General features: G+C 49.1%; 103 protein-coding genes, 3 tRNA genes, 3 pseudogenes and 1 riboswitch. Of the genes and pseudogenes, 28 read left to right on the top strand and 81 right to left on the bottom strand.

From position 1 onward, the window contains the following. Positions 1–247 precede the first annotated feature (247 nt). Complete coding sequence (locus B5F83_RS02320; RefSeq protein ID WP_239383809.1) at positions 248–2,236, bottom strand: M13 family metallopeptidase; 1,989 nt, start codon at positions 2,234–2,236, stop codon at positions 248–250. A 219-nt stretch (positions 2,237–2,455) separates the two neighbouring features. On the opposite strand from B5F83_RS02320, the gene B5F83_RS02315 reads away from it, so the two are divergent. From B5F83_RS02315 to B5F83_RS02305, 3 genes are read left to right on the top strand one after another with little or no spacing between them, the layout of a single operon-like run. Further along, the gene (locus B5F83_RS02315; protein WP_087275238.1) at positions 2,456–4,606 is read left to right on the top strand and encodes a DPP IV N-terminal domain-containing protein; all 2,151 of its coding nucleotides are present in this window, start codon (positions 2,456–2,458) and stop codon (positions 4,604–4,606) included. Position 4,607: 1 nt separating this feature from the next. Continuing rightward, on the top strand, positions 4,608–5,390 hold the full coding sequence (locus B5F83_RS02310; protein WP_087275239.1) for a Cof-type HAD-IIB family hydrolase: 783 nt from the start codon (positions 4,608–4,610) through the stop codon (positions 5,388–5,390). Between the two features lie 24 nt (positions 5,391–5,414). Next, a complete protein-coding gene (locus B5F83_RS02305) occupies positions 5,415–6,611 on the top strand; it encodes a glycerate kinase (RefSeq protein ID WP_087275241.1) in 1,197 nt (398 codons plus the stop codon). A gap of 45 nt (positions 6,612–6,656) precedes the next feature. Here B5F83_RS02305 and B5F83_RS02300 read toward each other — a convergent pair whose 3' ends face one another. Beyond that, positions 6,657–7,562 carry a helix-turn-helix domain-containing protein gene (locus tag B5F83_RS02300; protein ID WP_087275243.1) on the bottom strand — a complete coding sequence of 302 codons (906 nt, stop codon included), beginning with the start codon at positions 7,560–7,562 and terminating at the stop codon, positions 6,657–6,659. Positions 7,563–7,694: 132 nt separating this feature from the next. Between B5F83_RS02300 and B5F83_RS02295 the strand changes: the two genes are divergently transcribed. From B5F83_RS02295 to B5F83_RS02270, 6 genes are all read left to right on the top strand, one after another. Then, on the top strand, positions 7,695–8,807 hold the full coding sequence (locus B5F83_RS02295; RefSeq protein ID WP_087275245.1) for an efflux RND transporter periplasmic adaptor subunit: 1,113 nt from the start codon (positions 7,695–7,697) through the stop codon (positions 8,805–8,807). A 4-nt stretch (positions 8,808–8,811) separates the two neighbouring features. Then, positions 8,812–11,964 (top strand): efflux RND transporter permease subunit, encoded by a 3,153-nt coding sequence (locus tag B5F83_RS02290; protein WP_087275247.1) that lies wholly within the window; start codon positions 8,812–8,814, stop codon positions 11,962–11,964. Positions 11,965–11,994: 30 nt separating this feature from the next. Continuing rightward, positions 11,995–13,344: a TolC family protein gene (locus B5F83_RS02285; RefSeq protein WP_239383805.1), complete on the top strand. Its 1,350-nt coding sequence runs from the start codon at positions 11,995–11,997 to the stop codon at positions 13,342–13,344. A 164-nt stretch (positions 13,345–13,508) separates the two neighbouring features. Continuing rightward, positions 13,509–14,045 carry a hypothetical protein gene (locus B5F83_RS02280; RefSeq protein WP_087275249.1) on the top strand — a complete coding sequence of 179 codons (537 nt, stop codon included), beginning with the start codon at positions 13,509–13,511 and terminating at the stop codon, positions 14,043–14,045. Continuing rightward, positions 14,045–15,040 carry a DUF368 domain-containing protein gene (locus B5F83_RS02275; protein WP_239383804.1) on the top strand — a complete coding sequence of 332 codons (996 nt, stop codon included), beginning with the start codon at positions 14,045–14,047 and terminating at the stop codon, positions 15,038–15,040. The genes B5F83_RS02280 and B5F83_RS02275 overlap by 1 nt, the downstream gene beginning before the upstream one ends. A 62-nt stretch (positions 15,041–15,102) precedes the next feature. After that, a tRNA-Arg gene (locus B5F83_RS02270) sits at positions 15,103–15,176 on the top strand. Positions 15,177–15,738: 562 nt separating this feature from the next. Here B5F83_RS02270 and B5F83_RS02265 read toward each other — a convergent pair. Both B5F83_RS02265 and B5F83_RS02260 read right to left on the bottom strand, forming a co-directional pair. Continuing rightward, on the bottom strand, positions 15,739–16,308 hold the full coding sequence (locus B5F83_RS02265; protein WP_087275252.1) for an ATP-binding protein: 570 nt from the start codon (positions 16,306–16,308) through the stop codon (positions 15,739–15,741). Positions 16,309–16,359: 51 nt separating this feature from the next. Further along, positions 16,360–17,184, bottom strand: a complete 825-nt coding sequence (locus tag B5F83_RS02260) for an RNA-binding domain-containing protein (RefSeq protein ID WP_087275254.1) — start codon at positions 17,182–17,184, stop codon at positions 16,360–16,362. A gap of 684 nt (positions 17,185–17,868) precedes the next feature. On the opposite strand from B5F83_RS02260, the gene B5F83_RS02250 reads away from it, so the two are divergent. Beyond that, positions 17,869–18,861, top strand: a complete 993-nt coding sequence (locus B5F83_RS02250) for a stealth family protein (RefSeq protein ID WP_087275259.1) — start codon at positions 17,869–17,871, stop codon at positions 18,859–18,861. A 17-nt stretch (positions 18,862–18,878) separates the two neighbouring features. On the opposite strand, the gene B5F83_RS02245 is transcribed toward B5F83_RS02250, so the two are convergent. Next, positions 18,879–19,811, bottom strand: a complete 933-nt coding sequence (locus B5F83_RS02245; protein ID WP_087275261.1) for a Stealth CR1 domain-containing protein — start codon at positions 19,809–19,811, stop codon at positions 18,879–18,881. Positions 19,812–19,995: 184 nt separating this feature from the next. Here B5F83_RS02245 and B5F83_RS10760 point away from each other — a divergent pair, with 184 nt between their 5' ends. Further along, the gene (locus B5F83_RS10760; RefSeq protein ID WP_239383803.1) at positions 19,996–20,346 is read left to right on the top strand and encodes an AAA family ATPase; all 351 of its coding nucleotides are present in this window, start codon (positions 19,996–19,998) and stop codon (positions 20,344–20,346) included. Between the two features lie 243 nt (positions 20,347–20,589). Next, a pseudogene (locus B5F83_RS02235) lies at positions 20,590–23,381 on the top strand (DEAD/DEAH box helicase family protein). Between the two features lie 714 nt (positions 23,382–24,095). On the opposite strand, the gene B5F83_RS02230 reads toward B5F83_RS02235, so the two are convergent. From B5F83_RS02230 to B5F83_RS02205, 6 genes are all read right to left on the bottom strand, one after another. Continuing rightward, positions 24,096–25,904 (bottom strand): UvrD-helicase domain-containing protein, encoded by a 1,809-nt coding sequence (locus tag B5F83_RS02230; protein WP_087275504.1) that lies wholly within the window; start codon positions 25,902–25,904, stop codon positions 24,096–24,098. Beyond that, complete coding sequence (locus B5F83_RS02225; protein WP_087275502.1) at positions 25,901–27,823, bottom strand: AAA family ATPase; 1,923 nt, start codon at positions 27,821–27,823, stop codon at positions 25,901–25,903. Before B5F83_RS02225 ends, B5F83_RS02230 begins: the two co-directional genes overlap by 4 nt. Positions 27,824–27,887: 64 nt before the next feature. Further along, the gene (locus B5F83_RS02220) at positions 27,888–29,408 is read right to left on the bottom strand and encodes a caspase family protein (protein WP_087275500.1); all 1,521 of its coding nucleotides are present in this window, start codon (positions 29,406–29,408) and stop codon (positions 27,888–27,890) included. Positions 29,409–29,454: 46 nt separating this feature from the next. Then, on the bottom strand, positions 29,455–30,510 hold the full coding sequence (locus tag B5F83_RS02215) for a PDDEXK nuclease domain-containing protein (RefSeq protein WP_087275498.1): 1,056 nt from the start codon (positions 30,508–30,510) through the stop codon (positions 29,455–29,457). Between the two features lie 4 nt (positions 30,511–30,514). Next, complete coding sequence (locus B5F83_RS02210) at positions 30,515–30,715, bottom strand: helix-turn-helix transcriptional regulator (RefSeq protein WP_087275497.1); 201 nt, start codon at positions 30,713–30,715, stop codon at positions 30,515–30,517. A gap of 194 nt (positions 30,716–30,909) precedes the next feature. Further along, positions 30,910–32,340, bottom strand: coding sequence for a P-loop NTPase fold protein (locus B5F83_RS02205; RefSeq protein ID WP_087275495.1), 1,431 nt, complete (start codon positions 32,338–32,340; stop codon positions 30,910–30,912). 281 nt (positions 32,341–32,621) lie between these two features. On the opposite strand from B5F83_RS02205, the gene B5F83_RS02200 reads away from it, so the two are divergent. From B5F83_RS02200 to B5F83_RS02170, 7 genes are all read left to right on the top strand, one after another. Next, positions 32,622–33,065 (top strand): JAB domain-containing protein, encoded by a 444-nt coding sequence (locus B5F83_RS02200; RefSeq protein WP_087275493.1) that lies wholly within the window; start codon positions 32,622–32,624, stop codon positions 33,063–33,065. Positions 33,066–33,429: 364 nt separating this feature from the next. Further along, positions 33,430–33,654, top strand: coding sequence for a hypothetical protein (locus B5F83_RS02195; protein ID WP_087275489.1), 225 nt, complete (start codon positions 33,430–33,432; stop codon positions 33,652–33,654). A gap of 22 nt (positions 33,655–33,676) precedes the next feature. After that, positions 33,677–34,090, top strand: coding sequence for a PcfK-like family protein (locus B5F83_RS02190; RefSeq protein WP_087275487.1), 414 nt, complete (start codon positions 33,677–33,679; stop codon positions 34,088–34,090). A 2-nt stretch (positions 34,091–34,092) separates the two neighbouring features. Further along, a complete protein-coding gene (locus tag B5F83_RS02185; RefSeq protein ID WP_087275485.1) occupies positions 34,093–35,391 on the top strand; it encodes a PcfJ domain-containing protein in 1,299 nt (432 codons plus the stop codon). Between the two features lie 95 nt (positions 35,392–35,486). Beyond that, the gene (locus B5F83_RS02180; RefSeq protein WP_087275559.1) at positions 35,487–35,732 is read left to right on the top strand and encodes a hypothetical protein; all 246 of its coding nucleotides are present in this window, start codon (positions 35,487–35,489) and stop codon (positions 35,730–35,732) included. Between the two features lie 188 nt (positions 35,733–35,920). Next, positions 35,921–36,640: a hypothetical protein gene (locus B5F83_RS02175; protein WP_087275483.1), complete on the top strand. Its 720-nt coding sequence runs from the start codon at positions 35,921–35,923 to the stop codon at positions 36,638–36,640. After that, complete coding sequence (locus tag B5F83_RS02170) at positions 36,637–36,915, top strand: hypothetical protein (protein WP_087275481.1); 279 nt, start codon at positions 36,637–36,639, stop codon at positions 36,913–36,915. The genes B5F83_RS02175 and B5F83_RS02170 overlap by 4 nt, the downstream gene beginning before the upstream one ends. Before the next feature lie 61 nt (positions 36,916–36,976). Here B5F83_RS02170 and B5F83_RS02165 read toward each other — a convergent pair whose 3' ends face one another. The 19 genes from B5F83_RS02165 to B5F83_RS02075 form a co-directional block, all read right to left on the bottom strand. Beyond that, positions 36,977–37,462, bottom strand: a complete 486-nt coding sequence (locus tag B5F83_RS02165; RefSeq protein ID WP_087275479.1) for a DUF3872 domain-containing protein — start codon at positions 37,460–37,462, stop codon at positions 36,977–36,979. Positions 37,463–37,509: 47 nt separating this feature from the next. Beyond that, the gene (locus B5F83_RS02160; RefSeq protein WP_143822436.1) at positions 37,510–38,238 is read right to left on the bottom strand and encodes a DUF4116 domain-containing protein; all 729 of its coding nucleotides are present in this window, start codon (positions 38,236–38,238) and stop codon (positions 37,510–37,512) included. 3 nt (positions 38,239–38,241) lie between these two features. Beyond that, positions 38,242–38,565 (bottom strand): hypothetical protein, encoded by a 324-nt coding sequence (locus B5F83_RS02155; protein ID WP_087275475.1) that lies wholly within the window; start codon positions 38,563–38,565, stop codon positions 38,242–38,244. Next, the gene (locus tag B5F83_RS02150; RefSeq protein WP_204207302.1) at positions 38,546–39,430 is read right to left on the bottom strand and encodes a toprim domain-containing protein; all 885 of its coding nucleotides are present in this window, start codon (positions 39,428–39,430) and stop codon (positions 38,546–38,548) included. The genes B5F83_RS02155 and B5F83_RS02150 overlap by 20 nt, the downstream gene beginning before the upstream one ends. 5 nt (positions 39,431–39,435) lie before the next feature. Next, on the bottom strand, positions 39,436–40,017 hold the full coding sequence (locus B5F83_RS02145) for a conjugal transfer protein TraO (protein ID WP_087275473.1): 582 nt from the start codon (positions 40,015–40,017) through the stop codon (positions 39,436–39,438). Next, positions 40,014–41,060: a conjugative transposon protein TraN gene (gene traN / locus B5F83_RS02140; RefSeq protein WP_087275471.1), complete on the bottom strand. Its 1,047-nt coding sequence runs from the start codon at positions 41,058–41,060 to the stop codon at positions 40,014–40,016. Before traN ends, B5F83_RS02145 begins: the two co-directional genes overlap by 4 nt. A 39-nt stretch (positions 41,061–41,099) precedes the next feature. Then, complete coding sequence (gene traM, locus B5F83_RS02135; protein ID WP_087275469.1) at positions 41,100–42,461, bottom strand: conjugative transposon protein TraM; 1,362 nt, start codon at positions 42,459–42,461, stop codon at positions 41,100–41,102. Next, a complete protein-coding gene (locus B5F83_RS02130) occupies positions 42,448–42,729 on the bottom strand; it encodes a TraL conjugative transposon family protein (protein ID WP_087275467.1) in 282 nt (93 codons plus the stop codon). Before B5F83_RS02130 ends, traM begins: the two co-directional genes overlap by 14 nt. An 11-nt stretch (positions 42,730–42,740) precedes the next feature. Then, positions 42,741–43,364 (bottom strand): conjugative transposon protein TraK, encoded by a 624-nt coding sequence (gene traK, locus B5F83_RS02125; RefSeq protein ID WP_087275465.1) that lies wholly within the window; start codon positions 43,362–43,364, stop codon positions 42,741–42,743. 19 nt (positions 43,365–43,383) lie between these two features. Continuing rightward, entirely contained in the window at positions 43,384–44,436 is a 1,053-nt protein-coding gene (gene traJ, locus B5F83_RS02120; protein WP_087275464.1) for a conjugative transposon protein TraJ, read from the bottom strand. A 1-nt stretch (position 44,437) separates the two neighbouring features. Continuing rightward, positions 44,438–45,067, bottom strand: coding sequence for a DUF4141 domain-containing protein (locus tag B5F83_RS02115; RefSeq protein ID WP_162607149.1), 630 nt, complete (start codon positions 45,065–45,067; stop codon positions 44,438–44,440). 50 nt (positions 45,068–45,117) lie between these two features. Continuing rightward, positions 45,118–45,708 (bottom strand): hypothetical protein, encoded by a 591-nt coding sequence (locus B5F83_RS02110; protein WP_087275462.1) that lies wholly within the window; start codon positions 45,706–45,708, stop codon positions 45,118–45,120. Continuing rightward, on the bottom strand, positions 45,705–46,097 hold the full coding sequence (locus B5F83_RS02105) for a DUF3876 domain-containing protein (protein ID WP_087275459.1): 393 nt from the start codon (positions 46,095–46,097) through the stop codon (positions 45,705–45,707). Before B5F83_RS02105 ends, B5F83_RS02110 begins: the two co-directional genes overlap by 4 nt. A gap of 30 nt (positions 46,098–46,127) precedes the next feature. Beyond that, positions 46,128–48,620: a TraG family conjugative transposon ATPase gene (locus B5F83_RS02100; RefSeq protein ID WP_087275457.1), complete on the bottom strand. Its 2,493-nt coding sequence runs from the start codon at positions 48,618–48,620 to the stop codon at positions 46,128–46,130. Next, positions 48,617–48,949: a DUF4133 domain-containing protein gene (locus B5F83_RS02095; protein WP_087275455.1), complete on the bottom strand. Its 333-nt coding sequence runs from the start codon at positions 48,947–48,949 to the stop codon at positions 48,617–48,619. The genes B5F83_RS02100 and B5F83_RS02095 overlap by 4 nt, the downstream gene beginning before the upstream one ends. A gap of 18 nt (positions 48,950–48,967) precedes the next feature. Beyond that, on the bottom strand, positions 48,968–49,264 hold the full coding sequence (locus B5F83_RS02090) for a DUF4134 domain-containing protein (protein ID WP_087275453.1): 297 nt from the start codon (positions 49,262–49,264) through the stop codon (positions 48,968–48,970). A 143-nt stretch (positions 49,265–49,407) separates the two neighbouring features. After that, positions 49,408–50,064 (bottom strand): hypothetical protein, encoded by a 657-nt coding sequence (locus tag B5F83_RS02085; RefSeq protein WP_087275451.1) that lies wholly within the window; start codon positions 50,062–50,064, stop codon positions 49,408–49,410. A gap of 12 nt (positions 50,065–50,076) precedes the next feature. Further along, positions 50,077–50,499, bottom strand: coding sequence for a DUF3408 domain-containing protein (locus tag B5F83_RS02080; RefSeq protein ID WP_087275449.1), 423 nt, complete (start codon positions 50,497–50,499; stop codon positions 50,077–50,079). A gap of 4 nt (positions 50,500–50,503) precedes the next feature. Next, positions 50,504–51,274 (bottom strand): ParA family protein, encoded by a 771-nt coding sequence (locus tag B5F83_RS02075; RefSeq protein WP_087275447.1) that lies wholly within the window; start codon positions 51,272–51,274, stop codon positions 50,504–50,506. A 702-nt stretch (positions 51,275–51,976) separates the two neighbouring features. Between B5F83_RS02075 and mobA the strand changes: the two genes are divergently transcribed. The 3 genes from mobA to mobC are packed head-to-tail and all read left to right on the top strand — an operon-like array spanning position 51,977 to position 55,649. Then, on the top strand, positions 51,977–52,405 hold the full coding sequence (mobA, locus tag B5F83_RS02065; protein ID WP_087275445.1) for a conjugal transfer protein MobA: 429 nt from the start codon (positions 51,977–51,979) through the stop codon (positions 52,403–52,405). Next, on the top strand, positions 52,384–53,631 hold the full coding sequence (mobB, locus tag B5F83_RS02060) for a conjugal transfer protein MobB (RefSeq protein ID WP_087275443.1): 1,248 nt from the start codon (positions 52,384–52,386) through the stop codon (positions 53,629–53,631). Before mobA ends, mobB begins: the two co-directional genes overlap by 22 nt. An 11-nt stretch (positions 53,632–53,642) precedes the next feature. After that, positions 53,643–55,649, top strand: a complete 2,007-nt coding sequence (mobC, locus tag B5F83_RS02055) for a conjugal transfer protein MobC (RefSeq protein WP_087275441.1) — start codon at positions 53,643–53,645, stop codon at positions 55,647–55,649. A 64-nt stretch (positions 55,650–55,713) separates the two neighbouring features. Here the strand turns inward: mobC and B5F83_RS10875 are convergent. The 16 genes and pseudogenes from B5F83_RS10875 to B5F83_RS01975 all read right to left on the bottom strand — a co-directional run. Then, positions 55,714–56,685 (bottom strand): annotated as a pseudogene (locus B5F83_RS10875) (PDDEXK nuclease domain-containing protein); the annotation flags it as partial. Positions 56,686–56,947: 262 nt separating this feature from the next. After that, positions 56,948–57,574, bottom strand: a complete 627-nt coding sequence (locus B5F83_RS02045) for an RteC domain-containing protein (RefSeq protein ID WP_087275439.1) — start codon at positions 57,572–57,574, stop codon at positions 56,948–56,950. 206 nt (positions 57,575–57,780) lie between these two features. Then, on the bottom strand, positions 57,781–58,209 hold the full coding sequence (locus B5F83_RS02040) for a hypothetical protein (protein ID WP_087275437.1): 429 nt from the start codon (positions 58,207–58,209) through the stop codon (positions 57,781–57,783). A gap of 335 nt (positions 58,210–58,544) precedes the next feature. Next, the gene (locus B5F83_RS02035) at positions 58,545–59,846 is read right to left on the bottom strand and encodes a sigma-54 dependent transcriptional regulator (protein WP_087275435.1); all 1,302 of its coding nucleotides are present in this window, start codon (positions 59,844–59,846) and stop codon (positions 58,545–58,547) included. After that, entirely contained in the window at positions 59,834–62,086 is a 2,253-nt protein-coding gene (locus tag B5F83_RS02030; RefSeq protein ID WP_239383801.1) for a hybrid sensor histidine kinase/response regulator, read from the bottom strand. Before B5F83_RS02030 ends, B5F83_RS02035 begins: the two co-directional genes overlap by 13 nt. Positions 62,087–62,169: 83 nt before the next feature. Then, entirely contained in the window at positions 62,170–63,279 is a 1,110-nt protein-coding gene (locus tag B5F83_RS02025; RefSeq protein ID WP_087275550.1) for an ABC transporter permease, read from the bottom strand. Next, positions 63,279–64,379 (bottom strand): ABC transporter permease, encoded by a 1,101-nt coding sequence (locus B5F83_RS02020; RefSeq protein ID WP_087275434.1) that lies wholly within the window; start codon positions 64,377–64,379, stop codon positions 63,279–63,281. Before B5F83_RS02020 ends, B5F83_RS02025 begins: the two co-directional genes overlap by 1 nt. A 6-nt stretch (positions 64,380–64,385) precedes the next feature. After that, positions 64,386–65,123: pseudogene (locus B5F83_RS02015) on the bottom strand (ABC transporter ATP-binding protein); the annotation flags it as partial. Beyond that, positions 65,119–66,033, bottom strand: coding sequence for an ABC transporter ATP-binding protein (locus tag B5F83_RS02010; protein WP_087275430.1), 915 nt, complete (start codon positions 66,031–66,033; stop codon positions 65,119–65,121). The gene B5F83_RS02010 and the pseudogene B5F83_RS02015, both read right to left, overlap by 5 nt. 3 nt (positions 66,034–66,036) lie before the next feature. Beyond that, positions 66,037–66,939, bottom strand: a complete 903-nt coding sequence (locus B5F83_RS02005) for an HlyD family efflux transporter periplasmic adaptor subunit (RefSeq protein WP_239383800.1) — start codon at positions 66,937–66,939, stop codon at positions 66,037–66,039. Positions 66,940–66,951: 12 nt separating this feature from the next. Then, complete coding sequence (locus B5F83_RS02000; RefSeq protein ID WP_158094126.1) at positions 66,952–68,172, bottom strand: TolC family protein; 1,221 nt, start codon at positions 68,170–68,172, stop codon at positions 66,952–66,954. A gap of 85 nt (positions 68,173–68,257) precedes the next feature. Beyond that, positions 68,258–68,881 (bottom strand): TetR/AcrR family transcriptional regulator, encoded by a 624-nt coding sequence (locus B5F83_RS01995; RefSeq protein ID WP_087275427.1) that lies wholly within the window; start codon positions 68,879–68,881, stop codon positions 68,258–68,260. Then, on the bottom strand, positions 68,865–69,170 hold the full coding sequence (locus tag B5F83_RS01990; protein ID WP_087275425.1) for a hypothetical protein: 306 nt from the start codon (positions 69,168–69,170) through the stop codon (positions 68,865–68,867). The genes B5F83_RS01995 and B5F83_RS01990 overlap by 17 nt, the downstream gene beginning before the upstream one ends. Before the next feature lie 8 nt (positions 69,171–69,178). Further along, on the bottom strand, positions 69,179–69,517 hold the full coding sequence (locus B5F83_RS01985) for an SDR family NAD(P)-dependent oxidoreductase (RefSeq protein WP_087275424.1): 339 nt from the start codon (positions 69,515–69,517) through the stop codon (positions 69,179–69,181). A gap of 208 nt (positions 69,518–69,725) precedes the next feature. Beyond that, positions 69,726–75,464 carry an N-6 DNA methylase gene (locus B5F83_RS01980; RefSeq protein ID WP_087275422.1) on the bottom strand — a complete coding sequence of 1,913 codons (5,739 nt, stop codon included), beginning with the start codon at positions 75,462–75,464 and terminating at the stop codon, positions 69,726–69,728. Beyond that, a complete protein-coding gene (locus B5F83_RS01975; protein ID WP_087275420.1) occupies positions 75,454–75,894 on the bottom strand; it encodes a DUF1896 domain-containing protein in 441 nt (146 codons plus the stop codon). The genes B5F83_RS01980 and B5F83_RS01975 overlap by 11 nt, the downstream gene beginning before the upstream one ends. 61 nt (positions 75,895–75,955) lie before the next feature. On the opposite strand from B5F83_RS01975, the gene B5F83_RS01970 reads away from it, so the two are divergent. Beyond that, on the top strand, positions 75,956–76,372 hold the full coding sequence (locus tag B5F83_RS01970; RefSeq protein WP_087275418.1) for a hypothetical protein: 417 nt from the start codon (positions 75,956–75,958) through the stop codon (positions 76,370–76,372). 112 nt (positions 76,373–76,484) lie between these two features. Here B5F83_RS01970 and B5F83_RS01965 read toward each other — a convergent pair whose 3' ends face one another. The 3 genes from B5F83_RS01965 to B5F83_RS01955 are packed head-to-tail and all read right to left on the bottom strand — an operon-like array spanning position 76,485 to position 80,545. Further along, positions 76,485–78,596 (bottom strand): type IA DNA topoisomerase, encoded by a 2,112-nt coding sequence (locus B5F83_RS01965; protein WP_087275416.1) that lies wholly within the window; start codon positions 78,594–78,596, stop codon positions 76,485–76,487. 38 nt (positions 78,597–78,634) lie between these two features. Beyond that, positions 78,635–80,170: a DUF4099 domain-containing protein gene (locus B5F83_RS01960; protein WP_087275414.1), complete on the bottom strand. Its 1,536-nt coding sequence runs from the start codon at positions 80,168–80,170 to the stop codon at positions 78,635–78,637. Between the two features lie 9 nt (positions 80,171–80,179). Further along, on the bottom strand, positions 80,180–80,545 hold the full coding sequence (locus B5F83_RS01955; protein ID WP_087275412.1) for a helix-turn-helix domain-containing protein: 366 nt from the start codon (positions 80,543–80,545) through the stop codon (positions 80,180–80,182). 237 nt (positions 80,546–80,782) lie between these two features. On the opposite strand from B5F83_RS01955, the gene B5F83_RS01950 reads away from it, so the two are divergent. Both B5F83_RS01950 and B5F83_RS01945 read left to right on the top strand, forming a co-directional pair. Continuing rightward, positions 80,783–81,079 carry a helix-turn-helix domain-containing protein gene (locus tag B5F83_RS01950; protein ID WP_087275546.1) on the top strand — a complete coding sequence of 99 codons (297 nt, stop codon included), beginning with the start codon at positions 80,783–80,785 and terminating at the stop codon, positions 81,077–81,079. A gap of 24 nt (positions 81,080–81,103) precedes the next feature. Continuing rightward, positions 81,104–81,406, top strand: coding sequence for a helix-turn-helix domain-containing protein (locus B5F83_RS01945; RefSeq protein ID WP_087275411.1), 303 nt, complete (start codon positions 81,104–81,106; stop codon positions 81,404–81,406). A gap of 67 nt (positions 81,407–81,473) precedes the next feature. Here the strand turns inward: B5F83_RS01945 and B5F83_RS01940 are convergent, their stop codons facing one another. The 26 genes from B5F83_RS01940 to B5F83_RS01815 all read right to left on the bottom strand — a co-directional run bounded on the left by B5F83_RS01940 (position 81,474) and on the right by B5F83_RS01815 (position 108,710). Further along, positions 81,474–81,878 carry a hypothetical protein gene (locus B5F83_RS01940; RefSeq protein WP_087275408.1) on the bottom strand — a complete coding sequence of 135 codons (405 nt, stop codon included), beginning with the start codon at positions 81,876–81,878 and terminating at the stop codon, positions 81,474–81,476. A gap of 2 nt (positions 81,879–81,880) precedes the next feature. Beyond that, entirely contained in the window at positions 81,881–83,116 is a 1,236-nt protein-coding gene (locus B5F83_RS01935; protein ID WP_087275406.1) for a site-specific integrase, read from the bottom strand. Positions 83,117–83,352: 236 nt separating this feature from the next. Next, positions 83,353–83,430, bottom strand: a tRNA-Asp gene (locus B5F83_RS01930). A 302-nt stretch (positions 83,431–83,732) separates the two neighbouring features. Beyond that, positions 83,733–88,730: an FAD-dependent oxidoreductase gene (locus B5F83_RS01925; protein ID WP_087275264.1), complete on the bottom strand. Its 4,998-nt coding sequence runs from the start codon at positions 88,728–88,730 to the stop codon at positions 83,733–83,735. Continuing rightward, on the bottom strand, positions 88,727–89,491 hold the full coding sequence (locus tag B5F83_RS01920) for a glycosyltransferase family 2 protein (RefSeq protein WP_239383799.1): 765 nt from the start codon (positions 89,489–89,491) through the stop codon (positions 88,727–88,729). Before B5F83_RS01920 ends, B5F83_RS01925 begins: the two co-directional genes overlap by 4 nt. 32 nt (positions 89,492–89,523) lie before the next feature. Next, complete coding sequence (locus tag B5F83_RS01915; RefSeq protein WP_087275267.1) at positions 89,524–89,877, bottom strand: hypothetical protein; 354 nt, start codon at positions 89,875–89,877, stop codon at positions 89,524–89,526. 5 nt (positions 89,878–89,882) lie between these two features. After that, entirely contained in the window at positions 89,883–90,527 is a 645-nt protein-coding gene (locus tag B5F83_RS01910) for an outer membrane lipoprotein carrier protein LolA (protein ID WP_087275269.1), read from the bottom strand. A gap of 26 nt (positions 90,528–90,553) precedes the next feature. After that, on the bottom strand, positions 90,554–90,916 hold the full coding sequence (locus B5F83_RS01905) for an EamA family transporter (RefSeq protein WP_087275271.1): 363 nt from the start codon (positions 90,914–90,916) through the stop codon (positions 90,554–90,556). Then, positions 90,910–91,845: a beta-ketoacyl synthase chain length factor gene (locus B5F83_RS01900; protein ID WP_087275273.1), complete on the bottom strand. Its 936-nt coding sequence runs from the start codon at positions 91,843–91,845 to the stop codon at positions 90,910–90,912. Before B5F83_RS01900 ends, B5F83_RS01905 begins: the two co-directional genes overlap by 7 nt. A 6-nt stretch (positions 91,846–91,851) precedes the next feature. Continuing rightward, a complete protein-coding gene (locus B5F83_RS01895) occupies positions 91,852–93,054 on the bottom strand; it encodes a beta-ketoacyl-[acyl-carrier-protein] synthase family protein (protein ID WP_239383798.1) in 1,203 nt (400 codons plus the stop codon). Between the two features lie 15 nt (positions 93,055–93,069). Beyond that, on the bottom strand, positions 93,070–93,327 hold the full coding sequence (locus B5F83_RS01890) for a phosphopantetheine-binding protein (RefSeq protein ID WP_087275275.1): 258 nt from the start codon (positions 93,325–93,327) through the stop codon (positions 93,070–93,072). A 33-nt stretch (positions 93,328–93,360) separates the two neighbouring features. Further along, positions 93,361–95,124 carry a beta-ketoacyl synthase N-terminal-like domain-containing protein gene (locus tag B5F83_RS01885; protein WP_087275277.1) on the bottom strand — a complete coding sequence of 588 codons (1,764 nt, stop codon included), beginning with the start codon at positions 95,122–95,124 and terminating at the stop codon, positions 93,361–93,363. Next, entirely contained in the window at positions 95,121–95,591 is a 471-nt protein-coding gene (locus B5F83_RS01880; RefSeq protein WP_143822546.1) for a hypothetical protein, read from the bottom strand. Before B5F83_RS01880 ends, B5F83_RS01885 begins: the two co-directional genes overlap by 4 nt. Then, positions 95,555–96,634 (bottom strand): class I SAM-dependent methyltransferase, encoded by a 1,080-nt coding sequence (locus B5F83_RS01875; RefSeq protein WP_087275281.1) that lies wholly within the window; start codon positions 96,632–96,634, stop codon positions 95,555–95,557. Before B5F83_RS01875 ends, B5F83_RS01880 begins: the two co-directional genes overlap by 37 nt. 10 nt (positions 96,635–96,644) lie before the next feature. Then, the gene (locus B5F83_RS01870; protein ID WP_087275284.1) at positions 96,645–97,544 is read right to left on the bottom strand and encodes a lysophospholipid acyltransferase family protein; all 900 of its coding nucleotides are present in this window, start codon (positions 97,542–97,544) and stop codon (positions 96,645–96,647) included. Further along, positions 97,541–97,783, bottom strand: a complete 243-nt coding sequence (locus B5F83_RS01865) for an acyl carrier protein (RefSeq protein ID WP_087275286.1) — start codon at positions 97,781–97,783, stop codon at positions 97,541–97,543. Before B5F83_RS01865 ends, B5F83_RS01870 begins: the two co-directional genes overlap by 4 nt. Positions 97,784–97,829: 46 nt before the next feature. Beyond that, complete coding sequence (ribE, locus tag B5F83_RS01860) at positions 97,830–98,294, bottom strand: 6,7-dimethyl-8-ribityllumazine synthase (protein WP_087275288.1); 465 nt, start codon at positions 98,292–98,294, stop codon at positions 97,830–97,832. 118 nt (positions 98,295–98,412) lie between these two features. Beyond that, entirely contained in the window at positions 98,413–99,648 is a 1,236-nt protein-coding gene (locus tag B5F83_RS01855; protein ID WP_087275290.1) for a bifunctional 3,4-dihydroxy-2-butanone-4-phosphate synthase/GTP cyclohydrolase II, read from the bottom strand. Positions 99,649–99,668: 20 nt separating this feature from the next. Continuing rightward, positions 99,669–100,373, bottom strand: a complete 705-nt coding sequence (locus B5F83_RS01850) for a riboflavin synthase (protein WP_087275292.1) — start codon at positions 100,371–100,373, stop codon at positions 99,669–99,671. Next, positions 100,355–101,527 (bottom strand): bifunctional diaminohydroxyphosphoribosylaminopyrimidine deaminase/5-amino-6-(5-phosphoribosylamino)uracil reductase RibD, encoded by a 1,173-nt coding sequence (ribD, locus tag B5F83_RS01845; RefSeq protein ID WP_239383797.1) that lies wholly within the window; start codon positions 101,525–101,527, stop codon positions 100,355–100,357. Before ribD ends, B5F83_RS01850 begins: the two co-directional genes overlap by 19 nt. A 166-nt stretch (positions 101,528–101,693) precedes the next feature. After that, a riboswitch (FMN riboswitch) is annotated at positions 101,694–101,816 on the bottom strand. Between the two features lie 433 nt (positions 101,817–102,249). Then, a complete protein-coding gene (locus tag B5F83_RS01840) occupies positions 102,250–102,981 on the bottom strand; it encodes a LytTR family DNA-binding domain-containing protein (protein ID WP_087275294.1) in 732 nt (243 codons plus the stop codon). Further along, entirely contained in the window at positions 102,978–104,048 is a 1,071-nt protein-coding gene (locus B5F83_RS01835) for a histidine kinase (protein WP_087275296.1), read from the bottom strand. Before B5F83_RS01835 ends, B5F83_RS01840 begins: the two co-directional genes overlap by 4 nt. Positions 104,049–104,088: 40 nt before the next feature. Next, complete coding sequence (locus B5F83_RS01830) at positions 104,089–105,309, bottom strand: ABC transporter permease (RefSeq protein ID WP_087275298.1); 1,221 nt, start codon at positions 105,307–105,309, stop codon at positions 104,089–104,091. Between the two features lie 18 nt (positions 105,310–105,327). Beyond that, positions 105,328–106,071, bottom strand: coding sequence for an ABC transporter ATP-binding protein (locus tag B5F83_RS01825; protein ID WP_087275300.1), 744 nt, complete (start codon positions 106,069–106,071; stop codon positions 105,328–105,330). A gap of 54 nt (positions 106,072–106,125) precedes the next feature. Continuing rightward, a complete protein-coding gene (locus tag B5F83_RS01820) occupies positions 106,126–107,322 on the bottom strand; it encodes an efflux RND transporter periplasmic adaptor subunit (protein ID WP_087275303.1) in 1,197 nt (398 codons plus the stop codon). Positions 107,323–107,324: 2 nt separating this feature from the next. Continuing rightward, positions 107,325–108,710, bottom strand: coding sequence for a TolC family protein (locus B5F83_RS01815; protein ID WP_087275305.1), 1,386 nt, complete (start codon positions 108,708–108,710; stop codon positions 107,325–107,327). A 205-nt stretch (positions 108,711–108,915) separates the two neighbouring features. On the opposite strand from B5F83_RS01815, the gene B5F83_RS01810 reads away from it, so the two are divergent. Beyond that, positions 108,916–109,365, top strand: coding sequence for an NUDIX hydrolase (locus B5F83_RS01810; RefSeq protein ID WP_087275306.1), 450 nt, complete (start codon positions 108,916–108,918; stop codon positions 109,363–109,365). Between the two features lie 27 nt (positions 109,366–109,392). Here the strand turns inward: B5F83_RS01810 and B5F83_RS01805 are convergent, their stop codons facing one another. From B5F83_RS01805 to B5F83_RS01780, 5 genes are all read right to left on the bottom strand, one after another. Continuing rightward, the gene (locus B5F83_RS01805) at positions 109,393–110,175 is read right to left on the bottom strand and encodes an MBL fold metallo-hydrolase (protein ID WP_087275308.1); all 783 of its coding nucleotides are present in this window, start codon (positions 110,173–110,175) and stop codon (positions 109,393–109,395) included. Further along, entirely contained in the window at positions 110,165–110,686 is a 522-nt protein-coding gene (locus tag B5F83_RS01800) for a hypothetical protein (RefSeq protein WP_087275310.1), read from the bottom strand. Before B5F83_RS01800 ends, B5F83_RS01805 begins: the two co-directional genes overlap by 11 nt. Before the next feature lie 133 nt (positions 110,687–110,819). Continuing rightward, on the bottom strand, positions 110,820–111,341 hold the full coding sequence (locus B5F83_RS01795; protein ID WP_087275312.1) for a methylated-DNA--[protein]-cysteine S-methyltransferase: 522 nt from the start codon (positions 111,339–111,341) through the stop codon (positions 110,820–110,822). A gap of 19 nt (positions 111,342–111,360) precedes the next feature. Further along, positions 111,361–111,645: a nitrous oxide-stimulated promoter family protein gene (locus B5F83_RS01790; protein WP_087275536.1), complete on the bottom strand. Its 285-nt coding sequence runs from the start codon at positions 111,643–111,645 to the stop codon at positions 111,361–111,363. A 524-nt stretch (positions 111,646–112,169) separates the two neighbouring features. Further along, a tRNA-Gly gene (locus B5F83_RS01780) sits at positions 112,170–112,242 on the bottom strand. A gap of 177 nt (positions 112,243–112,419) precedes the next feature. Between B5F83_RS01780 and B5F83_RS01775 the strand changes: the two genes are divergently transcribed. Next, positions 112,420–113,124, top strand: a complete 705-nt coding sequence (locus tag B5F83_RS01775) for a lipocalin family protein (protein ID WP_087275317.1) — start codon at positions 112,420–112,422, stop codon at positions 113,122–113,124. Between the two features lie 11 nt (positions 113,125–113,135). Then, complete coding sequence (gene msrA / locus B5F83_RS01770) at positions 113,136–113,648, top strand: peptide-methionine (S)-S-oxide reductase MsrA (protein ID WP_087275319.1); 513 nt, start codon at positions 113,136–113,138, stop codon at positions 113,646–113,648. Positions 113,649–113,799: 151 nt separating this feature from the next. On the opposite strand, the gene B5F83_RS01765 is transcribed toward msrA, so the two are convergent. Next, on the bottom strand, positions 113,800–115,116 hold the full coding sequence (locus tag B5F83_RS01765; RefSeq protein ID WP_158094125.1) for a helix-turn-helix domain-containing protein: 1,317 nt from the start codon (positions 115,114–115,116) through the stop codon (positions 113,800–113,802). Positions 115,117–115,343 lie beyond the last annotated feature (227 nt).

The raw sequence follows: 115,343 nt of genomic DNA, 5'->3' as shown, positions 1-115,343 counted from the left end.
GATATACAATTATTTACAAATAACATGGTTAAGTCGGAGCGTTCCCGGTCTGACACCATACCTGCCGCAACCGAATACCCTACTCGCTCCAAACTTCAAGATTTGCAAACACAACCCTCAACAACCTAACCACCACCAACAACCCTTCCATCCCCCAAACCCCATATAAAAAAGGTGGCCCTTATCCTTGTTGAATGATTGCGAATCATAACAAGGCAAGGGCCGCCCTATAATCTACTCTTCTCTCCTACCAGATAGAAGCCCTGTTTTCAGGAGCGAGGTACATACCGTCTTCAGGAACAATGCCGAAAGCATCGTACCATGCCTGTACATGAGGCAGGATGGCATTTACACGCCATTCGCCGAGCGAATGTACGTCCATCTGGGTGAGATAACGGATCTGCTCGTCGCGGATGTTTGTCGCCCAAAGGTTTGCGTACGCGATGAAGAACCTCTGCTCAGGAGTGAAGCCGTCCTTTACAGGCAGCGGAGCGGAAGCCGTTGCATTCCTGAACGCCTGGAAAGCTACCTGGATACCGCCGAAATCGGCTATGTTCTCTCCAAGGGTAAGCGAACCGTTTGCATAAAGGCCCGGCAATACTTCAATAGCATCGAACCAGTCGACAAGCACCTGCGCCCTTGCCTTGAAGTTGTCCGCATCTGACTGGGACCACCAGTCGGCGAGGTTGCCGTTCTTGTCATAAAGCCTGCCCTGGTCATCGAAACCGTGTGTCATCTCATGGCCTATCACCACGCCAATCGCACCGTAGTTGAAAGCATCATCGGCATCCATATCGAAGAAAGGATACTGGAGAATGCCGGCAGGGAAGCAAATCTCATTCGTCGTAGGGTTGTAATATGCATTGACCGTCTGAGGGGTCATGTGCCATTCGGTCCTGTCCACAGGCTTGCCGGCCTTGGATATCAGATAGTCATATTCGAAAACGCTTGCCCTGACTATGTTTGCGAAATAAGAATCGTTCTTGATTTCGAGGGCCGAATAATCCCTCCATTTGTCAGGATAACCTACCTTTACATAGAAGGTGGAAAGCTTCTCAAGTGCCTTCTCCTTTGTAGAGTCGCTCATCCACTCCAACGCCGAAATACGCTCTCCAAGAGACTTTTTGAGATTGTCTATCAGGGTTATCATGCGTTCCTTTGCCCGAGGAGGAAAATATTTTTCCACATACATGCGGCCGACCTCTTCACCGAGCACGCCGTCGACCGTAGCCACGGCCCTCTTCCAGCGAGGCTTGATTTCTTTCTGGCCGGAAATCACCTTGCCGTAAAATTCGAAGTTCTCGGCAACGAAGGCATCGCTCAGATACGGAGCTGCGGCATCTATGACCTTCCACTTCAGATAATTTTTCTGATCGTCGATATTGCCTTCCGTAATCAGTTCAACGGCCTTGGCAAGTGGCTCAAGCTGCGAAACGTTCAATGTATCAACGTTGTCCGCACCGAGGACGGACATGAAAGAATCCCAGTCCATGCCAGGGAATCGGGATACGAATTCCTGATAAGGCATCTTGTGATAGTTGCGGTACGGGTCGCGAAGCGTAAGATTGTCGAAATGCGCCCCGGCAAGTGCCGTTTCCACACGCATCACTGACTCGGAAGCCTTCTTGGCGGACTCCTCGTCGAAGCCGGCAAGAGAGAACATCCTGCCGATATGCCCTACGTATTTTTCACGTATGTTCCTGTTGTTTTCATCATCGGAAAGATAGTAGTCCCTGTTCCCGAGGGTGAGCCCCGACTGATAAATCTGCAAAAGGTTCTTGGTACTGTTCTTTTCATCGACAGAAGCGAACACGAAGAAATAAGGGTCGAAGGCCTCGCGCATCATCACGGCCACAAGCTGCTGAAGCCCTGTGTTGTCGGTAACGGCATCGATTCTCTGCAAATAACTTGCTATCGGAGCCATGCCGTCGGCGTTCAGCTTGACACTGTCCATGGCGATGTTGTAAAGCATGCCGACCTTGGCTTCATCTCCCTTGACTCCCTTCCGGGAAGCAATATCTTCTATGAGGCCGTTTATGCGCTCGGTATTGGTCTCGGCCAACTGGTCGAAAGAACCGAAACGCGCATACTGGTCGCCGAGAGGATTGTTTTCCATCCATCCTCCGCAAGCATACCGATAAAAATCCGCACCGGGAGCCACAGTCGTGTCGAGGTTGTCCAAATGCAACCCGCTCGTCTGCCCGGACTGATTGCCGCCGCAGGATACGACAGCCATCAATAATACCGTAACAGGTAATGACATTAAATTTTTCATTTCAGATATAATTTAAGTTCTCACAAAATTCACAAAAATTCACGCAATATCGTTCCAGTGACGATTATGACAATTATCTAAAACCGCGCGAAAATATATAAAACATGCCAACTAAACAATCAATAATGCGTATATTTGTCGATTAAATAAAATTTTTGATGAAAATTTAATGATTTATCCATGAAAAGGTTTATTCTGACACTTTCGGCCATGACTTTGTGCGCCTGCTTGTACGCACAGCCGGAAATAATCAAGACAAGGGAAGAAAACAAGGGTTCTGACAAGACGTTCACCATGGAACAGGCCGTATTGGGCACGGGAATCAGGCCTGAGAACGCATATTACGCATGGAGGCCCAACACGTCCGAACTTACATCATCGGACGGGAAGAGACTAATCGCGACGGGCATGGCCGAGGGTGACACGGCCGTAATCATCGGACTCGAAGAGCTCAACTCGGTTGCTGGCACGGAAATGGACAGTTTTCCTGCGTTTTCATGGAAATCCGAAAACGAAATCATATTTTCTTACAAAGGTGAGGTATACGCCGTGGACGTGAAGGAAAAAGTCCTCACCGACAAGTTCACACTTCCGCAGGGAGCGGCAAACGTAACCCCGAACGGAGGAAGATATTATGCCTTCACCGTGGACAACAACCTGTATGTCTGCGACGGGAACGGGAACGTAATCCCTGTGACGGAGGATACCGACCCGAACATCGTGAACGGCCAGACGGTAAGCCGCAACGAATTCGGCATCTGGAACGGAATCTTCTGGGCGGAAAGCGGGAAAAAACTTGCATTTTACCGCAAGGACGAAAGCCTTGTGGGAACTTTCCCGCTGCTTGACATAAATACGAGGACCGGAAGTCTCTTCGAAATCAAATACCCTATGGCCGGGATGAGTTCCGAAAACGTCAGGTTAGGCATTTACGACCTCGCTTCCAACGAAACGGTCTTCGTACAGGCCGATGATTTCGGATACGACCAGTACCTTACAAACATCACCTGGTCCCCTGATGACAGATACATCTTCATACAGGTGCTCGACAGGGCACAGAAAAACATGAGGCTCAACATGTATGACGCTTCTGACGGAAATTTCGTGAAGACCCTGCTCGAAGAGCACAACGACAGGTTCGTAGAGCCGCAATGGCCGCTCCATTTCATCAAAGGCTCCAACGACCGCTTCATTTATACCACCGACAACCGTGACGGATACAAGAACCTTTACCTCTGCGACACAGAAGGGAATATCGAAAGGCTGACAAAGGTAAATGCGGATGTAGCGTATGTGGGGCAGGACGGGAAAAACGTTTTCTACACTTCGGCCGAGGTCTCCCCTATCGAGAACCATCTTTTCAGTATCAACATTAAAAACGGGAAAACAGCAAGGCTCACGCACGAGGAAGGCTGGCACGACATAAGCCTCAGTCCGGATGGAAAATTCTTCGTGGATTCATACAGCAGCCTTGACACTCCGCGCACTATAGACCTCAGGTCGTCTGACGGAAAGCAAAGCAGGACCCTTCTCGATGCACCGAATCCTATGGCGGACTATGCCTGCGGCGAAATCGAGCTCGGAACGGTGAAGAGCGCGGACGGAAAATACGACAATTATTACAGGCTCATAAAACCCGTGGATTTCGACCCTTCGAAAAAATATCCTGTAATCGTATACGTTTACGGCGGCCCTCATTCGCAGCTTATCAAGGATACATGGAACGGTGCCGTAGGTTACTGGGACATGTATATGGCGCAAAGGGGATACATAGTCTACGTACAGGACAACAGGGGGACTTCCAACAGGGGGGCCGAATTCGAGAAGGCCATCCACAGGCAGTGCGGACAGGCCGAGATGGCCGACCAGATGAAAGGTGTCGAAATGCTTCTGTCCCTGCCATACGTGGACAAGGACCGCATAGGGGTACACGGATGGAGCTACGGCGGTTTCATGACAATTTCGCTCATAACCAATCACCCGGACATCTTCAAGGTAGCCGTGGCCGGAGGCCCTGTAATCGATTGGAAATGGTATGAGGTCATGTATGGGGAAAGATACATGGACAATCCTGCCGTAAACAGGGAAGGTTACGAGAAAACAAGCCTCATCAACAAGGCCAAGGACCTGAAAGGCAAGCTCCTGATATGCCAGGGAGCCATAGACAATACGGTTGTCTGGGAGCATAGCCTGAGTTTCATAAGGGAGTGCATCAAGAACAACATCCAGGTGGATTATTTCCCTTACCCTTGCGCCCAGCACAACGTGCTCGGCCGCGACAGGATACATCTTATGGACAAGGTTACGATATATTTCGAGGACTATCTATAATATGACCAAGGCCTTGTTTTTCGACATAGACGGGACCCTCGTGAGTTTCAAGACACACAGGGTGCCGGATTCGACAATAGAGGCAATCGGGCGGGCGAAAACCGCCGGTTGCCTTATTTTCATATCGACAGGACGTCCGGTACAGCTCATCGACAATATCGGAGCGGTGGAACATCTGATTGACGGTTACGTTACGACAAACGGGGCGCATTGTTTTTCCGGAGACACCCTGCTGTTCGAAAGGACGATTCCGCGTGAAGATGTGGAAAAAATGTGGGAATTTTCCCAAAAACTCGGGTTCTCCGCATTATTCGTGGGACGGAATGACATCTATGTTGCCAACAAAGACGAAAAAATGGCGGCGGTAATAGAAAATCTGCTCAATCTGCCCAAGATGCAGGATTGCCACGACATATCCGGACTGTCAGGAGACGACATCTACCAGATAAGCCCTGTCGTCAATCCTCAGGAAGAGGCCATGATAATGCCTTCTCTCCCGGGATGCAGTTCCTGCCGGTGGTCGCCGGCCTTCATGGACGTGATACCAAAAGGGGTGGACAAGGCCAGGGGCATAGCCGCCGTAGCCGGGCATTTCGGGTTCGGCATCGACGAATGCATGGCTTTCGGGGACGGAGGCAACGACATAGCGATGCTGAAGGCTGTCGGTACAGGAATCGCCATGGGGAACTCATCCGATGAGGTCAAGGCCGCGGCCGATTATGTGACGACTTCCGTGGATGACGACGGCATCTATAACGGATTGAGGCATTTCGGTATAATATGATTCGGCATAATATGATAAAATAACATGAAAGCAGTTTTCGCATTCGACTCATTCAAAGGCTCGGCTTCGTCGGCATCCCTTGCCGGCGCCGCTTCGGAAGCCTTTCTCGAAGTATTTCCGGATGCGGAAACAAAGTGTTTTCCCGTTGCCGACGGAGGCGAAGGCAGCATCGATGCCGTGTACCTGTCGGCCGGGGCAACAAAAATCGTCACGGCCGTACACGACCCCTTAATGCGGCCGCTCGAAACGTGCTACGCAAGATGCAAGGACGGTTCCGCACTGATTGAAGCGGCGGCCGCAAGCGGCCTTACCCTGCTTGCCCCTTCGGAACGCGACCCGATGAAAACCACTTCTTTCGGAACAGGAGAACAGATTGCGGCGGCAATTTCATCCGGTTGCAGGGACATAACGCTCGCCCTCGGCGGGACTGCCACCAACGATGCCGGAATCGGAATCCTCTCGGCCCTCGGCTACGTATTCAGGGACTCGGAAGGGAACGCCCTCGTACCGCCCGGTTTTTCCGGCAGCGGAAACCTCGCGGCAACCGGAGAAAACCTTTCACGCATAGCATCGGTGGATGCTTCCGGAGCCATGCCCGGACTTGCGCAATGCAGGTTCACCCTCGCCTGCGACGTGTCCACTGTCTTTTACGGGCCGGACGGCGCCGCATACGTATTCGCGGAACAGAAAGGCGCTTCCCCTGGAGACATCACCCTGTTGGACAAAGGATTAAGGCATTTTTCCGAAATCATTTACGGAACGACAGGGAAAGACATATCACGCATTCCGGGCTCAGGGGCCGCCGGAGGAATATGCGGAGGCCTGCTTGCCTTCCTCAACGCTACAATAAGGCCGGGAATAGATATGATGCTCGATTTGACAGGACTGCGCAAAGCCATAGCGGGCGCCGACATTGTATTCACCGGCGAAGGCAGCACGGACGGACAGACCCTCATGGGAAAGGCCGTGAGCGGCATCTGCAAGGCCGCCAAAGACTCCGGAACTGAAGCTATAGTCCTCTGCGGCAACTGCGGGCTGACCGCCGGAGAACGCCGCACCCTCGGAGAGCAGGGCGCCACGGCGGTATTCCCCGTACAATCCGGCCCTGTCACGCTCGAAGAAGCGATGCTTGAAAGGACCGTACTTGCCAACGTATCCCGTACAGTGAAGGAAATCGCTATGGTAATCAAATCGTTACAAACACGACACCGGCAACATTAAGGAACGTGCAACGTTAAGAAACAGACAACGTCAATGAACGGCTCCCTAATAATCGAACCGGAACTGTGTCGGGGTAAGCCCGGTCATTTTTTTGAAAAACTTGGTAAAGGCGGCCTGCCCTTTGAAATTCATCATGTCGGCCACCTGGCCTATCGACAGCGAGAAATCCCTCAGCAGGTTGGAAGCGGCCATCACCGCGGCATCGTCAATCACCGACGAAGCATTTTTCTTGCAAACGGTCTTGCACACCACGTTCAGATATTTTGGCGAAATGCAAAGCTGTTCAGCATAATAGCCCACCGTCCTGTTGCAGGTCGCATTTTTGCTCACCGATATGTAAAAGCGCCTGAAAATGTCACCGGCCCGGGAATCGTCCTTCAGATTTTTCATTTTAGTCCCCCTGTTGACCAAATCCAGAATTTCAAGATAAATCTCAATGGCGTTCAGCCGCAGTTTTTCTCCCCAATACAGATGGTCCTTGTCACGCATGTTGGCTACGAACCGGAGAAAATTCCACGAAAGCGACTCTATCTGCTCCTTGCCTATCCTGAAAAGCGCCGCCCCGCTGCCTATGAAGTAATCCGCAGGTATTTCCGGACGGAACTTAATGAAACTCATATTCGACACCATGAAAAAATCATTCGAGGCTATCATCACCCCGTCACAGTCTTTGCTGACAATCACCGAATTGAGGGTCGAATGAGGATGTATCATGGCTACATTTTCCCCGGAAGAGTCAACGCGACTCGGCTTACTGTCGGCTATCACGTCCACATGCCCCTTGGTGATTATTATGAATATGGAAAGGAAGCGGCAGATGAAACCGTCGTCCTGCCTGGCCGAAAAGGCCGTTTTGTCCAGTTTTCCAAGGAAAAAGCCGGTCACTGAAAATTTCATTTTAAAATTCCGTGCCAGGGCGTTCAATTGCATGGCCTCATCTCTATGTTCCATAATTTTAGGGCGGTTCAAGTAATTTTGTAGCAAAATAAACAAAAATTATTCCAATTAGGAAAAAATATAATTTTTTATGGTAAAAAAATTGAAAGATATTTGCCGCGAATTTATGACAGTAATATTATTAGTATGAGAAAATTTGTGTTAGTTCCGGCAGCCATACTCATAGCTGCATTGACAGCCTCATGCGGAGGCGAGAACGAGGGAGGGCGCAAGACGGCAGGATACAAAACCTATACCGTCGACACTACCTCAAGAACTGTTGAAAGTAGCTATTCGGCTACAATCAGAGGACGTCAGGACATAGACATTTATCCTCAGGTCTCGGGAACGATTACCGAAGTCTGCGTGACCGAAGGCCAGAAAGTGAAAAAAGGTGATTTGCTGTTCATCATAGACCAGGTGCCTTACAAGGCGGCCCTGATGACAGCGGAAGCCAATGTGGCCGCAGCTGAGGCAGGGGTCGCGACGGCGCAGCTGACATACGACAGCAAAGTAAAGCTTTTCGATGAGAAAGTCATTTCGCAATTCGAACTCCAGTCGGCCGAAAATGCACTTCTCACGGCAAAAGCAACCCTCGCACAATGCGAAGCGCAAAGGGTAAATGCCGAAAACAATCTCTCATATACTGAAGTGAGCAGCCCTGCCGACGGAGTAGTCGGTACCATACCTTACAGGCAGGGTGCGTTGGTAAGCTCGGCTTCACCTCAGCCGCTGACGACCATTTCCGACAACTCGCAGATGTACGTTTATTTTTCATTCAATGAAAGCCAGCTGCTCAGCCTTCTTAAACAGTACGGCTCGCTCGACGCCACCCTCAAGGGAATGCCGGACATACAGCTCCAGCTGAGCGACGGGTCCATATACAACACCCCAGGACGTATCGAGAGCATCAGCGGTGTCATCGACCGTACGACAGGAACCACAAGCCTCAGGGCGGTATTCGACAATAAGGACAGGCTCCTGCACAGCGGCGCAAGCGGACGTGTAATCATTCCTGTGACATACAAAGGCTGCATTGTAATCCCGCAGGCGGCGACTTCCGAACTTCAGGACAGGACCATCACGTACAAAGTGGTAGACGGCAAGACCGTCGGTACGCAAATCAAGGTAATGTCCCAGAATAACGGCCGTGAATACATCGTTACCGAAGGACTTGTTCCGGGCGATGTCATTGTGGCCGAAGGAGCAGGACTTCTCAGGGACGGGATAACCGTATCGGAAACAGCAACGGAGGAATAACGGCATGAATGTATCAGATTTCATAAAAAGGCCTGTACTTTCGTCGGTAATATCCATATTGCTGGTACTGCTCGGCCTTGTAGCCCTGGAATCGCTTCCGGTAGAGCAATATCCGGACATTGCGCCTCCTACGATATCGGTTTCCGCCAGCTATCCTGGCGCAAGCGCCGAGGCGGTACAGAAGAGTGTGGTAGTACCTCTCGAGGAAGCCATCAACGGTGTGGAGAACATGACGTACATGACTTCCGAAGTATCGGACGGAAGCGCCCGTATAACCATCTATTTCAAGCAGGGTACGGACCCGGACATGGCTGCCGTCTACGTCCAGAACAGGGCAAGTACGGCACAGGGGCTTCTGCCTGCCGAAGTAACGCAAATCGGTGTCACTACCTATAAAAGGCAGACAAGCATGCTTATCATCGGTGCCGTCTACAGCCCCGATGACAGATATGATGAAAACTTCATCGCCAACTATACCGACATCAACATAGAACCGCGCATCAAGCGTGTTTCCGGTGTCGGCGACGTGATGACACTCGGAAACTCGTACAGTATGCGTATCTGGATGAAACCGGATATCATGGCACAGTACGGACTGATGCCGAGCGACATAACCACTGCCCTCAGTGAGCAGAACATAGAGGCCCCGGCCGGAAATTTCGGAGAAAATTCCCAGAATTCATTCCAATATACCATCCGCTACAAGGGACGTCTGGAAAGCGTTGAAGAATTCGAGAACATCGTAATCAAGGCCGACGGGGACGGGAACATCGTAAGGCTGAAAGATGTAGCCGATGTCGAACTCGGAGCTGAAAGCTACGCCTACAACGGAGAAGTGGACGGCCACCCGGGAGTACAGTTCATGGTATTCCAGATTGCCGGTACCAATGCCACCGAAGTCATAAAGGACATCGAGGCGCTTCTCGATGAAGTGAAGGCCGAGCTTCCTGCCGGACTGGACATAAAGATACTCAGGAACTCCAACGACTTCCTCTATGCTTCCATACATGAGGTGATAAAGACACTCCTCGAAGCGATTTTGCTGGTCATCCTCGTGGTTTATTTCTTCCTCCAGGATTTCCGCTCGACTTTGATTCCTACCCTGTCCATGATAGTTGCGATTGTAGGTACTTTCGCATTCATGTACATTTTGGGATTCAGTGTCAACATCCTTACCCTCTTTGCATTGGTTCTTGCCATAGGAACGGTGGTCGATGACGCCATAGTGGTCGTCGAAGCCGTGCAGGCCGAATTCGACAACGGGGTCAAGTCACCATACGAGGCCACGGTGAACGCCATGCACAATGTGACGGCGGCCGTCGTTACGACAACCATCGTCTTCATGGCAGTGTTCATCCCGGTATCGTTCATGGGAGGAACGGCCGGAGTATTCTACAAGCAGTTCGGTCTTACCATGGCCGTGGCTGTCGGCATATCGGCAATCAACGCCCTTACCCTCAGCCCTGCACTGTGCGCCCTCCTGCTTTCCCCTACCGACAGTACAAGGACGAAAAAGACGTTCTCGGACAGGGTGCGCACGGCATACAACGCTTCGTTCTCCGCCATTTCCAAGAAATATCAGAACGGGGTCAAATTCTTCCTTAAGAAAAGATATCTTGCACTGGGCATCATCGGATGCTCCCTCGTGGTATTTTTCTTCCTCCTCCGCGACACCAAGACGGGACTCGTACCGAATGAAGATACCGGTACTCTGTTCGTAGGCGTGGAAGCGGCTCCAGGAACATCCCTTTACGAGACATCCAAGATAATGGACCAGGCGGAGGAAATCCTGAAACAGTTCCCTGAAATCGAAAGTTATTCGAAAGTAGCCGGCTACAGTATCATCAGCGGCCAGGGACCTAACTTCGGTTCCGTCATCGTCAAACTGAAGAACTGGGACGAAAGGAAGGGGAAGGAACATTCCTCGTCCGCACTTACAAGCAAGATAACCTTGGCCTTGCAACAGCTCAAGAACGCCACTTCGATAGTGATGGCTCCGGGACTTATCCCGGGATACGGTAGCGGTAACGCGGTAGAACTTTACCTTCAGGACCGTTCGGGCGGAAGAATAGAGGACTTCTATGAAAACACCCGCGGATTCCTCGCAGCCCTGAACCAAAGGCCGGAGGTCCTTATGGCCATGAGTTCGTTCAACATCAACTATCCTCAGTACAGGATAGAAATCGATGCCGCGAAATGCAAGATGGCAGGGGTTTCGCCAAGTACCGTGCTGAGTGTCATGGGTAGTTATTTTGGAGGTTCATACGTATCCAACTTCAACAGATTCTCAAAGGTATACAGGGTCATGTTGCAGGCGCCTGCCGATTTCAGGCTGGACGAGTCCTCACTGGATGAAATCTATCTCCGCAGCGGAAGCGAAATGGCGCCTCTGAGCCAGTTCGTGGAAATCGAGAAAGTCCTCGGTTCCCCTACCCTCAGCCGTTTCAACCTGTTCAACAGTATATCCGTGAACGTGATGATGGCAGACGGCTATACTTCGGCCGAAGCGATTGCCGCAATCAATGAAGTGGCTTCCGAGACACTGCCTACGAGCTATGGTTACGAATACGGCGGTATTTCGAGGGAAGAGGCCGCTTCGACAAGTTCGGGAACGCTTATGGTATGGATAATGTGTATAGTTCTGATTTATCTCATACTCTGCGCCCTTTACGAGAGTTATTTCGTTCCGCTTGCAGTCATACTTGCAGTGCCTTGCGGACTTATGGGAAGTTTCCTTTTCGCAAAACTCTGCGGAATAGAGAACAATATCTATCTACAGACAGGTGTGATCATGCTCATAGGCCTTCTGTCCAAGACAGCCATACTTCTTACCGAGTACGCTTCCGCCCGCAGGGCAAGGGGCATGGGTATCGAAGAGGCGGCTTACGATGCTGCAAAAGTAAGGCTCAGGCCTATCCTCATGACCGCCCTCTGTATGATTTTCGGTATGCTTCCGCTGATTTTCTCATCCGGAGCCGGAGCTAACGGAAACAGGGCCCTCAGCATAGGTGTCGTAGGCGGTCTGCTCGTCGGTACGCTCGCACTTCTGTTCCTGGTACCTGTACTTTTCGTCCTGTTCCAGAAGATGGAGGAGCGTTTCTTTAGAAGGAGACACCCTGCCGCACATACGACAAGCCGGGAGCAGATTACGGAATAATTTTAATAAAATATTGAAATTAAGATATTTATGAAAATATTCAAATACATTCTATTCTTATCGGCGGCGTTTGCCGTTTCCGGTTGCGGAATATACGGAAAATTCGAAAACCGTGTCGATACTGAAATCAGGGAAGATGCCTACGGTGCCGATTATGAGGCGCCGCAGGACGACACCCTGGGGCTGGCTTCGCTGCAATGGCGCGAAATGTTTACGGACACTCTCCTTCAGAATCTTATCGAGATGGGTCTTGAGAACAACGCCAACCTCAAAGTTGCCTCCTTGCAATGCGAAGAGGCCATGGCCTCGCTTAAAGCCTCCAAGCTTGCCTACATCCCGTCCTTTGACGCTTCGTTGGGCGGCACAGTAGCAGGTTCCGTCGAACACGGCGGAGAGACCTGGGGATGGAGCCTGCCTTTGAACGCTTCATGGCAGATAGACATATTCGGCTCGCTGACAAACGCGAAACGCCGTGCGGCCGCATTGGTTGAAGGCAGCGAGGCATACGAGCAGGCCGTAAGGTCGCAGCTGATTGCGACAATCGCGACTACTTATTATTCGCTCGTCGCCCTCGACGCACAATACGGAATTTATCAGGAAACCGAGAAAAACTGGGAAAAGAGTCTCGAAACCATGAAAAGGCTCATGGATGCGGGCTCTTACAACATGGCGGCCGTAGCACAGACAGAAGCCAACTATTACGGTGTAAAGGTTTCGCTCGTGGATATGCAGACAAATATCCGCGAACTTGAAAACGCTCTCTGCTCGCTTGTCGGCATTCCGGCCGGCCACATTGCACGCGCAAGCCTTGACGAATGGACCGAGCCGGAACTCATCTCGGCAGGAATACCGGCGGAAGCCCTTGCCAACAGGCCTGATGTCATGCAGGCAGAAAGTGCATACAAGGCGGCATTCTACGGAACCAATCAGGCAAGGTCCAACATGTTCCCTTCATTGAGGATTACCGGCACGCTGAATTTTGCCGAATTGCTCTACAATGCAGCCGCTTCACTGCTGGCGCCTATTTTCCAGAACGGACAGCTCAATGCACAGCTGAAGATAGCCAAGGCGCAACAGGAAGAAGCCGCTGTGCAGTTCGGACAGGCAATCATCGATGCAGGAATCGAGGTGAACAACCTGATGACCGGCATCAATGGGGCCAAGGAAAAAGGAGAGTACTACAAGCTCCAGCAGAATGCCCTTGAGACCGCTGTAAGCAGCACTACAAGCCTTATGATGCACGGCTCGACGACTTATCTCGAAATATTGACGGCTCAGACCTCTCTGCTTTCGGCCCAAATCAGCTATGTAGCGAACAGGCTGGAAGAAATCAACGGCATCATATCACTTTACCAGGCTCTCGGAGGAGGCCGGGAATAAACAAGTTTTCTCTACATCATCAATAAGCCGGCGCGACATTGTGCCGGCTTATTTTTATTACCTGCTGCTTCACCTGTCATTTTACCTATTTTACCGGCTTACGGCCATCCGGATTCAGGAGAAATTTTCCTATATTTGTGGTTTGAAACTGCTTTTGAGCGAGCATGAATTTTATAACCAAACATATCAGGCGCAAGAAAGAGCTGCTGTTTGCCTGCAAGGACCGCAAGGCGGTATACATGCCGGCTGAAAAGCTGTCTTCAGCCATCGTGATAGGCGATGCCGCCACTCCGGAAAATGAAAACATGCTGTCGCTTGTCAGGAAATGGGCTTCCGACTACGGAATAACCGCCTACACCGTCTATTTTTCATTAAAGGCGAGAAGGGGCCGCGACAAAAACGGCGATGCAGCCAAGGGCGATCTCGTACTATTCAGGAACGATATCAGGCTTGCGGGGATTCCTAAAAACGATTTTCTCAAAGAAATATTAGGCAAACGGTACGATTTGCTCATTTGTACGGCATCTCCCCTTCCTTATCCGGTGGAATTCGTGGTAAAATGCTGCAATGCCTCGTTCAAGGCCGGCATAGACGAGAGCCGCATCGACCTGTTCGACATGCTCGTAACGGGGGACAAAAGCGGAAGCGAAAAGATTGAATTCATGTTGGACTCCATAACAAAAATCAAAGGCGAAGACTGATGGGAAACAAAAATGCACGGCATTATCTCATGACGGCGGTCAAGGGAATCTGCATGGGGGCGGCCGATGTGATACCCGGAGTGTCCGGGGGCACAATCGCTTTCATGACAGGGATATACGAAGAGCTCGTAGGCTCGATAAATGCAATCAACATGACTGCCGTCAGGCTCCTGTTCAAGGGAAAATTCAGGCAGTTCTGGACACAGATTAACGGAAATTTTCTGATTTCACTTATCGGCGGGATACTCATAAGCATTCTTTCGTTAGCGAAACTCATGCAGTACCTACTTAATTTTCATCCCATTCAGACCTGGGCTTTCTTCTTCGGGCTGATTGTCGCCTCCTCATTCTTCATACTCAAAGGGGTGAAAGGATGGAAGTTCATGGATTTCATACAACTGGTCTTCGGCATAATCCTCGGCGTTGTCATCTGCACCCTGTCCCCTACCCGGACTCCGGACGGGCTGTGGTTCATCTTCATAAGCGGGGCCATTGCAATCTGCGCGATGATTCTGCCGGGCATTTCAGGCAGTTTCATCCTGCTCATTCTGGGGAAATACGAATATCTGATGGGGAAAATCGCAGATATCGTTTCAGGGAAAGGGGAAATAATGGATTTTGTCATCCTCATCACCTTCGCACTCGGGGCCGTTGTCGGCATAATCGCTTTTTCCAAGTTCCTGCACTGGCTGCTGAGCAAATACCACCGCCCTACCCTGCTTGTCCTTGCCGGCTTCATCATCGGCTCGCTCGTAAAGGTATGGCCATGGAGCAACAGGCTCGACATCGTATGCTCGCAATTTCCTGAAGCGGCAGCGCTTCTGGAAGCCACTCCTATGGACAAGGCATTGCAGGACGGACTGGTAGAGACATTTTATGCCCGGACCGATCCGCATATCGCCGGTGCCATCGCCTTCGCCCTGACAGGTCTCGCCCTGGTATTCATCATAGAAGCCGCATCGAAAATTATACAGAAGAAAAGGGAAACACGGTAGCGAAGCATATTGCCATTAAAATAAAAAGCATTATCTTTGCAGTCCGTTTGATTACAATGGCAGGTCCGGTAGCTCAGCTGGATAGAGCAACAGCCTTCTAAGCTGTGGGTCTTGGGTTCGAATCCCAACCGGATCACATGAAAACATGATGCGCCTGACCGGATGGTCAGGCGTTTTTTGTACCGGGACTGACATGACGGGAGCTTGCTCACGGAATGGAAGTTACGGCACAAAAAAGGACGGGCAGAGCCCGGCGCATCATGTACCGCCATGTAAGATCGCCCGTGGCGCAGGGACCGGGAAAAAGCCGCAACGCGGATTAATCCCAACCGGATCACAAGTTAAATAATTGAATTTCAAGCAGTTGCAGAAATGTAACTGCTTTTCTTTTTACCCTTTTCAAGCCAGCCTATCCCCTGTTTAAGACACTTCTGTGGCATCCGTGTAAACTATGTGTAAGCCGGAAATGAGATGTTAAGCACCTCAGTAGAAGCGATTTGTTACAAATCAAAAAGGATGAAAGACGGAACTTTTCCACTTATGATTAGAATTACCAAAGCGAGGAAAAGGAGACAGAATACAAGGAGACTGCACTTGAACTTATGGCTAACAGAAGGGAGTTTACAGCATCATCCCTCGCAGGCAAAGTGGAGAGAAAAGTCAATGCAAAGACTGTCAAGGAGATGTATGAGAAGTTACTATTTCTTTACTTTCCAGTGACCGCCTTTATTTGGGCCGACTCTTTCTATCAGCCCCATGTCCCTGAAATTTTTTAGGTGTTTCTTAATGGTGGCATCAGATATTTTCAACTGCTCTGCAAGCATTTCTCTTGTTACCGTAGGCTGAACTATGATGGCATTAAGTATGGCTGTGGCAGTCTTTCCGAGTTCAATAGCGCCGTTTTTTCTAATGGTTTTCTTGGGTACTTTTATGATATTTTCTTGGGTATCTTTCGCTGTTTCTTGGGTACCTTTGAAGATTTCTTGGGTACCTTTGGAGGCTTGAGTGAGAGGGAGTGTCAAGGTGGTTCTTTCGATGTTACCGATGTGTTCTTCGATTATAGGGTTTTCGTAGCCTGCGGCTGACCAGGCGGAGATGATGCGGTGTATACCACTTCCGGCACGCTCTCCTATATGCAGCATTGAGAACATCTTGATGATGACGGAGTTTCTCGGGTCGGACAGACCACCTTCAAGCATCTTTTCTTTTCCAATCCGGATGGTACCGGGGTTTTCAAAGACGATGCGGTCACAGTGTTTGCCGACCACAACTCCTCCTCTGCCGTAGTAGTCGGCGTTGACGAGGCAGTTGGCGAGTGCTTAGCGGACTGCTTTGTGCTGGGGCGTGTCATCGATACGGTAAAGTCCCTCAAGACGGAATGGGACCTTGAGATCCTGGACTATGCGGGTGACTATGCGGCGGTAGAAATCGAAAACGTTTCCGCTCCAGTCTCCTGATGTAGACCAAATACGATCTGTCCATTCGGTTATGTCATTTACCATTTCACGAAAGTCAAGGAAATAGTTGGGATATTCGCGGACTATTTCGTATTCGTTGCCGAACATGAGAAGTCCGGCTCCTGTGGGGTGGGCCTTGCCATCAGTGTCACTGATGGCCGCTGCTCCTATCCTGATGAGGAATTCTTCATCCGTGAGGTTGCTCCAAGGGTGGTTGAGTTGGGTGTTCCGGTGGTTCATTCGGAATGCCAGGATGCTATCCGGGTTTAGGACGGAAAGGTTCATCCCAGTCAGAATCTTGGTATCAACCGTCTGCGAGCCTTGGTCGCGCAGCATTGAACGGACTTCCTCTTTGGTGCAGTGGTAGTCTCCGGAGCTGTTGCGCTTGTATGTGCCGGAGAAGATGTTGCCGTTGATGTAGACGGGTCTGCGCTCGCGATGGGCACGGGGGACGTTGACCACAAGGATGACCGAGCCGTCAAGCTGCTGGGGATAGACTTCTTTGTCGGTGAGAATGTTGTCGCTGACTTTCTGGCGATTGTTGATGATGTCCCAGAACTGCTTTTTCATTTTACCAACTTCATCCTCTGTGAGCCCAGTGGGTATGAGTGTACCGTCCTGCTTTTCGTCGGCTCCGATGAGAATGAGGCCGCCGTCGGTGTTGCGAATGCTGAATAGGTCTCCCATAGGCTGTGCGGAAGTCCGCCTTTAGCTTTCTTGGCTTCGAGGCGGTTATCTTCCCGATATGTGGCAAATTGTTTTATGTCGAACATTGTGTATGGTATTTTCTGCAAAGTTAGTCATTTATAGCAAATCGGACATTTCCTTTATCATCTCATCATCGATGTCGCTGTAGCGGGCGAAGGCCCGGAAGACTTATTTAATAGTGTCGTGGTATTTCTGCTGTGATATGAGATGGAGGATGCCTTGTGTGTCCTTGAGTTTGTCCTGGTATCTGCCGAATATGCCCTGAGCGTTCTCGTTGAGATAGACTTTGACGGTCTGAGGGTTGTCTTCTATGTTTTTTTTGAGGGATGTAGTGTATGTATGCGCTACGGGATCCGAGCCGATGCTGTCTATGGTCAGGATGATTACCTATTATACGGACGTGTTACAAACTCGGACGTACAGCATATTTTAGGAGTAAGCAAACCGACAGCATTCCGCATACGCCACAGATGAATGGCTGGCTGGAAATGCAGGGAAAAGTAGGTCGAACGGACAATCCGACCATCACTGTAACGGTGTAGATAGTCAATAACACCGATTGTTTTCCTCACCACAAATTTTTCTGAATTTCCACGGAATAATCAAAAAAAATTTAACTTTGTGTCATTGAACAAGAACTTACTCACTTAACATAGCATAGGGATGGATATCGATTTTGTAATCACGTGGGTGGACATGAACGACCCGAAGTGGCAGGAAGATTTCGCGAAATATTCCGGAAACCGGGACAACACGAAAAATGGGGTTTCAGAAGCCCGTTTCCGTGATTACGGACTTTTAAGATATTGGTTCCGCGGAGTGGAAAAGTTCACCCCATGGGTGCGTAAGATACATTTCGTGACATGCGGACAGAAGCCGGAATGGCTCGATGAGAACAATCCGAAGATTCATCTGGTGAACCACAAGGATTATATCCCGGAGCAGTTCCTGCCGACTTTCAATTCGGTGGTAATCGAATACTATCTGCACAGGATTCCAGGCCTTGCAGAGCATTTTGTCTATTTCAATGACGATGTCCATATCATAAACACAATCGGAACGGAACGTTTCTTCAAAAACGGAATGCCCCGTGACATTGCTGTGTTTCTCTACAACCTTTCATGGTCACAATGGTACAAGACACTCAAAAACAACATGAACATTATCAACCGCCACTTCGACAAGAAAGAGGTCTTGGCGCGCGACCATGACAAATGGTTTGACAAAAGTTACGGTTCAAGGGCCCGCTGGAACTATATTCTTAAACCCTACGGAAAATTCATCACCCTGAGGACTCCGCACAACGCACAACCCTACCTGAAGACTACTTTCGAGGAGGTATGGAATGTTGCAGAAAAGGAATTGACTGCGGCCTCAGCCAACAAATTCCGTTCTCCAAGCGATTACAGCCCGGAACTTTTCCGCACATGGCAGATATGCAAAAGCTATTTTGAACCGTACAACACCTACCAGGACACCAAGATGTTCCCTCTTATGGTCCGTCCGAAACAGGCGGCACGGGCGATATACAACCAATCCTATTCCTTAGTCTGCCTTAACGACAATATACATATCCGCAATTACGAACAGGTGATGGAAAACATAAAGAACGCATTTGAGCACATTCTGCCCGAAAAATCCAGCTTTGAACTTTAAGCCGCCTCCAGCAAACGTTATTTTTCAAACCGGGATTTTTCAGGAAAACGTTTCTCCAGAAATGCCGTTACTCTCTGCCTGTCGCTGTCGCTCGCGCATTCCGAATCATTCATACAGAAGAACACAGGGTCGTATCTTCTAAGTTTTCCATAATGGCGGTGATTATAAATCAGGAACCTGAAAGAAGTCCGCTGAGTCACATAGCGCAAATGTCCGCGGTTTTCCGCCAAGGCCGTATAAGCATAAATGCTTCGATGAATATCATTTGCGTTGCGGACATGATTGTGCAGCATACCTTTTATTTCTTGTCCGAATATTTCTCCAGTATGCCGGTAATCACTTTTAAGATAAGAGTCTATATTATGGTGAGCTCTTCCATTGTAATAAATACCGTATCTTTTTTTCACCAGTTTTGCGGAATTCCGTACAATCTGAATATAGTTTCCCAATGGTATTCCCAGAACCTTCTTTCTAAACGACAGATACAAATCCCTAAACGGGCTGCGGATAAAGCGTATCACAGGTAATCCGTCCTCAGCGAAAAATGTATCCGGGGTGACAGGCTTGTTGATAAATGTATCGTCATTGGCATAAAGAAAATGTTCCGACAATCCGGGGATTCTGCAAATAAAATGCTCGATCAAGGTGGAACTGAAACAAGGAAGGCTTTCCGCCGGCATTATTTCAGTATGATCGACAATTCTGATGCATTCGTTAGATGTGTCAAGCCAATCAGGCACCTGGTTGTCCGTAACTATAAAAATCCTACGTATCCATGGTGCATACTTCTCCACCGAGCGCAGACTGTATTTCAACTCATCATTATCCCTATACCGTCCTTCACAGTTGACATCCGATTTTTTTCCCGACTCTCCTATGCATGCACGACGTTTAGCCCTCCACTGCGGATCATTGCCGTTTACCCAAAGATATACTATATCTATTTCCATTTTTCTGACTTATTTTAACAGATACGAATTTTCATAGCGTGCAAATATCGTAAAAATTTCGGATAGACCAATACCCCATAATCGATTCTGTACGCATTCCTCCCATGCCTGTAAATAGGGTTTATCTTTGGAATCCAAGAAAAAGTGTATTTTTACAAGCGCAATAATCTTGAATACGTGAAGTATGAAAAGAAAAATATACGATAAATTGTTGGAATGGAAGAAGAACCATAAGGGAGATACGGCTCTTTTGATAGAAGGAGCCAGACACATAGGGAAGAGCTATATAGTTGAAGAATTCGCCCGTAAGGAATACTCGTCTTACATTTTAGTGGACTTCAGCAAGGTAAATCCACAGGTGATTGAGTTTTTCAACCTTTATCTGGATGACCTCGATATGCTTTTTATGAATTTGGAACTTTACTTCAGACGAAAACTCACTCCACGTCAGACAAAAGATGAGGAAGCCAGTTCCCTGGTCATATTCGATGAAGTTTGTTTTGCCCGCATTGCAGAGCGAAGCCCGTATGCGTGATTATTCGCAGGCTTTCTTTTGGTTGAGTGATGCCAAAATCATCAACTGCTGCTATAATTCCACGGAGCCGAGTATCGGGCTGAAACTGAATGAAGAACGCACCACGCTGAATTCACTGAAGAAATGCATAACCAAGTATAGCTCCCATTTGTCAACGCCCTACGTGCTCCACGACAAGGATGTGAAAACAGAAGATGGCATTATGTATTTGCCCTTATATATGATACCGTTGCTTTAAATGATATGGGAAAACAGCCCACATACCAGGAACTGCTGGCGGCATACAACAAACTTCTTATTGAGAATGAATATCTTCATAAGGAGGTAAACAGGCTACAGTCTTTGCTAAACAGCAAAGGCACTCATTCTACACCACCTACCATGAAACGACATTTGTCTTTGGAAGAGAAAGTGGATGTGTTCCGCAATTTGTTCAAGGGGCGTGAGGATTTGTTTGCACGGAGATGGTACAGCCGGACAAGCGGGAAATCCGGCTATCAGCCAGTATGCCGGAACGAATGGGACAGGCTATTATGTGACAAGAAAAGATATAAATGTACGGAATGCCCCAACAGGTCGTTCAAACCGTTGGAATATGAGGATTTATATCGGCATCTTGAAGGGAAAAGCCCTGACGGGCAGGATGTAATCGGTGCATACGCCATTCTTGCCGACAACACCTGTAACTTCCTGTGTGCGGATTTTGATGACAAATCCTGCGAACATGGATATAAGAAAGATGTATTGGCGTATGTCGGAATCTGCAAGGAGTGGAATATCCCTTGCTCCATCGAACGTTCCCGTTCAGGGAATGGAGCCCACGTCTGGGTATTCTTTGAACAACCATTGCCCGCATCCAAGGCACGAAGGCTTGGAAATATGATATTGACAGAAGCTATGGAAAGATACGGGCGAATGAGTTTCAAATCGTACGACCGCATCTTTCCTAATCAGGACAGGTTGCCCGATGGCGGATTTGGCAATATGGTAGCGTTGCCACTGCAAGGCAAAGCCCGCAAGGAGGGGAACAGCGTGTTTGTGGACGAAAATTTTATGACATACGAAGACCAATGGAATTATTTGCTTGAAATAACGGAATTGGGCGAGTTATCCACTACCAGTGAATCGAACCCCTGGGAGACACCCGTGCCTCAAAAGATTATTCGTAATGATTTTCCTGCCAATCCCGTCCTTATACGCTCCAATATGCTGTACATTCCTTTGCAGGGATTATCAGCAAAAGCCGTGAACCACCTGAAACGGATTGCATCATTCAAGAATCCGGAATTTTATGCCAGACAAGGAATGCGTTTGTCCACCTACAACATTCCACGTATAATTTCCTGCGCTGATATGGAAGAAGATTACATTGCCCTGCCTCGTGGATGTGAGGATGCGGTCATTGCCCTTTTGGAAAGTAATCAGGTCGCTTGCCGCATAGAAGACAAGACATATCACGGAGAGAATATAACCGTAAGGTTTAAAGGAAAACTACGCGAAGAACAGAAATCGGCCATAGCCAGCCTGACAGTCCATGACAACGGGGTGTTGAATGCCACTACCGCATTTGGCAAGACGGTCACAGCCATCGGTTTGATTGCAGAACGAAAGTAAACACGCTGATACTTGTTCATACCAAAGCGCTGTTGGACCAATGGAAATCACGTTTGGAAGAATTTTTGGAAATAGACTTTACGGAAGACGACCTACCCAAGAAACGTAGTCGTAAAAAGGTCTTTTCGCCGTTCGGAACATTGGACTCCAGAGAAAATTCATTACATGGAAAAATAGATATAGCCCTGATGCAATCCTGTCTGGAGGACAACGGAGTGAAACCTTTTGTCAGGAATTATGGAATGTTGATTGTGGACGAATGTCATCATGTGTCAGCGGTAAGTTTTGAACAGATATTGAAGTATTCCAATGCCCTCTATGTCTATGGACTTACTGCCACCTCAATCCGCAAGGACGGGCATCAGCCTATCATTTTTATGCAATGTGGTCCTATCCGTTATTCGTCAGATGCAAAAACTCAAATGACATCCCAGACGTTCGCACGTCTGCTTGTTCCCCGTTTCACTTCTTACAGAGAGTTGACTGATGAAAAGTCGACCTATGTCCGGATGGTTCAGAAAATGGCTGAAGACGAAAACAGGAACAGGCTTATAACGGACGATGTGTGCGAGGCTTTACAAGAAGGACGTTCTCCCATTGTGTTGACCAGCCTTACCGCTCATGTCGAAACTTTGGCAAACGCCTTGTCCTCTCATTGCGAACATGTCGTTACTCTTGTCGGTTCCGAATCGGCAAAGGAAAAACGTCAGAAAATGGAATATCTGCAAAATATCCCACCCTCTCAACCACTCGTAATAATTGCTACGGGAAAATACGTGGGTGAAGGCTTCGACTATCCTCGGTTGGACACTTTATTTTTGGCATTGCCTGTCTCATGGAAAGGCATCATCGCACAATATGCCGGTCGGTTGCATCGGGAATACCAAGGCAAGAAAGAGGTCCGGATTTACGATTACATCGATATCCGTGTACCGATGTGCGATGTAATGTACAAGCGCAGATTGAAAGGGTATTCGTCCGTCGGTTATCAGGTAAAATCAAATGAGCCAATGGAGTTGTTCAATGAAAAACATAATGTGATTTTTAACGGGCATACATACCAAAGTAAGTTTTTTAAGGATTTGTATCAAGCCAAACGTTCGGTCGTTATTTCCGCGACAAAACTTTGGTTTTCCAAACATTCATCTGTGCTCGATATACTGAAAGACTTGTTGGCACGAGGTGTGGAAGTTATCACTGTTGTCAAAAGTAATCTGGAGAAGGAAGAACGGATAAAAAGTACAGGAGCAAGTATCAGAGTCAATGATTCACTGGCTATTGATACTGCAATCATCGACAAATCCTTGATATGGTATGGCAGTATCAACTATCTTGGTTACAACACCGACGAAAATAATGCTATCCGCATTTATGATTCAACATTGGCAGAGAATATCCTGGAAGAACTGTTCCCGGTTTGACACTATTCTTGCACGCCACTATCCTGTTTCCGGTGGATCGAGAAACAACATATCTGCCTAAACAATGACAGGAAAGGGAATGAGGGGGAGGGGAAAATTAGATTTTGTCACCTGTTTTTCCACCATAGCCATCGATGATCTTTATAATATATTGATAACCAATGTTTTATTAAAATTATCCCTGCTTTTGGGTACCTCAAAAAGTACCCAAGCGCAGATGCGGTTTTTATAAATTACTTATTATCAACTCTTTACAAGAATAATGAATGGCTATGGGGTAGAAAAAGTTGATTTTGTTCGGGTCACGGGCGAGAAATGAATCCACGGAAGATTCCGACCGGAATTATCCGCTGGTCCGGGAAGGGGCCGCGGGTTCTCGCGTGCAGAAAATGTAAGGCAAGTGCATAAAAAAGCCCCGAAGATTTTCGGAACTTTCGCAAAATATTGATTTTCAATATTTTATCTGCGGTGCGGACGGAAGATGAACCTTATAGTCAATCACTTCGTCCTCAATATCTTGTAACTACAAATTCTTTAAGTCCTCCTAATAGTCCTCCTGATGGATTTCACTGTTTCGCGCCAACTTGCGACAAAAACATTTGGACAATGCAAATGTAACAAAAATTCTGGATATCCTAATTATAATGATAATTCAATATCCCCATCCGTAAGCATCATTACATTATGGCTCATTACATAACTAATTTGTAAAGGCTAATTTTTCCGCAGGTTGATGTCACGAATATCTATGTCCACCCCTGCCAGAACTCTTCTAATATGTTCATCTGCTATTGATCTCGGCACTGCTAATGATAAAAACTGACTTGCTCTAGAACAAGCCACATATAACATCCGCTGACTCTCTGTCATTACTCTAACTTCAGTACTTGGAAAATCATTTAGTGAAATACTTTGTCCTCTGCTGTCAGACGATAGAAACAGCAGCACTGCATCCAAAGTAGCTCCCTTTACTGCATGTATCGTATCTATACTCTTATGGTATTGACTACCTTTATCATTTGATTGATGATATTGCTCCACAGGTACATCTGCCATTTCTCTCATTTTATATCCTATTTTCTTTTGATATGGAACAAAAACAGGCTTCTCTTCAAGCGACCAATATTCCTTCAACAATGTACAGGTCTGTTCTGACCATTCTTTGAAAGTTAATGAAAATGAGGGCACTTGTTTTAGAAAACCAAATATCCTTGCATTCCAGTCTATATCATATTCAATTTCGTGTATGAACTTATGCTTTGCTTCTGGATTATTATTAGTTAATAGATCAGCTAATACAAGCCTTACTTTCCTGAAAGCATAATCTATGTCACCAGCATCAAAAGCGAAGACGGCATCTATAATCAAATAAGGTAACTGTTGCTCCGTTTTCCAGTACTTGAAATCGACATCTTTAACACCAGCTAGTTTTTTACATTTATCTACCCCACGTGCCAATATGATTTTGCTTAGTAAATCATTATCCTCACAAATGCGATAAAAATCCAAAATAATATCTTTAACATTCCCATCATCATACTTATACACTATGATGGGCACTCCTTTATCCTTGATACCATACGAAGTAATCGCAGGGACATCGCTTGATTTAAGTTTACTATATAAATCTATTATACGCTGATTGGAACGCCTACATTCAGACAATGGCAAAACGTTCCACCCTTCTTCTGCCATCATGCTTTGCAACAACTCAGGCCTGGCATTATTGAATCCATAGATGGATTGGCAAATATCACCAACAAATTCAAGATTCTGCAAACCGGCTCTTTTTAACAGCTTGAAGAATTCAAAATGCAATTCAGAGTTGTCCTGCGCCTCATCTACAATGATATACGGGAAACGCATTACAAGCGCCTTGGCTATGTCTTGACAATGTTGCAATATATCACATGCGATCCACAGCGCATCGCCGCTCGTTATAAAGCCTTTTTCTAAACGATACGTAAAAACATCTTCACAATATGTAATCTCATTTGCTTTAGTTACTGCATTATGATTCCATTTAAATGCGGTCTTATCTCTTGAAACCAATGATGGTTTTTTATTATGCATTAGTCTTGCATAAGGTCGTAGTGCCATTACCGGGCATTGCTGCCATCTACCGTTTATCTGAATATTGTTGTAATAAATCTGTTCTAATATTTCTCCCTCATTCACAACGATTGGCCTTTTTTTACACGCATCGCATAGATACCAAAACGGAAGCACTACATACTGCATAATAAAACTATCAATTGTCAACACCTCGTTGGGAAAAGTCAATCTTTCATTATGCATCTCTCCGTATTTCTGCTTTAACTCAACACAGGCCTTATTGGTAAATGACATACAAGCAAAGCCTGTATGTTTCCCATAATGTTCTTCACAATAATGTGAAACTGCCAAAAGTTTCTTTACAATACTCGTTGTTTTCCCACTACCAGGGCACGCCGTTAGTATAGTATAACCACGTGCTTCAAGATATGCTTGTCGTTGAGAAGTTATATCATAATCCAGAGTCATGATACTAAATGATTTATTGCGTCTTGAATATACATAGGCACAATGAACTTCATGTCACCACCTTCTTCCTTTTTATCTAATAGAAATGAATTCAGTCTTTGAGAAAATTCAGCCTTGCTCGGCAAGCATTTCCACATCAGCAAGGCAACATTCTGCTGTTCCTCGTCGTTCATATTTTTTTCTCCAAGTCCTGACATGTAGGACTCCACTTTGTTTATACCTTCTGAATTCACTTGCTGAATAAGTTCGTAAAGCCAAGTTTCTTTTGTTGCCTCCTTATCAGCAGTAACATTTGCTTTGCATATTTGATATTCCAATGTTTTCTTTCCTGAACATATTCTAATACCTGATTGGTTGTTAGTCATAGCTATCATATTGTTAACGCGACCACTGATTTTGCCATTATTAATTCCATCTCTTAGAATATGCAGTTTTTCATAATTATTCTTCACCAATTCATTCAGGTTATATGCTTTATCCTTGGAGTCTGTAAACTGGTCCTCATCAGTAATAAACGCTGATTTTATAGGCAAACGTTTCGCAGGATCAGAAGAATTAAACAACATCATAAACTGATAGAAAGCTGTTCCATCTGTATCCACTATTTCAATTTGATTATCAATCAACGATTTATTCATCAGTTTAGAGAAAGTTTCTACTAATTGACACTCAGAGATACCCTCAATGAACAGACAACCAGACGAAAATAGCAACTGTGAGCGTGTAACATCAAAATATCTAGATATCATTCTTCTATAGGCGGCTACTTCTTTCTCATCTAATACTCTTCTATTGTCAGCAACATCCCGGACAATTTTTTCCAAATGTCGTTCTTTATAACAATTACCGACATGATAAGCAGCATTATCCTTGAGCAGAATTATATTCTCCAGTGGTATCCTTGACGTCAAAGTCGGAGAATGCGTTGTGATAAATGTCTGGCTATTTTCACTTGTATCTGCATCTTTAAGAAAGTTATACAGATTCACCTGCAGTTGTGGGTGTAGATGTGCTTCTGGCTCTTCTATCAATAATGAGTAGATACTCACACAATCTTCCGTATGACAATCTTTAATATCACTTAATACCGAAGCAATATATATTAAATTGTTATATCCAAGGCTATTTTGGGTCAGAATAAATCCCTTTTTCTCAGCAGCAGAATATGGCAAGAAAGGTTTAATGATATTAACGATATATTCAATCTTATTCTGTTCTATGTGCAGTTCTACATTATGCAGTTCTGACCTATTTATCTGGTTCAAGTTATTGTTTATACCAGTTTGTGTTTCTCTAACTTCTTGTCTCTGCAAAAGTTTGTCGTTTGCGTCATCCACTATATTTCGAACCTCATCTTCCGAGCCAGCCCTGTCAATCTTTCTTTTAATTACCCTTCCTAACAGATTGTTGCGTGAACTCATCAGGTCTCGTGTACTGTCACGTAATGCGCCGAGATAATATGGATGAAAATAATGAAACGTATTCCAGTCAGCACGAATACTATTCTCTTCTTTACCCGTTATGTATGAGGTGTATATTCTTCCCTTCTCTTTCATCTCAAAACTCAGATGAACCCTGGCAACCATAGCACCATCGCCTTTTCTGTACAGATATTGATAAAATGCACCTTCTTGCTGTGCTGATAATCCTTCAAACTGATAACATATATCTATTTTCGTTGAGGTCGTTATCGTTTTAGTACCATCAGGATTTTCTGTAATCTCTACATGAAAATCCTCTTTTTTTATCTCTATATCTCGGTCTGACTCTCCCCACGAATAAAACAATCTGATGGCATCTAACAAAGATGTCTTCAACTGCCCGTTAGCTCCTATAATTACATTCAGCTTCTTATCAAATTCTACTAATAGTTCCTTAATACCACGAAAATTCTTTATATAAATTTTACTTAGATACATAATAGGAAATATTTTTTACAATATTCATCACATATTTATCATTCAGTTACAAACTCAGCAGTAGCTAGTTATGAACTTCTATTCCGCTCCTAAAATTACGTTTAAATTTACGATCAAGCCACATAATTTCATTCATAGGTTTCTCATTATATATCAAATTAAGATATTTTGATGGTATCCCATAACCCTCACACAACATACTTTCTAATTCTTTTTCCCGAATGTTCTGTTCTTTGGTAAATGGAAATACGTTACTATCATCATCTGCGGCTAATAGGTCATAACCGTCAAATGACACGCTTTTCACAACGGACATTTCCATCGGGTCATCCCATATTGGATTCACCACTTCTTTGTTCAGTCTCACATTTATAGAAACCTCTATCGGTTCTGGGCTTGGAATAAAAATAAGAAATGGAGAAAAACTTTTTAACAACTTATGTATGAAAACAAATGAACTTTTCAGTGACTCAATCTTTGTATGCTGCAATAGCTCATTGAGAAAAGCCGTCTTAAAATTTTTATAGCGAAATCTGCCGTCCTTATTAAAATAAATCTCGAATAAGATTCCATTAAGAAGATGATTTTCACTTTCATTACTATATTTCTCTAGCACACCACTATCTATTATAACATCTCGCGCACCATGCGAACCTCCTATTGCGGCCTGCAGTAAGTTCCTTCCTATAATAAACAATTGATTCTTATCCAACATTTTGGGAATAATTCTCTTGAATTCCGCAACACCATCGTTCTGCTCATACCAGTTATATGATTTAAGTTTTTTGATAATAAGTGCTATAACCTTGTCCGTCGTGGCATATTGAATATCTTTCAACACCATGCTATCATATCCTACATCATCAACATGTACCATTTGACCACTATTAAAAGAAAAGGAACCAATTAACGATGTATGCTCCCAACTTGTTTTCTTGCCAGCAGTCATCGCATTTACAGTAGAGCGTACTTTTTTAAAGAATGTTTCAATCTCAAGTCCTTCTTCTTTGAGATGCTTTAGTAATGCACCGGTATATACACTATGCCCTTCCATTCCAAAATCATCAGCTTTTTCTCCAGGCGAAGTGGAATAGGCTATCAATGTGCCTTTAGGTGCAAAAAGTGGTGCTAAATTAACAGAGCCCCACCCTCTTTCTTTACCTTCAAAAGGATTATTCCTACATGCATCGATAATGACGATTATCATTTTACATTTGGTATCATGCAATTCTTTTATACAATCTTGTAAATCTATGGAATTTCGTATTGTACTTTTTGCACATTCTCCTATCGGGGTGTTGCGCATGATTAGATAATTCTTTCCATTTATCTCTATACCATGTCCTGAGAAGTATACTATGCCTACTTCATAATGACTGAGATCTGACTTGAAATTCTCGAAAAGTTCATCGAATCTATCTGTATCTATGTCATATGCTTCTGGCATCATCATAAAGCCTAATTCCTGAAATGCTTCATAAATACTTCTCGCATCATTTACAGCATTGTCTAAATCAGGTTTAACTTGGTCGTAATGGTCATTACCTACCACAAGTGCCTTTCCCTTCAATGGTTGTACCTGCATATCTTATTCTTCTTTTTGAATGTTATATTGTTTCATTATTGTATCATCACCTCTGCTTTGAATCCTCCTCTATATCAATACGAAGGGGTAGTTCTTTGCCAAAAGCCTCCACTTCCTCTGCCACAACTTTCTTTAGTTCTTCCTGCGGAACAATCAACTGATAGTCCGCCACACCAATGGGCTTGCCCATATCTTCCAATGCCAGTTCCACTTCCACACGATCTTTCTCGGCACACAGAATTATGCCGATAGAACGGTTTTCATCATCCCTCCGCTCCAAGCGGTCAAGCAATGACAGGTAGTAATTCATCTTACCTGCATATTCTGGCTTAAACTCACCTATCTTCAAGTCAATGGCGACAAGACAATGTAATCCGCGATGAAAGAAAAGCATATCTACCTTACTCCGCTTTCCATTGTATTCGAGTACATGCTGATTGCCAATGTAGGTGAAGCCTTTGCCTAATTCCAAAAGGAATTGCTTTACTTTTTCTACCAATCGAGTTTCAAGTTCTGTTTCTAAAATTGGGTTTTTGACACCAAGGAATCCAAGATTATAACCGCTTCTGAATACCTCATTGGCAAACATAGCCTGTGTAGCGGGCAGAGTCTGCTCGAAATTGTTATCGGAAAGGTCATTCTTTCTTATGTGCATTTTTAGAGAGATGGCACTGGATAGAAGTTCACGATTCCATCCTTTTGAAATGATTTCCTGTGCATAGTATAAAATAGCATTGTCATCTTCTCCAAACTTCCGCATCAAGGTCAGTATATGTCCCCATGGTAAAACTGCGACAGCCTGTCGCAGTTTTGGGCCACTGTTACAAAAACGTTCATAGAATTTTTTCATATCCCACAGATTTCTTGGGGAAACACCCATCTGCGGATAGCGCTGCTTTAAGTCATAAGACAAACGATTGACCACACCACTTCCGTGCCTGCTCTCAACTTTTCTATCGTGAAGTAATTTCCCTATTTCCCAATGAGTTGTACCAATGGCAGAACACACGGTTGTTGCCACCATAGCTCTAGTTCTGTCAATAACTGCGACAGCCTGTCGCAGAATTGCTTCATACTCTGATTCTTGGATTTGTACCATCATGCCCTCAATCTTTTCCAGTTATAAGTTCTCGTTTGTCGATATCAAGTAAAGTTGCAATTCTGTCTAACGTGTAAAGGTCTGGCTGGGACACATTGGTACACCACTTGCTAACTGTAGACGGATTCTTCCCTAATTCCCCAGCAAGCCATTTGGCCGTCCGCTTCTTCTCAACGAGCACAACTTTTAAACGATTTAAATCACTCATTTGTAAATATTTTTAATTTAAACGCAAATATATACGAAATAACAAACAATAACATGGAATTTATTCAGATATATGAAACTATATTATTTCCATATCATCGACAAGTTGCTTCTAAGAAACATGTCGGCACTCATTTTCGGGCCAATCTCTTTGGGTTCAATTATGGCTCATTCCCTTTATAATGGTTGGGTAACTCAATCATTGACATACTTATCATATGACTGTATTAATTCTATTACTTTTGAGTAATCACTTATTTGAATTCCAGACCCACCATTACGATTCCTTATCTCTATTATTTCATTGTTTTCAACAATTAACTCTATTGCAGTGTAATCGAAATGCATTTCCATATAAGGCCGTGTCGGTATATAATAATGCTCACCATCATAATAGACTTCTGATGAAAGATTCATTAACATGAACAAATTAAGCATTTTATATAACTCGTCCGGGAATCTTTTCGTTTCATTTATATCCGGTTTCAAAATCCACGCTCCATAATCAATATCAAATTGTTTACAGATTGCAATAAACAAAAGCATTGGAGATGTTTTCGGGATTTGAAGATGCTGATTACTGTCTTTTAATGAAAAATACAGATTCTCTGTTGTAACAATCTTCTCGCAATACCTAATCCTTTCCACAATCTTCCGCAAATTATACATATATGCACGGCCTTTTTGCTCCGACAACTGCATAATTTCAGAGGCGAGGAGATTGGCTATTACATCACTTTTTAGATACTCGTAGATGCAGTCTTTCAAGTACTCATGCATCTTGCTCCGTAAGGAGTATCTGAATACTTTGCCCGACGAGAATTTACTGATATAGCCGTTAAAATCAGTCTTTTCGCCATAGAGGTGATGATATATGTTTTCGACGTTGTCATAGTCACAGACGACCAATATCTTGTCAAAATCAAACTTGTTGGTTTTGCCATCATCATATCCGTCCCATTGTGAAAAATGGGCAGAAAATATATTCAGTATCCGGAAAATATGTCCAGGGTCTATCCTGTCTAGATCTTCTATCACTAATGCTATCTTTCGTTTGTTGTCTTTTAGTCTATTGACCAAATCGCAAATCAGGCGGGATATAGGATCAAATTCATAGATTGTTCCTTTTTCATTCTCAAATTCATCCAGATATTTATTCAATATATTTCTATTCGACCTTCTGAATGATTTATACTGGTTAAATATACTTTTTATTGTCTTTGCGATATCTTTAGGAGAAAACTGTATCCCATTGCCGAAAATACCTATTCTAATATCTGGGATACAGTCTATTATGTCATCACTGCTTTTAAAAATGACTTCTTTTATAATCTGGAGATTTGGTTTGGTAAAGGAGTGAAGTATAGAATCATCCAACGCAAGTATGCCCAATAATATGTCTCTTTTTATATACTCAAATATATCTTTGTTCTCACATGCCTGATAATTGGTCGGATATAATGTTATAATATCATATTCTCCAGAAATTGCCTGCCGAAATTCATTAAGAAAGAAGCTTTTGCCTTCTCCGAAAGGAGCCGATAATATACTACGCCTGTTATTCTTAAAACAATGTTTGAACCGCTCTATTTCGGCATCCAATGGTATGATTCTTTCGTTATCCATTATTCGTACTATTTATAAAAAACAAATGTAGAGAAAATATCCGTTTTTAATATGGGAACTGCATTTGTCCATAGGTCATTTGCGTAAAGATTCACATTTACTTTTCTGCAAAGTTACGGGGTAAAACGGACAAGCTGCAAGGCCGGACCTGCGGTTTTGCGCACAATCTCCACTCCTCATACTTCGGGTTGTATTCTGCGCAAAAGTCTTGCATGAAGTCCGTTCTGACCCCGGTGTCCTGAAAGCAAAAAATAAATGTTTCACCTTTAATTTTTTGCAATATGGATAATCTTTCTTTCCCTCAGATTACCGTCAGCTACAAGGACGCTGACTCTTCCAGAAGAACACTGATTCGTTCTTCAAAGGACTCTTATAATATCCTGCGGAACATTTACGAGGACTGCATGCAGCACCACGAGGAGTGCTGGGTGATGTTCCTGAACAACTCCGGCAAACTGCTCGGCGTATCCTGCGTATCCAAAAGCGGCATAAACGCCGCTCTTGTGGATATACGGATTATCCTCCAGACGGCACTGGTGTCACATGCGACAAGCATCATCCTCTCGCACAACCATCCTTCCGGTAACAGTGTGGCCTCCAAAACAGACAACAGTCTTACCAGCAGACTGAAGAAGGCCTGTGAGACACTTGACATACAGCTTCTGGATCATATAATACTCACAGAAGACAGTTATCTGAGCTATTCTGACGAAGGGATGCTGTAAGGCTCCCTTTTTTTGTTCGCACACCCATGCCGTTTCCCCCCATTCCCGTCTCTTCCTCCGTCCTCCTCCACCTGCCGCCTTCATTGCCGCTCCGTGCGGTTTATGTTCAGGTGCAAAGGTATTTCCGGGATTTCAACGGGCATACAAGGTCGGGCCTGCGGTTTTTGAAAAAATCTCCACGCCTCCGGGTAGTATTTGTTTCAAAAAACCTTGCATCCCCTAATCCCTGCCTTTTGAAGCACCTGAAACATAAACATACCGAAGCGACCGGAAGACGCATAAAAAAATGTCGGAGGACGGAAATACGGGAAAGACGAAACAAACACCCAAAGCTCCCGAATCCGCATAAAAAATAAAAAAGGATATGGCAACGAAAAGGCATTCAAGAACGGCAGCGCAGCAATGCAGGTACTACGAGGTGGACAATATCTTCTGGTACATGGCAGAGACCTACATCAACGGCAATTTCAGCACATTCCGAGAACTATACAAGGAGTTGTGCAAGGATGCGAGACGGGACTTCATAGACTTCCTGCTCAGTGAGGTAGAGCCAGTCTATTGGAGAGAAATTCTGAAAGAGACCATTTGACAACCACATAAAAGACAAGGATATGAAATCAACGGAACATTTCAAGATGACGATACAGGCCTATCTGCAACAGAGGGCAGCGGAGGACAGACTGTTTGCGGAATCCTACCGCAAGGAGGGGAAGAACATCGACGACTGCATCACATACATTCTGAACGAGGTACAGCGGAGCGGTTGCAACGGCTTTACCGATGGCGAGATATATTCCATGGCAGTCCATTACTATGACGAGGACGATGTAGAAGTCGGCAACCCAGTTTCCTGCCAAGTGAGTGTAAACCACATTGTGGAACTGACTGAAGAGGAAAAGGCGGAGGCGAGACAGAGAGCCGTGGAGCAGTATCAGAAGGCAGAACTCCGCAGGATGCAGGAACGCCACAAGAGACCTGCCGTCAAACAAGAGACACAAGTACAACCCAACCTATTCAATTTCTGATTATGAAACCGAGAACAAGCATACAGAAAGAAGTCGCACGACTGAGCAGAAGACTGCCTGCAATATCCGAAACGCAGAAGGCATACGCCTACCGCCATTGTTTCAAGCACTTCGGAAGAAGAACGACAAAGGGTATAATCCATTGTACCGAGTGCGGACATTCGTGGAAAGGGGGACACACCCTTGCAGACACGATATGCGGCTGCAAATGTCCGCATTGCGGTATGGAGTTAGAGGTGTTGGACACCCGAAAGAGGGTATTCGGCTACAATGAGTATTTCTCAATCATCACCACCTGCAAACAATACCAGGTGATACGGTTCTTCTTTGTCAAGGCATTTTTCAAGATGAGACAGCCTGCACAATACTCCATTTGCGAAGTGGTGCAGAGGTGGATTGCGCCTGACGGAAAGACCGAGACCGTTGCCCGATTGCGCAGAATGTCTCTGTTCTATTATGACTTGTGGGCGGAGTACAGCGGAATGGAGATACGCAGTAACAAAAAGCATCGTGCGTATGACATAACTCCATATTGTACCTATCCGAGACAGAGGATAATTCCCGAAATAAGGAGAAACGGATTTCGGGACGAGTTCCACGACATCCGGCCGTATGACCTTTTTACGGCTATTCTCTCCAATCCGAAAGCGGAGACATTGCTGAAGACAGGACAATATCAGATGCTGAACTACTACCTGCGCTACTCGTTCGATATGGAAAAGTATTGGGCATCAATAAAGATATGTATAAGAAACGGCCATATCATCAAGGACGGCTCAATGTGGAGAGACATGATAGACCTGCTCCACCACTTCGGCATGGACACGAACAGCCCGAAGTATGTCTGTCCGTCCGACATCAAGGCCGAACACGACAGACTGGTACGGAAACGCAACCGACAGAGGGAACGGGAGGAATTGGCGAAGCGCAGACGGGAAGCGGAGAAGCATGAGGACGAGTACCGCAAACTCAAAGGCAGGTTCTTCGGCATCCTCATCACGGACGGCGCACTCAACATACGGGTATTGGAGAGCGTGGCTGAATTTGCGGAAGAAGGTACGGCAATGCGCCATTGCGTATGGTCCAACAATTATTACCTAAAGAAAGACTCCCTCATCCTTTCCGCCACCATTGACGGAAAGCGCATAGAGACGGTGGAGGTATCACTTAAGACATTCAAGGTGGTGCAGAGCCGTGGAGTATGCAACGAGAACACGGAATACCATGACCGCATCATCAGTCTTGTGGACAACAATATGTGCCTTATCCGCAAGCGGATGAGAACAAAGAAGGCATCATAATATAATTGTTGAATTTTAACAGACAGAAAATGGGAACATACAGAGTACATACCCGTCAAGGAAATAACACAAGTAACAATCAAAAGGAAAAGACAATGAGAACGACCTATCAGACGATAATCGTAAAGTTCAAGGAATCCATAACGGAACTGAACGGCATTTTCAGCGATACGCAGTCATGGGGTGCTGCAACCCTCAAAGAGTGGATAGACGGTTACGAAAGCACCCGTTTTACACAGACTGACAGCCATACGGCAGTCATAACGAGCGAGTACAATATGGAACATGTAAAGGAATGGCTTGACAGGCATACTGCATTTGACAGATTAAATGAGTATTGACACTGCGGTGGCAGATTCTGCCGCCGCTACTTTCTTTCGGTGAGCATGAGGGCGGACAAAGAAAGTAGCAAAGAAACCGCTGTTCTAATCTGCGATATATAATTAACTGGCACGCGGTTTGACTATATTAATTAATAGTTAAACAGCTAATCTAAAACTGACAAATTGACATGAAATCTGATTTTATTATGAAAAAGTTTCTTTTCCTCTTGTATCTAAGTGCTAGTTTCCTGCTGACCTCATGCGCGGTAATACCAAAAGAGACAGTAACATTGTCAAAAACAGTTGGAGAAGATTTACTGGTTCTGCATCAATCACACAGAGCCGCGATTGAGATTTTATTTAATCGGATAGAGAACGATATAAATACGTTTATTGACAACACTTATTCTCCCTATATAATACATACTGTACTTCAGGATGAACTCAACAGATATAAGATTGGAGACAGCACATCTTTATACGGAATTATAGTAAATGCCGGCATGAATAATACTAAAGAAGCTACGGATGAAGCAGTGGGTATCATGTTGGAATTTACAGAAGCTGCAAAAAATCAAATCGAATCAAAAAGAGAAGAGTTGTTAGTTCCCATAATAAAGCAGAAAAATGAGATTATGGGGAATATTGATTCATCATATCAAAATGTTATTTATGCCAATTCCACCCTCACAGCATACCTTGAATCTACACGAAGGCTGAAAGAAAGTCAAGGTAACATTATATCTGGATTAGGATTAGACGGACTTGATGACAGTTTTACAGAGAAGTTACTGGACCTGTCAGATTTCATGGATGAGGCAATTAAGGTTGGCAACACGATTGATACAAAAAGTGACGAGGCTCAACAAAAAATAGACGAGATAATTACTAAAATTAAAGATATTACGAATAATATAACAAAATGAACAGATTTACAGACTCTTTTGCAAAAGCCGATGAAAAATTCGACAATCAGTTCTCTGAACAATTAGAGCAGCTGAAAGGCCTAACCCAATCCGAAATAGAAAAGGCGATGGCAAATACATCAGACATAGAAATCTATCGTCAATTGGCAGCAATTGTCGATGATGCAAGTTGCAAAAATTTGAAACAAGCAGAACTTGTCTCTAAAATCAAAGCTCTAGGAGAAATTGCTATCAACTTAGCAAAAAAAATTCCTGGACTGGATAAATTATTTTAATTATAAAGTTAATTGTTGGGGATGCTATACAAATCTATGTATGGCATCCCCAACAATTTATTTAATTTACTGTAATCAGGGAATCTATAGGATAATGGGCATCTGGTAAATCCGCATCGGAAGCATTGTCACCGCTGTCATGCTGGAAGTCAAATTCCAGTTCGCATGACTGTCCGAAGTTGTCCTCCACGACCACCACGAAATTCTGAGATTCCTCGCATCCGGAGGTATAATATAGTCTGAATTTCTCGTTTTCGAGCAGGTAGCGGTCATTCGGGAGCAGTACAAGGCTGTTGTCAAGACTGAGCGTACCCTCGCCGTCATACTGGAAATAGCGGACGGTATAGAGAGCATCGGCAAATTCGCCGGACCGCTTCAGTTCGCAGCGGATCTCTGCGGTCTCTCCCTTTGCCAGCTCCTTCGGTACAGGCATAGTCTCTACCGTAAATTCGTAGGACTGCTGCACATCCAGTTCATTGTCACATGAGGCAAGTGCCGCTGATGCTGCCCCTGCACACAGGACAGCCAGATATTTGAAAAATGTCATATTAAAATTCAATCTGTTCATTTCTTTTTCTCTTTGATGGTTGTCAATTACTTTAATTTCAATGTTCTGTTGTTGGGCTTTCTTAATTCCCGTATCCCGTTCTTGTACTGGAACCGTCCGTTTTCCTTGTCATATCGGACGGTACAGTCTTTCATCACCCCTTCTGGGGCAAGGAAGCGGCTGACTGCCAAAGGTCTGCCTTCATAGGCGTTCTTTATGGCCTCGTAGTCATATTTATTGCCGGTGGCTTTTTCAAGGATACGGCTGAATGTGAATATGTTCCTTCCGTTCCTGACATTCTCAGGCAGGGCATCCGGTCTGATGCGGAACAGGTCCGGGTACATCTTCTCCGCAGCAAGGCATATGTCAGGAGTGCGCCTGTCCTTCGGAACAAGCAGGAATGACTGGAATCCTGCGTACAGCCCGGCAATATACGCTTTCTCCGTCTTCAGTTCGTCAAGGACTGTCCTGTACGCAAGCACGGAATTACCCGATACGGAGACGGCTTTCATCACAAGGGCCTCGTCCTGCAGATGCACGGGAACATACGCAAGACATCTTCCGTCATGTGAAACAAGGAACTCGGCCATATCCCTGTCAATGGTCTCCGGTCTGAGAAGGGAGGCCAGCTCCATGACATCCCTTCTGTCCATTCCTTCCTTGATGCATTCCATGCAGACATCAGGATACGGTATCAGGGATATGATGTCGCAGTGGTCATATCCGAGGTCAGGGGATGCCGCAAAAGCCTCACGGCACATGGCGCGTGTCCTCATGCCTCACGGCACATGGGCCAGATTGTACCCGCACTCACGCACGACGGCAATGTAATCCTCATGTGTCAGCACATCCTGAGGCATCCTTCCAAAAAGTTCCGGATTCTCCGAGAATATCATCGGCAAAAGTTCCTTATGCCCACGTTCGGAGAGAATTTTCAGAGACTCCGGGTCCGCTTCAAGCGCAGCGGTTATCACCTCGTAGGTAAGGTTCCTTACCGGAACATGCCGAAGGTTGGCCGGATCTGCCGTGACTGCCTCAAGAGAAGCCGCAGCGGTCTTCTCATTATCCGGAAGTCTGCGGTAATCATTCTGTATCCCTGTCATGCTCAATATTGTTTTTATCTGTCAGATACTCATTCATATCCTTGTATCCCGAATACATTGCCGACATATCTCTGATATCGTCACCGTAAACGGAACGCAGCCTTTCAAGTGTCCTGCTGCCGGCATCGTCGTTGTCAAGCCAGCATCGGATTTCGGCATAGTTCTCCAAAAGAGGCATTGCCCTGCCGACATTGGCGACCGAATTGAGGATTATATGATCCTCTCCGGCGCCTATGCCTAGTTCCTTGGCGGAAAGGTAGTCGATGAAACCTTCATATACATTGCAGACAGGCGAGCCTGACAGGACCAGAGAGACATCCTTCGGGGAGATGCTCCCCTTGAAAAAGCTGTTCCGGAGTTCGTATCCTCCGCTGCGGTTCCTGAACGCCACTGCGAAATACTTTTTGTCTCCTGCCGTGTACCATGCCTCATGGCATGTCCTGACTGCTGTACCACGGCAGATGCCCCGGCTTTCAAGGTAGCCCAGAAGCGCAGCGGACTGCAGCGGGCGTATCTCCACATCCCTGAATCCCGACTCATCCCGTCCGTGACCGGATACGGGACATGCAGCAGGCTTCAGTGCCTCCGGAAGCGGCAGTCCCGAAACTTCGGACACATATTCTACCTGACGTATGAAATCGTCAGAACGAAGCAGCTCTCCGGCAAGGGTGAATATGTCTCCGCCTTTCCCGGTTCCGAAGTCATACCACAGCTGTTTTGCGGTATCCACCTTGAAAGATGCCGTCTTTTCATTCCTGTACGGCGACCTGTACCAGAATTCGGCCCCCTTGTGTCTGATGGGAGCATGCCCGAGCCGGGCAAGAAAGTCCTCCAGCGGAATATTCCGCATCGTCTCTATATCCATGGCCGTCAGTTTATGATGAATTTGACACCTATGCCATACTGCGTATGAAAGTGCCCCGTGCTGCCACCCCAGAGGAATCTCTCCCGCACTGAGGCAGTCATGGCAATGCGGTCTGCAAGATACACCTCCATCTCCAATGTGGCGGCGCAGCCGTAGATGAAGGCATCCCTGTTGTTCAGACGAGAACCGTCATAGAGCAGTTTCTCGTCCCAGTTCACGGTCTCGTATCCGGCAAGTGCGGAACCGCCGATATAGAGGAACATTATCTTCCGGTTGTCGGAAAGGAAATTGTAGTAAAAACCGCCCTCCGCCGTAAACTGCGCCACAGGAAGGCGCAGCTCCCTGTACGGCCTGTGGACCTGAAGGAACTCCGCACCATAGACCCATTTGTCGCCGCCTTTCGTGTAGGACGAGAGTGCAGCCCCGAAATAATAGCCGGCCGTGTTTTTCAGTTCATCCGTGTAGAATCCGTCCGCCATGCCACCGCGCAGTTCGATGCCCTTCATTTTGGGGAGACAGCGTTGGGCGTGCGCCTGCCCTGTCAGAAGGGCAAGCGACACGGCAATCAGAAACAACGCCTTTCTCATCGTACTTTCAGCTCGTTTATGACCCTCGCCAATACCAAGTCTTCATTTTCCACAATGAAGGACTGATGGCGGCCGCCGTTCTTCTCGCACAACTCGACCACAAGCTGCTTGTCATCGGGAATGGTAAACTTCGGGAGGCAGAACACAGTACGTTCCGCCTGCTTTCCAGCCACACGCACGGCATAATTAAAGGCACGGACAGGGAACAATACCTGCTCCTGGATGGCGGTGCGTTTCGCCACCTTCTTGTCCACGACCTTGAAACTGATATAGTCCACATCGAAAGGCACGTTGGACGAGTTCTTGATTTCCGTGTGCAAATAGAGCAGGTCGTTATGCACATATATGCCTTTGAGGACATACTGGATGCCGAACCTTTTGCATCCTATATGTTTTACGATACGTCTGTTTTCCCTGTGTACTGATTTCATTATCAGATGCACGAGCATCGGACTTTCCGAACCGAGTTCCTTCAGGTAGATTTCCTGTGCGTTGTTGGGCCTGTTCACGGCACTGCCGTCATGCAGTAAGTCCGCCATCTCCACATTCAGAAGCAGCGGCTCGTCGGCATACTTGACATTGAAGGTGTAGAAACTTCCGTCCTCCGTAATCACGGACATATTCGTCTCGTTGCGGAAATTTTTGACAGTGGCTTTTACGCGGATGACATTCTCAGCCCCGTCAGCCTTTCCCGCAATCAGGTTCGGCGACCCCAAATCCACATAGCGCACTGCGGCCGGGAAAAGTATGTGGACGGTCTTGTCATAAGTGACCTCAAGCCCGTGAGGAGGTATCATCCTGTCGAACATCAGCTTGCGTGTAAGGCCGTGATAGAGGTCGCCGTCCTCGTCCTGTTGCGGATAGACATCCTTCTGCAGGGTCAGTCCGTCCGCATGAGTGCCGTCCGTCTCTTCGGATACGGCTGTGACCGCATCCGCAACATGCATGGCGGTACTGTCGTCCCCGCCGTTCTTAAGTTCCTGTGCGTTCGCCGCACACACGATGCCCAATAAAAGGGCGAGCATAAAAATTACTCTTTTCATTTTACTTTGGATTTAGTGGTGAATAATATTGTCTGTAAATCAGTTCTCATACTGGTAGAGCAGCACTCTGTATCCTGTTTTCAGGTGGACTTTCACGGTGCGCATCTTCTGTGCGATATACTGGCTCGTACCTTGTATCACACTGCGGCCGAGGTCGGAGGCGAGCTGCGCTCCCGCATTCGTGGAGATGCTGATGCTGCTGCCAAGCGAGCTGCCCATATTGGCTGCTATCTCCCTGACCGCATCCATCTCCATAGATCCGGGAATGAAGATGCCCTCCTGACCGTCACTGTCAAATACGGAGAGTTCCACGGAAATGATTGTGCCGCCGTATTCTATCGAGGAGACCATGATGCCGAGCCGTTCGCCCTGCACCCTTGCCGCACCCACAATTACCGTATTTCTCGGAATTACCATATCCGACACCCTCATCGCTTCGAGCAGACGGAGGCGCACCGACTGGCCGTCCGTTATCGTCTGATCTGAATGGACACACGCCGAAATGGTGTTCCTGTTTCCCGTCCGTGCCGTACCGACCGCCGTATTGAAACCATAGTTCCTTTCCTGCGTGTATCCGGCCACGAATTCCGCATCGCTCATCGGCTGCGGGAGAGAGGAGACGGTCTGACTTGTAACCGTTCCGACCGGCATGGCCACAGCATTGCCGTTATGCACAGCCGCTTTCCGTCCATCTTCCTGATCGGAAACGGCAGTCTGCCCGCCCACATTCTGGCCTCCGGGCATGTATTTCGCCGCCAGTTCGTAGGACTTCTCAAGCAGGGCTATCTGCTCGTCCATTGACGAGGGCTGTGCCTGCTGCTGCGCCATCATTGCCTCCAGCTCATCCACACGCTTCTGAAGATCCTCCTCTTCAGTATCTTCTTCCGGTGTCTCGTAGAAGTTTCCCAATGTGGCATTGATGTCCCGGTAGGCATCGGCCGAGTTTCTGATGGCAGCACTCCCGGTACTTCCGCCACCAGCATAACCGGCGGATGCCATACCGCCGCCGGGATTGAGCAGGTCGTATTCATAACTGTCCGCACCCTCATTCTCCGTCCCGACATTGCCAAACAGAGAAGCGAGGTCTTGGACGGCCCTGTCACGGTCTTTTTGTTTCGCTTCCAGCGATGCCTGCTCATAGGCTTTCTCCTTGTCACCGATGATGACGGCATCGGTCGGGAGCGGCATTTCCGTATTGAAACCCGTTCCGGACTGTTCCTGCTCCTTATCCTCCGCCGATGGAGAGAATATCAGCCACATCGAGCCGAGAAACATCAGACCCATCAACGGATAGATGAGCATCTTCTTCCGCCTTTGCCGCTGTTCATGCGTAAGCGGCTCTTTCGGGGTATTGCCCTTTCCCCCTTCAGGCGTTCTTCTTATCAGTTCATTCAGTCTCATCGGCATCATGTTCTGGTGTTTCACAATCGGACCGTTCAAGGGACGGCAGCTCCAGGTGTTCTATATGCTCTATCCGCATCGGTTCGCTGCCTTTCCCGAAATCGCGGATTGCCGTTCCAAGCATGACAAGGCAGCCGGCGGTGAAGAGAGAGAACATCACGAACACAGCCGTAAGGCTGGCTTTAGGGGAAAGTGCCTCCAGGCGGCTGTGCAGCCGCCTGTCAATGGCATCACGCCACACTGTAATTTTATTTATTGTCTTTCTCATTGTATTGTCTCCTATCTTTCTATTGTCCTTAAATCCTTGTTCTCCAAAATAGTAAACCCTTCAATCGTAAACCCGTTGGGATTGCTGTCGCTTCTTGTGGCGTTGAGCAGGCGGCACGAGGTGACGAGGCTGCGTTCCGTCACATTGCTCTCACGAATAATCATCTGCCGTGCATAGGTCATGGCACTGTACGGGTAGCTGTCGAAGTTGCACACCACCGAATCGACCTGCAACACCTGATTGATATTGGAGGCGATGATTCGGTTGTAGTATCCTTTCTCGGCAAAGTCCGTGTAGTAGTTGTAGGCGCTCCTGTCCGCCAACAGCAGGGCGCGTTTCAGGTTATGCTCAATCGCACTCTTTTCAGGAGACAGCGTGAAGAACAGCTCATGAAACCGCCTGACATGCTCCCTCGCTTCGGCGGGCCTGTTCTGCGCCATGTCCTGCGACAGGGCGAGCATCAGCGACTTGCCGTTGTCCAGCACATATATCTTCTGCCTCTGCGCTTCCGCAAAGCGGAATGCGCTCCATACCGAGCAGACGGCGATGAACGAGCAGGACGCCACAAGGACAATTCCGAACAGGCGTATCTGTCTGAAGGATGTCTCGATGTTCTTTAATGACTTGAATTCCATAATTTTCTGTTGTTAGGGATTATTTTTTCTTGAACAGTTTTCCGGCAACGGACATGGCCTTGCCTCCGGCACTCTTCATCAGCTTGCCGCCACGTCCCGCCGCATTGCCGGCTGCCGCACCTGCCACGCTTCCGGCAAGTGCCCCGGCCGTACCGATGTTGCGGCCGTAATTGCCGATGCCGCCTCCTGCGCTGATGATCCAGCCCGCCACCGTAGGTATGGTGAAATAGCCGACGATTCCGATGATGAGGAACGTGATATACACCCCGTTGCTCGCCTCTATGGAGAAATTCGGATCGGTCTGCAGTGCCTCGATGTCATTCCGGAGCATCAGTATCTGTATCTTGGCGAGGATGGTGCTGAACAGGTCGGACACGGGCAGCCACAGATATATCTGTATGTACCGGCAGAACCACTGTGACATGGTGGAATGGAAGCCGTCCCATACCGAAATGGCAAAGGCTATCGGTCCCAGTATGGAGAGCACCACAAGGAAGAAGGTGCGGAGCGTGTCTATGACCAGAGCGGCGGCCGCAAACAGCAGTTCCAGTATCTCGCGGAAGAAATCCCTGATGTTTTTCTTCATGTTGTACATTCCACGCTCAATATACATTCCGGCCATGGTAACCATATCCGACGGAGACCATCCCAGTTCATCCAGCTGCTTGTCGAACTCCTCGTTGCTCACCAAGAAGGCCGTTTCGGGATTGCGCACCATCGCCTCGTACTCCAATTTGTCCTTCTGCTCCTGATAGCTGTTCATATCAAATGTCTGGGATTCCAGTATGCGGTGCGTGCCCTGCACTACCGGGCTGAGAATGGAGTTCATCGTCCCCAGGACAAGCGTAGGAAAGAACATGATGCAGATACCGATTGCGAAAGGGCGCAGCATCGGATATACATCTATCGGCTCGGCCTTGGCCAGGGACTGCCACACCCGAACCGCCACATAGAGCAATGCCCCAAGTCCCGCCAGCCCTTTCGCCACGGAGGTCATGTCCGAGCAGAGCGGCATCATCTCCTCGTAGAGCGAGCGCAGTATCTGGTGCAGGTTGTCGAACTCGCCTCCCATACTACCAGTACCTTTCGTTAGCGTTGCCGTACAATGACATCACACGGCTCACATCGTTCTTCTTCCTTGCCCTCAGATAGCTGACGGAGATGTTCTTGTTGGTGTAGTATGACACCATGTTGCGGTAGCGCCTGATGGAATTGTAGCACCTGTCCACCACATCCATGCGCTCCTTGTCGGTCATCTGGAGCGTGGTGATGTTCACTACATCCTTCATTTCATTCAGCACGTTGTTGCTCTCCTCCAGCAGTTTCGTGTAACCGAATGCAATTGCCGAGAGTTCCTCCGCCGTGAAGTTCTCGTCCTGGAGCATCAGCTGGAAACTCGTAACGTACATCTCGGAGATTTCCCCGACCATCAGGATCGTGTTCTTGACCTTGATGCCGTCCTTGACGAGATTGTTTACCTTTTTCAGCGCATCGTAATACTTCTTGCCCTGCTCGTAGATCTTCACGGTCTCCTGAAAATTCTTAATCATGTTGGTAGCCGTCGTGGATGTCTGGACGATGTTCTTGGCTGCATTGATGATGCCCTGTGCCAGATTGGTGGGGTCTGTGACAACCCATTGGGCGTTTGCCTTGCCTCCCAACAGCAGGAAGAGGCCGCACAGTATTATAATTTTATGTTTCATATCAATTCTTTTTTGATTGTCTGTTTATAAATTTGATGTTGGGAAGTTTATCACATTCCCGGCTTTCTGCCTCCTGGCCTGTTCCGCAAAGTCCTGCCACGGTTATTGTCAGCGATGCCGGCCTGCCGTCTGTCAGGACCGAACAATTCATCCGCATAGGGCCTCCGTCCGGTCATCCTGACAAAACGTGAGTCAAGTTCCCTGTATGCTTTCTTCGCCTGTTCCGACTGTGTCCTATGCGGAGCGGTACGGTCTATTCCGTATTTCGCGAAGAAATCAAGCTTATATAAAATATTGTCCGCATACTTCGGATTCTTTGCGACCATGCCGAGTATTTCCAGTTCCTCATTCAGTTTCTCAAGATATGGTACCGGGGGCTTTCCGCAGCTCTCCATAGCGGCCTCAATCTTCCGTGTAAGCCTGGCCTCCATGGCTGTAATGTCGGGAAGTCTTCCGTCTTTCCTGCCTGTTTCATAGTCTTCATATTCCATGTTCTCAATCCTGTTATACATGGCATAGTCCTCAGTCAGCCCGTATTCTTTCAGTATGTACTCGGGGATCTCCTGCCTTTGGGTGAGGAAACCGTACAGGACCGTGATTGTTCTGGTCTTTACCTGTTGTGAAATGTCATTGTCTCTCATAACCCGGCCTCTCCATTTTCTGTATTTCCTCCGTTTTTGCGCACATAGTCCCCGTTCGGGGAGAATGTCAGCACATCGGCGGCTTCGTTGTAAGCCACATCTATGCGGAAGCCAGTGTTCATGAACATATTGCCGTTCTCCTCTTCCTGAAGAAGATAGGTTTCCGGCTTCATTCTGCGGCTCAGTCCCGATCTCTTGAACACCGTGACCTTGTATGCCTCGCCCTCCCTGTAGATGAGGATGTCCGGTTTGCCGTCCACGCTTTCCCAGTTTCCGCATATGCGGTCCCTTATGCTGCCTTCAGTTCCGGCGCAGCCCTGCAGGAGCAGGCCCGCCATCCCTATGAGGTAGCTGCCCATCAGCAGCACCTGTTTCCTTGTCATTTTCATATTTTCTGTGTTTTTAGTGTTGTTGTTCCGTTATTTCCTGGTTTCGGCTATCTGCCGGATAGCCGCCTCAATATCGCCGCCGAACTTCTCCGTAAGCGCATACACCTCCATCTTTTCCGTCTCTTCGGTCGTGTATGCCAGATACTCCTGCGTGCTGACCTCGGTGGCATAGACGGCGGACTGTGTTCCTCCAAGACCTATCCATACTTCCTTGTAAAGCCGTGAGGGGTCATTCGCCTGATTGATGGAGAGTATCTGCGCCTTTTCCTTGTCGGTCAGACCCAGAAGCGACTGTATCGCGTCAAACTTGTTCATGAACTTCCGTTGGTCAAGCAGGATTTTACAGTCGGAGTTGTTGATTATGGACTCTTTCACGATTTCCGAAGAAATGATGTCCTCCACTTCCTGCGTAACGATAATCGCCTCGCCGTAAAACTTTCTGACCGTTTTGTAGAGGTACTTTATATAGGAAGCCATGTTTGCCGAAGCGATTGCCTTCCAAGCCTCCTCGATGGCAATGACCTTGCGGACACCCTTCAACCTTCTCATTTTGTTGATGAACAGCTCCATAATGATAATGGTCGTTACCGGGAAGAGGATGGGGTGATCCTTTATCGCATCAATTTCAAAGACAATGAACCGCTTGTGCAGCAAGTCCAGTTCCTTGTCCGAGTTCAGCAGGTAGTCATACTCACCGCCACGATAGTACGGTTCAAGCACATTCAGGAATCCGGCAAGGTCAAAGTCCTTCTCCCTCACTTTCTTCTCCTCCAGCCGGGCGCGGTACTCCGTTCCTACAAACTCGTAGAAGGAATTGAAGGACGGCCTGACCGTATCGTCATCCCTGATGCGGCTGATGTAGAGGGCGACCGCATTGGAAACGGCTACTTCCTCGGCACGGGTAGCAGGCTCGTTGTCCTTTTTCCACAGCGTAAGCAACAGGGTCTTGATGCTCTCCCGTTTCTCAATATCGAACACGTTGTCCTCCGTGTAAAACGGATTGAACGAAATCGGATTCTCATCCGTATAGGTGTAATAGATTCCGTCCTGGCCGTGAGTCTTGCGGTTTATCATCCCGCACAGACCCTGATAGCTGTTGCCCGTATCCACGATGACGATGTGCGATCCCTGCTCGTAATACTGTCTCACGAAATGATTCATGAAAAAGGACTTGCCGCTTCCGGAAGGTCCGAGGACGAACTTGTTGCGGTTGGTCGTCACACCCCGCTTCATCGGCAGGTCGCTGATGTCGATATGGAGCGGCTTGCCTGTCAGCCTGTCCACCATCTTCAACCCGAAAGGCGAAACGGAGTCCCGGTAGTTGGTTTCCCCGGTGAAAAGGCACACCGGCTGCTCTATGAATGTGTAGAAGCTCTCCTCCGCAGGGAAATCCGCCTCATTGCCGGGTATGCCTGCCCAGAACAGGGTAGGACAGTCCACCGTGTTGTAGCGCGGAGTACACTCCATGGAGGCGAGCTGGCTGCCCGTCTCGTTCTTGATGCGCTTGAGTTCTTCCGCATCGTCGCCCCACGCCATGACATTGAAATGTGCACGGACGGATGTCAGGCCGAAACTGTGCGCCTCGTTCAGGTATTCCTCTATCCATTCCTTGTTGATGGCGTTGCTCCGGGAGTACCTTGAAAGCGACTGCATGTTGCGTGCGGACTTCTCGAAGCGTTTCAGGTTCTCGTCGCTGTTGTCGATGAATACATACTGGTTGTATATGTGGTTGCAAGGCAGCAGCAGCCCGAGCGGGCTTGCAAACGACAGCCGGCAGTCGCTCCGGTCCGTGGACAGCCGCTCATAACGGCTGTCCGTGGCCACCTGTGACGGCATGTCGTCCACATCCGAGAGTGTATGCACGCAGAGCCGCTTGTCCCCGATGCGCATTCCGTCTGGCGAAAGGGCGATGTCCTGCAGGCAGGCATTCTCCTCCGTGGAGAGCGAGAGGTAGCGGGCTATCAGTCCCGCCTTCTCCCTCGTCCCGGTAATCTCATCGTCCTGGAGGCGGCGCAGGCGGATAAAGCCGGAGTCGTTCATGATCCTTGAGAACTGCTCAGTAGCCTCGATGAATCTCAGCACGGCATCCCTGTCGCTGATTTCCTTCGGGATGATGAAGCCACGGCACAGCGTGCTGAAGTTGCTCTGCCTGCGGTTGCGTTCCTTCGTGGTCTTCGTCAGGAACAGCCAGCACCTGTGATTGAGAAACGGCCGCTCGTTGAAGTGCCGCTCGAAACTCCTGCTGAGAAAGCTCATGTCCTCCTTCTGGAGTTCCGGACTGTAGTTTTCCCTGACAAACCAGTCCTGCTTGTGGACGACACTGAAGTCCGGCAGCACCCTGATGGCCTTGCACCATGCCCCGTGCATGGCCTCATATTCCGCAGAAGTTACGGTGTAGATTTCAGGCAATGTCACCTCGAAGGCCACGGTGATGTCCGCATCCTTTGACACTATGCAGCCGTTCTCCACGCTCAGAAGAGGGAACTTGCTCTCCAGAGTGGCGGCTTTCATGATGTTTCTCATCGGATTGCCTCCTTTCTGTCCGTCTGCTTGAACAGCCTGAATACGGCCCTCCTGTTGATGATATAGCGCGGCCGGCTCCGCAATGCTCCGAGTTTCATCAGGCCGTGCTCGCCGTATCTGGCGTTCAGACGGAAGGTCAGCCATATCAGAGCCGAGGCCGACACAGCACCGAAGCCTACGCAGACTCCCTGCGCCACTCCTGCCATATACATCACCATGAACAGGACGAAGACGGCCAGCAGCCCTCCGCAGAAGATGAACAGGTACTGTGCCTTCAGCCCCTTGAACTCGACAGATCTGCCTATCCCCTTATTAATAGAATATTCCATCGTTCCCTCCGGTTTTGATTAAAGGAAGAAGGAACGCAGGATTGTCGCCGCCACGATGAGAAAGATGCAGGCTCCGAACCATGAGGCCGCTGTCTTGCTCGTGTCCGGATCTCCAGAGGAGAACTTTCCGTACACTTTCACGCCTCCGATGAGTCCCACGACAGCCCCGATTGCGTATATCAGTTTCGTCACCGGGTCGAAGTAGGAGGTCACCATGCTCGTCGCCTCCGTGATTCCGGCCATGCCGTTGCCCTGGGCGAAGGCCGTACTTGCAGCCATGAGAAAGGCTGCAAACAAGAAAATCTTTTTTGTCATAATGATAAACTGTTTTTGTGCCGGAGGGGTGGATAGGCCCTCAGGCGGGTTGATACTTTTTTACTTTTTGGATTTAGTGGTCTGCTTTTCTGACAGGAGCAGCTACCCGTAGTCTCTTTCTTTCATTGCAATCTTTTTTGTTGTTAGACAAAATCCCGGATGTCGAAGTCGGCAATGCCCACCTTTTCGGTCCCTTTGCTCTCAGTCGGCATGACTGTCTGGCTGTTCTCATAAAGGTCGATCAGTTCCTGTATTCTACTGATGATACCTGGTGTCTTGGCGGTCAGTATCTCGTACAGTCCGTTGCCTTCAATCTCATGGAACACTTCGCCGGCTTTCATCTTTTCGGTATCAGTAGCCTCCGGATTGTCCGCAGTGCGGATTGCCTCGTTCATCTCCTCGATAGTGGCCCCGCTTGCGTATTCTCCAGTCTGCTCATCGTCTCCGACCGCATATTCCACGGGAACATCGGAAAGGCGTGTGTCTCTGAAGGCTTCCTCCAGCCTGTCATCAGGCAGGCGCATTGAATGCCGTGCTCCGTTTTCACCGGCAAAAGTAACATCGTCCGGTGCAACCGCTTCACCTTCAACGGAAGAGGCGGCTTGTGGAGCCGGAATGTCTCCGGTTGTCCTGCCTCCATGCATCCTGAACAGGCTACTGCCCACGATATCCGTATCTGTTTCCGGCTTCCGGGAAGGCTCCGGACGGGCCGTCCGTTTCTTCGGCTCTCTCCAGCGCAGCAGGCAGTAGACCAGCCACATGTTGTAGAGAAGAAGTATCACTATCAGTACATTCGTCATATGATCATTTTTTTAATATACATCCTCGTAATTTTTCTTGTACAGTTTCCTGATGGCCTCCTCATAATCGGCGAAATGCTGCGTAAGCACATGGTCGATATATCCGGAAATGGAGAGTTCTCCCTTGCCGATAACATGCAGGATACGCATGATGCGGTCGTGATAGTCCCTGCGCACATATACCATCTTGCCGGAACGGGCCGGAGTTTTTGAAGTCCTTATGAAACGCTCCATATACTCTTTTTCGACAGGATCGTACGGTTGCTTCGCGTTGCGTTTTTCAGTCCGCTGTTCCTTGACGGTATCGGTCCTGCCTTCATCGCTGTCTTTCACTGCCGCCGCATTCTCCCCTCTGGCGGCGGGCAAAGGCATTTTGGGACGGAAAGATTCCAGGAAACTCCCGGTGTCTATATTCACATCAAGGTTTTTTGCCATATTCCTACTGTTTCAGGTTTATCAGGCCAAGGATTTCCTCTGCCAGGCTGTCTATGTTGCTGCCTTTGATGAGCTGGCGGTCGGGAGGCAGGAGCGTGGAACGGAACAGGGACCTGCCGCCCTCCTCGGCTCCTTCCTTACGGAAACGCTTGCTGTCCGGCAGACGGTTTTTCAGGATGCCAAGCCCCATCTCTCCTGCGACCTTCTCATAGACTTCATACAGGTCGGTCTTTTCCCTCCCGTCCACCATGTTCCACAGCAGGTACAGACCTTTGATATTGGACTGACCTGTACTGACAAGGGTATCGTTCACAAGCCCTGCGAACGTGAGTGAGCTGGTCATCACCACACGGTCCGCCGCTATCGGGCAGAAGATATAGTCCATAGTGGCGATGGTCCTGATGACACCGTGGTTGTTTATCGTACCGGGAAGGTCAAAGAACACGATGTCAGGCGGTGCATCAGTGTCAAGGATACATCTGGCGGTCTCTATGGCTTCTTCCGGACGGCTTTCCAGAACAGGATACGCCCGTTTGCCGCTCGTCCGCGTGAACTGTTCATAGGCGAGTTTCTTCAGATAGGGATTGTTCGCCACATTACGCATGTCGCGTTCCCTCATGTCCTTGATGCTGAACTGAGGATAGTCGCAGTCCACTACAGCCACATTGTACCCTTTCACATAGTGGAGATAACTCGCCGTAAGGACGGTCAGTGTAGTTTTGCCCGCTCCTCCCTTCTGGGTGGAGAAGGCCACAAGCAATGTCTCTTTTTTCATACGCTCTGCATTTTAATTAGTTTATACTTTATCGTTTAAGACAGGCAGTCTGTCTGTGCATTGTTTTGTCAGTCGGTCCTGCTGTTGTCCAGCCGGTTGGATGCCAGGCCCGCCGGCATTCCTTCCATACATCTGCGCGGCCTTCAGACCGGTCAGTCCTTCGGCCTGTGGACCGGAAATACTGATGACCCGTCAGTCAGCCTGTTTATATGTTGATATGCCGGCATGGTGATATGTTGATTGGCCATTGTATAATCACGCTTGATTGCCGGCCTTCCAAATGGCCCGACAGGCGGTTTGTCAGTCATTCCGGCTGCAAATAAACAGGCATTTTCCCGTACTGACACCATGTATCCCCGAAGTGGAAGCAAGTGGCATAACTGGCCGGGAGTGGCACAGCTAAAAAGCTGATTTCGTGTATGCAACAGCAGTAATTTTGCGCCCAAGCGACAGGGTACGCCGCCGATGTCCCATCGGCTGTCACAGAGAGTTTCCATCCAATCCGTCCGAAGGCGGATTTTTGTGTTCACCTGAACACAGCAAGATGTCTTTTCAGCCGCTCAAAAAGATTTGAGCATCCGAAAAGCACTTGCCCTTGCAGGGGGCGGGCTGCCTCTCCGAAGTCGGGCAACCTTTCAAGACCTCCGGTCGGGATGTCGAAAGCGGCGGCTTATGTCGTGACACCACTAAATCCAAAGTAACATGATAGAAAAAAGAAAGAAGAAATGGGGGCGGAACCCCAAGGATGATCCGGCGGTGTTCCGCTACACCGTCCGTTTCAACGAAGAAGAGCACAACCGGTTCCTCTCGATGTTCGAGAAATCAGGAGTGTCCGCAAGGTCGGTTTTCATCAAGGCGCACTTCTTCGGACAGCCGTTCAAGGTGCTTGTCGTGGACAAGACTTTCGTGGAATACTACACGAAACTGTCCGATTTCCACGCACAATACAGGGCTGTCGGTACGAATTACAACCAAGTAGTGAAGGAACTGAAGAGCCGTTTTTCCGAGAAAAAGGCGATGGCATTGCTCTACAAGCTGGAGAAATGCACGCTGGAACTGGTCTCGCTCAGCCGTCAGATTGTTCAGTTATCGCAAAGTCTGGAAGAGAAATGGTCGCAAAAATCTCGTTAGGAAGTTCGTTGTACGGAGCATTGGCGTACAACGGGGAGAAAATAAACAAGGAGGAAGGCAGGCTGCTCGCGACCAACAAAATCTACAATGACGGTTCGGGAACGGTGGACGTACGCAGGGCGATGGAAGACTTCGGGCGGTTCATGCCCACGAATGTGAGGACGGAAAAGCCCGTACTCCACATATCGCTTAACCCCCATCCAGATGACCGTCTGACGGATACCGACCTGACAGACATCGCAAGGGAGTATCTTGACAGGTTGGGCTACGGCAACCAGCCCTACATGGTGTATAAGCACGAGGACATAGACCGTCATCACCTGCATATCGTGACCGTCAATGTGGATGAGACGGGCAGGCGGCTCAATCAGGATTTCCTTTTTCGCCGGAGCAACAGGATACGGAAGGAACTGGAGGAGAAGTATGGGCTGCATAAGGCGGAAGGCAGGCGCAACCCGCTGGAAAATCCGCTCCGCAAGGTGGACATATCCGCAGGGGATGTGAAACGGCAGGTGGCGAATACCGTCCGTGGGCTGCTTGCCTCGTACCGCTTTCAGTCGATGGGCGAATACCGTGCGCTGCTGTCGCTCTACAACATAGCCGTGGAAGAGCCTCGTGGCGTGGCGGACGGGCGTGAGTATCACGGACTGGTATATGTGGCTACCGATGATGCCGGGAACAAAGCCGGCAATCCGTTCAAGTCCTCCCGTATCGGGAAAAGCACTGGTTATGAAGCGGTGGCGAGACGCTTTGAGAAGTCAAAGGCGTATATCAAGGAGAAGAGACTTGCCGATATGACCAGGCGGACAATTCTTGCCGTACTGCAAAAGACTTACCGCAAGGAAGAGTTCGTCCGTATGCTGCACGACAAGGGCATTGATACGGTATTCCGCCTGACGGACACGGGGCGCATTTACGGGGCGACCTTCATTGACCACCGCACGGGGTGCGTGCTGAACGGTTCACGGATGGGAAAGGAGCTGTCCGCAAACGCATTGCAGGAGCATTTCACGTTGCCGTATGCGGGCGAACAGCCGATACCGTTCACATTGGCTTCGGACGGTGCGCCGCAGGCTGCTGCCGAAAGCCTTTGGGAAAACGAATGGGTACATTCATCGGGATTGGGCCTGCTCTCCGGCGATACTTCCGGAACGGAAGCGCAGGAGGAAGCCTTTGCCCGTAGTCTCAGGAGAAAGAAGAAAAAGAAAAATCAACGTAAAATCTGAAAATCGAATTTATGCAACAGGAAGATGATTTGAGAGCCTTGGCGAAAATCATGGATTTTCTGCGGGCTGTAAGTATTTTATTGGTGGTCATGCACCTTTATTGGTATTGCTACGGGGCGATACTCGCTTGGGAAGTGAACATCGGCGTGGTGGACAGGATCCTGATGAACTTTGACCGCACCGCCGGACTGTTCCGTTCCATGCTCTACACGAAACTTTTTGCGCTCGTGCTGCTGGCACTCTCCTGTCTGGGGACAAAGGGCGTGAAGAACGAGAGGATGACATGGACAAGGATTTGGACGGTACTCGGAGCCGGGCTTGTCCTGTTCTTCTTGAACTGGTGGATATTGGAGCTGCCTTTGCCGGTTCCAGCAAACACAGCCCTCTATACGGCTGCTGTCGCCACAGGATATGTGTGCCTGCTGATGGCGGGGACTTGGATGAGCCGATTGTTGAAAACGAATCTGATGGACGATGTTTTCAACAACGAGAACGAGAGCTTCATGCAGGAGACACGTTTGATTGAGAACGAATATTCGGTCAATCTGCCGACCCGTTTCTATTATAAAAAGAAATGGAACGACGGCTGGATAAACATTATCAATCCGTTCAGAGCCTCCATCGTTCTCGGAACACCGGGCAGCGGCAAGTCATACGCCGTGGTAAACTCCTATATCAAACAGCAGATTGAAAAGGGGTACTCGATGTATATCTACGATTTCAAGTTTGCGGACTTGTCCACCATCGCCTATAACCACCTGCTCAACCATCTGGACGGCTATAAGGTCAAGCCGAAATTCTATGTAATCAACTTCGATGACCCGCGCCGGAGCCACCGTTGTAATCCCATTCATCCGGATTTCATGGAGGACATTACGGATGCTTACGAAAGTGCTTATACCATCATGCTCAACCTCAACAAGACATGGGTGCAGAAGCAGGGCGATTTTTTTGTTGAGTCGCCTATAATCCTGTTTGCGGCAATTATCTGGTATCTCAAAATATACCAGAACGGCAAGTATTGCACCTTTCCGCACGCTGTCGAATTCCTGAACAGACGGTACGAGGACATTTTCCCCATACTGACGAGTTATCCTGAGCTGGAGAACTACTTGAGTCCGTTTATGGATGCGTGGCTGGGAGGTGCTGCGGAGCAGTTGCAGGGGCAGATAGCATCCGCCAAGATTCCGCTTTCGAGGATGATTTCACCGCAGCTGTACTGGGTGATGAGCGACAGCGAGTTTACTCTTGATATCAATAACCCGGAAGAGCCGAAACTGTTGTGTGTCGGCAATAATCCTGACCGTCAGAACATCTACGGCGCAGCGCTCGGTCTGTATAACTCCCGCATTGTCAAGCTCGTGAACAAGAAAGGGATGCTCAAATCCTCGATTATCATAGATGAGTTGCCGACGATATATTTCAAGGGGCTTGACAATCTCATTGCCACTGCACGAAGCAACAAGGTTGCCGTGCTGCTGGGCTTTCAGGATTTCTCACAGTTGGTGCGTGACTATGGGGACAAGGAGGCGAAAGTGGTGATGAACACTGTAGGCAATCTGTTTAGCGGTCAAGTGGTTGGCGAAACAGCGAAGAACCTTTCGGAGCGGTTCGGAAAGGTCTTGCAGAAACGGCAGTCCATTTCCATAAACAGACAGGATATTTCGACCTCTATCAACACACAGATGGACAGCCTTATTCCGGCAAGCAAGATATCAGGACTGACACAGGGCATGTTTATCGGCTCTGTGGCTGATAACTTCAGCGAACGTATTGAACAAAAGATTTTCCACTGCGAGATTGTGGTGGACTCCGAAAAGGTCAGGCGGGAGGAAAAGGCGTACAGGCCTATTCCTGTCATTACTGATTTCAGGGACGAGAACGGTAACGACCGCATGAAAGAGATGATACAGGAGAACTACAACCGCATCAAGGCGGAAGTGAAACAGATTGTCGCCGATGAGTTGCAGCGCATACAGAATGACCCGGCACTGGCGCATCTGTTGCAGCAGAAGTAAAAATAGAAAAGCGGAAGAATAGTCATTGCGATATTCTTCCGCTTTTTGTATTGATCTGAGGTAATCAGTCGTTATGACATTCTTTTATGATAAACTGTTCTAATTGTTGCTTGTCGGGTAATTGCAGTTTATAGGTCGAAACAAACAGTTTGTTATCCATACTGCCAAGAGCATATTCCACCATCTTTTTCCCTTTATGGGTGCAAAGCAAAATTCCCACGGGAGGATTGTCGCCCGGTTGCATTTCGTTTTCTGCATAATAGCTGACATAGGCGTTCAGTTGTCCTATGTGCTCATGGAGGAACTCGTCATTTTTCAATTCCACAATGACGCTACAATGAAGCAGACGGTTATAGAAGACGAGGTCTGCATAATAATATTCTCCGTCTATTATGATACGTTTCTGGCGAGCCTCAAAACAAAAACCTTTGCCAAGTTCCAGTAGGAACTCTTGCAAATGAACAATCAGGGCTTCTTCTATATCGTTCTCCGTAACGACATCTTTTGCTTGAAGACCGAGAAACTCGAATGTATATGGGTCGCGCAGTTGAAGTTGCACTGATTGATGTTCCGCTTTATCATTGACAAGCATCATGGTTTTCATCTTGTCCTCCGATAAACCGATGCGTATATGAAGATTGGAGTTGATTTGCCTGCGAAGTTCACGGACGCTCCATGTTCCACGAATACACTCGGTTTCATAGAAAAAACGCACTAAAGGATCTTCCACTGCAAGTAATTCCCGAATGTGAGAAAATGAGAGCGTAGAAACAATTTTTTGGGCAGGAGTAGTGAATTGGGTTGATTGGCAATTAACTTCCAGCGCATTTCCAGATAAAGATAATTTATGCGACATTGTAGCATAAATCTCCGGCAATGGCAAATTATGCGACAGTGTCGCATAATTCTCCGAAATCAATGTTTCAATTTGTGGATAATAACGATAGAACAGCCGCGCAGATTGGAAAAGAGTTACATTTAATCCTTTTTGCGCAACACGTTTTTCCAGACTCTTCAACAATCCGTCCCCATATTTAGCCCTGTCGCTTCCATTCTACTCGTATTCAATGATATAGCCACCAATAATCCAATTACGCAATGTGGCTGTTCGATTTATGGCTTTTACAGCCAACCCGCGCATTGAGCCATCGAGAGCAAGAATATTCTGCGCTAATTGTTCAAAGGTTATACCCTGTATGTTGTTCGCTAATTGTTCCATACTATATGGTCTTAATTGTTCTACAAAAGTACAAAAATGTGGAAGATACGGGCTATATCTCCCATCAAATCTTATTGTTTTACCGTCTTGTCCTTTCGCGTTCCTCGTCCATGTCCATGCGCCGGTTAAGCTTCTCCTGCATTTTGTCAAGAAAATAGGTACGGCTGTCGTTCTTGCGCAGTTTGAGGTCGGAATAGATGCGGTAACAGTCTTTCGCCTCCACATTGAACAGTGAGTAAAAAAAGGCGGCAAGTTCGCCGACGGTGATTTCCCCGTCATTGATGCAGCCCATCTCCGCCATGCCGTAAAGGATTTCTACAAGGTCGGAGGCCTTGCCCGTCCACCGCATGGGCGGGGCATCGGCAGGCGTGTCGTCTTTCTTTTCGTCTTTGGAGGGGATGGAGGATAGTGGCGGCACTTGGCTGTGTGGCAGGGCAAGGTGCTTCAGCATCTTGCGCACGAAGGCGAGGGCTTTGCGCACATACACGCCGTGGTCGGTGTCCGTGCCTTGCAGGGCTTTGTGGTATTGCAGTTCCGTTTCCGCATAGCTCAACGCAGGAAGCGGGTGGCAGGGGCTTGCCGCTCCCGTGCAGAGCGACACGACCGCCATAGTAAACTCGTTGTATGCCGCATTTAGTCCGTTGCGGCTGTCAGGATTGTCTATCAGACGAAAAAACTCCGTTTCCGTCAATATGAGATGCTCCATCTGTTATCAGTTTTATGTTGTTACACTTTGGTAGGGATGTGCGCACATAAAACATCAGGACAAACGGAGTTCCATATCGTGCTGTATTCTTATCATCGGACAGACACCGCATTGATATACAAGGATATCGTACTTCTAAAAAAATCCACGGCTTCCAGACGAGACACGCAGAAGCGTAAAATATATTGACGGTGTGTAAATCCGGTTTACACCCTGTTTTTATCAAACGGACCGATTTTTCGGAAAACGGTTCTTACAGTGCCGTTCTTGCTTATCGAAGTGCTTTCACTTTCCCAGCATGTTGCAGGAGGGATACATGTTCGGAACAGCCTCGTTCCATTTCCCTGCAAGACAGGAACGGTACAGATGACAATTTCATCAACCAGCCGCATCTGCAGCATCGTATTTATAATGCTTTCATTCCGTGGCAACGCTTCAATGAGATAGACTGCATCATTGCATTCATTTTCCAAGTCCTCCATCAGCATGGACAGGGGGCTGTCCGCATTCAGTATGAATGTGGCTCCTTGATACAAAACGGCCCGTTCATCATAAAGAGACGGGTACTGTTCCTTGCAGCCCTCCACCATATACCCGTCAATGGACTGGAATGTGAGTATCTGTACTTTTGCCATATATCGGTCTTTGTCTTTTGACCGGAAGCCGTCCAAAAAAGAAGCGTGCAAACGCACCACTTTCAAGCGACGGCTCTGGAAAGCCTTTACAGAGAGTATGCGAATGCACGCCATGCGTAAGCATAGCATAAGCATTGCGCAATCGTCTCTGTAGTTCCAATGTTCCAGATTTTCGCTTGAAACGCCTTGCGGTCTTATGTCTATATATTGTCGGACAGACAGCGCCAGCCGCCTTGTCCGTCTGTATCAAATGACGTCAGGAAGAATATATCCTCCTGCTGCCTGACACAAAGATACTCCTTTTATGCGGAATATCTCCAACTTCGGATTCTTTTCTAAAGTATATTGTACTGTTCCATCTTCTTATACAGTGTCGGAGGACTGATACCGAGCAGCCTTGCCGCCTGTCTCTTGTTCCCTCCGGCCTGTCTCAGGGCCTTGATTATCCGTTCTCTCTGCATGTTCTCATCCGTCAATGCAAGTTCCGTATCCGCTGCCGTATTGTCAATTTTCAGTTCCAGAGTTTCCGAAGTGACCTGCCCCTCACTTGCCATCAGCACGGCCGTCTGTACCACCTGCTTCAATTCCCGAACATTACCGGGCCAGCGGTAGTCAAGCAACATTTTCCTTGCACCGGCATCGAATCCTTTGACAGACTTCTTCAAGGATTCGTTCATCCGTCCGAGAAAATAGTCGGCCAGAGGCAATATGTCCTCCCGGCATTCCCTCAGCGGAGGTACTTCTATAACGAATTCTCTCAGGCGGTAATACAGATCCCTGCGGAAGCGTTTCTCCTCTATCGCCGTCTCCAGATTCTCGTTGGTGGCGGCGACAATCCGTACATCTGCCGTTATGTCCCGATTACCTCCTAACGGGCGGTAAGTCCTGTTCTGAATAGCCCTCAACAGCATCTGCTGCACTTCCAACGGGAGATTGCCGACTTCATCAAGGAACAAAGTTCCGCCGTCTGCTTCCATGAAATATCCTGACTTGCTCCCGTCCGCTCCTGTAAATGCACCTTTCTCGTGCCCGAACAGTATGGATGCCGCAAGAGAAGGAGTAGGCATGCTGCAATCCAGAGCGACATAGGGCTTGTCCGAACGGGTGCTCTGCTCATGTATTTTCCTTGCGATATGATCTTTGCCGGTACCGTTCTCGCCAAGTATCAGGACACTCATGTCGGTTGGTGCCACAAGTCTGACCCTGTGGTGTATATTACGGAAAGCCTCGCTTTCCCTTTCGTATATCCGGTCCTGTTTCTGGATTTTCTGTTCCTGCTGTCTCCATAGATTATGCAGCACCGGCAGCAGCTCGTCCTCCAGCATGCGTTTGCTGACATAATCAGTGGCTCCTGATTTCATTGAGCGGACAGCGGTAGGAACTTCATCGTAGTCAGTCATTATGAAGAACGGATTACGGTGTCCTGAATCACGGAGATGTCGCAACAGTTCTATGCCGTCTCCGTCGGGAAAACGCAGGTCTGAAAGGATAATGTCATCCGGTTCCACATTAAGTAATGCCTTCCTCGCCGCCTGAAGACTGTAATATTTCTTCGAAGGTACTCCGGACTTGGCGAGAAGGTTGCCCACATAGTCGCAATAGACCGGGTTGTCCTCTATTATAATCACTTTTCCCATAGCTCCTCCTTCTTCTTTTGAGCCTGCATGACAATCATTTCTCCTGTATCCAGCACAGCCTGCACCTTTTCTTTCAGTTCCGTTCCGTCCATCTCCGGAGAGTGTACTGTATCGTAGAGGTCTTGAAGAGGACGGGCCGCCTTGAGCAGCATCCATGAACTGCGCAGATGGTGTATCATGGTATCCAATCCGGCAATATCCATCTTCCTGCAGGCCTGCCATATTTTATCCATTTCCTTCACTGTCTCTGATGCAAGCCTGTCCAGAGTCTCTTCTTTGTTTCCATAGGCAATCAGCGGTGTCAGATCTATACTGTCATGAGCGGGACGGGTGTTGCCGATACAGGATGAAATGATGCGTGCCGCCTCGTCACCGGAAAACGGCTTGAACAGGCAGGCGCTGAAGCCCGCGGCAAGCAGTTCCGCTTCCGAACTGTTGTCCATTGCGGTGCAGGCTATTACCGGGATTTCCCTGGAATTCCCGATGTTTGAGGTGCGCAGCAATTCAAGAATTTCATAACCGTTGATGTCCGGCATTTTCAGGTCAGTAATCAGCAGGTCATAGTCACGTGTACGCATACAGTCCAGCAGCTCACGGACATTACGGCATATATCGCAGTGTATTTTCTGCCTGACAAGCATTTCTTTTGTCATCGCCAGGATCACCTCATCGTTATCAAGGAGCAGTACGGTGATATTCCCGCATGACACGGTTCTGTTATCCAAGTTCTCACTGATACTGCCGGCCGTATCAAGAGGCAGTTTTATAGTAAAGGTACAACCTTCTCCGGATTCGCTGTCCAAAAAGATTTTTCCGTTCATCAGCCTTACAAGATTGCGTACTATGGACAGGCCGAGGCCGAATCCGTCCTGCGTAGCTGCATTTGAAAGTCTTTCAAATGGTCTATAGATTATTTTCTGATGCCGTTTATCTATTCCGCTGCCGGTATCTTCCACTTCCATCGTATATATTCCGTGGTCGAATGACGCTCTTATGGACACCATGCCTCTTTCTGTAAATTTCACAGCATTGGAGAGCAGGTTGCTTCCTATGCGCAATACCATGTCTTTATCACCCAAGACCACTTCGTCAATACAGTTCTCCGACACGAATGCAAGCCCTTTAGCCTCTGCCTGTGGTCTGAATTCGGCATCAAGGGTTTCAACGATACCGGCCAGGCGGAAAGGTCTGGGACTGACGGTCTCCTTCCCGCTGTCAAGACGGAAAAAATTGAGCAGGTTGTTGAGCAGTGCTGTCATGCGGTCTGAGGACAGCAGTATGGCCTCCGTATGCCGTTGTCTCTCTGTATCGGCGATGTCTTGTGTAAGCAGTTCCGCGTTGCCGCTTATGGCCGCCAATGGTGAGCGCAGTTCATGCGTTATGGTCTGTATGATTTTCCGGCGGGATTTTATAAGTTCTTCGTTCTTGCCGTTGATTTTCCGGAGTTTGCTTATCAGTTCCTCTTTCTGTTTACTGTCCCGTTCCCTGCATTGGATATCACGCATGATTTTGATGTGCGAGACGATGAGCAGGACGATGGCAGCACCTACGAGTCCGGCTATGAGGCGAAAGGAATGCCTTTGCGCCTCGGCAATCTTCTGCTCCCGGTACTGGAAAGCGGTCTGTGCCTGTCTGTCCAGCATGGCTATGAACGAGTACAGCCTGATGTTCAGTTCGCGGTTGTAGAAGCGGAGGCTGTCGGTATAGGTGTCAAGATCGCGGATACGCTTCTCCTGCAGGGATATGAGCCGCTCGTTCAGGGAATGAAGGGGTGCGGCGGGAACTGGAATTGTCACCGTGTCCTTTTTGCCGAACCATCCGGCTATGCCTTTCTTCTTCCGGATGACCGTTCTGGTACGGGTGGCCTGTGATGTTACTTTCGGCAACTGCTCCGCTATAAGGCTGTCGGCTATTTCCTGACAGTGGAATGCTTTCATGATGCGGTACAGGTGATGTTCTTTGTCGGAGAGCAGCATCCGCAGGGTGTCCACCTGTTCTGGCAGGACAAATCCGGTACAGTTTTGTTTCAGGTCTGCTAACAGGGTATCGACTGACATACGTTTCTCGTGATACAGATGGTACTCCGTAGTGTCCCATGCCATGACCGACTCTCCGAGGGTTGCAAGCTCTGTGATGCGGCGGTGTACGGTGTTGATGTCCCGGCGAACAGACCGTATCTCCGCACTCTCTTCCTCGATTTCCCTTATCCGGGCACGGTCAAAGAGTAATATGGCAGTCATGCTGCCAATAAGCATAATAAGTATAATATAGGAAAATAATATTTTCTGTCGTAAAGACATATACATTTTGTCCCAATTTATCCTCAATATGTCTTCCTGTAGCTCATGACGGCCCAAGTGCCGAAGAAAACGTCAAAGCCCAGCAATGCCAGAAGCTGGTGGCTGAGGTCTGCTAAAGAGCATCCCTGCAGATAGACCCCTCTCATCATCTCAATGAAGTATCTCGGAGGGTTCAGCCAGGTGATAACCTGTGCCCATTCAGGCATGGAGGATATAGGAGTGAGCAGTCCGCTCATCAGCATGAAAACCAATATGAAGAAGAACATGACGAACATGGCCTGCTGCATGGTGTCGGAGTAGTTGGAAACAACCAGCCCGAATCCGGAAAGAGCGAATATGAAAAGGAGGGAAAACAGATAGACAGTCCAAATGCCACCATGCGGCGACAACCCATATACAGCCCAAGCCAGCAGCATGCAGATGGACAACACTATGAGTCCCATAACCCAATATGGAATCAGCTTTGCGAAAATAAATGATGTCTTGCGGACAGGCGTGATGTTTATCTGCTCAATGGTCCCTTTCTCCTTTTCACCTACGATGTTCAAGGCCGGGAGAAAGCCTCCGAGAAGAATAATAACGATGACCATGTAGGCAGGAATCATGAAGTTCTTATAGTCCATATACGGGTTGAACTTGTTAAGCACACTTATACTCACTTTCGGTATTCTCTCAGGGTTATCCTTATACAGATAAGATAAATTCTCGGTGTAAAAGTCCCCGCATACAGCATTGATATATCCTGAGCCGAGTGTTCCTTTTATCTGGTTCACAGCATTAATAGATATCTGCATAGGAGATTGTCCAGTCATTATAAGCTGTTCCTCAAAGTAGTCCGGTATTTCTATTATTGCATCTACTTTATTCAGCATAAGCTGCTCCATGCTCTCATTGTAATTTGCGCTTACATCCCTAAGAATGAAATAGCCGGATGCATCTATTTTCTGTATGAACTTACCTGACATACTGCTTCCATCAGTATCCACTACAGCCAAACGTATGTTCTTTATATCCATAGTCATTATCCACGGTATTACCAGCATAATCATTATAGGGAATATAACAATCAGTTTAGGCAAAAACGGATTGCGGAAGAACTGTTTGAATTCTTTTATTATTAGAAACTTTATCATCATTTCAGTCTGAGTTTGAAGTTTTTAATACTTATTGCCAGTAAAAAGACCGCCATTACAGACAGTATGATAAACTCTTTTGCGACCATGCTCATAGAAAGGCCCTCTATCATCAATTTCCTTACACCCTCAATGTACCAACTAGCCGGAATGATATAAGAAACTATTTGAAATATTCTCGGCATACTCTCAATGGGAAATAGGAGACCGGAAAGGAATATCACTGGAATCATCAGCACCATACCGGAGCCTAGCATTGCGGCGAGCTGAGTTCTTGCTTTTGTAGAAATCAACAGGCCGAGGGCAAGGGAAACAATTATGTAAATAAGAGACAGCAGAGTGAGACTCCAGAAACTCCCGGTCATCGGGACATCCAGCAATGTTATTGACAACAGCAATATGGTCAGGTAGTTGACTATGGATAATACCATGTAAGGGATCATTTTAGAAATAATAATGACTAAAGGCCTCATTGGAGAAACAAGGAGAATTTCCATTGTACCGGATTCTTTCTCCCTTACGATAGAGATGGAGGTCATCATGGCGCAGATGAGAATGATAATCAGCCCCATGACTCCGGGAACAAAACTGTACGAGCTGCGCATTTGAGGATTAAACAGCATTTTGATATTCGGTTGTATCCCTGCTTGTCCGGCTGTTGCGCCAGAGGAAAGTTCCATGGTTATTATTCCTGAAGCATATGCTGCTGCCGCTCTGGCAGTATTGGTATTGGACCCATCGGTTATCAATTGGACAACACTTCCTTCCGGGGAGAATACCTCATCGGCAAAACCGGGAGAGAATACCATTGCCAGACTTATACTTCCGTCCCTGAAATATTTCTCTATATTATCTGAACTGTGGAGTATCTTGCGTACTGTGAAATATTCACTCGCATCTATTCTTTCCGTCAGTCTTCTTATCACCTCATCCTGTTGTACAGATACTACCGCAAGATCCATATTGCGTATTTCTGTTGAAATCGCAAATCCGAACAATATAATTTGGACAGTCGGTATTCCGAGCAATATCAACATCGTCCTGCTGTCCCTAAACACGTGAAGAAATTCCTTTTTAACAAATGCCTTAAGCTGTCTCATGGCTGTCTATCCTATACGTTCCGCATTTCTTGCCAGCATATAAAACACATCGTCCATCGTCCCGGCGCCGAGTGAGGCCTTTAGTTCCGAAGGGGTGCCCATCGCCGCAATACGTCCGTCGACCATTATCGAGACTCTGTGGCAATATTCGGCCTCATCCATATAATGGGTGGTCACGAACACGGTTATGCCGCGCTCCGAGGCCTCGTAAATCTGCCTCCAGAACTGTCTTCGGGTAACAGGGTCGACTCCTCCCGTCGGCTCATCCAAAAAGACTATCGCCGGTTCGTGGAAGATGGATACGGAGAAGGCCAGTTTCTGTTTCCAGCCCAGCGGCAGGGAACCTACAAGCATATCCCGCTCGTCATACAGTCCCAACCTTGTCAGCACCGCAGCTCTTTTGTCCGCAATATCCTTCTCCCTCATCCCGTATATGCCGGCAAAGAGGGTCATGTTTTCGGAAACGGTCAGGTCATCGTAAAGGGAGAATCTCTGACTCATGTATCCTATGCGCCTTTTTATTTTCTCAGGGTCCTTCACGACATCAATTCCGGCCACAACCGCTTTCCCGGACGTAGGGCGGCTGAGCCCGCAGAGCATCCTCATGGCCGTAGTCTTGCCCGCACCGTTGGCTCCGAGAAATCCGAAGATCTCTCCTTTCTCCACCGAAAACGAGATATTGTCTACGGCAGTGAAGTTTCCGAACCGCTTTGTCAGCGACTCGGCATGTATGGCCATCTCACTCATAATCATTGTTGTCAAAATCCATAAAACAGTCTTCCACGGTGGGCGTGCATTCGGCTAAGGTGGAAATGTCGTATCCGGCTGAGGCAGCTCTCTCCGACAGCTCGGCGAGACTCAGGGACGGAGAGACTATGTGCAGCCTGTCACCGAAGGGGTAGCAGGCCTGCACTCCGTCGATTGCCGCAAGGCCGTCAAGGGCCTTCACGGTGCTTCCGACCGCCTTTATTTCATACAGATGCTTGCCGAACTTCTCCGTTATGGCCCCGGGCGTGTCCGTCTTGAAGAAGCGGCCGTCCTTCATGAGGGACATGGTGTCGCAGAGGGATGCCTCATCCATATAGGGAGAGCTCACTATTATCGTCATGCCCTGGGCCTTGAGCCGTGAGAGCATCTGCCAGAACTCCTTGCGGCTGACGGGGTCCACGCCTGTCGTAGGTTCATCGAGAAAAAGCACGCGGGGCCTGTGTATCATGGCGCAGCACAGGGCCAGTTTCTGTTTCATTCCCCCTGAGAGTTTCCCCGCACGTCTTTTCCTGAACGGCTCTATCTGCCGGTATATGTCCTCGACCAGGCTGTAATTCTCCTGAACAGTGGTGTTGAAAACCGATGCGAACAGGGAAAGATTCTCCTCCACCGTCAGATCCTGGTAAAGCGAGAAATGCCCGGGCATATATCCGACCAGCCTGCGTATCTCCATCATGTCCTTGACCGTATCGTATCCGCACACTTGAGCCGAGCCGGAATCCGGCACAATCAATGTCGTCATTATGCGGAACAGCGAGGTCTTCCCGGCTCCGTCTGGGCCTATGATTCCGAAGAGCGAGCCTTCCTCCACCTCGAGGCTTACATCCTTCAGGGCCTGGATTTTCCCGTAACTCAGACGGACATTTCTTACTGACACCTCTACCATAAACTACAGTATTACCTCTCCGTACATACCTATTTTCAAATATCCGTCATTTCCGACCGATATTTTTACCGCATACACCAGATTCTCCCGCTCGTCCTTGGTCTGGATGCTTTTCGGGGAAAACTCGCTTTTGTCCGAAATCCAGCTCACCGTCCCCTCGTACTCCCTCGTATTGTCCCCTCCGAAGTCAGCGATTACCTTGACCCTCTGTCCTATCCGGACATCCTTCAGCTGCCAGAGGCAGAAATACGCCCTGAGGGTCATTGTACGGGTGTCAGCCACCCTGAACAGGGGCTTGCCGCTGACTGCGAGCTCTCCGGCATGGGCATACCGGGCCAGCACCGTCCCGTCCACAGGGGATGCAATCCTGCATTTGGCCAGCTGATCCTCGATCTGCAGTATCCGGTTGCGAGCGGAGGCGAGCTGACCTTCGAGGGATGCAATGGTATTGCCGAGGCCCGACTCCTGCGCCTCTATCTGCCCCTCAAGGACTTCTATCGCGGAGAGAATGTCTTCCAGGTCCTTCGGGGTGGCGGCATCGTCCTCGAGCAGCCGCTCTATCCTGTCCTTCTCCCTGAGCTGCTGTTTCAGCCGGCTCCTCATTGCGGAAGTCTGTCTGTCTATGTCGGGCATACTGCCTTCCAGGAACATGATGCTTTCCTCAAGCTGCTGCTTCTGCAGGAAAAGCTGCACTGTATCTATCTGACCCACGGCCTGCCCGGCCTGAAGCTGCTGTCCCTCGGTCAGGTCCAGCCATTCTATTTTGCCCGTCGCTTCTGACGAGACGGTTATCTCGTCGGCCTCAAAAGTGCCGGCGGCATCGGAACTCATTCCGGAAGGTCCGCAGGAATTCAGGAGCATCAGGAAGCAGGGAGCGCATATTGCCGTCATTATAATTTTTCTCATTGCCGTGCCGTTTTAGTAGTTCAACGTATATCTCATTTCGTATAATTTTTTCAAATATTCCAGTTCGTGGATGGACTTGTCGATTCTGGCCCTGTGCTCGTCATTGATGTCCCTCAGCAGGTCGCTGATCAGGAGCGTGCCGTTCCGCAGCTGGGACTCAGAGGCCTCCCGGATGGATGTCCGGATGTTGATAAGCCTGTCGTCGTCCTCGAGAATCTTTCTCATCTGCTCAATGTCCGCATTCAGACGGACCTGCTCAAGCCGGTTGCCGTACAGGAAAGTCTCTCTCTGCAGCTCGACCTGGCGTACGGATGCATCGAGCCTGCGTTCTGTGTTCCTCTTTGTGTAGAATGCGGAAATATTCCACTGGAAGCGCACTCCTACATAGAAGTTCGGCCTCCACCGGTATTCCATCATATCCTCGAACATGTTCAGGCCCGGATAACCGTACAGACCCTGGGCAAACAGGCTGAACCGGGGCATGAGCGTGGATTTTAACGCTGTCCTGCCGGCTTCTATGGAGGCAGCCATCGCTTCGTAAAGCTGCAGCTCCGGTCTATTGCTCTGCGGACCACCGCTGTACAGTACCGGCTTCGGCCTGACAAAAGTATCCTCTTCCGAAAGTTCCCTGCCGGTCATGACTGACAGCACCTGTATATAGGCTTTCCTAGAGCAGCAGATCCGGGTCCTCTGCTGTGAGTTGGCGATGAGCTCTGCCTCTACTTTGGCCAGGTCGGATGGTCCGGCCAGACCGTTGTCAATATAAGACCGGATGATTTTGCGGTTATCCTCCAGTATGCCTGCTGCCAGGTCATTGAGACGGAGCTGCTCATCGAGGACGAGGATGCCGAAATACAGCTGGTTGACCTTGTCCGTCAGTGCGTACAACTCGACTTCCAGGGACTTTGAGGATACCTCTTTTTTCGCCAGGACCGCCTCTTTCCTGGACTTTGTGTAACCGCCGTCCCACAGCGTCTGCTCTATGTTCAGCGCCAGCTTGTACTGGTCCTTGTGAAGCCCGGAAATATCCACTCCGAGCATACTGAACACATCGGTCATGCTATCAGGGAAAGACACTACGTCACTCTGGTATGTGGCCTGTCCGGACAGGGATATCTGCGGCGCCCATGCGGAAGAGGCATCGGCAAGGGAGAAATCCGCAATCTTGTCTATCAGTTCGAATTGACGGATAGCAGGATAATTTGCGCGAGCAAAAGATTGTATACTCTCCAAAGTATATGAATTTGCTCCAGCAGCTACACCTGAAATAGTAAATATTACAATAATACTTATTATCTGCCTCATTACCTCTAATTATTTATAATTTCAATGCTAACAACGCAATTCTAATATTTTCTTTCTTACGTCTATCTAAGAATTTCACTATTTCATTATTCGGAAATACATTAGCACTCTTAAACAATGGAAGTGCGATAAACACAAATACATTTAATGATAAGACCGTTAACAAGAAATCAACAGGGTCTATGTCACGAATCTGTTTTGCAGCAATTTCTTTCTCCATCTTACCTTTCAGATTTATAATAACTTGCTTAAAAATAGTTTGAGAATATTTATTCCATAATTCTTTACTGACAGAATTATTATTTATCTCTGATATAATGAATATTATTGTTTTAGGATTTTGTTTAATAAAATCGAAATGTCGTTCTATTGCTTCTACTACGAATTCTGTAAATGTTTTGTTGTCATTTACTATTGATAAAAACGAATTTGCTATATTTTTAACTTGCTTCTCAAAAATAATTTCAAACAAGTTTTCTTTTGTGCGATAATAGTAATGAAGCATAGCATGATTTACTCCTGCACGTTTTGCAATTTCTGTTGTAGTAGTACCAGAATAGCCTTTTTCTAGAAATATAGCTTCTGCTGCATCTAGAATGTTTTGCTCAGTATTTCTATCTTTAATTTCGTTTTTCATATTTTTTAATACTATTTAACAATTCTGTTGAATTTTTCTTTATTATTATTCGCACTAAAGGATATAATATCCTTTTGATTATTCCCACAGCTCTTATATCAAAATAATGTTTTAGTGATATTTTTACTCCGTTATTTATACTATATATTTCCCATTTTGCGTTCAAGCATTTAAGGGGATACCTAGGATTGATTTCATTCGTATAAATCAAACAATTCTCTCTATCAATTAGGAACTCACTTTCCCATTCAAACGCCTTTCCATCTATTGAGAAAATTCCGCGCTTCATTAAAGCCCTTATTTTCCATATACAAGCCGTTTAATATTACACTTTTTTACTGCCTCACATATATTTTTTGTTCCATTAACATTAACATCGTAAATTTCCTCCTTTCTCAACTCATCAAAAGTAAATAACCCTGCCGCATGAATAACATAATCACATCCGCTAACAGCATTTTCAACATCACTATAACATCTAATATCCCCTGTGATAATTTCCGCATTCATGCCCAGTATACAATCTTTGGGATTTCTAACAAAAAAACGTAAAGAATAACCCGTTTGTAACAACTGTTTTGCAATATTATAACCTATATAGCCTGTTGCTCCCGTTAAAAGAATCTTACTTTTCATATTAAAAATATTTCACAAATTTGTTTTACATTAATGTTTAACACGATTGTTGATGCAAATATATATCTTTTTTTAAACTTTTGCTACAATAGACATATAATTTTGATTATGCGAATGATTACATGCAAATACTACAATCATAAAAACGCATAAATATTTTCCGGTCATTAGCTAATTAGACAAAATAATTTTGGACTGAGTATATATACTACATACCACCTTTTATAGCACACTTACATATGTATTTTTCTTTTTCTACTACTGTATTAACCATATATTGTGGACAAATAACATTACATTTGCACTGTTGCTGCCCCATTGTACTCTCCAGCCTTATCTTACGATCAAGGGCGGCAAGTTCTGATTTCAATGATTTCAATTCGTCCTCCTTACGCCATGTTTTTCCTGCCACCTCCTGTAGAACAGGCAAGTCTCTCTCTATCGTCTCATTCTTCGCCTTGTACTGTTGCACAATTTGTGGTATGCGCTCCAGAGCGTTCAGGAAATTCATGGCAGCCGCTTTCGTGTCAGCCATGGCCAACTGTCCGTTGTTGTAGCTGTACTTGTAATGTCCCTCCACGACAAAACGGTTTTGGATAGCGGAAACGCCGTCTTTCAAAGCAGTCTCGCTGATGACATATATCGGGAAACCATAAACCTCGCCGATACGGGTGTATAGCCCTCCTGTTGTGGCGTTCTTGGCTATTTCCTGCAACCTTGTACCGATTCTCTTTTCGTCCGTACTCTCCAGCCCGTCCAACCTGATGCGGTTGATTTTATGTCCGTCCTTGTCGGTTTCTGCACGGGAAAGCAGCGTGTTGTAGTCCTCCGTCATCTTCTCGATGATTACCCTGTTATTGGCGAATTGTGTTATCTTTTCATTCAGTTTGCCCTCGGCCTCGTTCCTCGCTTTGGCAAACGATTTTCTTTCTCCTTCCAACGCTGCAATCTTCTTCTCCAGTTTGGCTTTGTCCAAAAGATCAGTATTGCCGGAAAGAATAGCCATATATTCGGAGAAGTTCATTCCGTTCTTCTCGTCCATAGCACCCTCGTCGATAGTCCTTGCGCCCATCGCTCCGCTCTTGAGCTGGTTGATGAATGTCTGTTTGCAGTGCAACAGATTGAATTTGTAGCTGTCGAGCGATTTCTCCACGGCATAGATAATCACATCCACCTTGTTGTCGGCATACAGCTTGGCTATCTCGTTGCCTTTTCTTACGGCACGCCCGTCCCTCTGCTGAAGGTCCGACGGTCTCCACGGCGTATCCAGATGATGCACCATGATTGCATGCTGCTGGGCATTTACACCGGTGCCGAGCATGGATGTGGAGCCGAACAGCACACGCACTGAACCCTCGTTCATCGCCGCAATGACAGACTTACGGGCTTTCTCCGACTTGCATTCCTGAATGAAACGGATTTCGTGCGCCGGAATACCGTAGTCCTCTATCAGCTTGCGCTTGATTTCACTATACACGCTCCATTGTCCCGGCTGGAATGTTCCCAAATCGGAGAACACGAACTGCGTGCCTTTCTGTTCATCGAACTTGTGGTAATACTCCGCAATCATTTTGGCGCAATGGCTTGCCTTGTTGTCGGGATGGTCTTCGTATTCGGGACTTATCAGACGCATATCAAGAGCCATTTTACGGGCGTAATCCGTGGCGATGAGCATTTTGGCCTTCTCCTCACTTTCCGACAGTTTCTCCCGACCGAGAATAGTGGCATCTCCGGTCTTGGCGAACTCCATCAGTTTCTTGATGAACTCCTCCTGCTGCGGAGTGGGAGGTATGTTGTACAGTATCTCGTTTTTCTGCGGTCTGTCCACTCCCACATCCTCCGCCGTGCGGTAATCGGTAATCTCATTGTAGAACATAGCTAGCTCCGGCACTTTGATAAAGTAACGGAACCGCTCCTTCTGCACGATGTTGTTAGTTACATTGAACTCGAAATCAGTGGTTTTCTTGGCGAAGATTGCCGCCCACGCATCAAAACAACGGATGTCCTGCCGTTCAAGCTCTTTGGGTCTAAGGTACTTGAACAGCAGGTACAGCTCCGTCAGGGAGTTGCTGATAGTAGTGCCGGACAGGAATGTCGCACCCAGATCCTTGCCCGTCCGCTCCTGTATGGTACGTATGGCATAGAGCATATTGAGTGCCTTCTGGCTTCCTTCCTGATTGCCCAGTCCGGCCACACGGCTGTGGCGTGTGTTGAACATCAGATTCTTGAACTGGTGGCTCTCGTCCACGAAGATGTGGTCAATGCCCATCCGCCCGAAGTCCGCCACATCGTCCGTGCGGTGCTCAATGGCGTAGGCAATGCCCTGCAACTTGGCCGCAAGGTTGTGCTTGCGCACCTCCAGCCCCTTAAGCATGGCCCTTGAAATGTCCTTGCCCTGCTGTTTCAGCACTTCGAGGTTCTCCTCCACCGTATCAAGTTCAGCCTGAAGGATTTTCTGCTGCATCTCAGGAGACTGGGGAATCTTGCCGAACTGGTCGTGCGACATTATCACGCAGTCGTAGTCGTTGTTTTTTATGCTGTTGAAGAACTTCACACGGTTGGCCGCCGCAAAATCCTTTTCGGAGGCATAGAGTATGCGGGCGTTGGGATAGGCGGTGCGGTAGCACTCGGCTATCTCCGCCACATTTGCTTTCAGTCCGATAATCATAGGCTTATGCGCCAGCCCAAGCCGTTTCATCTCATGCGCTGCCATACACATGATGAGTGTCTTGCCTGTGCCAACCTCATGGTCGCAGATACCGCCGCCGTTCTGCTTGAGCATCCACACGCAATCCTTCTGGCTGGGATAGATTTCGTTTATCCCGTACCGCTTGCCGAGAGCCTTCAGGTCGATGTCCGGAAATGTCTGGTGGCTTCCGTCGTACATAGGCCGCACATAACAGTTGAACTTGCGGTTATACATATCCGCAAGCCGCTGCTTGAATTCCGGAGACTGCGCCTCCAGCCACTCCGTAAAGCCGGAGCGGATCTCGTCAATCTTGGCGTTGGCGAGCTGTATGGCCTCGCTGTCACGTACCTTGATGTCGTTGTCCTTGTCATCCTTGCCGATACTCTTGTAGATGTCCGGCACGGTGTTGTGCAGGGCATGTTTCAGCAGGTTCATGCCGTCGTACCGCTTGTAATATCCCTTGACGGCAAACTGCTCGTATATCTTCATGTTCTTGCGGTCGCACGAGACGGTGAACTCATCCACACTGTCCACATATGCGATTTTGATATCAGTATCGTAGAGGTATGACATATACGCTTCGTATATGCCCGTAGGAATCCACCTTTCCCCGAAGTTGAAATCCAGCTCGTCGAACAGGATGGGTGACGGTACGGCTTTCTGCAGGGCCTCAAGCGACTCTCCGGCCGCCGCCAGCATCGGATGAGGCATACCGCTGTCCCTGACCTCCTGCATCCATCGGCCGACTCTTTCCGCCTTGCCGACAACATTTCCGGCAATGAAGCGGTCCTTTATCTCGTAGCAGTCTTCCATAGGGTTGTAGTAGATGCGCCCTTTGAGAGACTCTGTCATTTCCGCTTCACTGCTCCCGCAAAGCCGGCACATATACTCCATATTCACGCCGCCGTACCTGTTGAGAGAAGAGGTAAGGGCATCCTCGGGAGTCTCCACACTGACATTTTCCACATCGGAGAACGACACAGGACGGTCGAAGATATCCGCCTTGACGAACAGGCCGTTTTCTCCACGCTCCAGCGAGAGGATGTCCCGTCCTGCGGCATCCATCAGGATCATCTTGGCATTCTGTCCTGCATTGAGGTTGCCATAGCGCATCACGAACTCATCGTAATGAGTGTTCAGATTCTCACGGTGCAGCCTGTGTTCTTCCCGGTGCTCCGCTTCATAGGCATACAGCCGCTCATACGAGTCCCGTACCTTAATATATAGTGCGGCTTTCTCTTTCTGATAACTATCCAGGTCAAGGGGCTGGAAGGTGGCACCATATCGCGTGACATCCTTCAGCACGCCTATCTGATAGCGCACTCCGGCGGTATCGACCCTTACGAGCGACCCCTCCTTGAGATGCGGCTCCATGACGCCGGTGAACGTGCGGGACTGCATCTCCTCCTTGTGCCTGTGTTCCAGCTCCTCCGGAGAGAGTGCTGCTTCCTCTTCCTGCATCTGTCTTTCCACTTCCTCCAGATGTTTTCTTGCCTCCGCCTCAAAGCCATTCTCCACAGGATAGACCGGCTGCTCGCCCGTATCCTGCTGCGATTGCCGTCCTTGTGTCTGTGCCTGTGAAGCAGTCTCCTGCTGCCGGAAGAGTTCCGGATGCATGGCCTTATGCTCCCTGATACGCTGGCGCAACCTTGCCCGACCCTCCACTCCGAGAGCCATCATTGTCTCGTAGAAACCGTTAATCGGAGGATTGGTCTCCCAGTCAAGAGAGGCATATATGGCTTCCTGACGGGCTTCTTCCTCTGTCATTTCCTCCATATCAGGCGGTATGGCAGTTGCATCCCGGTCCGTATCGCTTTGACGGAACAAGTCAGATGTCGTGGCGACTGAGGCTTTCTTGGACTCGCCTGCCGGATTTTCATCGTTTTTGGTCTGTTTTTTCTTGGCAGGTTTGGGCTTCGCTCGTTCCCGCTGCTCTTCTGCGGTTATCCCGAAAAGGTCGAACAAGGTCATTACCGGAGCCTCAATTTCCGGCTTTTCTTCCTCCGTGGCAGATGATTCCGGTGTTTCAGGCATCCTGATTTTCTCCGTATCAGGCTCGTGCCGTACCGTTTCCGTCTGATCCGGCAACCGCTTGTCAATGATACTTCCCGAATACATCTCCATGGACAGATTTGCGTGCAGATTATGGTCGAGAAGTCTGCGCAGATGCTCCGCTATGCCGTTCACGCCTCCCTCATGTCCGTAAACCATCGCAGGTTTGCCGTAAGGATCGGTATCCAGTTCGGCACTGGTATATACCATCTGCTCCGCGTGCTTTATGAAATAGCTGTTGAAAGCCACACCGTGCAGTGTTCCGGTCTTGGTAAAAAGCGTCTCGTCTTCAGTCAGGCCCTCCTTGCGGATGTCCTTTTGCAGTATTATGAGGTCGCTGCCCACTTCCGTGTTGGCATTCTCGGTAAAGAGGTCGTTAGGCAGACGGACGGCGGAGACAAGATGCGCCTCCTTCAGCATTTCGAGCCGTACCGCCTCATTGCGGGGAGAGTTCATCACACCCTGGGAGGTAAGAAACGCCACGACACCGCCGTCCCTTACCGTATCGAGGCCTTTCAGGAAGAAATAGTTATGGATGGTCCTCTGGGCGGAAACCCTGGCTCTGCTGTCCGACAGTACGAAGGCCGGATCAAAGACCGCAATCTCGCCGAAAGGCACATTGGATATGGCAAGGTCGAAAGAACCGTTGAAAGGCTTCTCTATCTTCTCGAAACCCTCCACGCGTATCTTCTCATCCGGATAGAGGTATGAGAGCAGCTTTCCCGTAAGCAGGTCCTTTTCAAATGCCATAACATCGGCATGCGGCGATTGCTCCTTGACGGACAATATGAACACGCCCATCCCGGCCGACGGCTCAAGTACCTTTGACGGGGTTACGTTATACTTTTTCAATACTGAGACTATGGTATCCGTTATTTCCTTAGGGGTATAAAAAGCGGTAAGTACAGATGATTTCAGAGAGTCCATATACCGTTTGTACTCAGCATCATTCCTGCTGTTTTCCCGTATGAGACGGTGCAGTTCCACTGTCATCGGGAACAGTTCGAGGTCGGATTTCGCCCAATCCACGGCATCGGCCAGCGAGGAGGCGGGATTGAGGATGCATTTCAACCCGCCGAAACCACAGTAGCGGCTGATAATTTCCCTTTCTTCTAGGGTAGCCGCCCTGTGTTCCCTGTCCAGCACAAACGCCGTCCGTATAGCCTCGATGTTCCCCCTCAGTCTCTCCTTGCGGTTAAATGCCATACTCGTCGATATGGATGGCTGCCGCTCCGGTCAGTTCTGTATAAAGCCGGGTATATTCGGATGAATGGGCGAAATCGTCCGAAAGCGGATAACCGGAGAAGATTTCCTTGAATTCCGGAAGCAGTTCCATCGCAAGCGGATGCACTTTTTCCGGCGGCACTGTATCTGCAAACTCGTTCTCCAGTACTTCTACGAGAGTACGGTATTCGGAGAAATGAAGCCCCTGCAGGAGAGTCTGCATCGCCAGTTCCTGTGCTCCATCCACCGGACGGCCTTCCCGACGGGCCTGCTCGAAAGTATCGGAAGCCTCCTTGTCACGCAAGGCGATGAAATCCGCATCAACGGGTTTGTCAGGGTGATTTTCTTTAAGATATTGCCGCAGGTACAGTCCGTAGTAGGACAGTACCGCAGGTTGATTGTTATGTTTCATTTTACTCGGATTTTGTGGATTTATTGTTAATTTTGTATTCGTTTATCAAAGTCGTTTTATTATGAAAGTGATTGCATTAGAGGGTTTTTCAAATAGTGGAAAAACAAAAACATTGAATATCGTTTATTCGCTCCTTTTACAAGCCGGTTATGCACAAGTTGCTAATGCTTTTCAAGATTTAAGCAACGATGACTGCTTAGATGTTCTTGAAATTCCCGGAAAAAGAATTGGAATTGTAACACAAGGAGATTATGCAATTGGTTCTTGTTCTGTTAGGAATCATCTGTTACATTTACAGTCATATAATTGCGATGTAGCTATCTGCGCCTGTACTTTAGGAACAAGCAAACAGAAAATAAAAGATGCTATTACAGCTTATCCATCACATCATTTCGTATCTAAATCTAAAAGTAGTTCGGTTGCGTTGGAACGGATTGATAATTTCAATAATGCAACTCATATAATGAGTTTAATATAAAAAAGCACCCGGTATCCCTCCGGGTGCCACCACTAAATCCGCAGTAAAACATATTTCTGCCATTTGATGGGGGAAACAGTTTATCTTACGAATCAGTGGCGAAATTACACAATTATTTCTTTTTTCTACCCTTTCTTCCCGGCTTCTTCTTTTCTTCAGGGAACTCGAAAACCGTATTGAAATCACTGTCAAAGGCGACAACCGCACTGAACGGCTTGCCCTGCTTGCTCCGGAAACCGTTGAGCAGTCCTGTCTGCCCGTTCCTCAGCAGTTCCGTCATCTCCGTGTCGGAAAGGGTCTTTCCGGCTATCTGGCGGAAAACAGGAAGTCCGCAGTCCGTATTGTCGCAGCGCACGACCTTTCCATAGAACTGCATGCGGCCGCTGCCGCATTTCGGACAGCTTATGCCGGAATCCTTGTGCCCGAAAATCTTGTCGCACGCCAGCAGATCGGTCGTAATCCGGCGGGTATAGGATTCGATGTCCCTCATGAACGCCTCCGAAGGCAGTTCGCCCCGTTCGATTTTTGCCAGCGCAGCTTCCCACTGTCCCGTCATCTCAACATTGGCGATGTCCATTCCTCTGACAATGGAATAGAGGGCAAGTCCTTTTTCTGTCGGAACGAGGCTTTTCTTGGAGCGCACGATGTACTCCCGCCTTAGCAGTGTCTCTATAATGGCCGCACGGGTGGCCGGAGTGCCGATGCCGCAGTCCTTCATCGCCTGCCTCATTTCCTCATCCTCCACTTCCTTTCCTGCGGTCTCCATTGCGGCGAGCAGGGACGCTTCCGTATGGAACGGCCTGGGTTTTGTCTTCCCTTCGGTCATAGAACATCCCATTATAGGAAGGATATCGCCCTCGCTCCATTCCGGCAGGACGGTATTCTCTTCGTTCTCCTCGCCCTCCTCCTTCTCGTTCCTCACGGAGCGCCAGCCGTGCTGCCTGACCACATAACCCTTCGCCACGAACTCCGCACCGCCACATTCCGCTTTAACTGTCGTCACATCCTTGATGCACTTCTCGGAGAATGCCTCCAGCATACGGCTGATGATCATGTCGTAAATCAGGGTCTCTTCCTTGGCGAACAGCATCGGCTTGACTCCGGTAGGCAGCAGCGCATGATGGTCGGTCACTTTCGTATCGTCCACACTGCGCCTCGAAAGCTGTCTCATCCTCCCCGCTACAGTATCCCACTTCGGATTGTTCCTCAATCCTTTCAGCAGCGCCGGAATACCTGCGAACACATCTTCGGGAATGTAACGGCTGCCCGTCCTCGGATAGGTGATGAGTTTCGACTCATACAGTTTCTGAGCGATGGCAAGGGTCTGCTCCGCAGTAAAGCCGAACCTCGCATTGGCATCCTTCTGCAATGCAGTCAGGTCATACAAAAGAGGGGTATCCTGCACTGTCTCCTTGCGTTCCACGGAAAGGACTGTAGCCCTTCCTGTTTCTCTCAATATATTATAAACTTCGGCAGCTCCGCTTTTTACATTCCATTTCACGGCGGAAGAGAATTTCACTACGCTGTCCGCATCCTTGCCCTGCGTGGAGAAATGGGTCTGGAACACATCCTGCGGGACAAACCTCTTGTTCTCCCAGAAACGGGCACACACCATCGCAAGTGTAGGTGTCTGCACCCGTCCGACGGAGTAAGTGCCGCGCCCTGCGGCCACCGTAAGAGCCTGTGTACCGTTGATGCCTACGAGCCAGTCGGCCTCACTGCGGGATTTCGCGGCAAGATATAGATTGTCGTATTTTGTTCCATCCTCCAGACTGTCCAGTCCGTCGCGGATGGCCTTATCGGTAAGCGAACTGATCCAAAGACGGTCGAACGGCACGGCACAACCTATATGATGGTAAAGGTAACGGAAAATCAGCTCTCCCTCACGGCCTGCATCGGTAGCCACTATTATACGGTCGCTGTCATTGAACAGTTTTGTGATGGTCCTTATCTGCTTCATCACGCCGCTGTCGGTCTTGTAGCCTTTCTCTGTGCGCACCTGACGGGGTACGAGCAGGAACTCATCGGGGATGACAGGAAGATTGTCCCTCTGGAAACCTTTGATGCCGTAGCCTTCCGGGAATGAAAGCTGCACCAGATGCCCCAGCGCCCATGTGACATAGTAGCCGCCTCCATACATATAGCCTTCTTCCAGTTTTGTCGCTCCGACGATTCGGGCGATTTCACGGGCGACACTCGGTTTTTCTGCGATTATTGTCTTCATATTCTTTCTTGTTTTATTGCGGATTCAGTGGTGGTTTGTCATATTCTTACGCCTTTGCTCCTCTGCTGACGTTGCTGTCCCTCATTTACAGGCGCAGTCTGCCCCTGCTGCAGCGGCTCCTTTATATGCTTGGTGGCCTCATTGGTCTTTCCTTCGTTGTTCACGGCTATCTGGGTACGGCTTTCATTGGACGGGGCTATGACCTGGCCCTTGTCCGGATCGGTGTCATACCGGAACGGGCGGCCTTTCTCCATGTTGAACTTGATGTATATTGTGGCGGGATTGCCCTGCTTGTCCGGGACATTCTCCAGACGGACGGTCTTGCCGGAGATATAATCTGCTTTCTGCTGTTCAGTCAGTTCCACGCCTTTCCATTTACCGATAGGCTTGATGTTGCCGTTCTCGTCAGTCCACTGGCGGCTGTTCTTCCTGACTTCGCCTCCGTTCTCCTGAGAGGCGCTTCTCCTGCGGTTTTCCCTCTGTCCATGCTGCTCGCCCTGCCATATCCGGGCTGTCCTCGGAACGAACTCCACGCTTCTGTCCAACGCACTGACCTGCAGGATGGTCTGGAACTTCCGGCCGTTGGCCAGCTCTATCTCTTTATGGACATAGCCGCCGGCTCTGAGCAGGTTGCGCTCATTCTCGTTGATTTCCGTCTTGCCGATTCTGTCCGCAATGCGCACCTTGTTCACCGGCACATCCTCTATTCTGTTAGTAAAGCGGTCGATGCTGATGTACGACGGGACCAACTCCCCGGTATCCTTGTCTGCGAGATTCACCACACGTCCGAGATTGCCTGTTTGACGGAGTGCCTTCCTGTCCTCATCGGTGAATGTGTACCCTTTGTGCGGCTCGTCAAGCCTCGGTTCCTTCCGCACGAAGTCCGGAACGAAGTCCACGCTGCCGTCCGGCATCCTCTTCAGTTCCAGCCTTGCGCCGAGTTCCTGTATTTCGCCCAACACCTCCACACGCACGGTCAGAGGCTCGGACTTGCGGTAGTTGAGCAGCTTGTCAAGACTTTTGGATTTCTCAAGGTCCTCACGGGTCAGTCCGTACTGCGCCTCGAATTTTTCCCAGTCGATTCTGCTTTCGTCAATAGGCTGGTAGCCTTTCTTCTCGGACGGTGCATCCTGTCCGTTTTCGGGTTTTCTGTTGTCCTGTTCCATTTCTTTTTCTGTTTGTGTTTCCTGTTGTCCGTTTAAATTTTTTTCTTCTTCTGTCACTGTTTTCTCATAACCGGAAGTGTCCACCTTGTGAGGGGAGAGCAGTTCCGCATTGGCGGCTGGATTTTTCAGAAGCTCCTTCATCACTTCCAGCAGTTTCTCCGCCTGGTCTGCCGCAATCCGGTAGAAGCCGAAACGGGATGGATCCTTGCACTGTCTGAAAAAATTCTTGAAAAAATTGTCAATAAGGTCTCCGTGACGGTCAAATGTCATGAAATCCTTTGAATGTTCCGGCTTCGCCGGGACTGTTCTGGGCGACCCGTCGCTCCGGAGTCCGCCCACGACACCGAGTTCGCCCGTCTTCTCGTCACGGACGAGCAGGATGTCCTTTTCGTCGGTTTTCTTTGCCATAAGATTTTATTATTTGAATGATACATTGATACGGGCCTTGAACTGCCCGATGTTCTCTTTCTTGAAATGCTTCATGTGTCTTGCTATGAAGTCCAGCACATCCGATTCCTTGTAATAGGTCTTGTGCCAGAGCAGGTGGTATGCGAGCGCACCGGAACTGCGGTAACGCTGGAGGCTCCGCTTGCTCACCTGCAGCAGCAGGCACAGGTCCTGGTTGTCGAACAGCCGCTCCCCGTCAAGCAGTTTCACTTCCTTAAGGTCCTTCGGTTTCCAGTCTCCGTGCAGGGAGGCTATCATGCGCTCCTGTCTGTCCAGTCTCGCGAGGACTTCCGATGCGAATGCCGTGAAAGTCTCTTTGTTGAATGTCATTTCCATATCGTTTCCCTTTTTACCTGGGACAAAGGTCATGATTCACGGAATGACCGTTACGGGACACACGGGTGACTCACGGATGATTTTTCCTGCGGTATGGCTCCGGTGTCGCACGGAAGAGGAGACAGTCGCTTCCTTGTGTCTATGGCATGGACGGACGGATGTCCGCCGAGGATATTTTTGCCGGACCGGAATGTCACCGGAACAGGAAACAGTGTTGAATCAATAAAATTTTGGAATATGGAGATAGTTAATGTAGAAAAAAAGACTTTCGAGGATCTTTTGGACCGGATGGAAAGGTTCATGGACAGCATTGAGACCATATACGGCAATGGAAAGGCGAAGTCCATGTCCGGATGGCTCGACAATCAGGATGTATGCCTGATGCTCAATATCTGCCCGCGCACTTTGCAGACTTTACGGGACAGCGGTGCGCTTCCGTACAGCAGGATCAATCACAAGATTTTCTATAAGGAGGAGGACATCCTACGGTTTGTCTCGGTATCAGAAAATGGAAAATTCAGGATTAAAAAATAACAAAGATATCTAAAACTATTATTTATGAATGAGTTGATTGACAAGGATCACGAGAGAATAGCCGGCCTTTTCGGACGAATGGCCGCTATGCTGAAAAAATTGGAATCACACCACGAGGAGCACAGGCCGCTGCTCAGAGGTGAGAGGTATCTGACAGACAGGGATGTATCCCAGAGGCTGAGAATCAGCAGAAGGACATTGCAGGACTACCGCAATGACGGCCGCATATCCTATATCATGCTTGGCGGCAAGGTCCTGTACCGGGAAAGTGATCTGGAGAGGATGCTTGATGATGCCTACCGTCCGGCTTTCAGGGAAATGGAATGAGCGACACCGGAAATGAAAAAGCGGAGGACCTTCTGATTTGAAAGCCCTCCGCTTTTAATTATTGCACTCATGACAGTTTATGCCGTTCCTGCCATACCTGAGCCGCATCATATCCGGTTCTATGATTGCAGTCCGCTGCCGGTATGCAGATATAAAAGTCAAGGCTCTTTTCCATAAACCTCCGCAACATGAGTTCGCGGAACCTGCGGCAGGCTGCCGCATTGATGCGGAATGCGACGGCAGCCACCGCCTCCATATTATACGCCTCGGCATAGCAGCCCTCCGCATAAGGGAACGGCCTGACGGCATCATGCTCATCCATTATTCCGCTTCTGAAAATCTGCCTTAACGCCTTACGTATCCCGTATGCGCTTACCATGAACAGGTCGGACATTTCCCCTACGGTCATCCACACGGGGGTATCGGGAATGATTATCTCGCCGTTCTCGATTTTTATTATACCTCGTTCCATAATTACAATGCCTTGGAGAAGTTCATCTCTACTTTCTGCATGTCCCTCATGATGGAGCTGTCCAGCACTTTCGCATAATGCTGGGTCATTTTTATGTTGGCGTGGCCGAGTATCTTCGCCACATTTTCCATTGAAACCTCATTGGCGAGGAACACGACCGTGGCCGCCGTATGACGGGCAATATGCGTTGTCAGCCGCTTTTTTATTCCGCAAAGGTCGGCTATCTCCTTCAGGTAGGCGTTCATCTTCTGGTTGCTTATGACTGGCAGAAGGACCCCTTTATCAACGCAGTCAGGATGTCCGGCATATTTTTCTATAATTTTCCTTGCAGGTGTCAATACGGGGATATTGCTCATCTGATGTGTCTTCTGACGGGCCTTGCGTATCCACAACGCACCGTTATTGTCCTTTATCAGATGTTCATTTGTCAGTTGCAGGACATCAATGAATGCCAGGCCGGTGAAACAGCAGAAGACAAATATATCACGGACTTGCTCCAGCCTCTGAATGGAGAACGTCTTGTTAATCAACACCTCCAGTTCTTCCCTTGAGAGGAACTCTATATTGACTTCATACCTTTTAAGATGGATGCCGAAGAAAGGATCTTTCTTTATCCATCCATTGGCAAGGGCAATCCTCACTATTTTCTTCAGTATTTTCAAATGCTTGAGTGCAGAATTGTGCTGCATCTTCTTCTCGGTTTTCAGCCAAAAATCGAAATCACGGATAAATTGGCCACTCACCTCATCCAATGTCAGATTGTCCTTGCCGCAGCAGGTGGTGATAAATTCTTTCAGCCGGTTGATACCGGTATCGAATTTTTCAACTGTCGATTCCGTATATTCCCGCCCTATGAGTTCCCGGCATTTTCTGTTGTGCTCGGCATATATACCCAACAGAGTATGTTTTTCAGGATTCCTGCCGTAAAACCTGTCCCTGACAGCTTCGGAAGTTACCGGACTGCCTTCTTTGATAAGGTCACTATGAATCTGTAGAATTTTTGCCCGTACTGTGTCAAGATAATGATTCAGTTCCTTTGCGGTCCTATCTTTCCCTTTGGAGCATTCTTTTGCCTGATTCCATTGTTCGGCAGGAATACTGCGTTTAATCATTATCTCCTGACGCCTGCCGTCAATTGTAATTCTGACAAAGATAGGAGCTTCGCCACTTTTTAGAAGCTTGTGCTTCTTGATGCAAAACAGCACATTCAAAGTGCTTCTGGATTTCTCGGTGTTCATACGCTTTGTTTTTTGGTTGCAAAATTATGTTTCCGTGTCCAGAATCCTTTTGCGCAAAACATTGCAAATCAATGAAAAATACTCTAAAAAGGAGGACTTTAATGCCCTCAAAAAAGTCCTCCTTTTAGTCCACCTTCAGACTGCTCCAGAATGCCGTATTTTGCCTTACCGGCATATACGAAAAAATCCTTGAAGTGGTTGGACTTCAAGGATTTGCTTTAATTTGCCAAATCTTTTGGCGGTGCGGACGGGGCTCGAACCCGCGACCCCCGGCGTGACAGGCCGGTATTCTAACCAAACTGAACTACCGCACCAAGGTATGAATGTTGTAAAATTCCCAATCAATGGCGACCGGCTTAAACGGTTTCCATTTTGGGTTTGCAAAGATAATGCTTTTTCATGAACTAACAAATTTTTCCAAGAACTTCCGCTAACTTCTGCGATTTTTTTTTGCATTTTGCATTTCTGCACCATAATTCAACTCACATCAGCACCATCATTCGGGGTGCGGCGCAGTTTGCTAGCGCATCTGGTTTGAGGAGTAGCACCACCATTCCGACGAAGCAGCACCACCATTCCGACAGAGCAGCACCATCATTCCAATGCATCAGCACCATCATTCCGGCGCAACAACATTAAAATCCTTTGAGGCCATCACGGCCGAAACACATTCGAGAGATGTGGCCGGCACGCCGCAAAGACCATGGAAACGCACATCCTCACCCGTCAGGAAAAGATTTGCTGCCGGAGTACGGACTGAAATTGCCGGCAAGCCGTTTTCCGGTACGGCAAGAGGGCCGTAAACATTGCCGCGCGCACGGCCAAGCCAGTCCCGCACCGTAAGAGGGGAAGAAGAAACCATATTTTCCACTTTGGAACCGAAGCCCGGAAACAGATTTTCAAGCAATTCCATTATCCTCCGGCATCTTTCCGCCTTAAAATCCCCATACCCGGCCGGCCTGTTCCCGACAGAACTGTCCGCCCACCTCTCCACTTCGGCAAAGGACATGAAGGCATGCACCTGCACCGAAACGGTAAAGCCGTTCTCAATATAAGGGACGGCAGTAAAACGCAAAGGCCAGTCCGCGACTCCGTTAGAGGGAGCCAGATATGTGAAAGGGACACCGTCAAAAACATCAGCCGGCACACCGGGCTTCATCTTGATATATAATGAAAACATGGAAGAATTTCCGCTCCTCAGCGACAGCTTCCTGCCGGTACGCGATAGCCAACGGGCATATATGCCCTTGTCCGCATCACCGAGTGAAGAAGAAAAAATCTCCAGAAACGAATCCAAAGGCAGGGCCGAAACGAAAACCGAAGCGCTGAAAGTCTCCCCGCTGCTGCATGAAACGGATTTTACCGCAGGGCCCGAAACGGAAACCGACGACAGGGCACGCCCTGTAAGAATCCTGCCCCCGTTTTTCAATATTACATCCATAAGCGCCTTCCTGAGCGCCGGGACTCCGCCGCGGAGAATGCAGGATTCCTCAATATAAAGCTTGGTAATCAGTGCCGAAAGCGAGAAAAGCGATTCACCGGCAGGAAGTCCGGTGTAAACCGTAATCCAACTCAGCACAAGTTTTATCTCATCATCGGAAAAATACCTGTCGAGCACCTCGGACAAAGATTCGCGGTCCGAATGCAAGGCAGAAACCTTCTCCAAATCCCCATTGTCCGGAAACGGGACCGAATCGGCCGTCTCATAGACATAATCCAGATATTTTCCCAATCCTTCCGCCTGGGACGGGAAAACCGAGACAAGATAGCCCTCGAAACGCTCGCGCCCGCAATAAAGCCGGTAAGTACGCCCGGAAAAGGCGGAATGCACCTGCCCGAAAACAGGAAGCCCTGCCGAAGACGTTACCGGAAGCGGTCCGACCATGTCTTCAAGGGATAGCCTTTTCAGAACGGCTCCGAAAGCCCCGGAATCCCCGAAGCCGAAAAGCGTATGGGCCCCTATGTCATAATGCACTCCGTTACGGCTGAAGGAACCGAGCCCCCCTCCGGCCGAAGCCTGTTTTTCCAATATCGTGACATCATAGCCGGCATCGGCAAGCAAAGCCCCGCTGACAAGCCCGCTCATTCCGCCTCCCATGACCACGGCCCCCTTGCCTCCGTCCGAAGAGGCATCGGTAAAATGAAGGTTGGAAGGCACTGAAGCGCAATTTACCGCCACGTCATAACGTTCGCGCTCCGTCACCCGCGCATAGATTTCCAAATCCTTCAGGACAAGGGCGGCCAAAATCGAGAAAGCGCCGTAACCTTCCTCCACAATGGACAGCCTGCCCCCGACGGCTTTATCACGCAACGAAGCCACAATCCCGTCCGTACAGGACTTCATGGCCTTCCGTGCCGAAAGCCTCACCTGTTTTTCCTTATATCTGAAATTCGCGAGAACCTCTTTCCGGCAGAACCCCACATTTTCCAGACTCATGGCCAATCCTCGGTAATCATCGGCCATAATCCGGCGCAACTCCTTATTAGAAGGCAATTCCGCATTCGGAATCCTCCTCACAATCTCACATCTTATCGGAAAGGTTTCTACAAAGGAAACGCCCTTGGGAAGACAGTGCCCGGCACCGTGTATAAGGACCTCCACTATGTCAAGACCGAAACGCGAGGCTATTTCCAGCGCCCCCTTGTGGAAACGTCCGATCGTATAATCCCCGCTCCGAGTACCTTCAGGGAAAATGAATACCGACCTGCCTTCGCCAAGCGCATCCGCCACCTTTTCCATGCCGTCCTTCATGACATCGGACACCGATATATAACCGGCATATTTTGCCATCACGCCGAATATCCGCGCATTACGCTCATTCATCACTATCGCGAACTTGTCCGACAGTCCCATCGCAAGCATAAGGTCCAGACGGGACTGATGGTTGCAGATTACCACGGCCGGGACAGAAAAATCCTCCCCGTACCGATCCGTATATTCGCATCTGTTCCCGAAAAAATTCTTGCTTGCGAAGTGCAGGCTTCCTTTAAGCAGCCTGCGCCACCTCGCCCTCGCCACGGCCCCTCCCCTCAAGAGAGTAATCGTAACGAAACCATGTATTATCAGGGAGATACCCACTGTTCCGGCGTAAAGAAAGACGACAAAAGTCCTCGCCAGCGCACCCACAGTGACAGGAAAACGCCGTTTTTTCCCATTTACGCGCGTAAGAAAATTGAAGACAAGCGGCGGAAGCGTATAGGCCATGGCGACGACAACGGCCATACCGACAATCGTGACTTCCGCAAGCCCGCGCATGGCAGGATGCCGCGCGACTATGAGCGAACCGATTCCGATGAACATCGTAGCAGCCGAAAGGGCAATCGTATTCCTGTACCTGCCGAGCATCTTCCTGCCATAGGTATATTCATAAATGGAACCTTCGAGCATGAAAATCGTATAATCGTCCCCCATTCCGAAAATAAAGGTCGCGAGAATGATGTTCACGATATTGAAATCTATCGAAAACAGCTCCATTATGCCGAGAATCCAAATCCAGCCTATGAACAGCGGCAGGAACGCCGTCAGCGTAAGCTCTATCCTGCCGAAAGACACGAAGAGGAAAACAAGGACGAGCAGGGAACAGATATATAGCACCTTGTCGAAATCCCGCGAAAGTGTGTCCACAAGGCCTCTCATCAGGGAACCGCCGTCGAAAACGAAACTCCTGCCGTCAGGCAGACCGGCAGCCACCATGTCCTCTACCTCCTCCACCCTCCCCTCCGGGACATTCAGCACCGTCACGACCATGGATTTTCCCGTCCTGACAAGATAATTCGCCGCAGGGCCTTCGGTTATTACCGAAAAGAATCCGGCCTCCTCCGGCTCGTAACTGCCCTCTATTATTTTCCTGAATCCTTCGAAAGCCCCTTCTACGAAACCCTTCCCGACGGACAGGGAATCCACGAGGCGGCAGAGTTTCCCGCCATATTCGTCCACAAAGGCATTCCAGGCGTCTATCCTTTCCCGCTGGAGGGAAAGCGAAGGCAGCAGCCCTCCTATGCCTGATACCCTGACACCTCCGGCCCGCACGGAATCCAGTACGGGAAGCAAGGCTCCGTATGCTTCCAGGGCCTCGTCCATGCCATCGCCCTCGGACACGACATATACCTGGGTCGTCCCGCCGGACGTCTTTTCGAGCATGTCGTCCATCTTCTGCCTGTATTCGTCAGACATGTAATTGATATTGGACAGATTCCCGTCAAAATGGTTCCCGGAAGAAGACAGGCAATAAAAGACAATGGTCAGTACTATGGCGCCTACCGCAAACAGGGCCGGACGCCTGATCCGCATCTCGGTGACATTGACAGGCAGCAGCCTCCGCCTGAATACCTTCACCCTCCCTACGAAATGGGGCAGGAACACAAGGACGAAGAACATTGTCCCTACAAGCATGGCGGAAGCATATATGCCTAAGGAACGCATGGCCGGCGACGATATGAACACCAGGCTAAGGAATGCACCGACAGTGGTTATGTTCCCTATGGTCAGAGGATAGAAAATATCCGAAATGCTTTTTCGCGGAGAATAGCCGTCCGCCACATGGTCAAGAAAATGCAGGGGATAATTCGCCGCTATCCCGATAAGTACCGAACCGATTCCGAGAACGATGAGGGAAACTTCCGGCGACAGGGCGGAAACGGTGGCAAGACCGGCGGCAAGGCCGAACAGCAGGGTTACGAGTATGAGGGCTATGGGCCTGAACGAATTGTAGGCATAAAGCAGCAGCAAAAGCAAAAGAGCCAGGGAAACCGCTACGGAGAGAACTGTATCGCGTTTGATCGTATCGGCATTCGCCACTGAAATGTAAGCCGGGCCGAAAGCATCGAAGGAACAGTCCGGGAACAGGGTCCCTGCATGCTCCATGGCCCTGTCGATAAGGCCCGTCAGCTCTTTGTTCCCCATGGTTTCCCCTATCGGATGCGCAGACTCCACAAAAAATATCAGGTTGCCGTTTTCATCGAAAAGATAACCGTCTCCGGCCTCGAAACCGCTGTCCGGAGCCAGGTCTTTGAGGGAAGCGAGCAAAGGGGCGGAAAACATGAGCGGGTCGCTAAGCAGCATCCCGCCCGTAAACATTCCCTGAAACGAAAACATCGAAGCCCTTACCCTGTCGAGGGCCGCCGACACCGAATCGGGATTCGCCATGGCCTCCAGTCTTGCATAATCGGAAACGTCAAGGTATCTCGGCATATTCTCCACGATAAAGCCGGCGATGTCCATTATCCCGGCCACATCGGTCCTCAATATGATAGAACGGACATGTTTACCGCCGTTTCCCCGTCCTCCGCATCCCGTATCTTCGCGCACAAGGAACGCCGCGGCCGAATCGGCGGCATCCATGAGCATGTATTTATCGGCACCTGCCGGATGCACCCCGTCGGTTTTCCTTGGGGATACAGTCACCATGACCATATTCGCCGCACGGATATTGGAATAGGCTTCGCTTATGCGGGCGTATTCATCCTGTCCCGGCAGGAATGCGGTAATATCCTCCTGGGGCTTCATTCCGGCGGACAGGACGGCGAAAAGGGCGATTACCGCGCCCATCAGAAGCCACAGGACACCCTTGTGCATGCACAGATAATCGTATATTTTCAATACCGCCTTTTTCATGCCTCCCTCCCGTATTTTCCTGAAACAGACCGGCTACCGCCGCTTTTTCCAAATGTTTTCCGAAGCCGGTACAGAAGCATCGACGGATATCCGTAGAAAACGGCCGCAAAGGTAAGCACCGTATTGAGCAGCGATATGCGCATGAAATCCCGCCCTTTCCGGAAATGCGACACCCTTTCATCCCGAGGGGGATAATATACCCTGACAGGGACGGCGACCATCCCGATGCCGTTCCATGCCCCCCTTACGAGCATTTCGAGCTCGGCCTCGTATCTTGAAGTGAAAAACCTTGTTTTTCCATAATATGAAAGCGGATAACACCTGAAACCGCTTTGCGTGTCGGGAAAACGGCGCAAAGTATGCACGGCGAACCAGAAATTGGCGAACCAGTTTGCAAAACCACTCGAAGCGGGCCTCTCGACACCTTCCATAGCCCGCCTGCCCACAATCACCGCACCGGGATTACGGAGCGAAGCCTCCACGAGAAGCGGAATGTCATCAGCGCTATGCTGCCCGTCCGAGTCTATCGTAACTGCATAATCATAACCCTCCTCGGCCGCTTTCGCGAAACCTGCCGACAGGGCATGACCCTTGCCGCGGTTCTCCTTGTATGCGACAACGGTAACCCTGTCCCTGTATCCGTCGAGAAGCTCGGCCGTCCCGTCATGAGGGCCGTCGGCCACTGCAATCAGATGGTAACCGGCGGCAAGTACCGAATCAGCCACAGCGCAGACAGTCCCGGCATTTTCGTATGTCGGCATTACAACGCAATATCGTGGGGATTCATTCACTTCTACTCCTGGTTTTGAAACGTTTCGCAAACAGCACTGATTTTCACGCATTCCGCCCCGTTCACAGACACCGAGGCGCGCAATGACGAACAATTTTCATCCAAAACCGCCGAGACACGCGGCCTGTTCCCCGGGACAATCATCCTCATGAATTTCACGGAACGCATCCGGACAAAACGGATTTCCCTTCCTGCCATCCCGGAAACTATCTCCCGGACTATTTCAATCACGGCCGCTCCGGGAAGCACCGGAAAGCCGGGAAAATGCCCCTTTAAAACAGGGCAGTCCCCGATAAGTTCCAAATCGAAACATCCATTCCCCGAAGGGTAAGCTTTATATAAAAAACCTTCCAGCATGACCTTTACTCTTTCACTACATTATCGAAGATGATTCTTATGACAGAGCCGTTGGCGGCAAGGACATTTACTTCCTTCACAATGGCTTCGGACGAGGAAAGCACTATGTCTATTTTGGAAATGAACGAGGACATGGCCCCGCGCGAAGGAGTCAGTACCAAGCCGATACGCTCATCGTCCACAGCATAGGACGAAACGGAGAAAAACCTGTTTTCCAAAGTCCCTGAAGACGGCATCGCTTCGGTTATAAATGAAAATATTCCGGAAAATGCCTGCGAAACGGCCTGCCTCTCCCCGTTTTTCTCCACATAAGCGCTGCTCCCGTCGGTAAAGAACTGGTACCTGTCTGGAGATTCGGAATGCCAGTACAGCCGTCCGTCACCGTAAATCTCAAGCGTTCCGGAAGATTCGTATTTTTCCGAAAAGGCCGGCACGGAACGGATCATCCTGTAAGAAGCCGAAAGTTTTCCGAAAGAGAGGGCCCGCTCAATCAAAGCGGCTTCATCCTCCGCAATCCCCCCGCCGTCCATGGCCACGGCACAAGAAGGTACGGCGACACAAAAATGGACAGCGGCGCCGCAACCGGCATAAACGGAAGCCAAACAAGCGGTTATCAATAAAAATATTTTCTTCATTTTCCTGAAAATCATTTTAAAACCTTTATCGGAACCGATGCCTATTTTCCACCCGCCGCAATGACTATGATCCCGAGGGTAATCAGCCCCACACCTACCCACTTGTTAACGGAAACGGCCTCTCCGAACACAAGGAAACCGGCCAGGATGGAAAATACGAAGGTCATCGAAGTTATCGGATATGCCAAAGAAAATTCGTAGCGTTTGAGGATATACATCCAAAGTATGCAGGCGGTAAGGAAAGAAGCCCCGCAGGCCGCCCACTGCCAGCAGGTAAGAAAATCCTTGAAATAACCCCAGGAAAACCGGAAAGGGCCCGTCTTCGAAAGGGATATTTTCAGGAAAACCTGACCCGCGCACAGGGTAAGGCAATGGAAAAACGACAGCAGGACAAGTTTCAGCATGTTACAAAAATAAATGAATGTTGTTTGTTTTTATAATGATTGTGGACAAGTATACCGTCCAGGTGCGAACGGCGTGCCAAAAGAGTTACCGCCGAATAGAGGGATGCGGCAGGGGCGGAAAAACCGCTGCCGAAAATCTCCTTATACGGAAACACCGGTAATCCTTCGCCGAAAATCCTCCGGCTCGAAGCGGCATCCCCGGTAACAATCATTCCCGTTCCGGAAAACATGCCGGAGCAGGCCCGGATTGCAGCTTCCCTCAAAACGTCCGCATCGGAAGACGACACCGTTTCGACCCCGGCCACGGCGGCAAGGGTATGCCCGCTGCGGGAAGCCCTGAGGACAAAAGACAGGGAATGCTCTCCGGCAAAAGGCTCGCCGTCGAATTCCCCGGCCTCTTCCAGCAATCTGTAATAATGCTCCGGAAGTTCATCATGGGCGGAAAGCAGGACGGAGGAGAAACGTCCGGACTCAAGGCCGGTTACGGCATCCGTGAGCGCCGTAGGGAAAGACATGGCATTGTGCGAATACGTCGTATTGTATCCCTTGCAGCCGAGAATTATCGCAACGGTAGCGGCAAGCGTGTTGTGTGTCGAGTTGATAAACGGCGTAGGCGAAAGTACCTCCCCGCCGCCGTCTTTCATATCGAGAAGGAAGTGCTCGCTGTTCCTCATTGTCCCGGCCCCTGTACCCGTGATTATGGCATCAGGCATTTCCAATGAAGCTGAGGACATTGCCTTCATGGCCGCAGCCACGGCCCTCTTCTGCAACAGGCACATCCTCCTTGCAGCGGCGGCAGGGACCAGTCCGGCAAAAGGCGGGTCCACGGCAGGATGCAGTCCGTAACCGTAAACCGTCGGAGAGTCATACCATTTGTCGCAGAAAGGCTCCTGCGGGGTTATCTGGGCCATACCGTCTATATAAACCATAGGGCATCAGAGATTTTCATAAATAATACAACTGTCATTCCCGCCGAAACCGAAAGCGTTCACCATCACCCGCTCAAGAGGGGCCGATGCCCGGCTGTCGGTAACAGGGTCGAACGAAAGTTCATCCATCCTCTCGGAAAAACCGAGGGAGACGGGCAGAAAGCCTTCAGTCATGGCGATTAACGAAAATACGCTCTCGATTGCCCCAGAGGCAGCGGTCGTATGGCCGGTAAAGGCCTTCGTGGATGAAATCGGGGGAACGGCGGAACCGAAAACACGTTCCACCGCGCGCCCTTCGGACAAATCGTTGTTCGGTGTTCCCGTACCGTGCGCATTTATATAGGAAATGCTCCCCGGGGACAACGAAGCCCCGTCCAAGGCCGCCTTCATGCACAGAAACGCGCCTTCCCCCGAAGGAGAGGAGGCGGTCTGGTGGTATGAATCGCACCTGTTGGCATATCCTGCGACAGCCGCCACGGGCACCGCATTCCTACGCAACACAGAAGAACGGCTCTCAAGGACTACGAAACCGGCACCCTCGCCGAGATTGAGTCCGTTCCTCGACCTGTCGAAGGGACGGCACCGATCCGTATCGAGTATCCTCAACGAATTGAAACCGTTAAGATGGTATTCGGTCAGGCATTCTGTCCCTCCGGCGACAACGATGCCGGCCCTTCCGGAGCGTATCAAATCGCAGCCGAAGATTATGGCATTCAGGGAAGCCGAACAGGCAGTGGACACGGTGGTCCTCATTGCAAATCCGCCATAACGTTCCGCCATGACATCAGTCACGGCGCCGCAGTCGTGGAAACGGATAAGGTTATCCTCGTGCCGGACAGGCCCGGGATAATATTTTTCAGTCTCGTCCATGCCACCAACCGCCGTAGCGGATACGAGAACGACATGCCTGCAATCATCCGGAGAAAGTCCGGCATTTGCAAGCGCCTCGTCCAGGGCAAGCATGCCGAGAAGGGCGGCACGGGTGGCGACACGCGGTACGGGAAGATGTTTTGCCAACAGCCCCCTCAAATCCGCATTATCGATTTTCACCTCCCCTACCGGAAGTTCCCTGTGTGCGGTCCGGAATACGTCGGGAAGGGATATTCCGCTACGGCAGGAACGCAAAGCCCCGGCAGCGGCCCCAACGCCGCGCCCCAAAGCCGAAACCGTCCCTGCTCCGGTAATGAAGACTTCCCTTTCCGACATCATGGCAGCACTCTCTGTCTATTTCGTCCTGTTTTCCTTAATATACTCCGCCATTGTCCTTACGGAGCGGAAAATCTCCTTTCCCTGTTTCGGGTCCTTGAGTTTTATACCGTATTTTCTCTCCATAAGCACTATGAGTTCCAGCGCATCTATCGAGTCGAGGCCGAGCCCCTCCCTGAACAGCGGGGCATCGGCATCTATGTCTTCAGGCTTCATGCCTTCGAAATTCAAAGCTTCTATTATCTGCTTTTTCAGTTCTTCTATCAGATTTTCCATTATCGTTAAAACTTATATCGTTCACAATCATTATCAGTCATTCGGCTTGCAGGTCCTTTCCATCAGCGACAGTTCGGCCGTACCCTCGCCGTCATACCAGTCGAGCCACCCGAAAAGCACCCTTGAGGATTTTCCTTCCGCGATAATCCTTTCCGCCTCGGATTCCATCCACCCGGCATCGTAGGAATCGGCTATATAGAATGTGGTTTCACCGTGCATGCCGTGCCTTATGGCAATCTCTCCGGCAACGATATTCGCCAGAGTATAGACGAAAAGCGCCGGGCTCGGGTAATAATTGCCCGGAGCTATGGTCGAAAGGTATTTCACGTCATCGTCCAGCGAAGCATGCCTTCCGGCCAGAATTATCGCCGCATCGTCCAAATCACCGTCGTAATCTCCGAGCAGCTGTTCCGCAACTGCAAAACCGAGGCGGCTCAGCATGTCCATCTTGAAAAATTTGGGATAATCGATGCCCAAACGGCGGTACATGTCGTTCGGCGAAGTTCCGGAAGCCTCCGTCCTGAGGGATGCGGCGATCCTTGTGCGGACAGGCTCCTGGACAGACTCCTGGACAGTCTCCGCTTCCATGCCGTTGACGTTATGTCCTATGACAAATCCGCTTTCATTTCCGGCCACGAAAACCGCCGAGGCATTGCAGCCCCCGAAACCCGAAACGGTCTTGATAAAGGCATCGCCTTCGAAAGCCCGCGGGGAAGAAACCACATCCAGCGCCACCGGAACCCCGTTTTCATGATAACCGGGCACCGGAAGGATATTGCCGTAACACATCTCATACATCGAAACTACCGTCTCCACAACTCCGGCGGCGCCGAGAGTATGGCCTATATATCCTTTCAGTGAATTGACCGGGATTCCGTCCAAAGAGGCCCGCGAAATGGCAACGGCCTCCATGGCATCATTGTACGCGGTCGCCGTACCGTGGGCGCAAATCAGGCCGGCCTTATGGCCTTCAAGTGCAGGCTTGATTCTGTCGAGTGTCCTGAAAAGGCCCTCCCCTGTCCTCGACGGGGCGGAGATATGCGTGGCATCGTTGGCTATGGCACCGGCCGCCAGGGCCAGGTATTTTCCGTTGAGTCCGGCCGCCGTGCCTACCTTGCGTGCCGCCTCCCTTGAAGCGAAGACCAAGGTAGCAGCGGCTTCTCCCAGATTAAGCCCATCCCTCGAAGCATCGAATGAACGTGCCCTTTCCCGGGACAGGGCCTTGAATGACTGGAATCCGGATATGATGAACGGGCATAACAGGTCGGCACCGACGACTACGGCAAAATCGTATTTCCCGCCGGAAAGCTGCCTGTCCGCCACAATCTGGGCTGAAAGTCCGGAAATGCAGGCATTCGACACGGTCAAAGGCCTGTTGGGATTGGAAAAACGCCTGCGGAGCACATCCGCACTGTGAGACAGAAGAAGCCTTTCGTCTTTTGAGAAGCCGTCTTCATGCTTCAGCAGCCCGATATTTCCCTTTGTAGTGGAAATTATGAAAAGCACCCGGGGCGAAGAAGGGTCCAGGCCGGCATAACCGTTGTCGGCCAACTGTTTCAATGCCCTGTCGACACTGCATGCCATAAGGGTTTCCAAACGGGTCATGCCATCGGTTTCCGTCGGAACTTCCGCAAACTGGAGGTCTTTTTCGAAAACCGAAGCAAAATAAGGCTCCAGGCCGCCTTCTTCCCCTTCATGAAGCCGCGAGGACGATTTTCCCGCCAGCATCGCCTCATAAACGGCCTCGGAAGTCCCGCCCAAAGGGCATATTATATTATCCGCTATCCTGTATATCATATTTTCATATTCTCATGTAAACCGCTCGTAGTCAGTCTCCCTTCGCAGACAAGCCTGTCTCCGGAAAAAACCTTCGCGTAAAACAGGAGCATCCCGTCGAAATCCCCGATTACTTCGATATTGCAGGTCAGTCTTGAGCCTGTTTCGGGAAGAAAATAAAATTCGGTCGCCGACAGCGCACCCAACACACCGATTTCCGGCTCGGTCTTTCCCGCAAGGAAATCACGGTATCCCGCATAGGCCGCACAGCTCTGGGCCATGAATTCGACAAGACCGCCCTCGCGCAGCACATTGCCTGCCGAAAGGATGCAGTCGGGCGAAACATCGAAGAATGTCACCGCATGTTTTTCACTGCATTCTTCCAATGAAGTCACGAAAACGAACGGCGGCTTCTGCGGAATGAAACGCCGGGCATCCGCCGGAAGGCCCGTCACTGCTTCTTCGAACATATCAGTATCGTATGGCATTTTCCTACATTGTCTATCCGTTCATCGACTTTCAGCCCCGCACGCTCCACGCATTCCAGCATATCGGAATAACCGTACATCTTGCTGTTGCCATTGGCCATTACGGTAAAATACAGCGATATCGCTGTCAGGGCGAACGCCGCGGTACCGTAAGGCTGCCTGTCCCAGAAACTCTCCATTATGTAAAGTTCCGTTTCATCAGACATAGAGGCCGCCGCCCTCGAAAGTATCGACACGACCTCTTCCGTACCGAAACAGTCTAAAAACTGGCTCATCCATATTTTATCGAAACCCGAAGGGAAAACCGTTCCCTCATCGAGCAGGTCTGCCGGATAAGCATGTATGCGCCCGTTTCCTTCCGACCCGGCCACTGCGTTTCGCATCATCTCTATCTGGCCCGGCAAATCCATCACCGTAACCTGCGCATCCTTGTCATAAGCTACGGCCTCCAATGCGAAACGGCCGGTATTCCCGCCGACATCGAGAATATTCTTCCCTCCCCTGTGCATAAGGACGGCCAGAGCCTCGGAGAAAGAATGGTCGCTATAATAATGGTCGAACGCGAACCAGCTTTTCTTCACTTCTTCAGGCAGATGCGGAAGCGCCTCGTAAATCGTCTTCCAGTCTCCGAAATGCCGCAGCCCCGCCGGCTTGCCTTCGCGTATGGCCTCTTCAAGATTGAACATCCCTATATAATTGACATCATGGTTGAAATCCATGTCGACCCTCACCATCTCATCGTTCAGAAGGAACCAGCCGGCCTTGGAACAGTAAAACCTGCCTTCCCTGTAAAGCAGTATTCCCATAGTCAGGGACGATTCGAAAAGTACCTGGACTCCGTAACGCGGCAGTGAGCAGGCCGCAACGGCCTCGTCTATCGTGAGCCCTTTCTCACCGGAGTCCGAAACCTTTTCAAGCAGGCCGCTCTTCACCATGAAGCGCGCAACCTGGAAAATCACAGGGCCCTGGCTTATCCAGTGCGCCGTCTTCTGGGCTTCGTATGCGCCCATCCTGTCTTCGGCAAAATCTTTTTCTACATCCATACTGCTTTCCTTATTTCCAGAAATCATAAAAATTGAACCATTGCAGAGGATATCGCCTCACTATTTCTTCAAGCCGCCCGCAAAACACGCCGGCCCTTGCCACCATCCTGTCCTTGTCGGAAGAATCGGCATCCTGCAAATCCACCTTTTCCCAGAAGACCTTGTAACGGCAGTGGCCGGTCCTCATCACGAATGCGGTATAGATGGGCACGTCCATCTTTACCGACAGGGCGAACGCTCCGGCCGGAATCTCCGTTTCCTTTCCGAAAAGGCTGCACCACAGCCCTCTCGCGCCTTCGGTCATCCTGTCGGCCATCATCAGTATGACCCCTCCCTCGTCAAGGGCATTGTTAATCTCGAAGAGATAATCAGTATCCTCTCCGACGGGGATAAGGTGTATATGATTGGCCTTCAGGGCCTCCGCCCTTTTCTTCAGGATTTCCTCATGTTCCCCGCCATAGACCGTACAGAAGCACTCCTTGTCATGCTGGGAAAACAATGTCCCGAGGGCTTCGAGATTGCCCACATGGGCGCTGATGATTATTGCCCCGTCCCCGCTTGCATGTATCTCTTTCTGGACGGCCGATGCGGCTTCGTCCATTTCGAGTTCATACCTCCCGGTAGCCCCACCGTAGGATGCGAACTTGTCGACTACTATCTTTCCGAAACAGTAATAGCATCCCCATAACGAGCGGAACGCCTTCCATCTGCCGAAGCCCATCCTGTTACGGTAAAAATCAAAAACCGCCCGGCGGCCTCCGTTTTTCGAAAACACATAGAACGGTATGGCGAAAGCCATGAAAAAATATACGAAGGAAGCCCCGAAATTTTTAACCAGGTACGATACGGCCCTGATTCCGAAACTTCCTCCACCTGTCTGTCCCTGCCATCGGGTACCGCCGTCACTCATCCGAGTTTCTCCCCGATATAGTCGTAAAACTGGCCCAGGGTCTTGACATTCTTCATTTCCTCGGGCTTTATCTTGAAGCCGAACTCCCTTTCGCAAATGACGACTATGTCGACAAAATCCAATGAATCTATGCCGAGGTCTTCCTTCAGCCTCGCATCATCTTCCAACTTATCCTCGTCCAATTCGATTTCATCCACAAGGAAGCGGCAAACCGTCTTTCTTATATCTTCTTTTTCCATAAAATTTTCCTATGAATTGACAAAGATAGTGATTTTTCGTTCACATTCAGTGCATCTGCGACATGAGATTTACCATCTCGATGGCTGATACCATGGCATCGGAGCCCTTGTTCCCGGCCTTAGTTCCGGCCCTTTCGATTGCCTGCTCGATGGAATCCGTGGTAATTACGCCGAAAAGCACCGGTTTGCCGCACTCCAAAGCAACCTGCGCAATGCCTTTGGAAACCTCATTGGCAACCATGTCGAAATGCGGGGTAGCCCCTCTGATAACGGCTCCGAGGCATACTATAGCATCATATTTGTCGTTGAGAGCCATTTTCTTTGCCACGGACGGGATTTCAAAGGCGCCGGGCACCCACGCAAGTTCGAGGTCGTCCGGATTGCCCCCGTGTCTGAGAAAGGCATCCTCGGCGCCGGAAATCAATTTGGATGTGATGAATTCGTTAAAACGGGAGGCCACTATGCCTATCCTCTGGCCGGAGGCCGTCAGTTTTCCTTCTATAACTTTCATATTCACTTCTTTTTTAGTTATTTATTAATTTGTTTTATCTTGTCTCTTGCTTGTCATACTTCCTGTTTCTCATATTTCGCGATTGTCATGATTAGCGATTAGGGAATCCCCCTCCCTTTCAACGGTTGCCTGTTCCGTTCAAATCGCGGACATGGAGAAGATGACCCATTTTCTTGTACTTCGTATAGAGGTAACGCTCGTCCTTACCGTTGGAAGCTATCTCTATCGGCTCGCGCCTGACTATCTCTATGCCATAGCCTTCAAGCCCGGTAATCTTCGCCGGATTGTTCGTCATGAGTATCATCTTCCTGACTCCGAGGTGGGCGAGTATGGACGCCCCGGTACCGTATTCCCGCTGGTCGGCCTTGAACCCGAGGGCGAGATTGGCCTCTACCGTATCCATGCCCTCGTCCTGAAGATGGTATGCTTTCAGTTTGTTGATAAGGCCTATGCCCCGGCCTTCCTGGCGCATGTAAAGCAGCACTCCCCTGCCCGCTTTTTCGATACGGCGCATGGCCTCCGCAAGCTGGTCTCCGCAATCGCAGCGCAAGGAGCCGAAAGCATCTCCCGTGAGGCATTCGGAATGGACACGGCAAAGCACCGGCTCATCCGTGGACACATCGCCTTTCACAAGGGCTATGTGATGTTCCCCCGTAATCTTGCTGACATAACCGTATGACCTGAAATTGCCGTATTTCGTAGGCATGTCCGCTTCGGCAACGCATTCCACGAGAATTTCGCTGCGGCGGCGGTACTTGATAAGGTCGGCTATGGTTATCATCCTGATTCCATGTTCCTTGGCAAATTCAATAAGCTCCGGGGTGCGCATCATCGTGCCGTCTTCGCGCATGATTTCACAGCAGAGGCCGCACTCTTCAAGGCCTGCTATCCTCATCAAATCCACGGTAGCCTCCGTATGCCCGGTTCTCACCAGCACTCCGCCTTTGCGGGCTTCGAGCGGAAACATGTGCCCCGGCCTGCGGAAATCGTAGGGCTTCGCATCCGGAGCCACGCATTTCATGGCAGTTACCGAGCGTTCCACTGCCGATATGCCGGTCGTTGTGGACACATGGTCTATCGAAACCGTGAAAGCAGTGGAATGGTTGTCGGTATTCTCCGCAACCATCTGCTTCAAATCGAGCTTGCGGGTCATTTCCGCACTCATCGGCATGCATATCAGGCCCTTGGCGTATGAAGCCATGAAATTTACATTTTCAGTGGTCGCATAACGTGCGGCGCATATCAGGTCGCCTTCGTTTTCCCTGTCGGGGTCGTCCACCGCAATAATCATCTTGCCGCTGCGCAAATCCTCCACAGCCTCTTCTATCGTACTGAAATATTTTCTGAAATCCATTTTGAATATTTTAAAATATTTTAAAATCCGTTTTCCCTTAAAAATTCTTCCGTAATCCCGGAAGGACGGCCCTGCGTCGCCTGTCTTCCGTCTGAAAGCACTGCCTGTATTCCGTCCGAGAGCACCGGTCTTCCGTCCGAAACCGACAGCAGCCTCCCGATATAACGGGCGAGTATGTCCACTTCCACGTTCACCGTATCCCCTGCCTTAAGAAGACCGAGTGTCGTGGACTGCCGGGTATGGGGTATCAGTGAGACCGAAAAACCGTCCGCATGCAGCCGCGATACCGTAAGGCTCGCCCCGTCAATGGTGACAGAGCCTTTTTCGGCTATATACCCGAGGATATCCTGAGGAACGGCTATCCTTGCGACCACTGCATTATCCTCGGTTTCAAGCGATACCACGCTGCCACAGGCATCCGTATGTCCGGAAACGATATGTCCCCCGAACCTTCCTCCGGCGGGCATGGCCCTTTCAAGATTGACCGGAGAACCGGGACGGAGATGCTGCAATGCGCTGCGCCTCAACGTCTGCGGCATGACATCCGCCGAAAAACCGGAATTTTCGAGAGCGGTAACTGTCAGACATACGCCGTTCACAGCGATACTGTCACCTATGGCCGTACCTTCAAGGACCTTATCCGCCGATATTCCGAGTACGGCGCTGTGCGCACCGTGCCTTACGGACACGATTCTGCCTATTTCCTCTATGATTCCCGTAAACATATTTTCCTGTCCAATGTTTCAAAAAATTCTTTCCTGTATGCATGTATCTCCAAATCGTCCCCGGAAAGGGCGATGTCGGCCACGGCCATCGGGACGGCCTGACACATTTTCATAAAACCGTCGCCCCCTACCGGACCTTTGGCATTGCCTCCTCCTATGATTTTCGGGGCCACGAAAACATAATATTCGTCCACGAGGCCGGCGCTGACGAAACTCCAGGCCGTTTCCGCCCCGCCTTCCACAAGTATGGAATCAATCCCCATGGACCCCAATTCATCGCACAGACAGGCCACATCCGGACGGCTGCTCCCGTCAGCTTCACAAAGCAGTGTCTCCACACCGAGAGCGTTCAGCCTCTTCAGGGACTGCCCGGAGGCCTTCTCCGTATGCACGACGACTGTCCGGTATTCCCTTGCCGTACGCACTATTTTGCTGTCGACCGGTATGGATGCGGACGAATCGAGAATAATCCTGACCGGAGAACGTAATCCCGCGGAAGGCTCCACCCTGCAATTCAGCATCGGGTCGTCGGCAAGCACCGTCCCTATCCCGACAATTATGCCGGTATAACGGTTCCTCAGCAGATGTGCCTTACGCCTCGACTGTTCTCCGGAAATCCATTTCGAATCCCCCGACACTGCCGCTATCTTCCCGTCAGCAGTCATGGCATATTTCAGGACCGTCCACGGCCGGCGCGAAGTGATGTATTTCAGGAAAACCCTGTTCTGCTCCATCAGTGCGTTTTCACACAGGCCGCATTCGGTCACGATTCCCGCCGACCGCAATATCTCCAGCCCTTTGCCGCACACCAAGGGATTAGGGTCTCCCAGACCTGCCACTACACGTGCTATACCGGCTTCGACAATGGCATCGGTACATGGAGGCTGTTTCCCGTAATGGCAGCATGGTTCGAGGGTCACATACATGGTGGCACCAACCGGAGACTCCCCGTTGGCCTTGCAGTCCAGCAGTGCCTCCCTCTCCGCATGAAGGCCTCCGTATCTTACATGATGCCCCTTACCTATGACTTTCCCGTCCTTTACAATCACGGCCCCGACCATAGGGTTCGGACTGACAGCCCCGACACCCTTTTCTGCCTCGGCCATCGCCATCATCATATATTGTTTGTCCGTTCCGTCCGACATAACCTTCATAACCTTCATCAAGCATAGACCGTCTGCGGCAAACCGCAATCAGCCATCATCATTACTAAGAAGTTGTTTAAAAATATAGTTTCAAATAAAATTCGTTTCAAATAAAAAACCCCGGGCATAACACCCAGGGCTACATATCCAACCAAATACACGGCCGCGAGGCCGCCGCATCCCGTCTTCCATCCGGACTTTGACCGTCGGTACCGGAGTTCCACCGGTTCAGTCCCTTTTCAGGGAGTCGCGGACTGTTACCGCCGGTAGGGAATTACACCCTGCCCTGAGAGATACTTTAGAAGCTGTTTAAAACAGTGTCTTAATTTTCGGCAGCAAATATACATAGAAGCCGAGAGTAATGCAAATTTATTTGCAAAGGTGCCGGAGAAGTGCCGGGGAATGCCGGGGCGTGCCCGGTTTGTCACTATTCTTGCATGCCGCGATTCCGCTTCCGGCGGCCCAAGAAACAAAATCTCTGCCTAAAGAATGACGGGAAAAGGGGTGGAAGTGGAATGAGGAGGAAAAATAGGATTTTGTCGTGTCATTTTCCACCCCACAGCCAGCCTACCCTTTCCGGAGCAACTGACAATCAACAACTTGCAAAAACAGGGCTGTCTTTGGGTACTTCCAGACATACCCAAAAGCAGGAATAATTTTAGTAAAATATTGATTATCAACATATTACAAAAACAGAAGATGGACATGGGGTGAGTTTTTCCGCCGCCACCTTACAATAGCGACTGCAACAGCTCCCTGTAACTTTCCCCCACAGGAATGCGGCGGCCTTCAGCGGAGGAAGTCGCCCCCCTGACGATTACGCCTCCCCTCTCTATCGCGCGGATTTTGTCTTTCCGTACTATGAAAGAGCGGTGTATGCGGATAAAATCCCCGGAAGGGAGCCGGGATTCGACAGTTTTCATCCCCATCAGCGACAGGACAGGCTCCCTGCTGCCCGAAAGGTATATTTTCACATAGTCCTTCATCCCTTCGATATACAGTATCTCGTCAAAATAGATTTGTATATATCTGTATTCACTCTTCACGAAAAACGAACTGCGCACCGGGGCGGAAGGGGATGGAAAACGCTCCAGAACCCTGCCGGCGGCTTCAAGAAAATCCTTGTATGAAATCGGTTTGAGCAGATAATCAACAGCATTGACCTTGTATCCGTCGATGGCATAACGGTCGAAAGCCGTCGTAAAGACAATCTTGACCGACTTGTCTATCATCCGCGAAAAATCCAGCCCGTCCAACTCCGGCATCTGTATATCGAGGAAGACCAGGTCGACCTGCATAGCGGCCAAGGCCCCCAAAGCCTCTACGGCACTGGAATAAGCCCCGGAAAGGGAGAGGAAAGGTGTTTTCTCCACATACGAAACCATCAGCGACAGGGCAAGCGGTTCATCATCCACGACCGCACAGCGCAAAATACGGTTATCAGGCAAAACTGGTGTTGTCATTGTCTTCTTCCCTCCTCTTTCATCAGTTCCAGACGGGAAAAATACTCCCCGCCGCCGGGCATCAGGCCCTTTTCCCACGAATAACCGCCGGGATACAGCAGTTCAAGCCTTTTCCCGACCTGCTCCAGACCGATTCCGGAACCGCTCCTGTCCGAATGGGGTTTCGGGTGGTAACTGTTCCTTATGTCGCAGACGATACGGTCCGGAGTCTCGTCGAAAAATATCCTTATATGGCTCCGTTCCACCGGCGATATCCCGTGCTTGAAAGCATTTTCGATAAGCGATATGAAGACCAGCGGAGCCACCGGCGTACGGCTGTCCGGAGAGACTTTTATATCGGTCTCGACCGAAACATTCGCTGAAACACGGATTTTCATAAGATAAATATAATCCTTGATAAAATCCATTTCCTTTCCGAGCGGCACTGTATCCTGGTTGTTGTCGTACAGGACATATCTCAGAAGCCGGCTGAGCTCCGACACCGCCTCCTGAGCCTTTTCGGAATCTATGGAAATGAGGGCATAAATATTATTCAGGGTATTGAGCAGAAAATGCGGATTCAGCTGATTGCGAAGATTTTTCAGTTCCGCCTCGCTCCTGCTCTTCTCCGCCTCGCGTCTCGCATTTTCAGCCTGCTGCCACCTTACGCTCATCTTGACCAGGGCGGAAAGGCATATTATTATGAAAATGGACACGAAATCCCGGATGAATGAAAACAGGACCGGATTGATTTTGAACCGCGGCCCGGGCGCATCGGGGACGAAAGAATACATTTGCCAGAGCATCATGGCGGTCGAAAGCACCAAGGCCACGCAAACATTCGCAATCACGAACCTGTGCTTCCTTCCGTTAAACAGCAGGCGCGGAATCAGGATGAAATAATTCAGATAGAAGGCGGCACAAAGCACCGTAAGGTTCAGGCAATGTCTCGAAAACCTGCCCCAGTCTATGCTTTCCCAACTGCGGTTCCACATGAAAAAAAGCGGAAGGGCGAAAAAAAGCGCCCAGACGATAATGTGTATTACCGCCCCGGGAACTTTGGAATGTGGTTTCTGCATCACGGCCATTCGTACTCGTTATTTTGCACCTCGCTATTTTTTCACCTCGTTATTCGTACCTCAACGCGTCTATAGGGTCAAGATTGGAGGCCTTGCGTGCCGGATACCATCCGAAGAACACACCGGTTACGGTGCAGACTACGAAAGACAGCACTATGCTCCAGGTCTGGATGCTTACGGGCCAGTCTGCAAGATATTTGATTGCCATGCAGGCCGAACAGCCTATCAGCACTCCTATCACTCCTCCTGTAAAACTTATAAGGACGGCCTCGATGAGGAACTGTGTCAGCACATCAATGCCGCGCGCCCCCACGGACATCCTGAGGCCGATTTCCTTTGTCCTCTCCGTTACCGAAACGTACATGATGTTCATGATGCCGATGCCGCCGACAATCAGCGAGATTCCGGCTATGCAGGCAAGCAGTGTCGTCAGAAGGTTCATTGTCGTATTCAGCATCTCGCTCAGCTCCTGCTGGCTGCGGACATCGAAATCATCGGCTTCGTCCTGCCCGAGATTATGCTCCTGCCTCAGAATGCTCGTAATCTCCGATATGGCATAATCAGTCATTTCTTCGGAGAGCGCCGAAGAAAATATGCCCTGGAGATATGTCTGGGACAGCAGCCTTTTCATCACCGTGGTATACGGGGCTATGACTATATCGTCCTGGTCCATACCCATCGAATTGTAACCCTTGGATTCCAATACCCCGACTACCCTGAACGGCACCTGGTTGAAACGTATCGTACGGCCTATCGGGTCACCCCCGTCAGGAAAAAGGTTGTCAGCTATGGTCTTTCCTATGACACAGACCTTGGCCGAAGCCTGTATGTCCTGCTCCGTGAACATCTCACCGTCTTCGATATTTAACTGCCTGATTTGCAGATAATCGATTCCGGCACCGGTAACTGTAGAAGGATAGTTGTTGTTGCCGCTGACAAGCTGGCCGGACGAAGTAACGTACGGGCTGACTGCCGAAAGGAAAATAGATTCGTCCCTCAGGGCCTCATAGTTTTCAAGCTTCAGGGTCTGCATCTCGGAAGGGTCGAGCCTCACACCCGCACGCCTTTCGCCTCCGGGAAAAATCATTATGATGTTGGAGCCCATGCCCTTGATTTCATCCTGGATGCTCTGCTTCGAACCTTGGCCGAGGGCAATCATGGTTATCACCGAAGCTATGCCGATGATGATTCCCAGCATCGTCAGGACCGCCCTCATCTTATTGTTTGCAAGGGCCTTTAAAGATATCTTGAATAAATTAGTCCAATTCATCGCCAATCAGTTATTTACTCAGTCGTCGGTCTTCGGAAGCGAAGCGAGTGTCGCTTCCGCCGAAAGTATGTTTTCATTGAGCCTATCTTCGATAATATGGCCGTCGCGGAGCCTGATATTGCGGCTGCTATATCCGGAAATCTCTGGATTGTGGGTCACGAAAATTATCGTCCTTCCTTCCGAATGAAGTTTCTGGAACAGCACCAGGATATCGAAAGAGGTACGCGAATCGAGGTTTCCCGTGGCCTCGTCCGCAAGTATGACGGCCGGATTGTTTACAAGGGCCCTGGCAATCGCCACCCTCTGCATCTGACCTCCCGACATCTGGTTCGACTTGTGTTTCAGCCTGTCGCCGAGCCCGACGGCCTCAAGGGCCTCTATCGCCCTGCGCCGTCTCTCGGAACCGGATATCTCGGGATTGTACATAAGCGGAAGTTCCACATTCTCAATGGCAGTGGATTTTGCAAGGAGATTGTAGTTCTGGAACACGAAACCTATCTTCCTGTTCCGGAGAATCGCCCTCTGGTTCTTGCCCATCGTCCGGACCGGAATCCCGTCGAGCAGATATTCGCCCGAAGTGGGAGTATCCAGGCAGCCGAGGATGTTCAGCAGAGTGGATTTTCCAGAGCCGGAAGCGCCCATGATTGTCACGAATTCCCCCTTATGGATATCGAAGGAAACTCCCCGCAAGGCATGGACGGTCTCGTCACCGACTATGAAATCCCTCTTTATATTGTCAATTTTAATAACACAGTCACTCATAACAACTTCGACTATTTTCAATCGATATTAATCAACATTCACGCCCGCACGTGGCTACCTCCTCGCTCCCGGATGCCCCATGAAACCGCGCGGTGGCTGGTTGTTCGCCACAGGTATCGCAAGCGAGACTCCGGTAACGACTTCTGTACCTTCGGGCACTCCGCCTGTAATCTCGGTGAAAGTCCCGTCGGAAATCCCTGTCTCCACAGGATATGCCGTGAAAACGTTTCCTTCCTTGACCCAAAGTTTCTGGGACGAATCGCAGTCCTTGATTACATCCTTGCGGCTTGTAAGAGGCTCACCCGGCATGAAGCGCAAGGCCTTGGACGGAACGAGCAGGACGTTTTCATGCTCTTCGGTATAAATGGTTATATTCGCCGTAAGCCTCGGTTTCAGCTTCAGGTCCGGATTGGCCGCCGAAATGACGACTTCGTATGTAACGACACTTTCGGTCGAAGTGGAAGCGACTGAAGATGAAGAAGAATTGCTGCTGCCGAGCCTTATCTGCATTACGCGGCCTTCGAAAACATCGTCCGGATATGCATCGACGGTGAACGAAACCCTCTGCCCGTCCTTAACTCCGCCTATGTCGGCCTCATCCACATCGGCAATCACCTGCATCTGTGTCAGGTCTGCCGCTATGTTGAAAAGCGTAGGTGTTTCGAAACCGGCGGCAACGGTCTGGCCTTCCTCGACCGCCCGGTCTATGACCACACCGTTTATCGGAGAAGTGATTGTAGCATACGAAAGGTTCCTTTCTGCCTTCGCAAGAGCGGCTTCGTTGGTATGGAACGTACTTTCCGCCATACGGTAATTGTAAAGGGCCTGTTCGTATTCAGTGTCGCTTATGAGGGATTTTTCGTGCAATGCCTTGCTGCGCTCATAATTTTTCGTCTGGTATTCGTACTCAGCCTTGCTCCCTTCGTACTGGGCCTTGGCCGAAGCGAGTTCGCTTTCAAGTGTCACCTTGTCCATTTCCGCTATAAGCTGGCCTTCCTTGACAATAGAATTGTAATCCACATATATCTTGTCGATGATTCCCGACACCTGGGTACCTACTTCGACTTCCGTTACCGGCTCTATCGTTCCGGTAGCCGTAACTGACTTTGACACATTGCCGTAAGTCACCGGAGCCGTTTCATATACCAGTTTGTTCTTTTCCGAGTTCTTTCCAAAGACAATCAGAAGCACGGCCGCAACGACTATGGCCGCAATGACCGTGATTGAAACGATTCTTTTCCCTTTTTTCATGATTATAAAATTGTTATTTCTTTTCCACTGTAAAAATTAAGCAGCTGTATATTCATGACAGCCATATATTTGGCCTGGAGCATCTGCATATTGGCCATGAGATAATTGTTTTTCTCGGTCAGGAGTTCAACCGTATTTTTCATACCGAGGTCGAACTGCTCGCTGACGAGTTCATAGCTGACACGCGCACTGTTGAGCTGTTCCTTGGCCGCCAGATACTGTTTCTGGGCGGAATTGGCATCCTGCCAGAACCCCTCGATTGTCTTGTAGAGGTCTTTCTGGCTTTCGATGAGTTCCAGCCTTGCCGTCTGTGTCTGTATCTCGGCCTTGCGTACCGCCGTCTTGTTCTGGAGGTTGCTAAAAATTGGGATGCTCAGCGTAAGGCCGACGGAATTGAACCAGCCCCGCTTCACCTGCTCGATGAAAGACATATCGGAACCGCTCGTATGGTTCGTACCTATGCCGGCCGAAAGGCTGAGGGACGGATAATAGCCTGCCTTGGATATTTTCTCCCCCAATTCGGAAGATTCGATATTGAGGTTCCCCGACTCTATTTCAGGCCTTACCCCGAGGGCCGCCTCATAAAGGCTGGATTTGTCTGGAAGCGGGACGAGCACGGACTCATCGGAAATCTCCGGAAGGAAGAGATTCATCTCATAATCCCCTTGTATTTCAAGGAGTTGCTTCAACTGTAACTTATAATCGGCCAACGTCGCTTCTGAAGAGACAAGCTGGTACCGGTCGCTGCTCCTCTGGGCTTCCAGCTGGGCATAATCTGCCTGGGAAATGCTGCCCGCATCGAGAAGTTCCTTGCCGCGGGTACATTCGGCCTCGCTGGTTTCAAGGGTCAGCCTCGCCACGTCCACGGCCTCGGAAGCATACAGTATCTGGACATAAATCTGTGCGATGCTTTCGAGAATCGAGTTCTGCGAAATGTCCACGTTCAGTTCCGCCAGCCGTCCTCCGAGCTTGTCCTGTTTGACGGTATTGCGAAGGCGCAACCCCTCGAATAGGCTCCACTGGGCATTCAGGCCGTATGAACCCATGTAGCTTGTTTTGTCGTTGGTCTGGAGGATTTCGCTTCCGGCTATGGTGCTGCTCGTCTCCTGGTATGGCTTGTTGGTCAGGTTCTGGGAGGTGGAGAAAGACACGCCCGGATACATCGCGGCCTTCGACTGCTTTAAGTCGAGTTCCGCACTTTCCACTTCAAGACGGCTCTTTTTCAATGAAATGTTTTCCTGGAGAGCATATTCTATGCAGTCTTCGAGAGTCCAGACCTTGTCAGGAGGCAGGTCTTCCTGTGCACCGGCGTTGTACGGAATGACGGCAAAGACCGAGATGGCCACGGCCGTGAGCGCCGATACGGATTTGTCATTAAATATTTTCATATATTTTTAAAAATTGTTTCCAAAAATTCTACGCGGCAAAATTACACGCCCTCCGGCAACTCTGCAAAAAGATTAGACGAAAACGCCGGAATTATGGACAAAAACCGCTTTACCGGCAATTATTACACAATTGGTTTGCTCCGCTCCAGGCTTCTGCGTATATTTACGTGCTGAAAAATACTGTTGCGCCAAAATAGCATAAAAGATGCCAGAATACACATATAAACACCCTCGTCCGGCCGTAACGGCAGACTGTGTGGTTTTCGGGATTGACGGCGAGACCGCCAAAGTCCTGCTAATAGAGCGTGGGAACGAACCTTTCAAAGGAAAATGGGCATTGCCCGGGGGCTTCATGGAGATTGGCGAGACCGCCGAAGAATGCGCCAGGAGGGAGCTGTATGAAGAAACCGGGCTGGAATGCTCCGGACTGACCCAGTTCCATACCTTCAGCGACGTACATCGCGATCCGCGCGAAAGGGTCGTAAGCATAGCATTTTATACCATAACCGAAATCTGCAAGGTCGCGGGAGGGGATGATGCGGCGAAGGCCAGATGGTTTCCACTGGAGGGGATTCCGGAACTGGCCTTCGATCACGAAAAAATCCTTGGAATGGCAATGCGGCTGTGCGCGGCCCAGCTGCCGGGTGCATTTTAACGCATTATACCCTTCAGCGTTTTACATTCAGCGCATTATGCCTTCAGGCAGATGCATTCCGGCAAGCACGAGATTGTTCTCACGAGCATAATCCATGAGATATTTTCTTGTCTCGACCGCCTTGGCCTTATCCATATCGTATGCGGCGCAATACTCGGGATAAGCCGACTGCAATGCGGCGCCATGCATGAAGTCTCCCGCTATCAGATATGTGCCCACCTGATAAGCAGTATGGCCCGGAGTATGTCCCACAGCCCCGATGGCAAGCACCTTCCCCGGAAGCACATCGCCGAAACCGAACAGATGCAACCTGTCGGAATAGGCCGACATCGTTTTCACGACCTGGGCCTTCTGGCCGTCCGGCATAGCCATCCATGCATCATATTCTGCTTGCGAGGCATAGACCTCGGCATTCGGGAAGGCTACCGAATCCCCCTTCATCATACCGCCTATATGGTCACCGTGAAAATGGGTCAGGTACAGGAAATCTATATCCTCGGGCGTCACTCCCGCCCCTGCCAGTCCTTCTTCAAGCAGGCTCTCCCTGGTGCCGAGACCGGTATCGAAAAGTATCGTCCCTTCACCGGTCTTTACAAGAAAGACACTCACGGACGACGGTATCCCTTCCTGAATGGACAATCCGGACACAAGGCTGTCAGGCACATCGCCGAACAACTCAAGCGGCATCAGTTTTTCCCCCGCATTGTCCTTAATCCAGGTAAGTTCCACATTGCCGTTCCTATCATTGCAGGAAGACAGTACGAAAGCGGCAGCCAGTACGGCCGCAGAAAGAAAATTTTTACAGTTCATCAACAGTCTTGTTGTAAAGGTTCATATCACAATAATCTAACGTTACATAATAAAACATGTCTCCTCCTTTGGATTCTCCGTAAATAAAAACTAGCGCACACATCCTTTCGTCATCCATGAACATATATGCTTTATCATTCAAAGAACTGAAATCACTAGAAGAATATGAACCATATATTCTGGTCAAGTTCGAAAATAATCTGTTAAACATGGACAAAGCATTATCGCGAGAGTTAAAGTTACATTCTAAATACACTCTATAAAGTCCATAATCATTAAAGTGCATAGTGACATGACGCCATTCATATCCACCCAATGTAACTTCATAAAGTCCCAATCGATTGTAATCCGAAATAGCAATTATGCCCTTTCTCATTAAAATCGTCCCTGCTGCTTCCTGCGAAGTTCCGAAGCGCACTCCGAAAAACGTATCCTGAATGTCGGAAGTCTGTGCCGCGGCTGTGGAAAAACCGAGAATAAGGGTAAAAATGATTATCGAAAACTTTTTCATGACACGTATTTTTAAACAACTTCTTATAAATTTTTATGAACGCACCAAAGTTAATGAAAATTTTCCGAGATTCCGCTAAACGGATTTTGCATGCGATTGCATTGCATACGCACATATCGGTATCAGGCGGAAGTCAGAGGCAGCGGCAGCCTTCGAGTTCAAGTAAAATTTTTTTTGCTTCAAGGCCTCCTCCATAGCCTGCAAGCGAACCTCCGGCACCTATTACCCGGTGGCATGGGGCAAAAATGGAAATGGCATTGGCACCGTTTGCATTCGCTACGGCACGCACGGCCTTTGGCATGCCGAGCTCCATGGCCAGCCGGCCGTATGAAAGAGTCCGCCCGTAAGGGATTTCCAACAGAGCTGCCCATACCCTGTTCTGAAACTCCGAGCCGGCAAAAAGCAACGGAATATCGAACGACGTCCGTTCTTTCCTGAAATATTCATCCAGCTGACGGGCCGCCTCACGGGTGATGTCCGAAGGGACTTCCGAATATGAAGCCGACAGATATGTCCGCAAGCGATGGTCTACCCTGCCGGGATGTTTTTCATTTGTCCAATTGCACAGGCAGAGCCTGTCGCCGAAAGAACCGAGTGTCAAATCCCCGCAAGGAGAATGGTATGTTTGAATAAAAATGTGCCCGCTTGTCTTCATATTTTTCCCATTTACAATCTCAAATATGCCTGAATGCCTCGAACGGCGAGTAAAGGAACATCCTCGGACCGCTGTAACGCATCACTTCCCGGATTTTCTCCCTCATTTCAGGACTATAACAATGTATGCTGCATTTCCGGCACGACTTTTTACTGACACCGAACGGGCAACTGTCCAACCGGGCCTGTGAATATCTCAAAAGGTCTTCACATTCGGAACAAAGCCCTTCCGCCCCATGCCTGCGACGGCAGTACAGCCTTATCATAAACTCCACCGTATCCTTTTCTTTCCGTATCTTCTGCATTTTCCGTATTTTCAGCATCCTCGCATCTTCTTTCTGTACCTCTTTCAGCTCTTTCTTTCCGCATCTTTTTTCTGCTTCTGCATGACAGATTTCACCAAAAACACACACAAAGATAGCAATTACGGACAAAAAAACACGGACTGGCGGATATTTCGGATTCACGGTCGGAAACATCCTGCCCACGCATAAAGTGGCGCCCCTGAGTACGGCTCATTTTCCACCCCACAGCCATCTTACCTATTATTAATATATTGATAATCAGCGTATTGCAAAATTGCAGGCTGCTTTTGGGTGCCTCAGAAAATACCCAAAAGCAGGAGTAATTTTAATAAAATACTGATTATTAAACACTTACAAAAACCGCAGATGGACGTGAGGTGGAAAAAATCCGAATCCATGAGACAAAACCTGGCAAAACTGGACATAATTGGCGGAAAAAAGGGCCGGGAGGGCATGAAAAAAGGCCCGCATAACCGTTTTTTATGATTTGCAAGTTATTGAGCCTTAAAAAGTTGTAAATTTTGAGCGGAAAACGGGAATCGAACCCGCGACCCTCAGCTTGGGAAGCTGATGCTCTACCAACTGAGCTATTTCCGCCTGATTGGGATTGCAAAGATATAAGGTTTGCGCATAAATCCAAAACTATTTTTCTTATTTTTGCAAATCGGCATTGATTTTAGCGGCCAGGCATTGATTTCCGGGCTGCGATACGGTGCCGGGAAGCATTGATTTTTAACCAGACAACAGAAACAGAAAAACAGAAACAGAAAAATTATGAAAACCGGATTTTCTTTCATCAAATTCACCGCGCTGGCACTGGCAATCGTAGCGGTGGCATCCTGCAAGAACGGCAACAGCGAGGCAGGATATTCTGGAACATACCATGCAATAATGCCGGCAGCCGACTGCCCGGGTATAAACACGATCCTGAGACTTGACACTAACGGCACTTATATCATTGATAGAGTGTACATTGACCGCAGCAACAGCGCCTATCAGGAGAAAGGAAAATACACCGTTTCCGGGGACAGGCTCACGCTCATCTCGGATGAGAACGACACGACATTGCTGAAAGCCGTGGACGGACTACTGAAATGGCTTGACCGTCAAGGAAATGAAATCACCGGAGACCTTGCCGGCAATTATACATTAAAACCTGGGGGAGAAATCCTGTGGCCTGACGGGAATGACGGCGCTTACCTGACCGGCGACTGGGTCGAACCGGTACCGGGAATGTCAGGACAGACCCAGGGAGTCTCACTGAAGGAAGACGGTACCGCCGAATCGATAAACATGGCCACTCTCCGATACGAGCAGTGGGACAGGATAGACAACATCCTGTTTCTGAAAGGAAAAAGCATAGGAAACGGGCAGACGATTGATTTTACCGACACACTGTTGATAAAAGGCCTCACGGCCGACTCCCTGACCGTTATAAGGGACGGCGTGGAAATCAGGTACGCAAGAAAAACCGAATAAACCCCGGGACAATGACCAAGACGATTTATCTCGCCGGAGGATGCTTCTGGGGTGCGGAGCATTTTCTTAAAATGATAGACGGCGTGGAAGAAACCGTCGTCGGCTATGCCAACAGCCGGCAGGTTTCGCCCACATACCAGGAGGTCTGCACGGGAGAGCCGGATGCCGTGGAATGCGTGGAAGTAAGATTCGACCCTGAAAGAGTGCCATTGGAAGACCTTCTCGGCCTGTTTTTCAAAATAATAGACCCGACAAGCATCGACAAACAGGGAGAAGACCGCGGAAGACAGTACAGGACAGGCATTTACTACACCGACCCCGAAGACGGGAAGCCCGTGCGCGAAGCCCTCGAAAAACTCTCACTCGACTATACCGCCCCGATAGCCGTGGAAGCCATGCCGCTGAAAAATTTTTACAGGGCGGAAGAATACCATCAGGACTATCTTGACAAGAATCCCGGCGGCTACTGCCACGTCCCGCAGCAGAAATTCATATTGGCAAGGCAATACAGGAAAAAAGGATGAGAGGGTAAAAAATGTGAGAAGAAAAAGGGGAGAGGACCAAAAGGGGAACTTTCAGCATTACGCTTGATCTGCAAGCCTTGAAATTCCTCCTTTCGGGTCCTCTCTCCGAGTCGTTCTAGTACGCATGAGTCGTTTCAGTACACACAAGTATCTACATCTTCACGCAACGCACGGCCATAGGCATGGCCCTGCCTTCGAAAGGAAGTTCCATACCGGAAGCGTCCGCCTGCATATACAGGCTCCGGCCTTCCGACCCTTCCTCCGGACACATGCTGCGTGTCCAGTAATATCCGTATTCGTCCGTCCCGTCGTGATTGCCGGAATAGGTAATCCTATAACCTGTAAACGGCCAGAAAATCCCTGAAACCGTAATGCCGAAATCGCCGGGCTCGAAAGCCTCTCCTGCCGTCCAGGCAGAAGCCGAAGGCACGGTGTAGCCGGCCGGGCACGGATCGAAGATGGTCTTGTCCATAGAGATATCATCACCCCACAGGAACGCCCCGGCATCCGGATTCATACAGAACCAATCGTAAGGCTTGACAGGTTCCACATAAAAATTCGTCATTATGAAACTCATCGGGTTCAGCACCGCCATGCAGGCATTTCCGAGAGCCTTGTCGGCATGTTCCATAGGAAGGGCATAATCCCATTTTCCCGTCCCGTCGCCGACATTGCAATTATTTGTCTCGTAATCATAGTCGCCCAAAACGGCACAATCTTCATAAGACATCAGGCTCGGCAACAGCGGATCCTTCCTTCCCCACTGATATTCCATGCCCCTGCTCCCGATGGCACCCTGCTCGACATCGCCTTTCTCCCATCCCGCCCGGGCATTGCAATACCTGAAACCGAACCGGTAGAAAGTGCTCAGCCGCATCAGGGCTTCCGTAGGACGTTTCTCCTTGTTGTCAAACACGACGGCAACCCGCATATTGTCGTACACCATGGTACGCGGGACGCCCTCCACGTTCCGGAAGAAGTTACGGTGCGCCTCCATGAATGCCAAAGTATCCTGGCGGTGGAACAGATAGGCAAATCGACCCTTGCTGAAGGGGAAGGCGAATACGGCCATCATCAGGCTCTCCTGTTTCCTGCGGATGTAACGGCATATCGTAGGATAACTGACCTTGAACCCCTTTGATGCCAGCTCCCTGTGGATGTCCTTCTTTTTCAGGCACTGCTTGCGCATCCCGTTGCGACTTCGGCGATCGTTCTCTTTTAACCAGCGATCTATCTCCTTGATTACCGCATCCGTCAGAACTCGCGGCGGTCTGGATGAGCCTCTGTAACGAGGAACCATCGACAGATAGTCTTCTACGCCGGTCTCAGGATCCTGAGCCACTGCCTCTTCGTAGCCCCGGACTATCCGACGGACTGTCTTCCTGTCCAATGATACACGCCGTGAGATCTCTCGTAGACTAAGTCTGTCTACACGATAGTAATGTAAAATCTGTTGCTTCTTGTCCATACTTATCATTCTTTTTTCTCGCTTTTTTCAAAGCTATACCGAATGTATCGTATGGTCCCTTTTTTATGATTTCTCTGGGGGATTTTTTAATGACTATTTACAAGCGAGTTGAATTTTAGTAAAATACTGATTTTTAATGATTTAGCAAAATTTAACTCGCTCCAAACTCGGATTTTGCCGGCATATTTTTCACCTCACGTCCATCTGTAATTTTTGTAAGTATTTAA

This window comes from Muribaculum sp. An289 (genome assembly GCF_002159555.1).
GTDB classification, from domain to species: domain Bacteria; phylum Bacteroidota; class Bacteroidia; order Bacteroidales; family UBA932; genus Merdivivens; species Merdivivens faecigallinarum.
The sequence above is the reverse complement of the archived record's forward strand: the minus strand, read 5'-3'. Positions and strand labels throughout refer to the sequence as shown.

Bases quoted from the DNA above. Each gene is read 5' to 3' on its own strand.
- B5F83_RS01990 (WP_087275425.1), bottom strand. From the start codon at position 69,170: ATGAAGCGCGGAATTTTCTCAATAGATGGAAAGGCGTTTGAATGGGAA.
- B5F83_RS01900 (WP_087275273.1), bottom strand. From the start codon at position 91,845: ATGGTTTATATAGACGGTATGGCCCAGATAACCCCGCAGGAGCCTTTC.
- B5F83_RS02215 (WP_087275498.1), bottom strand. From the start codon at position 30,510: ATGATGGTACAAATCCAAGAATCAGAGTATGAAGCAATTCTGCGACAG.
- B5F83_RS02105 (WP_087275459.1), bottom strand. From the start codon at position 46,097: ATGAAAATGACAAGGAAACAGGTGCTGCTGATGGGCAGCTACCTCATA.
- B5F83_RS02190 (WP_087275487.1), top strand. From the start codon at position 33,677: ATGAAATCAACGGAACATTTCAAGATGACGATACAGGCCTATCTGCAA.
- B5F83_RS02245 (WP_087275261.1), bottom strand. From the start codon at position 19,811: ATGGAAATAGATATAGTATATCTTTGGGTAAACGGCAATGATCCGCAG.
- traM (WP_087275469.1), bottom strand. From the start codon at position 42,461: ATGAGACTGAATGAACTGATAAGAAGAACGCCTGAAGGGGGAAAGGGC.
- B5F83_RS02100 (WP_087275457.1), bottom strand. From the start codon at position 48,620: ATGAGAAACATCATGAAAGCCGCCACTCTGGAGAGCAAGTTCCCTCTT.
- B5F83_RS01805 (WP_087275308.1), bottom strand. From the start codon at position 110,175: ATGAACTGTAAAAATTTTCTTTCTGCGGCCGTACTGGCTGCCGCTTTC.
- B5F83_RS01850 (WP_087275292.1), bottom strand. From the start codon at position 100,373: ATGTTTACGGGAATCATAGAGGAAATAGGCAGAATCGTGTCCGTAAGG.
- B5F83_RS01980 (WP_087275422.1), bottom strand. From the start codon at position 75,464: ATGGCATTTAACCGCAAGGAGAGACTGAGGGGGAACATCGAGGCTATA.
- B5F83_RS02010 (WP_087275430.1), bottom strand. From the start codon at position 66,033: ATGGTAGAGGTGTCAGTAAGAAATGTCCGTCTGAGTTACGGGAAAATC.
- B5F83_RS02040 (WP_087275437.1), bottom strand. From the start codon at position 58,209: ATGGCAAAAGTACAGATACTCACATTCCAGTCCATTGACGGGTATATG.
- B5F83_RS01920 (WP_239383799.1), bottom strand. From the start codon at position 89,491: ATGCCGACATACGAAAATGCCGGGACTGTCTGCGCTGTGGCTGATTCG.
- B5F83_RS01810 (WP_087275306.1), top strand. From the start codon at position 108,916: ATGCCAGAATACACATATAAACACCCTCGTCCGGCCGTAACGGCAGAC.
- B5F83_RS01815 (WP_087275305.1), bottom strand. From the start codon at position 108,710: ATGAAAATATTTAATGACAAATCCGTATCGGCGCTCACGGCCGTGGCC.
- B5F83_RS01915 (WP_087275267.1), bottom strand. From the start codon at position 89,877: ATGCTGGAAGGTTTTTTATATAAAGCTTACCCTTCGGGGAATGGATGT.
- B5F83_RS02170 (WP_087275481.1), top strand. From the start codon at position 36,637: ATGAACAGATTTACAGACTCTTTTGCAAAAGCCGATGAAAAATTCGAC.
- B5F83_RS02095 (WP_087275455.1), bottom strand. From the start codon at position 48,949: ATGGAATATTCTATTAATAAGGGGATAGGCAGATCTGTCGAGTTCAAG.
- B5F83_RS02290 (WP_087275247.1), top strand. From the start codon at position 8,812: ATGAATGTATCAGATTTCATAAAAAGGCCTGTACTTTCGTCGGTAATA.
- B5F83_RS02080 (WP_087275449.1), bottom strand. From the start codon at position 50,499: ATGGCAAAAAACCTTGATGTGAATATAGACACCGGGAGTTTCCTGGAA.
- B5F83_RS01865 (WP_087275286.1), bottom strand. From the start codon at position 97,783: ATGGAAAAAGAAGATATAAGAAAGACGGTTTGCCGCTTCCTTGTGGAT.
- B5F83_RS02045 (WP_087275439.1), bottom strand. From the start codon at position 57,574: ATGGAGCATCTCATATTGACGGAAACGGAGTTTTTTCGTCTGATAGAC.
- B5F83_RS01885 (WP_087275277.1), bottom strand. From the start codon at position 95,124: ATGATATACAGGATAGCGGATAATATAATATGCCCTTTGGGCGGGACT.
- B5F83_RS01800 (WP_087275310.1), bottom strand. From the start codon at position 110,686: ATGAAAAAGTTTTCGATAATCATTTTTACCCTTATTCTCGGTTTTTCC.
- mobB (WP_087275443.1), top strand. From the start codon at position 52,384: ATGGTCGCAAAAATCTCGTTAGGAAGTTCGTTGTACGGAGCATTGGCG.
- B5F83_RS02320 (WP_239383809.1), bottom strand. From the start codon at position 2,236: ATGGCTGTCGTATCCTGCGGCGGCAATCAGTCCGGGCAGACGAGCGGG.
- B5F83_RS02085 (WP_087275451.1), bottom strand. From the start codon at position 50,064: ATGACGAATGTACTGATAGTGATACTTCTTCTCTACAACATGTGGCTG.
- B5F83_RS01945 (WP_087275411.1), top strand. From the start codon at position 81,104: ATGAATGAGTTGATTGACAAGGATCACGAGAGAATAGCCGGCCTTTTC.
- B5F83_RS01995 (WP_087275427.1), bottom strand. From the start codon at position 68,881: ATGAAAAACGAAATTAAAGATAGAAATACTGAGCAAAACATTCTAGAT.
- B5F83_RS01950 (WP_087275546.1), top strand. From the start codon at position 80,783: ATGGAGATAGTTAATGTAGAAAAAAAGACTTTCGAGGATCTTTTGGAC.
- B5F83_RS02030 (WP_239383801.1), bottom strand. From the start codon at position 62,086: ATGACTGCCATATTACTCTTTGACCGTGCCCGGATAAGGGAAATCGAG.
- B5F83_RS02130 (WP_087275467.1), bottom strand. From the start codon at position 42,729: ATGAGAAAGACAATAAATAAAATTACAGTGTGGCGTGATGCCATTGAC.
- traN (WP_087275471.1), bottom strand. From the start codon at position 41,060: ATGAAAAGAGTAATTTTTATGCTCGCCCTTTTATTGGGCATCGTGTGT.
- B5F83_RS01955 (WP_087275412.1), bottom strand. From the start codon at position 80,545: ATGGAAATGACATTCAACAAAGAGACTTTCACGGCATTCGCATCGGAA.
- B5F83_RS01905 (WP_087275271.1), bottom strand. From the start codon at position 90,916: ATGCTGAAACTTGTCCTGCTGTCGTTTTTCCATTGCCTTACCCTGTGC.
- B5F83_RS02260 (WP_087275254.1), bottom strand. From the start codon at position 17,184: ATGGGAGACCTATTCAGCATTCGCAACACCGACGGCGGCCTCATTCTC.
- B5F83_RS02230 (WP_087275504.1), bottom strand. From the start codon at position 25,904: ATGACTCTGGATTATGATATAACTTCTCAACGACAAGCATATCTTGAA.
- B5F83_RS01835 (WP_087275296.1), bottom strand. From the start codon at position 104,048: ATGGCCGTGATGCAGAAACCACATTCCAAAGTTCCCGGGGCGGTAATA.
- mobA (WP_087275445.1), top strand. From the start codon at position 51,977: ATGATAGAAAAAAGAAAGAAGAAATGGGGGCGGAACCCCAAGGATGAT.
- B5F83_RS01965 (WP_087275416.1), bottom strand. From the start codon at position 78,596: ATGAAGACAATAATCGCAGAAAAACCGAGTGTCGCCCGTGAAATCGCC.
- B5F83_RS01970 (WP_087275418.1), top strand. From the start codon at position 75,956: ATGAAAGTGATTGCATTAGAGGGTTTTTCAAATAGTGGAAAAACAAAA.
- B5F83_RS01880 (WP_143822546.1), bottom strand. From the start codon at position 95,591: ATGCCATACGATACTGATATGTTCGAAGAAGCAGTGACGGGCCTTCCG.
- B5F83_RS02110 (WP_087275462.1), bottom strand. From the start codon at position 45,708: ATGAGAGACAATGACATTTCACAACAGGTAAAGACCAGAACAATCACG.
- B5F83_RS01890 (WP_087275275.1), bottom strand. From the start codon at position 93,327: ATGGAAAATCTGATAGAAGAACTGAAAAAGCAGATAATAGAAGCTTTG.
- ribE (WP_087275288.1), bottom strand. From the start codon at position 98,294: ATGAAAGTTATAGAAGGAAAACTGACGGCCTCCGGCCAGAGGATAGGC.
- B5F83_RS01975 (WP_087275420.1), bottom strand. From the start codon at position 75,894: ATGAAACATAACAATCAACCTGCGGTACTGTCCTACTACGGACTGTAC.
- B5F83_RS02145 (WP_087275473.1), bottom strand. From the start codon at position 40,017: ATGAGAAAGGCGTTGTTTCTGATTGCCGTGTCGCTTGCCCTTCTGACA.
- B5F83_RS01935 (WP_087275406.1), bottom strand. From the start codon at position 83,116: ATGAACACCGAGAAATCCAGAAGCACTTTGAATGTGCTGTTTTGCATC.
- B5F83_RS01910 (WP_087275269.1), bottom strand. From the start codon at position 90,527: ATGATTTTCAGGAAAATGAAGAAAATATTTTTATTGATAACCGCTTGT.
- B5F83_RS01875 (WP_087275281.1), bottom strand. From the start codon at position 96,634: ATGGATGTAGAAAAAGATTTTGCCGAAGACAGGATGGGCGCATACGAA.
- traJ (WP_087275464.1), bottom strand. From the start codon at position 44,436: ATGGGAGGCGAGTTCGACAACCTGCACCAGATACTGCGCTCGCTCTAC.
- B5F83_RS02250 (WP_087275259.1), top strand. From the start codon at position 17,869: ATGGATATCGATTTTGTAATCACGTGGGTGGACATGAACGACCCGAAG.
- B5F83_RS02020 (WP_087275434.1), bottom strand. From the start codon at position 64,379: ATGAGACAGCTTAAGGCATTTGTTAAAAAGGAATTTCTTCACGTGTTT.
- B5F83_RS02185 (WP_087275485.1), top strand. From the start codon at position 34,093: ATGAAACCGAGAACAAGCATACAGAAAGAAGTCGCACGACTGAGCAGA.
- B5F83_RS02280 (WP_087275249.1), top strand. From the start codon at position 13,509: ATGAATTTTATAACCAAACATATCAGGCGCAAGAAAGAGCTGCTGTTT.
- B5F83_RS01830 (WP_087275298.1), bottom strand. From the start codon at position 105,309: ATGAATTGGACTAATTTATTCAAGATATCTTTAAAGGCCCTTGCAAAC.
- B5F83_RS01855 (WP_087275290.1), bottom strand. From the start codon at position 99,648: ATGGATTTCAGAAAATATTTCAGTACGATAGAAGAGGCTGTGGAGGAT.
- B5F83_RS02075 (WP_087275447.1), bottom strand. From the start codon at position 51,274: ATGAAAAAAGAGACATTGCTTGTGGCCTTCTCCACCCAGAAGGGAGGA.
- B5F83_RS01840 (WP_087275294.1), bottom strand. From the start codon at position 102,981: ATGACAACACCAGTTTTGCCTGATAACCGTATTTTGCGCTGTGCGGTC.
- msrA (WP_087275319.1), top strand. From the start codon at position 113,136: ATGACCAAGACGATTTATCTCGCCGGAGGATGCTTCTGGGGTGCGGAG.
- B5F83_RS01960 (WP_087275414.1), bottom strand. From the start codon at position 80,170: ATGGCAAAGAAAACCGACGAAAAGGACATCCTGCTCGTCCGTGACGAG.
- B5F83_RS02220 (WP_087275500.1), bottom strand. From the start codon at position 29,408: ATGCAGGTACAACCATTGAAGGGAAAGGCACTTGTGGTAGGTAATGAC.
- B5F83_RS02155 (WP_087275475.1), bottom strand. From the start codon at position 38,565: ATGACAGGGATACAGAATGATTACCGCAGACTTCCGGATAATGAGAAG.
- B5F83_RS02180 (WP_087275559.1), top strand. From the start codon at position 35,487: ATGAGAACGACCTATCAGACGATAATCGTAAAGTTCAAGGAATCCATA.
- B5F83_RS01790 (WP_087275536.1), bottom strand. From the start codon at position 111,645: ATGCAGAAGATACGGAAAGAAAAGGATACGGTGGAGTTTATGATAAGG.
- B5F83_RS02150 (WP_204207302.1), bottom strand. From the start codon at position 39,430: ATGGATATAGAGACGATGCGGAATATTCCGCTGGAGGACTTTCTTGCC.
- B5F83_RS02310 (WP_087275239.1), top strand. From the start codon at position 4,608: ATGACCAAGGCCTTGTTTTTCGACATAGACGGGACCCTCGTGAGTTTC.
- B5F83_RS02005 (WP_239383800.1), bottom strand. From the start codon at position 66,939: ATGAGAAAAATTATAATGACGGCAATATGCGCTCCCTGCTTCCTGATG.
- B5F83_RS01895 (WP_239383798.1), bottom strand. From the start codon at position 93,054: ATGATGTCGGAAAGGGAAGTCTTCATTACCGGAGCAGGGACGGTTTCG.
- B5F83_RS10760 (WP_239383803.1), top strand. From the start codon at position 19,996: ATGAAAAGAAAAATATACGATAAATTGTTGGAATGGAAGAAGAACCAT.
- traK (WP_087275465.1), bottom strand. From the start codon at position 43,364: ATGGAATTCAAGTCATTAAAGAACATCGAGACATCCTTCAGACAGATA.
- B5F83_RS01985 (WP_087275424.1), bottom strand. From the start codon at position 69,517: ATGAAAAGTAAGATTCTTTTAACGGGAGCAACAGGCTATATAGGTTAT.
- B5F83_RS01820 (WP_087275303.1), bottom strand. From the start codon at position 107,322: ATGAAAAAAGGGAAAAGAATCGTTTCAATCACGGTCATTGCGGCCATA.
- B5F83_RS01765 (WP_158094125.1), bottom strand. From the start codon at position 115,116: ATGGACAAGAAGCAACAGATTTTACATTACTATCGTGTAGACAGACTT.
- B5F83_RS02225 (WP_087275502.1), bottom strand. From the start codon at position 27,823: ATGTATCTAAGTAAAATTTATATAAAGAATTTTCGTGGTATTAAGGAA.
- B5F83_RS02115 (WP_162607149.1), bottom strand. From the start codon at position 45,067: ATGAAACATAAAATTATAATACTGTGCGGCCTCTTCCTGCTGTTGGGA.
- B5F83_RS01940 (WP_087275408.1), bottom strand. From the start codon at position 81,878: ATGGAACGAGGTATAATAAAAATCGAGAACGGCGAGATAATCATTCCC.
- B5F83_RS02160 (WP_143822436.1), bottom strand. From the start codon at position 38,238: ATGAGGACACGCGCCATGTGCCGTGAGGCTTTTGCGGCATCCCCTGAC.
- B5F83_RS02195 (WP_087275489.1), top strand. From the start codon at position 33,430: ATGGCAACGAAAAGGCATTCAAGAACGGCAGCGCAGCAATGCAGGTAC.
- ribD (WP_239383797.1), bottom strand. From the start codon at position 101,527: ATGAAGGTTATGTCGGACGGAACGGACAAACAATATATGATGATGGCG.
- B5F83_RS01870 (WP_087275284.1), bottom strand. From the start codon at position 97,544: ATGAGTGACGGCGGTACCCGATGGCAGGGACAGACAGGTGGAGGAAGT.
- mobC (WP_087275441.1), top strand. From the start codon at position 53,643: ATGCAACAGGAAGATGATTTGAGAGCCTTGGCGAAAATCATGGATTTT.
- B5F83_RS02305 (WP_087275241.1), top strand. From the start codon at position 5,415: ATGAAAGCAGTTTTCGCATTCGACTCATTCAAAGGCTCGGCTTCGTCG.
- B5F83_RS02300 (WP_087275243.1), bottom strand. From the start codon at position 7,562: ATGGAACATAGAGATGAGGCCATGCAATTGAACGCCCTGGCACGGAAT.
- B5F83_RS02315 (WP_087275238.1), top strand. From the start codon at position 2,456: ATGAAAAGGTTTATTCTGACACTTTCGGCCATGACTTTGTGCGCCTGC.
- B5F83_RS02205 (WP_087275495.1), bottom strand. From the start codon at position 32,340: ATGGATAACGAAAGAATCATACCATTGGATGCCGAAATAGAGCGGTTC.
- B5F83_RS02295 (WP_087275245.1), top strand. From the start codon at position 7,695: ATGAGAAAATTTGTGTTAGTTCCGGCAGCCATACTCATAGCTGCATTG.
- B5F83_RS02175 (WP_087275483.1), top strand. From the start codon at position 35,921: ATGAAAAAGTTTCTTTTCCTCTTGTATCTAAGTGCTAGTTTCCTGCTG.
- B5F83_RS02035 (WP_087275435.1), bottom strand. From the start codon at position 59,846: ATGGGAAAAGTGATTATAATAGAGGACAACCCGGTCTATTGCGACTAT.
- B5F83_RS02165 (WP_087275479.1), bottom strand. From the start codon at position 37,462: ATGACATTTTTCAAATATCTGGCTGTCCTGTGTGCAGGGGCAGCATCA.
- B5F83_RS01795 (WP_087275312.1), bottom strand. From the start codon at position 111,341: ATGAAGACAAGCGGGCACATTTTTATTCAAACATACCATTCTCCTTGC.
- B5F83_RS02210 (WP_087275497.1), bottom strand. From the start codon at position 30,715: ATGAGTGATTTAAATCGTTTAAAAGTTGTGCTCGTTGAGAAGAAGCGG.
- B5F83_RS01825 (WP_087275300.1), bottom strand. From the start codon at position 106,071: ATGAGTGACTGTGTTATTAAAATTGACAATATAAAGAGGGATTTCATA.
- B5F83_RS02200 (WP_087275493.1), top strand. From the start codon at position 32,622: ATGGATAATCTTTCTTTCCCTCAGATTACCGTCAGCTACAAGGACGCT.
- B5F83_RS02025 (WP_087275550.1), bottom strand. From the start codon at position 63,279: ATGATAAAGTTTCTAATAATAAAAGAATTCAAACAGTTCTTCCGCAAT.
- B5F83_RS02285 (WP_239383805.1), top strand. From the start codon at position 11,995: ATGAAAATATTCAAATACATTCTATTCTTATCGGCGGCGTTTGCCGTT.
- B5F83_RS02275 (WP_239383804.1), top strand. From the start codon at position 14,045: ATGGGAAACAAAAATGCACGGCATTATCTCATGACGGCGGTCAAGGGA.
- B5F83_RS02090 (WP_087275453.1), bottom strand. From the start codon at position 49,264: ATGACAAAAAAGATTTTCTTGTTTGCAGCCTTTCTCATGGCTGCAAGT.
- B5F83_RS01775 (WP_087275317.1), top strand. From the start codon at position 112,420: ATGAAAACCGGATTTTCTTTCATCAAATTCACCGCGCTGGCACTGGCA.
- B5F83_RS01925 (WP_087275264.1), bottom strand. From the start codon at position 88,730: ATGAAAAAGGCGGTATTGAAAATATACGATTATCTGTGCATGCACAAG.